Source organism: Blautia wexlerae DSM 19850 (genome assembly GCF_025148125.1).
Classification (GTDB): Bacteria; Bacillota; Clostridia; order Lachnospirales; family Lachnospiraceae; genus Blautia_A; species Blautia_A wexlerae.
The window spans coordinates 2,695,550-2,810,892 of sequence record NZ_CP102267.1 but is presented as its reverse complement, the minus strand read 5'-3'; the positions used below and the strand labels follow the sequence as shown (position 1 = coordinate 2,810,892).

The following is a 115,343-nucleotide window of genomic DNA, read 5'->3' as shown; positions in this document are numbered from 1 at the left end:
TCTGCTTTGAAAGACCGTGATCTGTCTATACTGCGAGCCAATAATATCGGATTTGTATTTCAGAACTACTCTCTGATTAAGCACTTGCGGGTATGGGAAAATATCGAATTACCCCTACTCTATGCCAAAAAGTCGTTTACCGCCAAACAGCGTCACGAGATAATTACAGGCTTGCTAAAAAGTGTCGGCTTAGAAAGCAAGGAAAATGATTACCCAATCAATTTGTCCGGCGGTGAACAACAAAGAGTTGCAATCGCAAGGGCGCTTGCAGTATCTCCGGAAGCCATTTTATGTGATGAGCCTACGGGAGCGTTGGATAAAAAGACGGGAACGCAGATTATGGAACTGTTGCACAGCGTCGTAAAAGAAAATGGAATTATGCTGCTGTTGGTTACGCACGATCCTGATATTGCAGATACCTGTGATACGATTTTTGAAATGGATGGAGGGAGGATAACTTGTGCTAAAAATGATACTTAAAGACCTTCGTCTGTCTCCACTTAGAAGTATTCTGACAAGTGTTTCAATGCTTGTAGGCATTATCGCAATGCTTGGATCGGTATTAGTTGGTACGCTTGGACGGGAGTATTTGATTTTCGTAAACGCACAGGTATATGGCTGGTCACCTACTTACTCATTCGTGATAACGGAATCCGATTTTCACGATAGAAATAAAATGGAACAATTATTCCAGAGATTTGAAGCCATTGATGATGTAGCCGCTGTTACTTTTTCTATGGGAGAAGATATTCGATTTGCACCAATGAAAGATTTAACGCCAATACCGCCGAATGATGTTTACCAAAACCTGATGGCTTTTGATTTAGTTTGCACCACGGAGGCATATAGTCAAGTCTATAATCTTCCAATGACATCCGGTAGATGGTTAGAGCCTTCGAGTGAGGGCGGCTCGCTTGAAGTGGTCATAAACAAAGAAGCTAAAAACTATTTTAATGATTCGCCCTATGCTGCAGGAAATGTAAAAAGCACACTTTCGTTAACCCCATTCAATATTGTCGGAGTAGTAAACGATGGCAGGGATTTTCCGACTATCTATGCGGATTCTGCGGCGATCCTCAATTTCGCACCAGCAATGTGGCAAGTACAAAATGCAAATGTGTATTGGCATCCCACAACAGGACTGACAATCGAACAGATACATTCTGCCCTTGGCGACATTTTGACTGATACCATTGGCGGTTACTGGGAAAGTGCTGGGCGGAGTGATATTGGAGATACCTATGATTCGGTATTGTCCATACTGCAATTAGGGCTTTTGGTTACTTCGCTTTTGTTGCTGTTTGTTTCCGTATTAGGGCAGATCAATATCGGACTATCTTCATTGGAACAGCGCACACATGAGTTGCTGATCCGCAGAGCGATAGGTGCTTCACGAACAAATATTGTGGCATTGGTTTTAGGCTCACAGTTGATTTTATCAATATTCGTTTGCCTTGCAGCTATTTTGATTTCGCTGATTTTGGTGCATTGTATTGGAGCGTTGCTCCCTGTGGATTCCCCGGTGGGAACACCGAGTTATCCAATCAGCGTTGCTGTTGTTGCAGTTGCTGTGTCTGTGCTTACAGCATTATTGGGCGGATTATTACCAGCATTGAAAGCAGCAAAATTAGAGCCTGCATTGGCTCTTAGATAATAAAACTCAATTCAAGGAGGAAACAAAATGAAACGAACAATCTCAAAATCCGAAAGACCGTACAGACTGTTATTGTGTGTTATGATTTCTTTGCTGGTGATTATGCTGGCAGGCTGCTCCACTTCTTCGGACTCCGACACAAACACAAGAGGTTTCACGGACTTTGCTACCATTGAAGAAGAATACCTAACGACCATTGAGAGTTTGAATTGGCCGGAGGGCTTTACGCCGCCTGATGCTTTGGAAGGCGAAGATACGGGAGCGTCTTTTCAGATAGGATATGGCGATACAAGAGCATCTAACCTTTGGGAATATTCTTGGATGCAGGAATGGCTTGATACTTACAATACGAATTCGGAAAGGGCGGCAAAAGCCTTAGCTGAACTCGAAAAAGCCTTTGATATGCCTTATATGGGAACAGATCGCTGTGATGACGCCACACGCAAATATCTTCGTGATAATATTGATAAAGCTAAGTTGGGAGATCCGTCTGGATTTACAGAGTGTATTCAGGCAAATTATGCCGATTAAAAATGGCACATAGGAGTTTTGGTGTTGGGAGGTGAGCACATATATGCAGAGAAAACGCCGTAAGAAAAAACGATTTGGAGTATTTTTGTTTTTGCTTGTAGTTTGTATCGGCATAGGTATAATGTTTGTGCCGTGGGCAATGCAGCCGGAAAATTTCAGAGAGGTAAAGAATAAAATAAATGGTTTTCTCTACAAAGAAGATTTTCCTGACTCTTATAATGCAAAATCGCTGATTTTGGTGGATTGTTCTGATGATGAAATATTTGTTTCAAAAAACGAGAACGAGCCACAAATTCCTGCAAGTTTAGCCAAGCTGTTTGTTATTGAGTATGCGTCAACTTTAGCAGACCTTGATAGTATCGTTGTTGCAGACTATGGTGCTATTTCACTCACGAAACCTGGCTCGTCTGTTGCTCAAATCAAGGAAAAAGAATACTTTTTACACAATCTATTTGCGGCAATGTTAGTACCGTCAGGGAATGACGCAGCTTATGTGGTTGCTGATTATTGTGGAGGATTACTTTCGCCGCAAGCAGAAAGCTGTCAAGAGCGTGTGAGGATTTTCATGGAGAACTTAAACCTGCATTTGCAACAGCAGGGGTACTTAGACACAGTTTTATATGATCCGAGTGGTTTTGATATGGAGGCACTTACCACCACTTTAGATTTGAAAGAAGTAGTATATCGGTTGTTGGAATACTCGTGGTTTAGAGAAATTGTATCTCAAAACACTTATACGGCAACACTGCCTGATGGCAGTACACAAATATGGCAGAATACAAACGCCTTCCTTGATCCGACATCCGAATATTACAACGAAAATGTATGCGGAATTAAGACTGGCTCTCTGTCTGACGACTATAACTTGATTGTGCTTTATCAGCAGCACAGGCGATTGCTACTTGTGATGAGCAGAAATTATCAAGAGGGGATCAGGTGCAGTTCCAGAGGTTTGACACGATCAAAAAGAAACACTGGAGCCCTACGACAGTATCGGCAATCGTCCGGGATGAGATTTATATTGGAACCAGAATCTGGGGCAAAACACGTTGCAGTATGCATACGGGCCATAAAGCAGTTCTGAATGATGAAACAGAATGGGTTCGCCTGGAAAATCATCATACGGCAATTATAGACAGGGAATTGTTTGAAAAAGCAAATGAAATGCATCCGAAAAAGAAGAGAAGTGTTGCAGAATCACGCACCAATTTTACTCTGGAAAGACGTAAAAAACAGCCGGCCTTGCTGATATGTGCCAACTGTGGGCATTCTCTGTTAAAAGAAACAGAGCATCTGCTGAAATGTTCAGATGCCAGAACCAATGGTGATCCTGTGTGCCGAAGTCTGGTGATTCGTAGGGAACCGATGGAGGAGAATATCCTTGGGCTTGTCCGTCAGTATGCAGCGTCAATGTTGAAAAAAGGAAAGAAAGTATCTTCCAAAAGACAATGTGAATACAAAGAGATCAATACTACAGAATTGCAAAAACAGAGCCGACAGTTGACCTCGGAAAAGATGAAACTCTATGATGATTACAAAGATGGTCGTATAGATCGTGATTCGTATAAGCAGAGAGCTGAAAAGATAAGTGTACAGCTGGATGAAATAAAACGAAAGATAGAAGATGCGAAGAATAGTAAAAAGCTTCTTGAACAAAATGAACTTTCTGATAAAATAAAACTAAAAGATTTCTTGGGAATTCAGAAGTTCGATACAGAGAAGCTGCGTGAGGTTATCAAGGTGATCCGTGTTCATAGTCAGGATGAAATTGAAATCGAATGGAATTTTGACGATATTTTTTCAGAACAGAGATAACTTGAGCAGGACAAGAATGACTTATCAAAAGATAATAAAGGTGCTGGGACTACCTGATGGAAGCGTCAGATAGTCTTCGGCAGAAAAAAATAAAATTTTTTTTGTCCTATACTTGACACATCCACATGTCATGCGTCATACATTCTGCACAAGGTTAGCCAACGCAGGAATGAACCCAAAAGCACTGCAATATGTCATGGGACATTCCAATATCACAATCACATTGAACCTCTACACTCACGCTTCACTTGAAACGGTAAAATCAGAATTACAGCGATTTGTAGCTTAGTAGTAAAAGGCTGGATTACTACCGATTTACTACTTTTGAAAGCAGAATGAAGCGGAAATATGCGGAGTTAAGTATGGTATCGACCTATTGAAAAGTGAAAAAAAGTCCGTAAATACGGGATATTCCAGCATTCGCGGACTTATGGATAGATAAAGAAAAAAGATTTAGATAAATAGAATCTAAAATTAATAATGTAGAGGCAATAAAGGTGAAAAAGATAGAAATTATTGAGAGAATCACAGATGCTAATGGAAGCATAAGTGAAAACATATTGACTAGCTGGGAACATAAAAACCAATTCATACCGGAAATTATAAGGTTTGGAGAATTAAAAATATATCTACAGGAACGAATTGTTAAAAAGAATGATAGTGATGTTCATCTTTCAAAATATGAATATGATATTTTACTTCTTTTAGCGAAAAGTCCAGGTAGAATATTTGGAAAAGAAATGGTTTATGATCTGGTATGGAATGAACCTTATTCCGGTGATTATAATGTGGTTATGCGACATATCTGCAATATCAGAGAAAAAATAGAAGATGATCCTGGACAACCATTATATATACAAACAGTACGAGGTGTAGGATATCGGTTTAACGGGAATTTAGGCAGCAAGTGAAATCGCTGCCTATTATTATGGTTTTACAAAGAAGGGAGTTTGTTATGAGAAGATCTTTGTATTTCAGGAGCATCCTGTTTGAGATATTTGGACAGATTTTGATGTATCAATTCCAACTCTTTTATTTCTTGCTTAAAAGAAACATATTGAGTATTTAGTGATTTTTTTTGGGAAATAAGATCTGAAAGTTGCTCCTGTAACTTATTGGTATTAAGATGCTTCAGGTCCATGCCATTTTCCTGTAAAATATGTTCAGCACCAGCGAAAAGAATAATTTGAGATTCATATTTACGGAAATAACGATCCGGATCTTTGGAACTTTTATAATGGTCATCGTAAATTTTATTTTTCTGATATTGTTTGGCATATTTTAGCATTTCTCGAAGATGACGTATCTGAGACTCGAGAGAAACAACAGAGGTATTTACCTCTTTTTGCTGCATATGTAACAAGGCTATGCGGTCTTCAAGTTCTGAAAAATTATGTAGATTATGTGTGAGCATCTTGTTATATTCAGCAGAGACAATTTTTAAATTTTCCTTATTTGCCCATTTCTGAAGTCCAATGTTTCCTGCTATATTGGGAGTGTTGGTGTCTATTAACTTATTACGAACAGAAGGAACAGTAGTTCTGTGAAGCTTATTATTAATGCGTTCTTTGATACGTTCCTTAGTAAAGTTTTTTCCTAAAGATTTAGCACTTCCACGCACTGGACGGGACATATCGGGAGAACGAAAGGTAATGTATTTTCTGCTGTTTTCGCCAAATTCTGCGTTTTTTATTTCATATCCTTTAGCTTCCATAAATGTAAGAAATTCTGAATAAGTGGAAACGATTCGGATTGTCTGGTTTATATCTTTTCGCAGCTGCGTTTTTTTACTGGATTCAGATTTATTTGCAGCCCATTCATTGTATTTCATTCCCTTTTTACCATTTGGCATAATTGTGGACAGGTTATGTTCCTGGCATAAAGTGTCGCTGAGATTTCGTATTTTCCAGTAATTCTTTTTACAGTCATGGTAATGAGAAAAAGTGATGTTATCTGCAGAACAGAAAATTAAATGGTTATGTACATGACCTTTATCAGTGTGTGTTGTCAGAACATAGGAGTATTTTCCCTCCAGCAAGCGATCCGCAAGTTCTCTGCCGATTTGATGGGCTTCTTCATAGGAAACTTCACCAGGGGAAAATGCCTGAATCAGATGAAATGCCTTATTTGTATTGTGCGGATCTCTGCAGTCATGTGTATGATCCAAAGTGTATTTAAAGTCAAGAGCGGCTGTTTCGGGAGAGCAGGCAAAGGAAGAAATATATAGATTCTGGTCAGTTTTATCTGGATTGCAGATGTATTCTATTGCTTTATCAACGGTTGTTTTGATACCATGGATTTTTGTAACTGCCATATTTTTTCCATTAACTCCTTTATATCGTCCAGGTCCTTTTGGTAAACTGTATTGCTACTGTTTATACGATGGGTGATCTGATTCAAATTGCTGCTGATATTGCCCAGCAGGGTATTCATTTTTCGGATATGAGAGTAGTCTACTTCATATACAAATCCATATAAGATCATTTTCCGTAGAAAGGCAGATTTGCTTTTCATCCTGGAAAGACGATATTTTTCTTCTAAAATGTATTGTTCGTCATCATTCAAATAAAATTGTACGGGATGAATTCTGGTACGTTTGCTCATTGAAATCCTCCAATTCGTTTTTTTCTATAAAAAAGAGTACAAAAAAACTGTCTAACCAGTTCGGCTATGACAGTTATGGTACTTGTTTTTTTGTTGGTTTGGACAGATGTATCTGTAAGTTATTTTAACAGGACTGGGTGAAAGCGTCAAATTAAGAAATTATAAAATATGAGAGGGCCAGGGATACTCCCTGATACATTTTGGTAGAATGAACCGGAAAGGGAATTTGACAAAATGAGCCAGTTGTCATGACACTGGCAGTGCTTGCTTCTTTTGGGGTGTAGCCTGCAAAGCAGGCTATGCAAAAGCTATAAAACATAAATGGAACTGTGAGAAGTGGTTGAGAATATAATCCTGATAGCGTATAATCAGAGCAAGAAATCGTAAGTGAGGGATAAATTTGAAACGTGAGGAAATTTTTCAATATGTGAAAGAGCAATATGGAACGGAACCGGAATATTTATGGAAAAAAGATCCTGATTCTGCGGTGCTTCGACATAAAAATGGAAAATGGTATGCTATAATTATGGCAGTGGAAAAGAAAACACTGGGATTAGAAGAAGATGGAAAAATTAATATCCTGGATGTAAAATGTGACCCTGATCTGGTTGGGATGTTAATTCAAACGTATGGATTTTTACCGGGGTATCATATGAATAAGCGACACTGGATTACGATTCTTTTGGATGAATCTGTCAGTGAAGCTAAGACGCTAGATTTTCTGGATATGAGTTATGATTTAATTGACAGTGGGAAGTAATTAAAATTAAAAAGGAAGCCTTTCAGAAAAATCTCTGATCGGCTCCCAGGTATTCATTCTGGATATGTATAAGTTGATCTTTGCAACAGGATATTTTCCCAATCTCGTTCATGGCGCAGCACTCGGAGAATATGAATCTCTTTTGTTTCTTCCATTATAATATAAAAAATAATAGATGGCGGAAAAGATCTTTTATGTATGGAATATCCTCTGTACAGAATTTGAGTTCGGGGAAAGGCAGTACTGAACTGGCCTAAATTCTGCATTTGTTCTTTCAGATCAGATTGAAAACGGTCAGCACGTTGCTGGCCGAATTCTTCTTCAATATAATCTGCAATGTCTGTGACATCGTAAATTGCTTCCCAGGTTAAAATAATTTTATATTCTTGCATTTCTTCGTGCATCCCTTAATTCTGTGATTTTGCGAAAAGCATCTTCCAGTGGCAATTCACGACCAGCTTCCATATCATCAATTCCCCGGTCTAACATGCGGAGAAGATGATTGTTTTCCTGGTTTTTATCGGTTGTAGGGACTTTTTTTGTTAATTCCATAAAATCACTCCAATCATACGGTTTATAAATAGTGTATGTTGTTCAGAAGTATCTATCCATAGTTTAGCATAGAATGGGCAGCAATACAATTGAATTATTTTGCAGGAGCGTCCGTCAGACCGAGAAGATATTCGCAGGATTGCCAGATCATTAAAATCATATCCTGCAAGTTGTAATTTGGCAGCGAGCGTTTTCTGAGTAAGATTATGAGCCTTTCGTAATTCTTTTACCCGTTGTCCTATTCTGTTTTTGCTGTTCGTTTTTTTATCCCAATAAATAATCATTCTGATCCTCGAAAATTTCTAAAGATGAAGTATTATTATTGATTTTAAGGAAAAATATTGTTACTATACTTCTAAAGATGAAGTTTTGGAAAGTCTATTTGATTTTTGAATAATTGCGCGTCGCATTCTCGTTACTTTAGAGCGTAGCGGGCAATCTTGACAGAATCAGCTTTGTCGGACTTGATCTTGCGAAGAGAATCGTTATTAAAATCTTTGACCAACTTGGGATTAACAGCACTGACAAAGAGATCTGCTGCTGAAAGCTGGTGAGCAAGTGCTTCGTAGTAGCGGCCGGTATGTTCCATTACAACCCGGGATTCACCTTCGATAGAATGAATAAGTTTAATAAGTGAATGGATATCACTGGATGTGTGCTTAATCTCAAAAGGAGAGGATACAATCTCCCCAAATGGTCTCAGAATTGTAACCATACTTTTACCTTTTGAAACATCGATACCTACTGCGTTCATAAATTTATCACTCCTTAAAAAATATTACAATGGATAAATACCAGTTTTACTCATTACCTGTTCAAACTACTGTGTGTGACACGAATGCACCTAATGTGATTCAACCTGCATAAAACGAACACTGTGAATGAGGAGCCGGTTATCAGTCTAAAGTACGGACGCGAGGTCCAAGTGATGAAGTCGATATACCATTGCATCCTACATTCTAACAGTTTAAGTAATGAGATGGATAAATCCTTACTGGAAGTAAGGGGATTACCCATAAATATATTGTAGTAGTGATGAGTTAGACGCGCAAATTTTTTACTCAAAGAAAGAACGCATGTTTACTTTTGGCACTATATGTGCTAAAATATAACCATAGGTAGTAGAAAAAACAACAGAATCTGAGAAAAGAGTTATCAGGGAGAAATAAAAATGCAGATAATATCCAGTTATGGTGTGGAATTACGAAAACAGAATATCCCGATCCGCCAGACACTGGAAATCTACCGTTCTGCTGTCAGCTATCTGATTGGGATTTATGTGAAGGTATGGGAAGGATTAGCAGAAATCCCGGATGCAAAGAGGCGTTTTAATGCTGCAGAACATCTGGTACATACTACGAAGAAAAACCATGCCTGTTTTGATTTTGATATCCGGTTCCCAAAGATGCCTTCCTATCTGCGCAGATCTGCCATCCAGCATGCACTGGGGACAGTATCCTCTTATAAAACACGGCTGGATCTATGGGAAAAGACCGACGGAAAGAGCGGGAAACCAAAGCTTGTATATGAAAACCACGCCATGCCGGTCTTCTACCGTGATGTCATGTATCGTGAAGGCGCAGAAGGGAAAGACGAAGCATACCTGAAACTCTATGACGGTCATGACTGGAAATGGTCCTGTGTACGTCTGGATCATACGGATATGGAATATCTGAGAAAATGCTGGTCAGGGAAAAAGGCATCTGCCCCGACTCTGGAAAAGAGACACCAGAAGTATTTTTTGCGTTTTTCCTATAAAGAGGAAGTAACACTTACCAAAACACCTGTGAAAGAACAGATCATCTGCAGCGTGGACTTAGGGATCAATACCGATGCAGTCTGTACGATCATGCGGGCAGACGGAACTGTCCTGGGAAGAAGATTCATAGATCATCCCAGTGAAAAAGACCGGATGTACCGCACACTGGGACGGATCCGCAGATCCCAGAGGGAACATGGCTCTGCGCAGACACAGGGAAGATGGGCATATACGAAACGTCTGAACACAGAACTGGGTAAAAAGATTGCAGGTGCGATTGTAAGATATGCGGAAGAAAACCATGCAGATGTGATCGTGTTCGAGTATCTGGAGATGCAGGGGAAGATATCGGGAAAGAAAAAACAGAAACTGCACCTGTGGAGAAAAAGAGATATCCAGAAGTGTTGTGAACATCAGGCACACAGGAAAGGGATGCGGGTATCCAGGATCTGCGCATGGAATACCAGCAGATTGGCTTATGATGGTTCCGGGGCGGTAACACGTGACTGGGAAAATCACAGCCTCTGTACTTTCCAGACAGGAAAACGATATAATTGTGACCTGTCAGCATCCTATAATATAGGGGCGAGATATTTTATAAGGGAACTTTTAAAATCCCTTCCGGCAACGGAAAGGTCTTTACTGGAGGCAAAAGTCCCTCCTGTAAAGCGTAGAACCTCATGTGTTTATGCTGACTTAAGAGAACTTCATCTGCAAATGGAGATCTTAAAAGTAGCATAAACACAGGCAGATATACAGCGGATTACCTGTAATGTGGGAACCTGCCGTATCCGGCATGGAAAAAGCACATAACTGTGCAGACCTAAGTTACAGGCGTATCCGCCGATATTCAGTCTGACGCCTAAAGCGTCTGGAAGCACGTGACTTTAGCCATGTGAGGTTCACGATTATCGGAAAATGCCTGTAAACAGCGTAAATACAGCATTTCAAGGAGTTTTAAGCAATGATAAGAGTGTTATTTGTCTGCCACGGCAATGTTTAATGGATGCCGTGAAAGCCTTGATTTTATTGGATTTCTTGGGAATTAACCAATAATTTACACCTTATTTATACCTTTGGAAGACCGGATCGGAATAATATAATAAAATTTGCTAATCTGTGTTGATTTTTTTTATGATTGAGTATAATAAAATCAAGAACAGAAATGTTCTCGATGTAAGAGCATCGTTAAAAGTTGGGCTGCAGATGGAGCAGGGTAAACTTCCATCTCATTAGATGTCTTAACTGGGCATCGAGCCTGGTAGCTTGGATAAAGCTGTAGTCCACGTGGGGGACTTAATGATTTTAACGTCGTTATGGGTATCTTAACTGGGTATCGAGGCTGACAACCAGCAGAAAACTCTTTTACAAAAGTAATTCTCAGAAAAGTGTGGTTTAATGCCACACTCTTTTTTGCATGTGAGGTATAAGTGGCAACAAAGGTAGATAAGAAAAACGCAATACGACAAGGTATTACAGAGGCGGAAATCGTATATTTCCAAAATTTGGCAGGTAAAACATTTCTGTATGTTTGTGGAGATGAATATTTTGAAGTTTCTTTTCCAATAGATCACTTTCTACATTTAACAGGAGTGGAGACAAGACTTTCGACCAAGGATTTTTATAAGAATGCAAAAAAATCTATTCTTACAAATAATCAGTTCTATTTTGACGCAAGACATGTATATGCAAATGCCAAAAGGAAACTTCCGTGTTTAAAACGCTTGCCGGAATTAACGAATGAAATGGTATGTGTTCTAAAAAATATGGAAACCATGACAATTACATATAAACTCAGCGTTACAAATTTGGAATTTACAGGAAGTGTGACAAGAAAGCCAAAACGGTATACTGGGAAAAAAGATTAAGAAAAGAATAAAGAGCTGGTTTTAATTGTAAAATTTATGGGGAACTAACATCAGCTTATTGACATGAATTTAAAAATAAGTATAATAATAGTTGAGTAATTGTTCAACTATTATTATTTGGAGGTGAATATATGCCAAAAACGTCTTATATTTGTAATTGCGATGTAATTCATGAGGATATTGTGAATGATGTGAAATCCAAGATGCAGCCAAAAGATGATTATATCCAGTTGGCTTCTTTGTTTAAGCTATTTGGAGATGGAACTAGAGTACAAATCTTACACGCTCTAGAACAGAGTGAGATGTGTGTATGTGATCTTGCAGTGCTACTGGGGGTAACAAAATCTGCAATTTCGCATCAGTTAAAGGCATTACGCCTTGCGAATCTGGTAAAATTCCGTAAAGAAGCACAGATAGTTTACTACTCACTGGCAGATGATCATGTGAAAGAGATTATTGACAAGGGATTTGAGCATCTTTGGCAGAAATAATATTTTTTAACATTATAGTTGAGTAATTGAACAATTAAACAAATTATAAGGAGATTATCATGAAACGCATATTTCTATTAAAAGGGTTGGACTGTCCAAATTGTTCCGCAAAAATTGAAAAAGAAGTCGGAGAGTTGGATGGAGTGCAATCCTCAGTGGTAAATCTGATGAAGCAGACGATTACAGTCAATGTTACTCAGACAGCCGCAGATACGATAGCCAGTCAGATTGAAACGATTGTTTATAGTCATGAGCCAGATGTGGAAGTTCAGGAAGAAACCGTTATGAATGTTACAAAGAGTTATTCGTTAAAAGGGTTGGACTGTCCGAATTGTTCCGCAAAAATTGAAAAAGAAGTCGGAGAGTTGGATGGAGTGCAATCCTCAGTGGTAAATCTGATGAAGCAGACGCTTACAATCAATGTTGCTCAGACAGCCGCAGATACGATAGCCAGTCAGATTGAAACGATTGTTCATAGCCATGAGCCAGATGTGGAAGTTTCTGAAATTGTACAGGAATCTTATATACCGGAAAAAAAGCAGGAGGCCAATGAATCCTATAACAATGAGGATAAGAAGTTGACAGTTCGTTTAGCGACTGGTGCAGCAATCTATGCCATTGGTATGGCATTGACTGTTTTTGCGAAAGTGCCACTGCCTATCGAGTTAGCTTTTCTCATTGTTTCTTATGTTATTCTTGGTGGAGATGTTGTATGGCAGGCTGTGAGGAACATTTCAAAGGGGCGTGTATTTGATGAACATTTTTTGATGAGTGTTTCTACGATTGGGGCTTTTGTTATTGGTGAATATCCAGAAGCAGTTGCTGTTATGCTATTCTATCAGGTAGGTGAATTTTTTCAGTCATTGGCTGTTAAGCGTTCCAGAAAATCTATATCAGACTTAATGGATATACGTCCAGATTCTGCTACAGTAAGAAGAAATGGGGAATTGATTACCATATCTCCAGAAAATGTCTCCATTGGTGAGATTATTATTGTAAAGCCTGGTGAAAAAATTCCATTAGACGGTGTGGTATTGGATGGAGATTCTATGCTGGATACAAGGGCCTTAACAGGAGAATCAGTTCCGAGAAGTGTTCATAAAGGAGACGAAGCACTTTCCGGTTGTATGAATCAAACGGGTGTCTTAATGATTAAGACAACAAAAGCATTTGGTGAATCTACGGCTTCAAAGATTATTGATCTGGTGGAAAATGCGTCAAGCCGAAAAGCACCAACAGAAAATTTTATTACTACATTTGCACGTTATTATACACCTGTGGTTGTAATCTTAGCAGCTTTTCTGGCGATTCTGCCACCGATCATTCTTGGCGGAGGCTGGACAGAGTGGATTCGCAGAGGATTTGTTTTCCTTGTGGTATCTTGTCCATGTGCATTGGTTATTTCAATCCCGCTGACTTTCTTCGGCGGCATTGGTGCAGCATCTAAACGAGGTGTTCTTGTAAAAGGAAGCAATTATTTAGAGGCACTTAATAATGTCAGCGTTATTGTGTTCGATAAAACCGGAACACTTACAAAAGATGTTTTCAATGTGACGGATATTTTGCCTGTAAATGGATTTTCAAAAGAACAGGTTCTGGAGTATGCGGCAGAGGCAGAGAGTTTTTCTAACCATCCTATTGCAAAATCCATTCTTGCTGCTTATGAAAAAGAAATTGATCAGTCAGTGATTTCTGATTATAAGGAAATTTCAGGATATGGAATCAGTGTAATGGCAGGGGAAAAGAAAGTTTTTGCTGGCAATACGAAACTTATGGATACAGAATGTATAGAGTACACAACCTGTGAAAAAGCAGGTACAAAAGTTTATTTGGCTGTAGATGGTCAATATGCAGGATGTATTTTGATAACAGATGAAGTGAAGCCGGACAGTAAAAAAGCAATTTCTGACCTGAAACATATCGGCGTGGAAAAAACAGTCATGCTTACCGGTGATGATGAAAAAATTGGGAAGTCTGTTGCAGAAGAATTGCAGTTGGATAAATATTATGCACAGCTGCTTCCTGACCAAAAAGTGGAAAAGGTTGAGCTTTTAGATAGTAAAAAGAGACCGGGAAGCAAATTGGCTTTTGTTGGTGATGGTATCAATGACGCTCCTGTCCTTGCCCGTGCAGATGTTGGTATTGCAATGGGTGGGCTTGGTTCGGATGCGGCCATTGAAGCAGCAGATGTAGTTCTGATGACAGATGAACCGTCTAAGCTGGTGGACGCGATTGCAGTAGCAAAAGCGACAAAACAGATTGTCATGCAGAATATAGTGATTGCTCTTGGGATTAAGAGTGTGTTCCTGATTCTTGGCGCTCTTGGTATTGCGGGAATGTGGGAAGCTGTATTTGGTGATGTAGGCGTTACCATAATTGCTGTTTTGAACGCAATGAGAATTTTGAAAAAATAGGAAATGAGGTGGAAATGTGAAACGAAAACTGATTCTGTTAGTTGTTACGATTGTTTTTCTTGTAGGTTTTGGTGTCATTTTACATTCACCGCCTTCTATGATTGATGCAGTCACAGGAGCAACACCGAAGTCAAAAAAGGCGGCTCAAGCCTCCGCACAGTTGGAAGGCTCTTATGTTCTCGGTATTAATATGATGTCAGATGGTCTCGACAACGAGAACACCCGGAATAAATTAAAAGAATTGGCACTGGACGATTCGGAAACAAATGAAACAGATCTCATGAAAACGGACATTAGTTTTCGGTTATATGTATCTGAGACGGATTATCCGCTTGTCAGTTATGCTAAGAAACTCTGTGACAGGTTGAAACAGGCCGGTTTTTCCGTAGATCTGAAAGAGTACAGTAACACAATGATGCTATCAAGAGTGGTAAGTGGAAAGTATGATGTATTCCTGGCATCGGATGATTTTATTGACGTTACAACGCTAACACAGATGGACTATATGATCATGGACAGCGAAGAAATGAGGTGAGCGGGAATTTATGAGAAAATGGAATACGATTTTGTCTGTTTTAATGCTTCTCATTTTTATGATTCATGGAATCATGGGCAGCTTTATGCTGAACGGAGTTGGAAGTAGTGCAGGGAAACTTCTTGCATGGATTGGTGTTGGCATTCTTGTTGTGCATACGGTGATTGGTGTCATCCTGACAGTTCAGAGTTTACAGACAGCGAAGCAATCAGGAAAAATGTATCTGAAACAGAACGCCATATTTTGGGCGAGACGAGCCAGTGGGATGGCAATACTGATTCTGCTGTTATTCCATATTGGCTTGTTTGGAAAGGTGCAGAATGGGACATATATTTTGTTCCCTTTTACAACGGTAAAGATGGTAACTCAGCTTTTGTTCGTAGCGGCAATCTTTGTTCATATTTTTATCAATATACGCCCATTGCTCGTATCACTGGGAATTATTAGTTATAAAGAACGAAGGAGCGATATTTATTTGATCCTTTCGGTGCTTCTTCTTTTTATAGCGGGAGCGGTTATTTTATATTATATTGGGTGGCAATATCTATGAGTAAGACAATTATTATTATAGGTGCTGGACTGGCAGGACTTTCAGCGGCTTTGCAGGCAGCGGAAAATGGATGCAATGTAAAACTGGTTTCCTCCCTTCCGTCAGAGCGGGCACAGTCTGTTATGGCGGAGGGCGGTATCAACGCAGCTTTGAATACAAAAGATGAAAACGACAGTCCCGAAGAACATTTTACAGATACAATAAAGGCAGCATGTGGTCTGGCAGATCCAAATGCAGTTTGGGGAATGACACAGGCAGCACCGGAGCTGGTGCACTGGCTGCTAAAACTTGGAGTTAAATTTAACATGAGTGGCTATGATGATGTGGATCTGCGGAATTTTGGCGGGCAGAAAAAGAAACGGACTGCTTTTGCACAGAGCGATACCGGGAAGCAGATCATGACAGCTATGATAGACGCTGTTCGCAGGAAAGAAGCATCTGGTATGGTAGAACGGTTCAGCCATCATTCTTTCCTAACACTTCGTCTGTGTGGCAATATTTGTTGTGGCTGCGTAATCAGGGATGAATACAGTCAGGAGACTGTGGAATTACCGGGGGATGCGGTTATTGTTGCCACCGGTGGTATGCACGGATTGTTTGGAAATACAACGGGTTCGCTGAGCAATACAGGAGAAGTCACCGCAGAATTGTTCCGGCTTGGTGTTCCTCTGGCAAATGGCGAGATGATCCAGTACCATCCGACAACTGTGAAATGTGGTGGAAAACGCATGCTCATCAGCGAGGCGGCCAGAGGGGAAGGTGGCAGGTTGTTTGCCATGAAAGATGGAAAACAATGGTATTTCATGGAGGAAAAATACCCGGAGCTTGGAAATCTGATGCCACGAGATATTACCGCCAGAGAGATATGGAAGGTCAGCCATGAATCAGAGGTATTTCTTGACATGACGGAAATATCGGAGGAGATTATTTCAAATAAGCTATCTGGTCTGGCAGACGATTGTATGACCTATCTGCATAAAGATATACGAAAGGAACCGGTGTCTGTTTTACCGGGAATTCACTATTTTATGGGAGGCATTCTGGTGGATGAGCAGCACAGAACGCCGATTCAGAATCTTTGCGCTGCCGGAGAATGCTGTGCCCAATATCATGGTGCCAACCGTCTTGGTGGAAATTCTCTGTTAGGAGCGTTATACGGAGGACGTGTTGCGGCAAAATCAGCATGCGAACAGGCAGATGTAGTAGATCTATCTTGTGCGACACAGATAGATTTTCCACCAGCGTCTCAAATTTCAGAAATAAAGCAATTAAACAAAGTGATGCAGGAGACTATGGGCGTTATCAGAAATGAGAATACGTTGTTAAATGGGATTCAAACGGTACAAGCGCTGACAGGAAATCTTCCATTGCTTGGCATGGCAGTTCTAAAGAGTGCTCTTGCAAGAAAAGAAAGCCGTGGTGCACACTGGCGGGAGGATTATCCGAAGAGCAATGACGATGATTACCTTAAAACAACGGTAGCCAGATTTGATGGAAAGCAGATACAGATTTCCTTTGTACCTGTTCCAGAAAGGCGGTGATTCACTTGGTATATAAAATAAGAATCAGGCGGCAGGAGAGTCAGAAATCAGACAGTTATTGGCAGGAATTTGAGTTTGACGGAAGCAAAAACAGCTCTGTTGCCAATGTTCTAAAGGAATTGAACAGTAGAACCCCTTTGAAAGATAATTCAGGGAATATAGTTACTCCCATCAGCTGGGAATGTAGCTGTATGGTGCGAAAATGTGGGGCTTGCGCCATGCTGATTAACGAACGTCCGAGGCTGGCATGCTCTACATTTCTACATACGTTAAAAGGTTCTACAATCACCTTGGAACCTTTAAGCAAATTTCCGCTTGTAAGAGATTTGATCGTTGACCGGTCAATTCTGTTTGAAAATTTGAAAAAACTGAACCTTTGGCTTGAAAGTGAAGCTTATATGAATCCGTGGACACATGAACCGAGATACCAGTCGGCACGCTGTCTGATGTGTGGCTGCTGCCTTGAAGTGTGTCCCAACTTCTCTGCAAATGGGACTTTCGCAGGCGCTGTTGCTGCAGTCAACGCATTTCGGATTCTGAATGAAGAACAGGAAAGCACTCATTTGAATGAGATTTCTGCTGAATATAAGAAGAAATATTTTGAGGGATGCGGGAAGTCGTTATCTTGTCATGATATTTGTCCGATTGGTCTGCCTGTGGAAGAACTGCTTGTAAGGTCGAATGCAGCGGCTGTTTGGGGCAAATAAAATGGATGATAAAAGCTATAATGAATGTATGAAGAGAATCAAAAACTTAAGACATGGATCACACCGGATCTTGCGACGGAGTATCTCGCAGGAGCCGTGCTTCTCGGAGCAGCTCCATGTACCGCTATGGTATTTGTCTGGAGTACGCTGACAAAGGGAAATCCGGCTTATACAGTAGTTCAGGTGGCATCAAATGACATTATTATATTATTTGCATTTGTACCGATTGTGAAATTTCTGCTTGGTGTTTCTAATGTTAGTGTTCCGTTTCAGACGTTATTTATGAGTGTGGTTCTATTTGTAGTAATACCACTTGCAGCCGGAATCATAACAAGGCTGCTGGTAGTCAGAAAGAAAGGTACGGAATACTTTGAGCAGACTTTTCTGCATAAATTTGATTCCGCAACAACAGTGGGACTTTTGCTCACGCTGATACTGATTTTTATGTTTCAGGGCGAGGTGGTGCTGGACAATCCACTGCACATTATATTGATTGCAGTTCCGCTGATCATTCAGACATTCTTTATATTCTTTCTGGCATTTGGAGTATGCAGAATTATCAGACTTCCGTATGATATTGCAGCCCCGGCTGGAATGATTGGTGCATCGAATTTCTTTGAGCTAGCTGTTGCAGTCGCTGTAGCTTTATTTGGTACATCAAGTCCAGCGGCACTGGCAACTACAGTAGGTGTATTAACAGAAGTCCCGGTAATGCTTACTCTTGTGAAGATTGCAAACAAATTAAAGGAGAAGTTCAAGTATGAATAAGAAAAAAGTTGCTTTTATATGCGTTCATAATTCATGCAGAAGCCAGATTGCAGAAGCTTTGGGAAAACATCTGGCTTCGGATGTATTTGAAAGTTATTCGGCAGGGACAGAAACAAAACTACAGATTAATCAGGATGCAGTCCGGATTATGAAAGAATTGTATGGAATTGATATGGAAGCAGAAGGACAATATAGTAAGCTGATTGATGAGATACCAGTACCGGATATTGCAATTTCAATGGGTTGTAATGTGGGATGTCCGTTTATCGAAAGACCGTTTGATGATAATTGGGGACTTGAAGATCCAACCGGAAAGAGTGACGAAGAGTTTAAGAAGGTTATTGATGAGATAAGGATGCAAATTTTTATATTGAAACAACGATTGGATGAATTTGAAGAAAACTAAAGAAGTTGAGAAATTGCAGTTTGTCGAACGGATGAGATACAAAAAAACATATAAGAATAATCAACAAGGCAGGTGGTTTTATAACAAGACTGTCTGCCTTCTTTTATGCCAGCAGAGGCTATTTCAAAGGGGCATCCAAAAGACATACAATATATAGGCTCAAATGGCGAAAGTGCCCATTTGGGCCTATTATTGCATGAATTCATATGTTACATCCAGAGCAAGATCCACCCGTGTATTACAGTATTGTCATTTTGACAATTTTGTATTACTTACGAGTAGCAGACTTGATGGGGATTACGTCCCCATACCCACGTGAAAATATAATTGCAGGCAATTACATTTTAGCAGATACGCAAGCGTTTCTGAGTAAGTGTCACAGACAACAAAATAAGGAAATTTTGATAAGGCATTCACCTGGAATAGGTGAGTGTTTTTTGTTTTCAAATATTCAATTAACCGAAAAAATTAAAAAAATTTCATCAGGGGGCTGTAAAAATGCCTCTCAGCGTTTCGTATTAATGAAAGGGTATTTAGGCGGGAAAAATAAAAAACTTTCCTCAAGAGCCTGTATTTATGCCCTTCATCTTTTGAATATATGTAAGGACATTTTTGAGCCGGCATAAAAATGATTTTTACAATAATTAGAAACAGAAATGAGGCGAGAAAAGAATCAAATATGAATACATGAAGGAGTCAGAGCAGATGCTTCAGTACTTCCAGTTTCCGAAGTTTTTATTAAAGCTGCGAATTTCTCAAACTGCAAAATTCCTTTATATGATTTTGTATGACCGGGCACGGATATCGAGAAAGAATAGCTGGATAGACAAGTATGGAAATGTGGCACCTAGTAAAGTAACTGAGAAATATAAAAGTAATAAATATCATGAAGTAAATTATTGCTATGGGGAAGGAGAGAGTTTGTGATGAGAGAAGAAGATACTGTATGTGTAGGCAGTGATGGCTTGAAATACTGCAAAGTCTGTGGGGAAGCGAAAGAAGCATTTTTCCCCAAGGGTGGATTTATGGGAATGAAGAAACATTCCAGGCAATGTGCCTGTGACAGAAAAGTATATGAAGAAGAACAAAAATATTTTAAAGACAAAGAGCACCGGGAATTAGTCAGCAGAAATACAAGTATCTGTTTTGACGAGAGCAGAATGGAAGAGTGGACATTTGAGAATGCAGATATGTCAGATACGGTAATGCATAGAGCAAAAAAATATGTTGATAACTGGGAGGAAATGAAAAGAAATCATATAGGCTGTTTGTTCTGGGGACCGGTTGGTACCGGGAAAAGTTTTATTGCGGGGTGCATTGCCAATGAACTTCTTAAGCAAGAAGTAATGGTAAAGATGACAAATTTCAATACCATTATTGATGATATATTTCCACTGGCAGACAAAACGGAATATATCAATGCATTGGCGTCTTATCAGCTTTTGATTATTGATGATCTTGGAGTGGAACGAAATTCAGAATATGCGTTAGGAATTATTTTTAGCGTCATAGATCGAAGAATCCGTTCAGGACGACCTTTGATCATTACGACCAATCTTCCGCTGAAAGAAATAAAAAACGAGACCATGTTAGATAAAAGACGTATCTATGACCGTATTTTAGAAATGTGTACGCCTATGTATGTTGGAGGCACAAGTAAGAGAGAAGTGATTGCAAGTATGAAAATGGAGAAAGCGAAAACGTTGTTGAATACAAACAGAGGGGAGGAGGACTGCGAATGAATCATACAGAAAAAACAATACCTGTTTGGGAGAAATATTCTTTAAATGTATCCGAAGCAGCAGAATATTACGGAATTGGAGAAAAGAGATTGAGACAAATCGCAGGTGAAAATGAGGGAGCGGATTTCATTTTGGAAGTAGGTTCTCATATTCGATTCAAAAGGAAATTGTTTGAAGATTATCTGGATACAGCCAGCACAGTTTAAGTGACAGAATAGAAGAAATAGTAATGAAAATAATGTTCATTTTATCTTAGCGAAGGAAAGGTCTTGTGGTATAATGAATAAACCGAGACGGTCTTCCAAGTTAAATGAACATTTGATGAAGGAGACTAAAATATTATGAGTGAAAAAAGGAGAGATCATAGAGGACGTATATTACACAATGGAGAAATACAGTTATCTGATGGCAGATATCGATTTAAGTATGTCGATGAGATGGGAAAGGAGCGCTGCGTATATAGCTGGCGCTTAGACCATAACGATGCAACTCCGAAAGGAAAGCGCCGTACTTTGTCGCTTCGGGAGATGGAGAAGAAAATCCAGGCGGACCATTTTGAGCAGATTGCAACAAATGGCGGAAATATGACGGTACTGGAACTGGTTGAAAAATATACATCAACAAAAACCGGTGTCAGACCTACTACAGTTGCAGGATACGGAACAGTTAGCAATTTATTGAAGAAAGATCCATTTGGAAAAAGAAGGATTGATACGGTTCGGATTTCGGATGCAAAATGTTGGCTGATACATCTTCAGCAGGTAGAAAAGAAAAGTTATAGTTCCATCCATTCAATCCGAGGAGTTCTTCGTCCGGCATTTCAGTTGGCAGTGGATGATGACCTGATCAGGAAAAATTCATTTCAGTTTCAGCTAATGGAAGTGGTTGTGAATGACAGTGTGACAAGAGAGGCAATCAGCAGGGCTGAGGAACGAAAGTTCCTGCGGTTTGTGAAGGAGGATCCTCATTTTTGCAGGTATTATGAGGGGATTTACATATTATTTAAAACCGGCCTTCGCATCTCGGAATTTTGTGGTTTGACCATTTCTGACATTGATTTTAAGGAGCATACGATCAACATCGATCATCAATTGCAGAAAAAATCAAAAATCGGATATTATATTCAAGAGACTAAAACAACCAGCGGAACGAGAAAGATACCTATGACTGCAGATGTAGAGGAATGCTTTCGGAAAATAATAGAAAAACGAAACCCACCCAAAGCAGAACCTATGGTAGATGGAAAAAGTGGATTCTTATACTTTGATAAAAATGAAAGTATCTGTTATTCCCTGCACTGGGAGCATTATTTCCAACACATCATTCAGAAGTATAATAATACTTACAAAGTACAGATGCCTGTCATTACACCGCATGTATGCCGACACACCTATTGCTCAAATATGGCAAAATCCGGAATGAATCCAAAAGCATTGCAATATTTGATGGGCCACTCAGATATCAGCGTAACGCTGAATACATATACGCATGTAAATCTTGAGGATGCCAGGGAAGAAGTTGCCCGGATTCAGGTTGTGTAATTACGATTTTTAATTGAAAATAGCAAGGTGTAAAATGGAAAAACATACACCTTATTTTACACCTTTTGCTGACGATATTATGCGAAAATAAACCAGGTTATGCCAGAAAGCAAAAATTTACAAAGGCTTACAAAGCCCGAAAAACCAAGAAAAACTAAGAAATGCGAGGTTATGCAACAATGATAAAAGTACTATTTATCTGCCACGGCAGGATTTACTGTTCGTGAGAAAAAGTCTTAAATCGTCTTAAATACTTCTATAAATAGCATTTCTTGTGTTCAATTCTCGATTTTACCAATGATTTACCAATATTTCTGGAGAGTCAGACTTGCAGAAACAACAAACCAGAATGAGGAGATTAAAAATATGAGCGGATTAAAGAAACACATTTATGAAGAGAAAAACGGACTGCATTACACTCTGAATGGAGATTATTATTTACCAGATTTGAAATTGCCGGAGGAACACCGCCCTATCGGAAAGTACGGACGGATGCACCGGGAATATTTAAGAGAAGTCCACCCAGCCAGATTGAATACATTGACCCTGACAGGGGAATTATGGACATATCTTGCAGATCTGAACGAACAGGCACAGAAGCGATTAGATACAATCATAGAGCAGATGAAAGCTGCTGAGGGGGTCACAGAAGAATTAAAGAGTATCTGTCAGATGGAATGGGTGCAGCGTTGCAATAACATTCACAATCGGGCAGAAGAAATTGTTTTGCATGAGATGATTTATTCATAACGGTATGGTAGAATGATTATGATAAATCGGAGTTGTGCGCCCAGATAAGGGCGAGTAGTCTAGCAGGTGGAATGCCTGTCTGGTAAGGCCTAACCAACCGCCAGTAGCGAGTCTTGGGTGACTGTCAGTAATGGTAGTTGCTAAGCGTAGACAGCGAGAAAATAGAGAGTGTGATTGAGCCTCGAAATTTTGACATTTAGAAGGCTGACGTTCTAATTTCGACGGAAAGCAATACAAATCAATTCGCATTGGTGAGAAATGGTTTGCTTCTGCGGGGTCAAAGAGCACTTTATGTTTTACATTGTGATTATTCAGTCAACTGGGGAGAGCCTATTGTTTCTTGCCATTGCAAGTATGGCAAACAACTGCAAAACAGGAGAATGTCAAAAGAACAGTAGGCAGTCGGATAGCTTCATAGTACTGAAGAAGTTGGGTAATGCCAACGGAGGAAAGGGAGCTACATAATAATGGTCTTTCTGAGGACACATCAACCGTACTCAGGGACGGAGGTATTGATGGAAACGAAATTAGAAAGAATAGCAGAAATATCGGCAAATTCGCCGGGACCAGAGTTCACATCGTTGTATCATCTAATCAATAAAGAAATGCTTTTGCAATGTCACAAAGAATTAGACGGAAACAAAGCAGTCGGTGTTGATGAGATTACTAAGAAAGAGTACGGGAGAAATCTGGAGCAAAACTTAGATGACTTGGTAGAAAGACTGAAAAGAAAATCATACAAACCACAGCCATCAATTAGGGTATATATCCCTAAAAGCAATGGAAAACTTCGACCATTAGGAATTGCATGCTATGAGGACAAAATAGTCCAATTAGCATTAAAGAAGATATTGGAAGCTATCTATGAACCGAGATTTCTGAACTGCATGTACGGATTCAGACCAAATCGAGGATGTCATAACGCAATAAAAGAACTGTGTAAGAGATTAAACAACACGAAAATCTGCTATATTGTGGATACTGACATCAAAGGATTCTTCGACCATATGAAGCATGAATGGATTATCAAGTTTCTCAAACTTTATATTAAAGACCCCAACATAATTGGTCTTGTCAAGAAGTATCTTAAAGTGGGAGTGCTGGATAATGGTGAACTTATGGCGAATGAAGAAGGTTCAGCTCAAGGCAATATCATAAGTCCAATCCTAGCAAACATATATATGCACAATGTATTGACACTATGGTATAAGTTTATTATTACCAAAGAATGCAAGGGAGATAACTTTCTAATTGTATATGCAGATGATTTTGTTGCAGGATTTCAATATAAATGGGAAGCAGAGAATTACTACAAGCTTCTTAAAGAACGAATGGAAAAGTTCGGTTTGCAATTAGAAGACAGTAAAAGTCGTCTCTTACAAAGCGGTGCTTATATTGCAAGGGCAAAGCAAAAGAGCGGTGAGTGTATCAGATTACAAACATTTGATTTTCTGGGATTCACATTCTATTGTGGGCGTTCACGCAAAGGCATGCCATATATAATGCCAAAGACAAGCTCTAAGAAATTCAGACAGAAAATTCGAGACATCAAGGTATGGTTATATGCGAATAGAGACCAACCGCTAAAGAAACTAATGGGTATGCTAAATCTGAAACTAATAGGCCATTATAGGTACTATGGCATAAGTTTTAATGGCAGAATGATTTCAAACTACAAACAACAAGTGAGAGAACTTCTGTTTAAGGTGCTGAATAGACGAAGTGACAGAAAGAGTTATACAAGAGAAGGATTCATTGAAATGCTGAAATATTATCCATTGGCAATGCCAAAGATTTATGTCAGCTTGTTTTGAGACTGTAAATATTATTATGAAGAGCCGTATGCGGGAAAGCCGCACGTACGGTTCTGTGAGGGGCTTACATTGTGAGGTGTAAGTCTACTCGACTGACGAGGTAAAAGAATATGAATGGAAAACATCTATTTCTTACATCTGCAGGGTTGACCGATAAGATGAAAGAGAAATTCTTTGATATTATTGGAAAGTGTCCGAAGGATGTGAAAGTGCTTTATATTCCAACAGCTGGCATTGAAACAGATGGTGCAAGAGAGTCGCTTGCAATATGTTTTCATGAACTCTTTCTAATGGGAATTCAGTACGAAAATATATTAGTGTACAATCTGGAATTAATTCTTTCAAAAGACTATCAAAGAACCTATTCTTCGTATGTTACAACCCCGTTTATGCTTACAAGGCTATTAACTTTTGAAGAATTAAACCAATTTGATGCTGTTTTTGTCAGTGGTGGTGATGTATCTGTGCTTTGTCGTGAAATGTCTAGAACTGGTTTTGATAGAATACTTAATAATGCAATTAAAAACGGACTTATATATGTCGGAATCAGTGCAGGAAGTATGTATGCGGCGGGAAATTTAACAGATGGATTACATATTATTGACAATCCTATTATCCCCCATTGGAATGGTTCTGAAACAACAGTATTACCGAACGGCAAAGAAGAGATTAAGCTTGCTGATGGAAAAGCTGTTTATGTAGAGGATAATTACATGAGTGTAATATGATGCACATGTAGGATTAGTCAAATTCCAATTTGCGAGGATGAACACTTATGAAAGAAAAAAGCAAAAGTGAAGTTTCAATAATAGGTGGTGCAGATGGCCCAACAAGTATTTTTATAGCTGGCAGAACACGGAAAAAGCCTCTAAAAGTAAGGATACGAAATATTATCTACAGATATAGACGTAAGATAGTAGAGAAGAAAGTGGTTGCAGATTCACATACTCTTGATGAATTGGTACAATATGCAATGAATACCTACAATCTAATTGAAACTAATTCAACTGAGAGAAAATATATTGAACAACAAAAAAACCTAAAGGAGAGTTTGATTTTACAGCATAAACCAGAAGTTTTAGGTGAAATGAAGGATATTCCAAAGCCGGATGTTTCTAATGAAGAATCTGTCAGAGAATATTTTTGTAAAATAAAGACTCGAAGCGAAATGATTGCCGAAATGCCAGATAATGTAATTCCTATGAACTTTCATCTATATGAAATAAGAATCGGTGATGATTCTCTTGAGATGGAGATAGATTATATTTGGAATATATTCGGTATATCTTATTCTGGAAACAAGAAAGTAATGAAACAGTTTGAGAAAATTTCAAAAGATTTGTATATCTATTATGGTGTTAGTGAAGATGATATTAAGAAAAAGACAGAAAGATATTTATCATTGGTAACGGCATTAAGTTCATAAATTCCAGCCTGTCTTTCTGAAATTTCAACTGAATAACCACAGCATAAACCGCTGCTACATGGAAGCTAACACAACCATGCAACAGCGGTTTTTTGTTACCGTTTTTTCCTCTGGCTGATAGGCGTTCCCATTTTCTTTGATTTTTTGAGAATCCGAATGAGCCAGCGGAATTCTTCTTCCGACAGATTTTTATAGTTGATACCGAGTTGCTTGCAATAAAGGATGACCAGCTTTTCATCCCGACTACCCTTGAAATTTTCGACCGCTTCCAGATTTTCTTTCAGTTCATCGGCAACGGTGGTCTGTGGGGCACTTTCACTATCTTTTTTGTGGGCTTCCCGAATATCCCGGATAATGAGGTTGAGATCATCCAGCACCATGTGGCTGAAATATTCATCATCGCTGATATGGGCGGCTTGTAGCACTTTCAAATGGGGGTCATCTTCGCCGGGGCGATACCGTTCAATGATTTCATGCCGGACAGTATCGACAAGGGCGTTGAGGTTTTGAATCTGCATGGTGGCAATCCCATCTACATAAATCTCAATATCCGCAAGAAACTTGATAAAATCCTTATGAGTGGCAAGCTCACAGAGCAGACGGTTGTTAATTCGACCGCTTTTCAAAAGTGCCACCATCTCATCGTTCAAATGAAGCCCTGTTAATGGTGTGTTGATCTGTTCCCGGTTCTCTGTCCGGCACAGCAGATAATCAACGGAAACCTCATAGAAGTCTGCCAGCGTGATAAGGTTGCCATGATTGATTTCCTTATAATCCTCTTTCTCATAACTTCCAAGAGCTGATTTGGAAATGCCCGTCAGCTCTGATAATTCTTCCAAATTTAAGCCTTTGTCCTTGCGGAGTTCCCAAAGACGTTCCTGTATGGTAGTTGCTCCTTTCATGGGCGCACGCTCCTTTCCAGCGGTTGTATTTCTGCCGCTTAACTGGATTATATCACACTTTCCGCAATCGTGGAAATTTCCGATTTTTACCCTTAATTCCTACTTTGTGGACATACGGCACAGGGCACAAAAATGTTCTATGATACAGGTAGTTCATCGATGGATTATTCCAATCGAATGACCAGCCTGTGTGGGATATGCTTCCCCGGCGATGTAGCGCCATGACTTTTGGCGGGGATATGGAGGAACCCTGACCAAAACGAGCGTACCAACGGGAGCGATACGCCGCTGTGAGATTCAGGGGAGGAACGACACCGGGGAGAACTGGCGAACTGACACCGAAATGATACCGAAACACGACAATCTGATAGGGAGATAGTCTACCCTATCGCTGATACTTCGGGAGATTTTAGGCGGCTCTATGGCTGTAATTTTGCCGAAAATCGCCCCGAAACCATACACTAAAACGGGAGGAAACACAATATGCCGAGAATGAGTAAAAAGAGGAAATATGAGCTTTCCTTTTACCTCAATGACCGGGGGCGTGTCACTTACAACGAATTATGCCGGAAATGCCAGCATGGGTGCAGGCAGAGCTTCCGGGCGGTTGTGATTGACTGCCCCCGTTATTTATCCAAACGAGCAAAGAAAAAGGAGGCACACACCGAATGAATTTTGAATTTATGACGATAGACACACCCTTGCCGCCCTGTATGCCATTTCCCAGAGCGTTGACAGGATTTCCAGTCAGCAGCACCGCAAAGGTCATGTACTGCCGGATGCTGGATGCTATGCTATCCAAAGGACAGGAGGACGAGAACGGAATCCTGTTTGTCTGCTTCCCTGTCACAGCCATTGCCGCAGTCCTGTCCCGCAGCCCCATGACGGTCAAGCGTTCTTTGAATGAACTGGAAACCGCCGGACTTATCATGCGGGTGTGTCAGGGCGTTGGAGAACCAAACAGGATTTATGTGTTGATACCGGGAAAGGAGGACGCTGCCCTTGCCTGATACCTCAAAGCTGGAAAAGCTCAACCGGGAGCTGGAGAAAAGCGAAAAGAAACTGCGAAAAGCCATCAATGATGAAAAGGTATTGCAGCACCAGTTGAAGCAGCTTACCCGAAAGGAACGGACGCACCGGCTCTGCACTCGTGGCGGTATGCTGGAAAGTTTTCTGCAAGAGCCGGAACGCCTGACAGATGATGATGTAATGCTGTTGTTGAAACTCATTTTTCACAGGAAGGACACGCAGGAACTATTGAAAACAATGCTGGAACGGGAGAAGCCGGAAACCCCTTAGTTTACTAAGGGCGCAATTATACACCGCCCAGAGGTTGGTGCATTGCGTTCTCCGAAGGCTCCTCGCCGGAGGGCTGTGATTTTTAGCAGTCATGGTCTGCTCCAAATCAAACAGGGGACGCTACGCTTCCCCTGCGCTGGCTGCCGCCAGCTACCCTTTTGTGGACTTGCCATCTGGGGACACCTTGCGTTGCAAGCTGTTCCCAGCCGACAAGTAAAATATGGCTTGACTTAAAATTTTTATTCAGTTACCCTTAGATAAGAGTTACCGGTAGCTCTTTATCTAATCAATAAGGAGCGTGTAAAAATGTATCATGCACATTTTAGGGGAACACACTACGAAGCTGGTTTTCGGTGGGGTTCCTTACTGTTAAAACACAAAAATATAATTTTAGAGAACATACCATTTGAAATCACGCAGGAACGGATTGACTATGCTTTGTCCTGCCTTCCGATTTATGAAAAGTATTACCATGAGATTGTAGAAGAAATTCAAGGTCTGGCAGATGGACAACAATGTGATGTCCGTATTTTGCAAGCTGTATTATTTAGTATGTACTCTATGCCTCCATCTTGTAATTGCTCTTGTTTTGCTTTTACAACGGAACAGGAAATTCTTCTGGGACGAAACAGTGATTTTCTGACAGAAATTGAAAGGCTAAATCAGAATGTAGTTTATAAATTGACGGATGGAGTTTATTCTTTCACAGGAAATACAACTGCTTTTATTGAGATTGAAGATGGTGTTAATGAACATGGTTTAGCTGTTGGTTTAACATCCGTCTATCCTAACCAATGCAAACCGGGATTTAACGCAGGTATGATTGTCAGATACCTGTTGGAGAAATGTAGAAATGTGTCGGAAGCTGTCTCCTGTTTATATCAATTACCGATTGCTTCAGCACAAACTTTAACCTTAGCTGATACAATGGGGGCGATAGCTGTTATAGAATGTAATGCGGAACAGATAAAAATAGAAAAAACATTGAATAGCAATATTGCTTTTGTCTGTGCAACGAACACTTTCCATCTGCCAGGAATGGTAGGCTATAACAACGATAAGATTGATAATTGGTTTGCAGAAGAACGGTATCAAACATTGTATTCAGCTTTTAGCGAAAAAAATGGAGGTTTCAATTTTCCATTTGCAGAAAAACTGTTGTCTGGAGATTATGGTTTCCTCTGTCAGTATGACAGAAGTACAGGTAAAGATACTGTCTGGTCAGTTATTTATGATATGAAACGACACAAAATTTATCGAAGTGAAGGGAATCCCAGACGACACAAATTCAAAGAAGATATTCGTTTTCAGTTTTGATTTTTCAAATTGATGTATTTCTACAACTAAATACCCGCCGCCCATACAGCGGCACACCGAGCAGGAAATCTGAAAAAGGTCTCCTGCTTTTTTTCTGCCCAAAATGAGGTGGTAAAACGCCACCCCATCCACCAATTACCGAAAGGAGGGACACGAAATGCCCTGTCCACACAACGAAATCACGATTGTTCAGCGCAGCCAGCGGCAGTCTGCGGTTGCCGCCGCTGCTTACCAAAGCGGCGAAAAGCTGTTCTGTGAATACGACCAGCAAGTAAAGCACTACCCGGAAAAGCGTGGTATCGTCCACAATGAAATCCTGCTCCCGGCAAACGCCCCACGGTCGTATGCAGACCGCAATACCTTATGGAACGCCGCCGAAGTGGTGGAAAAGCAATGGAACTCCCAGCTTGCAAGGAGGTGGGTGCTTACCATCCCAAGAGAGATACCACCCGACCAGTACGCTGTCCTTGTCAGGGAGTTTTGTGAACAGCAGTTTGTTTCAAAAGGCATGATTGCTGACTTTGCCATCCATGACCCCCATCCGCCGGGACACAATCCCCACGCCCATGTCCTGCTGACTATGAGGGCAATGGACGAACAAGGGAAATGGCTTCCCAAGAGCCGCAAGGTTTATGACCTTGACGAGAATGGGGAACGGATAAAGCTGCCGTCCGGCAGGTGGAAAAGCCATAAAGAAGATACGGTTGACTGGAACGACCAGAAGTATTGTGAAATTTGGCGGCATGAATGGGAGGTCATCCAGAACCGCTATCTGGAAGCCAATGACCGCCCGGAGCGTGTGGACTTGCGTTCCTATGCCAGACAGGGGCTTGATGTTGTCCCTACTGTCCATGAGGGTGCTGCTGTCCGGCAGATGGAAAAGCGTGGTATCCAGACGAATATCGGCAACCTGAACCGGGAAATCAGAGCCGCCAACAGTATGATGAAGTCCATCCGGCAGCTTATCCAAAACCTCAAAGGCTGGATTACCGAGCTGGGAGAAAAACGGAAAGAACTGCTTGTACAAAAGGCGGCGGAGGAAGCAACACTTCTTCCCAATCTGCTGATGAAGTATATGGAGATACGAAAGGAAGAAAGGAAGGACTGGACAAGGGCTGGACAGAACCGGGGGACTTCACAGGACTTAAAGGCAGTCAGCGAAGCCCTGTCCTATCTCCGGCAAAAGGGGCTTTCCACTGTGGAGGACTTAGAAGCATTTCTGGAATCTTCCGGGAAATCAGCCGCAGATTACCGCAATCAGATGAAGCCAAAGGAAGCCCGAAGCAAAGTGATTGACGGGATTCTTGCCAGCCGGACAGACTGCAAGGAATGTAAGCCTGTCTATGAGAAGTACCAGAAGATATTTTTTAAGAAAACAAAGGAGAAATTCAAACAGGAACACCCGGAGGTTGCCCGATATGCGAAAGCCGCCGCCTACCTTGCCAAGCACCCAGACGATAAGGACAGTACCCAAAAGGAACTGCAAGAGGAGCAGGAAAAACTTCTGGAAGAAATCGCAGAGCTGAAAGTACCGCTGACCGAGGTACAGGAGGATTTGAAGAAGCTGCGGGACATCCGCTACTGGGTACGGAAAGCCACACCCGGCACAGAGGAAAGCAAAGAGCCGCCCAAGAAGCAGCCCATCAAAGAAGTCTTGCTGGATAAGGCAGACGAGAAAAAAGCACAAAGAACTGCCCCGGCGCAGACAAAACACAAACAACAGGATATGGAACTTTAACAGGCACTTGCCATTTTCAATCAGAGAATGTCAGGTGCTTTTTTGTTTTCAAGGAGGGATAGATTTGAATGTATTTGAAGCTGTGAAGCAGTCCGTCACAACAAGACAGGCTGCGGAGCATTATGGAATCCATGTAGGTCGGAACGGGATGGCTTGCTGCCCGTTCCATCACGATAAAACCCCAAGTATGAAGCTGGATCGGCGTTACCACTGCTTCGGCTGCGGTGCTGATGGGGATGTGATTGATTTTACCGCCGCCCTGTATGGGCTGGGAAAGAAAGAAGCCGCCGTACAACTGGCACAGGACTTCGGGCTTTCCTATGAGGACTGGAAACCGCCGGGAAAGGCAAAAAAACCAAAGCCCCGGCAGAAATCCCCGGAGGAACAGTTTCAGGAAGCAAAGAGCCGCTGCTTCCGTATTCTTGCCGACTATCTCCACCTGCTCCGGGCATGGAGAAAGGAATATGCCCCGCACTCCCCGGAGGAATCCTTTCATCCCCGGTTTGTGGAAGCCTTACAGAAGCAAGACCAAGTGGAATATCTGCTGGATGTGCTGCTCTTTGGGGAAACGGAGGAAAAAGCGGCTTTGATTACGGACTACGGAAAGGATGTGATACAGCTTGAACAGCGAATGGCAGAGCTTGCAGCCGCAGACGCAGCAAGAACTAAAAAACACCATGAACGCCATGCAGCCACCCCAGAGCATTGAGGAAATCAAGGCGGGACTGGAAACTACCGAGAAAGGCGGTGTCCGTCAGAGCATACGGAACTGCCTGACCGTATTCCAGCGTGACCCGCTGCTTTCCGGGGCTATCGCATACAACATCCTGACCGACCGCAAGGACATCATAAAGCCCATCGGCTTCCATAGGGAAAGCACCGCCCTGAACGATACGGACATGAAGTATCTGCTTCTTTATCTGGAAGAAACCTATGGGCTTACCAATGAGAAAAAGATTGATAATGCCATCGGGATTGTGGCGAATGAAAACAAGTACCATCCCATCCGGGACTATCTCAATACCCTTGTGTGGGACGGGACAGAACGAATCCGTTTCTGCCTACGACACTTTCTGGGGGCTGACGCAGACGATTACACCTATGAAGCGTTGAAGCTGTTCCTGCTGGGTGCAATCTCACGAGCCTTTCAGCCGGGGTGCAAATTTGAAATCATGCTCTGTCTGGTAGGCGGTCAGGGGGCTGGCAAGTCCACTTTCTTCCGTCTGCTGGCAGTCCGGGACGAGTGGTTCTCCGATGATTTGCGGAAGCTGGACGATGACAATGTGTACCGTAAGCTGCAAGGTCACTGGATTATCGAAATGTCGGAAATGATGGCAACCGCCAACGCCAAGAGCATTGAGGAAATCAAGTCATTTTTAAGCCGGCAGAAAGAGGTTTACAAGATACCCTATGAAACCCACCCGGCAGACCGCCCCCGTCAGTGCGTGTTTGGCGGCACTTCCAATGCCCTTGACTTCCTGCCCCTTGACTGTTCCGGCAACCGCCGCTTTATCCCCGTCATGGTGTACCCGGAGCAAGCCGAGGTTCACATTTTGGAGGACGAAGCTGCTTCCAGAGCCTATATCGGGCAGATGTGGGCGGAAGCGATGGAGATTTACCGAAGCGGCAGATTCAAGCTGGCTTTCAGCCCCGCCATGCAGCGGTATCTCAAAGAACACCAGCGGGATTTTATGCCGGAGGACACCAAAGCCGGAATGATACAGGCGTATCTTGATAAGTACACCGGGAGTATGGTCTGTTCCAAGAAGCTCTACAAGGAAGCCTTGAACCATGCCTTTGACGAACCGAAGCAATGGGAAATCCGGGAAATCAACGAGATTATGAATCAGAGCATTACCGGCTGGCGGTACTTCCCGAACCCAAGAATGTTTTCCGAATATGGCAGACAAAAGGGCTGGGAGCGTGAAAACCCGGCAACGGACTCCGGCAACCCGTCTGAAAAAACGATGGACGGTTTTGTGGAGGTCGCAGAACAGATGGAGCTTCCATTCTGAAAAGGACAGCCCGTTGCACCCCCTGTTGCTATCCCGTTGCCGAGCCGGTTGCCGGGGGAAATCCCATAACTGCGGGCTTTTCTCCCTTATAACAACCAAAACAACAGAAAAATAAAAGAAAAATATAAATAGTAACTATCGCCAGATTGAGATTGTTTGCAAGGTCTTTTGAAGCCCGTTGCCGGACTTCGTTGCCGACACCCTCTGTCTGGCTGTTTTCATGTATGGAGGATAACTGCCTATGGCAAATAATAAGATGAATATTGAAGGAAAAAATTACTCGGATATTCCGGTGTGGCGTAGATATACGCTTACCATTGAGGAAGCAGCCAGATATTATCATATCGGCGAAGGAAAATTGAGAACGCTTATTGACACACATCCCAATGAGGATTTTTATGTGATGAACGGCAATCGTGCCCTCATTAAGCGTGAGAAATTTGAGAGGTATCTGGATCAGGCTACGGCTGTGTAAACAGAGCTGACAGATTTACCAATTTCACATGATATAACTATGCGGAGAGCCGGATTTGTGCTATGATAAGAGTGCAAGTCTGGCTCTCTTTTTTTGAAAGGAGAGTTCACGATGAGTGAGAAAAGACGAGATAACCGTAATCGGATTTTGCGAGAGGGCGAGTACCAGCGTAAGGATGGGAGGTATCGGTTCCGCTATATTGATGAGGACGGAAAAGAGAAAAATGTATACAGTTGGCGTCTGGACAAGAATGACCCAATGCCAAAAGGGAAGAAGCGGGAGCCTTCCCTGCGTGAGAAAGAAAAACAGATTGAAGCGGATTTGTTTGACCGTATCGTAACCAACGGTGGCAACTATACTGTTTTGGAACTGGTAGAAAAGTACATTTCATTGAAAACAGGAGTTCGTCACAATACGGTTGCCGGATATAAAACGGTCATCAATATGCTGAAAAAAGAGAGTTTTGGGAATCTGCGAATTGATAAGGTGCGTTTGTCAGACGCCAAGGCATGGTTGATTAAGCTCCAACAAATTGATGGGCGGGGATACAGTTCCATTCATTCTATCCGGGGAGTCCTCAGACCAGCATTTCAGATGGCGGTAGACGATGATTTGCTTCGTAAAAATCCATTTGAATTTGAGCTTGCATCCGTCATTGTCAATGATTCTGTTACCAGAGAAGCGATTACCCGAAAGCAGCAGAGAGATTTGCTAAAGTTTATTCAGGAAGATAAGCATTTCAGCAGATACTATGATGCGATTTATATTCTTTTTCACACAGGGCTTCGTATTTCAGAGTTCTGTGGGCTGACGGTTTCAGAGATTGAGTTTGGAGAAATGCGTATTAAGGTAGACCATCAGTTACAGCGTACTGCACAGATGCAGTATGTAATTGAAGAACCAAAAACTGACAAAGGCATCCGCTATGTGCCAATGACGGAAGCTGTCGCAGCGTGTTTTCGCAGAATTATTGCCAACCGAAAGACACCGAAGGTTGAACCGATGGTGGAAGGATACGCTGGATTTTTATTTCTGGATAAAAACGATATGCCGATGGTTGCCCTTCACTGGGAAAAGTATCTGGAGCATATCATTCAGAAATACAACAGGATTTAACGTATCCAAATGCCGAAAGTTACCCCTCATGTATGCAGGCACACCTTTTGCTCTAATATGGCAAAATCCGGTATGAATCCGAAAACCTTGCAGTATATCATGGGTCACGCAGACATCAGTGTAACATTGAACACTTACACCCATGTGAATTTTGATGATGCAAAGGAAGAAGTATATCGGATAGCGAATAGTTAAAAAAGCCCGTTGGTAAGGACGCTTGCTTTACCAATGGATTTACCAAGATTGCAGGGAAAAACATAAGAAAATACGAGAAGACTTGAGAAGATACCTTGAAAAGAAAGGAAAACTCAAAAGTCGGAAAACCCTGAAAAATCAAGCGCTTGAGAAGAAATACAAGACTTAAATGGAGATATAAGAAGATGATAAAAGTATTATTCATCTGCCACGGCAGTACACTAATCGAGCGCGGAAACCCTTGATATTCCTTGACTTTTTGAAGCTGACAGAGAAAATTTACTACTTATTTACTACTTACTAAAATTGTTGATTGCCTTGCCACGATATAAATAAAATTGAACATTATTCGCATAAGCGACGTTACTTTATCCCAACAGGGAAACAAGGAACGCCGCTATTTTTTTACCCTCATGTTACGCAGTAAGGGCAAATAAAGCCTTGATTTATGCGGCTCTTAGAGCGCGAAAATGAGAAAGACAAGGGTTGATACCTTTTCCCTCAAAACCGCGTTTCTACTGCGTAACAAATCCAACCAAAGGAGTGATGAAGCTATGGCAGTTTTCCGCGTGGAAAAGAACAAAGGTTATACGGTTATGAGCAACCACCATTTACGCAACAAGGAACTTTCCCTAAAGGCAAAGGGCTTGTTATCGCAAATGCTTTCACTTCCCGAAGATTGGGACTATACCCTTGCAGGGCTGTCCCTTATCAACCGGGAAAGTATCGACGCTATCCGCACCGCTGTATGGGAGCTTGAAAAAGCCGGATATATCACAAGGCGGCAGGGGCGCGACGAGAAAGGTAAAATGACCGCTATCGAGTACACCATTTACGAACAGCCACAGCCCCCAGCATTGGATTGTCCGGTATTGGAAAATCCAACAACGGATAAGCCGATATTGGAAAATCCGACACCGGATAACCCGACGTCGGAAAATCCAACGCAATTAAATAAAGAGATACAAAAGACTAACTTACCAAACAAAGAAAAATTAAATACAGATGTATCAAGTACCCATTCCATTCCTTTCCATTCCCTAAATCCCTCTCCCTTAGAGGACGCGGCACAGCCGCCGGAACGGAAGCGAAAGGAAGCGACAGACGCATATCGCGTGTATGAGGAAATCATCAAGGACAATATCGAGTACGATTATCTGATACAGGACAGACACCTTGACCGGGACAGGATAGAGGAAATCCTTGCCCTTATCCTTGAAACCGTCTGCACCAAACGAAGAACAATCCGTATCGCAGGGGACGACCACCCGGCAGAGCTTGTAAAAGCAAAGTTTATGAAGCTGAACGGCGAACATATCCGCTTTGTACTGGACTGTATGCAGGAAAACACCACCAAAATCCGCAACATCAAGCAGTACATGAAAGCTGCCCTTTTCAATGCCCCGTCTACGATTGGCAGCTATTACACGTCCCTTGTATCTCACGATATGTACGGCGGGCGCATTATCCAGTCGGCAAGAAGCAAGGGCATACCCGACTACACCTGCAACGAGGACGAAAGCCTGTAAACCAACCCAAAGGAGGATTTTATGATGACACAGAAAACAGGAGCTTTGATTTTTGACGAAACCGCTGACCGCTACGACATTCGCTTTGACGTAAACGACTATTACGGGGGCTTACATTGCGGCGACTGCATGGAGGTTTTTGTGCGGGGCAAATGGAAACCGACCCGTATGGAGTACGGGGACAACTGGTATCTTGTGGGTATTCGAGCGGCAGACCTTTCCGGGCTGCGGGTGCGGATTTAACAGGGCGGCGTGAAAACGGACGCTCTTTTTTCATGCCCGCCCCATTTTACGGCGGCGGGCATACCACCATAGAACACGAAAGGAGGAACCCCATTGCAGGAGGAAACCAACGAAAAGACCATAGCCCTCTACATCAAGACCGGGAAGCTGACCGCACAGCAGCTCCAAAAGGCTATGAAAGCCCTGCTTGCACAGATGAAAAAGCAGCATGACAAACAGAAAATCCCGCATGGCAAGCAGACCCTAAAGCAGCTTATGAAGCAGAACGCGGGCGTTTCCAACATTGAAATCACAAAGGACAATATCAAAGCCTTTGAGAGTACGGCGAAGAAATACGGGATTGACTTTGCCCTAAAGAAAGACAGCACTGAAACCCCGCCCCGCTATCTTGTGTTCTTTAAGGGACGGGACGCGGACGCACTGACCGCAGCTTTCAAGGAGTTTTCCGCAAAGAAGCTGACGCAGGAACAAAAGCCCTCTATCCGTAAGCTGATTGTTTCCCTCAAAGAAAAGGCGGCGGCTCTAAACGCACAGCGGGAGAAAGTCAAAAACAAAGATAGGGGGATTGCAAGATGAACGCTATCAACTGGAAAAAATTGCTACTTCCCAACATTCCCTATCTGCTCTTTGTGTATCTCTTTGATAAAGTCGGGCAGGCGGTACGCCTTACGCCGGGGGCTGACCTGTCCGGCAAGGTACTGTCGCTTGGGGAAGGCTTTTCTATGGCTTTTGCAAATCCACTTCCGAGCCTTGCCCCTATGGATTTACTGATAGGGATTTTCGGCGCGGTGTTTATCCGGCTGATTGTCTATGTCAAAGGCAAGAACGCGAAGAAATACCGCAAAGGTGTGGAATACGGCTCTGCCCGTTGGGGAACTGCCGAAGATATAAAGCCTTACACCGACCCGGTATTTCAAAATAACGTGCTGCTGACACAGACGGAACGGCTTACCATGAACAGCCGCCCGAAGCAGCCGAAGTATGCAAGGAATAAAAATATCCTTGTTATCGGGGGAAGCGGCAGCGGCAAGACGAGATTTTTTGTGAAGCCGAATTTAATGCAAATGCACTCAAGCTATGTTGTAACCGACCCGAAAGGTACGGTTTTAGTCGAGTGCGGGAAGCTCTTACAGCGGGGCGGCTACCGGATAAAGGTGCTGAACACGATTAACTTCAAAAAAAGTATGAAATACAATCCCTTTGCCTATCTCCGCAGCGAGAAAGACATTTTGAAACTGGTAAATACCTTGATTGCCAACACCAAAGGGGACGGGGAAAAAGCCGGGGAGGATTTTTGGGTAAAATCGGAACGGCTCTTTTACTGCGCCCTTATCGGCTACATTTGGTACGAAGCCCCGGAGGAAGAAAAGAACTTCACGACGCTACTTGAAATGATAAACGCCAGTGAAGCCCGCGAGGACGACCCGGAATTTCAGTCCCCCGTTGACCTCATGTTTGAACGGTTGGAGGAAAAAGACCCGGAACACTTTGCTGTCCGGCAGTATAAGAAATTCCTGCTGTCTGCGGGAAAGACAAGAAGCTCTATCCTCATTTCCTGCGGCGCGCGGCTTGCCCCTTTTGACATTAAAGAGCTGCGCGACCTTATGGAAACCGACGAAATGGAGCTTGACACCATAGGCGACCGCAAAACCGCCCTGTTTGTCATTATCAGCGACACCGACGACACTTTTAACTTTGTGGTATCAATCCTTTACACGCAGCTTTTCAATCTACTCTGCGACAAGGCAGATGATGAATACGGCGGCAGGCTGCCCGTCCATGTGCGTTGTCTGTTAGATGAATTTGCAAATATCGGGCAGATACCGAAGTTTGAAAAGCTCATAGCCACCATACGAAGCCGGGAAATCTCTGCTTCAATCATTCTGCAAAGCCAGTCGCAGCTAAAGGCAATATACAAAGATAACGCTGATACCATAGTCGGCAACTGCGACACCACCCTGTTCTTGGGCGGCAAGGAGAAAACCACCCTCAAAGAAATGTCGGAAATCTTGGGGAAAGAAACCATTGACAGCTTCAACACTTCCGAAAACCGGGGGCGGGAGGTATCGCATGGGCTGAACTATCAGAAGTTAGGAAAGCAGCTTATGACCGAAGATGAAATTGCAGTCATGGACGGCGGGAAATGTATTTTACAGCTACGAGGGGTGCGCCCGTTCTTCTCTGATAAGTACGACATTACAAAGCACCCCAACTATAAATATCTTTCTGACTATGACAAGAAAAATACTTTTGATATGGAGAAGCATTTAAGGCGCAGACCCGCCCTTGTAAAGCCGGACGAACCCTTTGACTACTACGAAATCAGCGAAGCAGATTTGCAGGAGGACACCGACCATGAATAGACGTATGCGGAAGAAAAAAGATAAGAAAATCACAGAAGCCATAAACGGGCTTATTTTTATTGCCGAGCGACGGGAACAGCAGCGGCAGGCAGCTATCCGGCGATTTGTAAAACGGTGTGAAGCCCTGTATGAGCAGCAACGAAAGGAGGAATTGACGCAGTAACAAAACTTATGACTGGGTGCAGAATACGCGCCCCTACAAAAATTCCTATCGCCTACACTGACAACTGAATACCGCCGCGCAGCAGAATCTTACGCAGCGCGGGGACTTATGACCGCGGCAGTTACAAAACTGACCGCCGTTTTTTATGCCCTTTTAGGGGGCAAGCCGCATTTGCGGCAGAAAGGAGCTTTATGGAATTTTTTAACTCTGCTATCGACGTATTACAGACCCTTGTTATCGCACTGGGCGCAGGCTTAGGCATTTGGGGCGTTATCAATCTCTTAGAGGGATATGGAAACGACAATCCGGGTGCAAAAAGTCAAGGCATTAAGCAGCTTATGGCTAAGTAGATGTAATCAAGAAAAGAAAGGAAAAGCACAATCCAGACGGAACCGGCGGTTGTGTCAAGAAATATTTGTGGAATAGCAAGAACTTTGATATAATGGGAACAGAAACCCCGGAACCGGGAGAAAGGCAGGAGGATAAATGCACATAAGCTATAAACCCCTCTGGCACACGCTGGTTGAGCGCAATATGAGGAAAGAGGACTTGCGGATTGCCGCCGGTCTTACCACAAATATGATTGCCAACATGGGTAAAGGCAAAAACATCAGCATGGAAACGCTGGTTCGTATCTGCGAAGCCCTGAATTGTGGCATTTTGGATGTAATTGAATTAGAGCAGGACAAAGACGCTGAAAAATTAAATTGACAAGGAAGGCGCTGCGAAATGGACAATAGAGAAAAAATTATCAGACTTTGGTTTGATATGTGGCTTGCAAAAAAAGATTTGGGTATATTTAATGTATTTTCTGATAATGCCGTATATATTGAAAGTTGGGGGCCAGAGTACCACGGCTCCAAGAAAATAAAACTTTGGTTTGAGGAATGGAATACCCGTGGAACTGTCTTGCAATGGGACATCAAGCAATTTTTCCATAAAGGCAATCAAACCATTGTTGAATGGTATTTCAAAAATAAGATGGACGCCGGTAACGTAGAAGCGTTTGATGGAATGTCACTGATAGAATGGACGCCAGATGGCAAGATTGCTCTCTTAAAAGAATTTGGTTGTAACGAAAATCGGTATGACCCTTATAAAGATGGCAATATACCACATTTCAGAGATGAAAATGCAAAGTGGTTTTAACTGGAAATTCAGTTGCTGGAGGTAATTATGCGGAATGGATAATTGGTTTACCATTGAGCAAATAGACCGTGATACATTCTCTATTAGCGAATACAAGCACTGGGAAGAAACACATTGTTATCTATTATGTGGGGAAAAATATGCTATTCTCATTGATACAGGTTTAGGCGTTTCCAACATCAGAAAAATTGTGGACTCTCTGACAAAGCTGCCTGTTATGACAGTTACAACTCATGTTCATTGGGATCACATTGGCGGGCATAAGTATTTTGATAATATCGCCGTACATGAAGCGGAAAAGGACTGGCTATCGGTCAGGTTTCCGATACCATTGCAAGTTGTGAAGAATAATTTGACAAGGCTTCCTTGTGATTTTCCAAGAGATTTTGATATTAACGCTTATCAGATTTTTCAAGGTATCCCACAAAGAATTTTACACGATGGCGATTTTCTAAATTTAGGCGGGCGGGAAATTCAAGTTGTTCACACGCCGGGACATTCTCCCGGACATTGTTGCTTTTACGAACCAGAACGAAACTATTTGTATTCCGGGGATTTGATATACAAGGGAAGCCTGGACGCATTTTACCCAACTACCGACCCGAAGCTATTCTATCAATCTATAAGGCGAATACGGAAATACAATATAAAAAAAGTTCTGCCCGGACACCATCAGTTGGATATTCCCGTTTCTTTGATAGCCGATATTGAAGCCGGATTTGCACAATTAGAGAGAGCCGGAAAACTCAAACAGGGAAATGGATTGTTTAAGTTTCAGGATTTCCAAATTCATATATAATCAAAGCTGCCGTTGCAGGAACAACCATTCCCACAACGGCAGTTTTCATTTCCACGGCCTGCGCCGGAAGTTCATACCGGACTGTTTTATCAGCGGGGATTTCTTGAACAGCTTCTTCAAAAGGCTTCGTTCCTCTTGTGAGAGCCGCTTATATTTAAGCTGAAACGCCTTGCAGAATATCTCCGTGAATTGCTGAACCCTGTCCCCCGGCGATTGCATGGCCTTTTGTACTTCCCGTATCAGTTCATCGGCGGGCGTGGTATCCGGCGCACTTTCACTGTCATTTTCGTGCGCCTTGCGTATGTCGTGGAGAATGGCATCCCATGTTTTGTGCGTCACATGGCAGAAGAAATCTTCTTCCTCTACCTGACAGGCTTCCAATACTTTGATTGCCCGGTCTGCCGTAGCTTCGGGATGTTCTTCCAGTATCATAGCCCGTAAAGCAGCCAGTGAGCTGTTTGTGTCATGAAAGTGCATGGTTGCTATCCCGTCCACATAGATTTCTGCGTCTGCCAACAGTTCCCTGAATTTTTCATGGGAGATAATCTCACACAGCAGCCGGTTGTTGAAGCGTTCACTTTTCAGCAGTTCCACGACTTCATCACTCAAATGTAATTCTTCTATCGGCGTGTTTTCATATTTCCGATTGTTGGTAAGGCCGAGCAGATAGTCAACGGACACCTGATAAAAGTCTGCCAGCTTCAACAGGCTGCCGTGATTGATTTCCTTGTATTCATCGTTGTCGTTTTCATAGCTGCCGAGGGCTGATTTTGAAATGCCGGTTTCCTGCGCCAGTTCTTCCAGATTTAAGCCCCGTTCCACCCGTAAATCTTTCAGGCGTTCCTGTACGGAAATGCGGGTTTTCATAGATACATCGCTCCTTCCTGCGGCTGGCTGCCGCCGTCCATCCCATTATACCATACCCGTTCCGCAATCGTGGAAATTTTCGTTTTTGGGACGGTTTTCCTACTTTGTGGATATACGGGAGAAGGCTCAAAAATGTGCCATAATGGGCTTAGTTCATCGATGGATTATTCCAATCGAATGACCGGCCTGTATGGGATATGCTCCTCGGCGATGTAGCGCAACGACTTGCGGCAGGGAAATGGAGGAACCATGACCGCAACGAGCGTACCAAAGGGAGCGAAACGCCGTTGTGAGAGCCAGGGGCAGGAACGACATCAGGGAGAACCGGCGAAAATGAACACCGAATTGATACCGAAACACAACAATCCGATAGGGCATAGTCTACCCTATCCGTAATACTACGGGGGATTTCCGGGCGGCTCTATGGCCGCTTTTCCCTTGAAAATCGCCCCGAAACACAACACTAAAATCTGTTATCCGTCTATTGCGGCTGTTACGGCTGAAATGGGCGGATTTTTGTTTAAGGAGGCACCATGCCGAGAATGCCGAAAAAGAGGAAGCTGGAACTGTCTTTCTTCCTCAATGAACGGGGGCGGGTAACGTACAACGACCTTTGCCGGAAATGCCAGCGTACTTGCAAGCAGAGTTTCCGGGCGGTCATTGTGGACTGCCCCCATTATCTTTCCAAACGCTCAAAACGAAAAGTAAAGGAGGACACCGATTGAATGGAAGTTGAATTTATGACCGCAGACACCCCCTTGCCGCCCTGTATGCCGCTGCCGAGAGCCATGCTGCGGCTCCCGATCAGCAGCACCGCCAAGGTCATGTACGCCCGGATGTTGGATATTGTTTTTGTATCCGGCATAGAGGACACCAATGGGATTTTATTTATCCATTTCCCCATCGTGGAACTGGCGGCGGCACTTGCCCGCAGCACCATGACCGTGAAGCGTTCCCTGAATGAATTGGAGGACGCCGGACTGATACTGCGAGTGCGTCAGGGCTTCGGGGAACCCAACAAGATATATGTACTCATTCCGAAAAAGGAGGACAGCCGCCTATGAATGAAAAGCTGGAAGCACTCAATCAGGAGATAGAGAAAACGGAAAAGAAGCTGCAGAGGGCGCAGCATGAAGAAAAGATGTTGGAACACCAGATAAAGACGCTGACACGGAAGGAACGGACGCACCGGCTTTGCACCAGAGCCGCCATGCTGGAAAGCTACCTTCCCCACCCGGAAGCCATCACGGATGAACAGGTCAGTTTGTTCTTGAAGCTGCTGTTCCACAAAGACAGCACCCGTCAGCTCATGGAAAAAGTATTTGCCGGTAACGGTAATTTTCAGGGAGAGGACGCAGGCCGGAAACGGCCATGATTGCTTTCAGAGCCGCAGCCCGTGGACTGCCCCTCTGAAAGAGGGCGCAACTATACACCACCTGAAGGTAGTGTGTTGCGCCCTGCCGGGGCTTCCTGCGGAAAGCGGATGATTGCCCGCAGCGTTCCGGCTCCAGCCAATCATCACAGGGGAAGCTACACTTCCCCTGCGCTGGCTGCCGCCAGCTACCCCTTTGTGGACTTGCCGCCCGGAAACACCTTGCGCTGCAAGCTGTTCCCGTTCAGCAAGTTTATTCAAATCCAATCACAATTACATTTTTCAAGATTATTTTCAAACCGTCTCATTGCATGGAGTAGTCTACTCCACTATAATTAAGGCAGGAGGTGTTGAGAAATGGCGAATGAAGATAAAAAAGATTTTAATGCCATGCTACACGATAGCAAGGATATGCCTAAATTTCAGACCATTACCGACCAGAAAAGCATTGAGAAATATGGCGGAAGCAGAATGTATTTTGCCCCGCCAATCGATTATGACAAGGTAATGAAACTAATTCCTTATGGCAAAGTAATTACTGTCGGAAAAATCCGTGAATATTTTGCTGAACTAAATGGAGCGGATTTCACAGAGCCTATTACAGCAGGAATTTTTGTATCTATTGCAGCATGGGCGAGTTACCAGCGTTCCGAAGATGAAACCCCGTATTGGCGAACCTTAAAGGCAAACGGGGAATTGAACGCAAAATATCCCGGCGGTATAGAAGCACAAAAGGAAAAACTGGAAGCAGAAGGCCACACAATTATTCAGAAAGGACGCACAAATATAAAGTATTTCGTAAAGGACTATGAAAGCGTTCTTTTTGATTTGAGATAGGAATTTTGAGTTGTAAAATATCCCATCATCGGGCCAACCTGACCCGAACTTTCAAAACTGAATACCAGCCGCCCACCGGCGGCACCACCGAGCAGGAAATCTTGAAACAGGTTCCCTGCTCTTTTTTTGCCCGGACGCCGGGAGAAAGGAGGACACGACTTGCCATGCCCGCACTTTGATGTGAAAATCATCCAGCGCAGCAAGCGCCAGTCAGCCGTTGCGTCTGCCGCCTACCAGAGCGGGGAACGGCTGTTTTCCGAATACGACCAGAAACAGAAATACTATTCCCATAAAAGCGAAATCGTCCACACCGAAATCATGCTGCCGCCCCATGCCCCGCCGGAGTACGCAGACCGGAATACCTTGTGGAACGCCGCCGAAGCCATCGAAAAACAATGGAACTCCCAGCTTGCCCGGAGGTTCGTGCTTGCCATACCGAGGGAACTTCCCCGGTCACAGTACGCCGACCTTATCCGGGACTACTGCCGGGAGTTTTTCGTTTCCAAGGGCATGATTGCCGATTTTGCCATCCATGACAAGGGGGACGGAAATCCCCACGCCCACATCCTTCTTACCATGCGGGCGATGGACGAACAGGGCAAGTGGCTTCCCAAGAGCCGGAAGGTCTACGACCTTGACGAGAACGGCGAGCGTATCCGGCTTGCGTCCGGCAGATGGAAAAGCCACAAGGAGGATACCGTGGACTGGAACGACCAGAAGTACGCTGAGATATGGCGGCAGGGCTGGGCTGACACAGCGAACCGCTATCTGGAAGCCATCGGCAGCCCGGAGCGCCTTGACCTTCGCTCCTATGTCCGACAGGGGATTGATAAAATCCCCACTGTCCACATGGGGCCAGCGGTCAGCCAGTTGGAGAAAAAAGGCATACAGACCAACATCGGCAACCTGAACCGGGACATCAAAGCCGCCAATTCCCTCATGCAGTCTATCCGGCAGATGGTACGCAGCTTAAAGGGCTGGCTGTCCGGCCTGAAAGAGAAAAAGGCGGCGCTGCTGGAAGCGCTGGAACAGGCAAAGGAGCCGACCATCCCCGAACTGCTTTCCCGGTATCTGGATAAACGGAGCGAGGAACGTACCGGCTGGACTTCCAAGGGGAAGTTAAAAGGAACCGTTGGCGATTTCAACAAGGTTATGGAAGCCCTTGACTTCCTGCGGCAGAAAGAGATTTCCACCGTAGAGAGCCTTGACGCCTATCTGGATGAAGCCAGCGCACAGGCCGTTTCCATCCGTGAGGAAATCAGGCCGATGGAGAAACGTGTGAAAGAGATTGACCGGCTGCTTTTCCATATCGGGAACTTTGAAGCAAACAAGCCGGTTCATGCGAAATATGCCGCTATCCGCTGGAAGAAACCCAAGGAGAAATTTGCCGCCGACCATAAGGAGGAACTGGACGCCTACAACGCTGCCCTGCGGTATTTCAAGGTTCACCTTGATGGGGCGAAGTACAGCACAAAGAAGCTGGACGGGGAACAGGCACAGCTTTCAGAGAATATCGCTTCCAAGACGGAAGCGCTGACTGCCGTACAGGAGGATGTAAAGATTTTGCGGGATGTGCGCCACTGGCTCAATCAGGTTTTACCATCCGAGCAGTACCGCCAGACCGCAGAGCCGGGAAAGAAACCGTCCATCCAGCAGGCGGTCAAAGGCCGGGAGCAGCGTATCCGGGAGGAACAGGCAGAGAAACACCAGCAGCCCCGCCGCCAGCAAAAACAGGATATGGAACTTTAACCAATCAGGCGCTTGCCATTTTCCCCGTGAGAATGACAGGCGCTTTTTCTATTTTCAGGAGGATTTGCCTATTGAATGTATTTGAAGCCGTGAAACAGTCTGTTACCACCCGGCAGGCTGCCGAGCATTACGGTATCCTGGTAGGGAGAAACGGGATGTGCGTCTGCCCCTTCCATGACGATAAAAACCCCAGCATGAAGGTTGACCGGCGCTTCCATTGCTTCGGCTGTCAGGCAGACGGGGATGTGATTGACTTTGTTTCCCGTCTGGAAAACGTCAGCCCCAGGGAAGCCGCCCTCATGCTGGCGCAGGACTTCTCCATCCCCTATGAGGATAAGGAGCCACCAAGCAGGAGCCGCCCGAAGCGAAATCCCCGGAAGGAAAGCCCGGAACAGCAATTTAAGCGCATGGAGCGATATTGCTTCCGGGTACTGTCCGACTATCACAATCTGCTGCGCCGCTGGAAGCGGGACTATGCCCCCAAGACGCCGGAGGAAGAATGGCACCCGCTTTTCGTGGAAGCCTTGCAGAAACAATCCCATGTGGAATATCTGCTGGATGTGCTGCTGTTCTCCGACATAGGGGAACGGGCTGCCCTGATTACCAGCTACGGAAAGGAAGTGAGGAACCTTGAGCGGAGAATGGCAGACCTTGCCGCCCGAACTGCGGCAGGCCGTGACGGACACCATCGAAGCCGCACCCCCGCCCCGGAGCGTTGAGGAAGTCAAGGCCATGCTGGAGGGCACCGAGAAAGGCGGCGTGCGGAACAGTATCCACAACTGCCTGACCGTGTTCCAGTATGACCCCATTCTTTCCGGGGCGGTTGCAAAAAATCTCCTGACCGAGCGTATTGACCTTCTAAAGCCCATCGGCAGGAAACGCAGAACCGGCAGCAAGGCCATGACCGACACGGACATGAAATATATCCGGCTGTATCTGGAAGATACCTACGGCCTGACAAGCGAGAAAAAGATAGCAGACGCCGCTGATCTGGCCGCAGACGCCAACAGCTACCATCCCATCCGGGACTACCTGAACGGCCTTGTCTGGGACGGGAAAGAGCGTATCCGCTACTGCCTGCGTCACTTTCTGGGAGCCGACACAGACAACTTCACTTACCATTCCCTGCGGCTGTTCCTGCTGGGAGCCATCCACCGGGCTTTCTGCCCCGGCTGTAAGTTTGAGGTCATGCTCTGTCTGGTTGGCGGTCAGGGAGCCGGGAAATCCACCTTCTTCCGGCTGCTGGCCGTAAAAGACGAGTGGTTTTCCGATGATTTGCGGAAGTTGGACGATGATAACGTGTACCGCAAGCTACAAGGCCACTGGATAATTGAAATGTCGGAGATGATTGCCACCGCAAACGCCAAGAGCATAGAGGAAATCAAGTCATTTTTAAGCCGCCAGAAGGAGGTCTATAAAATCCCCTACGAAACCCACCCGGAGGACAGGCTGCGGCAATGCGTGTTCGGCGGGACTTCCAATGCGCTGGACTTCCTGCCCCTTGACCGTTCCGGGAACCGGCGCTTCCTGCCGGTCATGGTCTACCCCGGACAGGCCGAGATACACATTTTGGACGATGAAGCCGCTTCCAGAGCCTATATTGAACAGGTATGGGCGGAAGCCATGACAACCTACAAAAGTGGCGATTTTAAGCTGTCTTTTACGCCCGAAATGATACAGTACCTCAAAGAACACCAGCGGGATTTCATGCCGGAGGACACCAAGGCCGGGATGATACAGGCATACCTTGACCGCTACACTGGCAGCGCCGTATGCTCCAAGCAGCTTTTCAAAGAAGCCCTGAACCACCCCTTTGACGAGCCGAAGCAATGGGAAATCCGGGAGGTCAATGACATCATGAACCACTGTATCACGGGATGGAAGTATTTCTCCAATCCCCGGATATTTGAAGGATACGGCAGGCAGAAGGGCTGGGAACAGGAAGCCCCGGCAACGGGCGCTGACAACGGACGTGAAAAAACGCCGGACGGATTTGTGGAAGTCACGGAGCAGATGGAACTTCCCTTCTGAAATATCCGGGAAAATCACAGCCGGTTGCCGACCCCGTTGCTATCCCGTTGCCGAGCCGGTTGCCGGGAAAAAGCCCGTAACTGCGGGCTTTTCTCCCCTCTGACAACCAAAGCAACAGAAAAATAAAAGAAAAAGTAAATAAACAATAACCCGCCAGACAGAGATTGTTTTCGAGGTTTTTTGAAGCCCGTTGCCGGACTTCGTTGCCGACCCTCTCCTGTCTGGCTTATTTCATTTATGGAGGTAACTGCCTATGGCAAAAAACAAAACTGAAATCCATGTCACAACGGTATTTGACGGCGAACTGGACGCTACGGACGTTTTCGTGAGCCTGATTGCACAGAAATACAGCCAGAGAAATGATAAAGAATATCTTGCGAAAAAGCAAGATTTAGAGTATAATAAAGACAAGGTTCAGCATGACCGTGTTCCGTCTGGATTGTGCGGGTAAACGGTTATGATGAACGGAATGGAATATACAGGCATGGACGCAATACTGGCGGGCAGCTTCCGGGCGGCTATTTATTGCAGGCTTTCCAAGGACGATGACCTTGACGGGGAGAGCGCCAGCATTGCAAACCAGCGGGATATGCTGGAAAACTACTGCGAGAAGCAGGGATGGGAGGTTGTTGCAGTCTATCAGGACGATGGCTACACGGGGCTGAACATGGAGCGCCCCGACCTGAAACGGATGTTGAAAGCCATCGAGCGCAGGCAGGCCAACCTTGTGATAACGAAAGATTTATCGAGGTTAGGCAGGAATTATTTGCAGACCGGCTTCCTGATTGAAGATTTCTTCCCCCGACACGGCGTGCGCTATATCGCCATGAATGACGGTATCGACACCATGCGGGACAACAACGACATTGCGCCGTTCAAGAACATCCTCAACGAGATGTACAGCAAGGACATTTCCAAGAAGGTTCATTCCTCTTATCTGCTGAAAGCGCAGAAAGGCCAGTTTACCGGCTGCCTTGCCCCCTTCGGCTACCAGAAAGACCCGGAGGACAAAAACCACCTGCTGATTGACGAGGAAACGGCACCCATTGTCCGGCGTCTGTTTGCGTGGGCGCTGGAAGGACACGGCCCCAACTACATCCGGCGCAGGCTGGAAGAAGAAAAAATCCCCTGCCCGACCTACTGGAACCGGGTACGGGGGCTGCGGAACGTGTCAACCAAGTGGGAAAAGAAAGACCCGGTAAATGGGCGGTATATCTGGGACTTTACCGTGATTAAGGACATCCTGATGAATCCCGTCTATACCGGCGCTATCGCTTCCCAGAAGAAGGAATACCGCTTCAAAATCGGCACCATCGGGGAGAAGAAGCCGGAGGAATGGATTGTCGTGGAGAACCAGCATGAGCCGCTTGTTGACCGCAAGACCTTTGACATCGTGCAGCGCAAGCTGAAATCCCGGCAGCGCCCCCGCCAGACCGGGGAAATCAGCCTGTTTGCGGGGCTTATCAAATGCGGCGAGTGCGGGAAGTCGCTGACTATCCGCTACACCAACGAGAAGCACCCGAAGCAGATTTATTCCTGTAAGACCTACAATGCCTACGGGAAACAGCACTGTTCCCAGCACCGGGTTGAGTACGACACCCTGTACCGGCTTGTACTGAACAAAATCCGGGAGTGTGCCAGAGCCGCCCTGATGGACGGGGAAGCCGTTGCAGGGAAGCTGTCCGACACCTGCGAAGCCGAGCAGAAAGGCCAGCGGGAAGCGTTGGAACGCTCCCTTGCCAAAGACGAGGAACGGATTGACGTTCTGGAAAAGATGGTTCTGCGGCTGTATGAGGATATGGTTGCCGGACGTATCAGCGAAGCAAACTTCAATCTGCTGATGGAAAAGACGCAGAAGGAACAGGCCGAGTTGAAGGCGAGGGTTGAGGAAGGCCGGAAGAAGCTGGCCGATGAAATCCGGCTTGCGTATGACGCCCGCCAGTGGGTAGAAGCCATTCAGGAATACGCCGACATCACGGAACTGGACGCAGCTACCCTTAATCGCCTGATTAAAGAAATCGTTGTCCATGAGAGCATAGACAGCGATAAAACAAGACACATTTCTATCGAAATTCATTTTAATCTCAAACCCCTCCCGGAAGTGGAGCAGGTCACAGCCTGACCTGCCCCGCCGGGGCGGTTCTAAAAAAACTCCATAGATATTTCTTGACACGCCGCCGCCCGCCATCGAGCCGGTTTCCTACACCTATTTGGGTATGAAACAGCTCATGGCGGGCGGCGGCGTTGCCCTTATCGGCACTATCCTTGTACCGCTTCTTTCCGGTCTGTTCGGATAAGATTACGGAGGGTAGCCTATGGAGAGCATACTTGACGCGATTAACGAATGGATAAAGGAAATCCTTATCGGCGCAATAAACGGTAATCTGTCAACGATGTTCGGGGACGTAAACGAAAAAGTAGGCACCATTGCAGCGGAGGTAGGCAAGACCCCGCAGGGGTGGAACGCAAACATTTTCAACATGATACAAAACCTGTCTGAAAATGTGATTGTACCCATTGCGGGGCTTGTCATTACCTATGTCCTCTGTTATGAGCTTATCAGCATGGTAACGGAAAAAAACAATATGCACGACGTTGACACTTTTATGTTTTTCAAGTGGTTTTTCAAAGCCTTTGTTGCCGTTTTCTTGGTAACGCATACCTTTGATATTACTATGGCGGTGTTTGATATGGCGCAGCATATTGTGTCCGGCGCGGCGGGGGTTATCGGCGGCGATACGAATATCGACGTAACCGAAGCCCTTGCCGCCATGCAGGAGGGACTAAAAGATATGGAAATCCCCGAACTACTGTTACTTGTCATGGAAACGAGCCTTGTAAGCCTTTGTATGAAAATCATGTCCGTACTGATAACCGTTATCCTCTACGGAAGAATGATTGAGATATACGCCTACTGTTCCGTTTCCCCTATCCCTTTTGCCACAATGACAAACCGGGAATGGGGACAGATTGGGAACAACTACCTAAAGGGGCTGTTTGCACTGGGCTTTCAAGGCTTCCTCATTATGATATGCGTCGGCATTTACGCGGTTTTAGTAGGCGAAATGGTGGTAGCGGACAATCTGCACAGCGCGATTTTTTCCCTTGCAGCCTATACCGTTATCCTTTGTTTCTCCCTGTTCAAATCCGGCGCACTGGCAAAATCCATTTTCAATGCACATTAACACAGCACACGCGGGAAAGTCCCGCAGAAAGGAGGTTTTTTCTTGGCGTATGTACCTGTACCCAAAGACTTATCCAAAGTCAAAACAAAAGTCGCTTTCAATCTGACAAAGCGGCAAATCCTTTGTTTTTCAGTGGCACTTCTTATGGGACTGCCGCTTTTCTTTTTGCTCAAAGACAGCGCAGGGACGAGCCTTGCGGCAATGGCAATGATTGTCGTCATGCTTCCCTGCTTCTTGGTTGCCATGTATGAAAAGCATGGACAGCCCCTTGAAGTGGTAATTAAGAACATCATTCAGACAAAATTTACCCGCCCCAAAGTGCGACCGTATCAGACGGAAAACCTATATGCACTTTTAGAGAAACAGCGGGCATTAGAAAAGGAGGTATCAGCGATTGTCAAAAGGACAGACAAAAAAGACGCGGGAAACCGCAGGAAACAAGCGTAAGCTGACCCGCGCGGAAAAGAAACAGATAGCGGCGGTTATCCGGCAGGCAAAGGGGGACGGCAAAGCCCACACCGCACAGCAGACCATTCCCTACCTTGCCATGTACCCGGACGGTATCTGCAAAGTGGCACAGCGGAAATATTCAAAGAGCATTGCTTTTGAGGACATTAACTATCAGCTTGCACAGGCAGACGATAAGACCGCCATTTTTGAAAACTGGTGCGATTTCCTCAACTACTTTGACGCAAGCGTGAATGTGCAGCTTTCTTTCATCAATCAAGGCTCACAGCAGGAACAGGCAGCGCGGGCAATCCATATCCCGCAGCAAAATGACGATTTTAACTCTATCCGCACCGAGTATTCCGATATGCTGAAATCGCAGCTTGCCAAAGGGAACAACGGGCTTGTCAAGCACAAGTACATCACATTTTCCATTGAAGCAGACAATCCGGCGGCAGCAAGGGCGCGTCTTTCCCGTATCGAAACGGACGTACTCAATAATTTCAAGGTGCTTGGGGTATCGGCGCACCCCTTATCCGGCTATGAACGTCTGAAAGTGCTGCATGGGGTATTCCACCCGACAGGCGAGCCGTTCTCATTCTCTTATGACTGGCTGACCCCGACGGGGCTTACCACAAAGGACTTTATCGCCCCGTCCTCTTTCAAGTTTGGGGAGGGACGCTACTTTGCTATGGGGAAAAAGACGGGGGCGGTATCGTTCCTTGAAATCCTTGCCCCGGAGCTAAACGACCGTATCTTAGCGGATATGTTGGACTTGGAAACAGGGGTTATCGTCAATCTCCACATTAAAAGTATCGACCAGTCGGAAGCAATCAAGACCATTAAGCGCAAAATCACAGACCTTGACAAGATGAAGATTGAGGAACAGAAAAAAGCGGTTAGAAGCGGTTATGACATGGATATACTCCCGTCCGACCTTGCCACTTTTGGGAATGAAGCAAAGAATTTGTTGCAGGATTTACAGAGCCGCAACGAGCGAATGTTTCTTCTCACGTTCCTTGTGGTAAACATGGCAGACACGAAGCGGAAACTGGAAAATGACATTTTCGCGGCGGCGGGCATTGCACAGAAATATAACTGCGCCTTAACCCGTCTTGACTATCAGCAGGAAGCGGGGCTGATGTCCTCTGTCCCTTTGGGGGAGAACCTTATCCCTATTCAGAGAGGGTTGACGACGAGCAGCACCGCTATTTTTATCCCGTTCATCACGCAGGAGCTATTTCAGACTGGGGCTGCCCTGTATTATGGGCTGAACGCTTTAAGTAATAACATGATACTCTGCGACCGCAAGCAGCTTAAAAACCCCAACGGGCTTATCTTGGGAACACCGGGCAGCGGAAAATCCTTTGCGGCAAAGCGGGAAATCACAAATGCCTTTCTCATTACCGACGACGATATTTTTATCTGCGACCCGGAAGCCGAGTATTTTGCCCTTGTAAAGCGGCTTGGCGGGCAAGTGATACGGTTATCCCCGACCGGGAAAGGCATGGACGGTACGCCCCAGTATGTGAACCCTATGGATATGAACCTTAATTACAGCGAGGACGACAGCCCCCTTGCACTGAAAAGTGATTTTATCCTGTCCCTCTGCGAGCTTGTCATTGGCGGCAAGGAGGGCTTGCAGCCCGTTGATAAGACCGTCATTGACCGCGCCGTAAGGAATGTGTACCGGGACTATCTTGCTGACCCTGTACCGGAAAAAATGCCTATTTTGGGCGACCTTTACGACGAGCTGTTAAAACAGCCGGAGCCGGAAGCTGCCCGTATTGCGGCGGCGTTGGAACTGTATGTTTCCGGCAGTCTTAACGTGTTCAACCACAGAACCAACGTGGAACTTTCTAACCGCCTTGTCTGCTTTGATATTAAGCAGCTTGGAAAACAGCTCAAAAAATTAGGTATGCTCATTGTGCAAGACCAGATATGGAACCGCGTTACCATTAACCGGGCAGAAAAGAAATCTACCCGCTACTATATGGACGAATTTCATTTGCTCTTAAAAGAGGAACAGACCGCCGCTTACAGTGTGGAGATTTGGAAGCGTTTTAGAAAATGGGGAGGTAAACAGGCACAGTCCCTACAATCTTGCAAATGGGGATTGTGTATGCCGTCTTAACCGAAGCCGAAAAGAACGGTTAAGAATATCAGCGGAGAAGAAAACGGGAAAGGTTTTGCAATCCTAATCCGAGTGGAAGTGTCAAGGTAATACTTGATACACACGCAACGCATAGGGCTTGACCCCCGGTTTGCAATAGCCGGGAATATAACAGCCCCACGAGGCTCCGCTATCGTTTCGGTCTGCGGCATAAACCGCAGGATAAAAAGATATGCTATGCCGGGTATGAACAGACATACCGCTGAAAATGGGCGAAAGCCCCGGAGGGACAGATAAAAAACTGTCCGCTAATCACACAACAGATACCCACAGCTATCACGCAGAACATCAAGGACTTGCTTGCTTCCCGCGAGGTGGAAAATATCTTTGAAAACTCTGATTTTGTCCTCATGCTCAATCAGGCGCAGGGCGACCGGGCTATCCTTGCAAAGCAGCTAAATATCAGCCCACAGCAGATGAAATATGTAACCCACACCGAAGCAGGCGAAGGACTTATCTTTTACGGAAATGTGGTGCTGCCCTTTGTAGACCATTTTCCGAAAGACACCGAGCTTTACCGCATTATGACGACGAAGCCGGAGGAAGTGAGCAGCCTATGAAACAGTTAAAACCACGCGATAAAATCACACAGAAAATGACCCGCGACGGTGCGGTGGAAGTCAACGAAACACAGCAGACCGCCGAGCGTATCAGCAGCCGGGAAGCAGACAGCAACTTTTCACAGCCGGACACCGCTACCGCAGAGCGCGTCATGGAACACCTTGACGCAGCCCATACCCGAAAGGCAAGCAAAAAGGCAGTCAAGAAAGCGCAGGAAGCTACCGTTTTGCGTACTTCCACTTCCCGCTTGCAGTTTACCGACGAGGAACGGGCAACGCCGGAACTGGAAACTTACATCAAAAAATCAGAAAAAGCAGCCGACAAACTGGACGAAGCAAAGGCAGCTCTCCCCAAACAAAAGAAACTTGTAAAAGAGCGCACCTTTGAGGAAGCCACCGGAAAGGCAAAGACGCGCCTGCACTTTGAAGAACAGGAAAAGCCCATACCCGGCGGCAAACCCCATAATAACCCGTTATCCCGCCCCGCGCAGGAAGCGGGTATTTTTGTTCACAACAAAATCCACAGCGTCGAGAAAGACAATTCCGGCGTGGAGGGCGCGCACAAATCGGAGGAACTTGCCGAGCGTGGCGCAAGGTACGGGACGCGGAAACTAAAACAGGGCTACCGTAGCCATAAGCTGAAACCCTACCGGGAAGTCGCAAAGGCAGAAAAGGCAGCGTTCAAGGCGAATGTGAACTTCCAGTATCACAAAGCCTTGCAGGAAAACCCGCAGCTTACAAGCAATCCCTTTTCCCGGTTCATGCAGAAACAGAAAATCAAACGCCAGTATGCAAAGACGGTAAAGAAAGGCGGCGCAGCTACCGCCAAAGCAGCCGCCGGAGCGTCCCAGACAGCAGCAAAGGAAGCGGCTGCCTTTGCCGGGCGACACCCGGCAGGCGTGATAATCGCTATCGCTGCGCTGCTTCTGTTCATCATGGTATCGGTAGGGCTTTCCTCCTGCGGTGCAATGTTTTTCGGCAGCATGAACAGCGTGTTAGGGACTTCCTACACGTCTGAGGACAGCGACCTTGTGGCAGCGGAACAGAGCTATGCTGCAATGGAAAATGAGCTGCAACAGGAAATTGACAATATCGAAAGCACCCACCCCGGCTATGATGAATACCGTTATGACCTTGACACTATCGGGCATAACCCACATGAGCTTGCGTCTTATCTGACTGCCCTTTTACAGAGCTACACCCCGCAGAGCGCACAGGCAGAGCTAAAGCGGCTGTTCGGCTTACAGTACACCTTGACGCTGACGGAAGAAATCGAGATACGCACCACCACCGACGAGGAGGGCAACGAGGAAGAATACGAATACCGTATCTTGAACGTGAAGCTGACAAACAAGCCGATTGCTTCCCTTGCGGAAGAACTGCTGAACTCACAGCAGTTTGAAATGTTCAAGGTGTACTTACAGACACAGGGCAACAAACCGTTGATTTTTGGCGGCGGCTCTCCCGACGGCAGCCCGTCTGAGGATTTAAGCGGTGTGGAGTTTGTAAACGGCACACGTCCCGGAAACCCGGAACTTATGGAGCTTGCAAAACAGCAAGTGGGAAATGTAGGCGGCTACCCCTATTGGAGTTGGTACGGCTTTAACAGCCGGGTGGAATGGTGCGCCTGCTTTGTGTCTTGGTGCTACAATCAAGCCGGAAAAAGCGAACCCCGCTTTGCAGGCTGCGAATGGCAGGGTGTCCCTTGGTTCCAGTCAAGGGGACAATGGGGCGCGCGGGGCTATGAGAATATCGCACCGGGCGACGCTATCTTTTTCGACTGGGATTTAGACGGCGTTGCCGACCATGTGGGGCTTGTGCTTGGCAGGGACGGAAGCCGCGTCTATACCGTTGAGGGCAATTCCGGCGACGCCTGCAAGATTAAGAGCTACGACCTCAACTATCAATGTATCAAAGGTTACGGGCTGATGAACTGGTAACACAGCCCCAAAAAGAAAGGAGAATTTACTTTATGGCAAACAACAAAATTGACCGTATCAATAAGGAAATCGCAAAGACCCGCGAGAAAATCACAGAGTATCAGAACAAGCTAAAAGGCTTGGAAGCGCAGAAAACCGAAGCGGAAAACCTTGAAATCGTGCAGCTTGTACGCGCTATGCGTATGACCCCACAGGAACTGAATGCCATGCTCAAAGGCGATACTATCCCCGGCATGAGTGCCGCCCCTGCTTCTGATGAAGCCGCAGACTACGAAGAACAGGAGGACAATGCAGATGAAGAATAAATTCAAACAGACCATGACTGCCCTTTGTGCCGCCCTTATCCTTATGGGCGGTTTTTCTGTCCCTGCCTATGCACAGGGGACAGCCGCAGAGCCACCCACAGAGGACGCGACCAACGACAGCAATGTTGTTGTGGAAGAACCGGAAACGCCGCCCCTTACCCCAAAGGGCAACGCAACACTGGTAGACGATTTCGGCGGCAATAAGCAGCTTATCACTGTTACCACCAAAGGCGGCAATTATTTCTATATCCTCATTGACCGGGCAGCCGAGGGGGAACAGACCGTACATTTCCTTAATCAAGTGGACGAAGCCGACCTTATGGCACTGACCGAAACCGGGGAAGCCACGAAAAAGCCGGAAGTCTGCAACTGTACGGAAAAATGTGAAGCCGGAAAGGTAAATACGTCCTGCCCGGTATGTGCAACTACCTTGACAGGCTGCACAGGCAAAGAACCCACCCCAACCCCAACCGAGCAGCCGGAAGAACCCAAAGAAAAAGGCGGCAATCCCGGCGCGGTACTTGCCTTAGTCCTCTTTGTGCTGCTTGGTGGCGGCGCGGCGTTCTACTACTTTAAGTTTGTAAAACCGAAGCAGAACGTGAAAGGGAACACTGACCTTGAAGATTTTGACTTTGAGGACTACGACGAGGACGAGCCGGAAGCAAATACCGGGGAAGTTTCCAAAGAGGAAGAAACGGAGGAAGAAGCCCTATGACCCTGTTTACCGACAATCCCTTTGAAAAGATGATGATACAGAAACCGGACTATGGCAAACGTGAAAAATCCCCGCCGGAGCTTTCTTCCCCACGTTGCGCGGGCTGCCCTTACAAGGGGCAGTCCCCTTGTGTGGGGTACTGTATGAGAAAACTGGAAAATAAACGACAGACCGAACGATAAAAAGATGTACTTGCGATATGGAATATGATATAATTGTTCCAACCATAGGAAATGACAGAGACAAACAAACTTGAAGTTGAGGAAAAGAAAGAATGGAAGATAAAAAGATATTGCTTGATAATATTGATAAAATTCATACAACCGAAATGGGAGTTGATAGAATTAAAAGAAACCTAAAAATAGATACAGCAGATGTTGTTGAGTATTGCAAAAATAAGGTATTAGATAAAAATTGCAATATATACAAACAGGGTAAAAATTGGTATTGCGAGGTTGAAAATATCAAAATTACTATCAATTCATATAGCTATACAATCATTACAGCACATATTGTTAAGTGATTTTCAGTTTGTCAAATTATTTTTATATTTCATATCGCACAATTTTATACAATCACTTAGGAGCAATCGAAAAATCGGTTGCTCTTTTCTTTTACCCGAAAGGAGGATTTTTATTTGATTTTAGTTATCGCAGAAAAGCCCAGTGTGGCACAGACAATCGCTGCCGTACTTGGGGCAAAGGAAAAGAAAGACGGATTTCTCACAGGAAGCGGCTATATCATTTCTTGGTGCGTGGGACATTTGGTAGGGCTTTCCGAAGCCGCCGCCTACGGGGAGCAGTATAAAAAGTGGAGCTATGACAGCTTACCGATTTTGCCGCAGGAATGGAAGTACACCGTTTCGGCTGACAAGGAAAAGCAATTCAAAACCCTAAAGGAGCTTATGAACCGGGCAGATGTTTCCGAAGTCGTCAATGCCTGCGACGCAGGGCGCGAGGGAGAACTCATTTTCCGTTTTGTCTATGAAATGGCGGGCTGCAAGAAACCTATGCGCCGCCTTTGGATTTCTTCTATGGAGGACAGCGCAATCAAAGAGGGCTTTTCCCGTCTGAAGAACGGCGAGGAATACGACGCGCTCTTTGCTTCCGCATTATGCAGGGCAAAGGCTGACTGGTTAATTGGTATCAATGCCACCCGCCTTTTCTCTGTCCTTTACAATCATACCTTGAACGTGGGGCGCGTACAGACCCCGACCTTAAAAATGCTTGTTGACCGGGACGCAGCGATTACCACTTTCAAGAAAGAAAAATACTACCATGTGCGCCTTACCTTATCCGACGCGGAAGCTGCAAGTGAAAAACTGTCTGACCGTTCCGAAGCTGACAGGCTGAAAGCTGCTTGCGAAGCGTCAAAAGCAGTCTGCACTTCCCTTGTGAAAGAGAAAAAGACCGTAGCCCCGCCGAAGCTCTTTGACCTTACTTCTTTACAGAGGGAAGCAAACCGCCTGTTCGGATATACGGCAAAGCAGACCCTTGACCTTGCACAAGCCCTGTATGAAAAAAGACTTCTTACTTATCCGAGAACAGACAGCAGTTATCTTACTGACGACATGGGCGACACAGCGGCGGGCATTATCAAGCTGCTTTGTGGGAAATTTCCTTTTATGGCGGGAAAAGACTTCACGCCGGAGCTTGGAAAGGTGCTGAACAGTAAAAAGGTATCAGACCACCATGCTATTATCCCGACTATGGAGCTTGCAAAGACCGACCTTGCCGCGCTGCCGGAAAGTGAAAAAAATATCCTTACCCTTGCCGGGGTGCGTCTATTTATGGCGACCGCTGCACCGCATACCTTTGAAGCGGTTACAGCAGTTTTTGAATGTGCCGGACAGTCTTTTACCGCAAGGGGAAAAACGGTACTGTCTGACGGGTGGAAAGAGATTGACCGAAGATACAGGGCAGCCTTAAAGAACAAACCCGAAACGGACGACGCAGACAGCGACACAGAAAATACCCTGCCACAGTTTACCGAGGGACAGACCTTTGAAAATCCGACGGCAAAGGTAACGGAGCATGACACAACACCGCCAAAACCTCACAACGAAGCGTCGCTGCTCTCTGCTATGGAGCGCGCCGGAAGTGAGGACACCGACCCGGACGCAGAACGCAAAGGGCTTGGAACGCCCGCCACCCGCGCCGCTGTCATTGAAAAACTGGTAAAGGGCGGCTTTGTGGAGCGAAAAGGCAAGCAGCTACTTCCCACAAAAGACGGTATCAACCTTGTGTGCGTCCTGCCGAACACCTTGACAAGCCCGCAGCTTACCGCAGAATGGGAAAACAATCTGACGCAGATTGCAAAAGGCAAGGCAGACCCCGCCGCATTTATGGAGGGTATCGAGGATATGGCACGGGAACTGGTAAAGACCTATCCGTTTCTTTCTGATGATAAAGCGCAGATGTTCAAGCCGGAACGGGAAGCATTGGGAAGCTGCCCCCGCTGCGGTTCTCCTGTCTATGAGGGCAAGAAGAATTACTATTGCAGCAACAAGGAATGTATCTTTACCATGTGGAAAAATGACCGTTTCTTTGAAGAACGAAAAGTAACCTTTACCCCGAAGATTGCCGCTGCACTCTTACAATCCGGCAAGGTAAATGTGAAAAAGCTCTATTCCCCAAAGACGGGCAAAACCTATGACGGAACTATCGTATTAGCTGATACGGGCGGAAAATACATCAACTACCGCATTGAACTGTCGAAGAAGAAATAACTGAATAGCAAGCATAGGAAAAGAGTACCCTTTTCCGTAAAATCCCTGCTTTCTCTACCGAGAACGGCGGGGATTTTTGCTTGTTGGGAAGTGTCCCAAACCCTCTGTTTTGTAGAGGGTTTTACCCTCTGAAATCTTGAAAAAATATCTAAACTCTTTGGCAAAAACGCGGGCGCGGGGTACTGAATGATGAAACCGGAACATACAGCGTCCGCGCTGCCGTTTGGAAAGGAGGTTACACATGGCAAGTTTACGGGACACCGTAAAGGACTATCAAGAAGAATTACGGGACGGTATCGCTTGGGTGGCGTTTTGGAAAATGGGACGTTCTTGGAACGCTGAATATTTCCACCTTGAAATGGGCGACTACCTCTACCCGGAGGACAGAAGCCGCATGGAAGAAATCAAGCAGGCTGACCCTGCCGCCGTTGTGGTAAACGGGTATTATTCCGGCTATCTTGGCGAGGATAGGAACCTTGACGAACTAACCGCCGGGGTGCGTCGCCACTACGAAAACGGATATAGCAATATCGGGGAATTTATCGAAGCCCACGACGACAGGCTGCCGCCGGAGCTTATCGAGGAAGCAAGAGCCGCCGCCCACGCTGCGGGGCTGCCTTTTTCTGAAAAAGCCTACCGGGACGGCGAAGAACCCGACCCCTATCTATTTGACGGGAGCATGAGCATGGAGGACTACGAGCTTATGCACCGCATGATTGAAAACGAAAGGAGTGAACGCATGGAAGAAACGATTTTAAGCGGGTATCTTTCTAATCTTGGGAAGTACACCGAGGGCAGACCTGCGGGCGAATGGGTATCATTCCCCACGACTGCCGAGCATTTGAAAGAAATCTTTGACCGTATCGGGATAGACGGCAAAAACTACGGGGAGCTACATATCACAGAATACCAGTCCTCTATTGCGGGACTGGCAGGGAAATTGACAGAGCTTGAAAGCCTTGACGAGTTGAACTATTTGGGCGAACTTTTGAAAATGCAGTTTGACGACGACCGGGAAAAATTTGTCGCAGCTATGGCATACGGCGACCATACAAGGAATTTGCAGGACATCATCAACCTTGCACAAAACCTTGATTGTTACTGGCTTTATCCGTCCGTACAGAGTGAGGAAGATTACGGGCATTATCTGATTGAAGAACTGGACGAGTTGGAGCTGCCCGAAGAAGCAAAAAAATATTTCATGTATGAGGAATACGGGCGGGACGCTGCTATGAATGACGGGGGCAGATTTACCGAGCAGGGCTATATCTACAACAACCGCAACACCTTTACACAGTGGTACGACGGGCGGGACGTGCCGGAGGAATACCGGGTAACGCCGCAGCCGCCAGTACAGGAAAAGGAACAGGCAGACCTTGACGCTGCTGCCGCACAGCCTGCATTTGCCACAGAGCAGCCCCCGGTTCTCCCGATTATCCTATCTTCTGAAAAGCCCGCCGATAAAATGAAAGAGATTACCGACCGACTGGAACAGGGCATTTTGGGGATTTATGAAAGCGACCGCTACGCCGATTATCTGCGTACCATGTCAAAGTTTCACAATTACAGCTTTAACAATACAATCCTTATCGCCATGCAAGGCGGCAATCTTGTGAAAGGCTATAAGCAATGGGAAAAGGAATTTGACCGCCATGTAAAGCCCGGAGAAAAAGCTATCAAGATACTTGCGCCGTCCCCGTTTACCGTCAAGAAACAGGTGGAAAAAATCGACCCGGACACCCAAAAGTCTGTTTTCGATAAGGAGGGGAAACCTGTTACCGAGGAAAAGGAAATCAAGATACCCGCCTTTCGTGTAGTATCTGTCTTTGATATTTCACAGACCGAGGGAAAGGAGCTTCCTGCCCTTACCTATGAGCTGACGGGCAACGTGGAACAATACAAGGATTTTTTCGCTGCCCTTGAAAAGACTTCCCCCTTTGCTATGGGATTTGAAGCACTAAGCGGCGGCGCAAAAGGACGCTGCAATTATGAGGAAAAGCGTATCATCATCAATGAGGGTATGGACGAATTGCAGAATATCAAGACCGCAATCCATGAAATCGCCCATGCGACACTCCATGACACAGACAAAGACGCGCCGGAACGCCCCGACCGCCGCACCCGCGAGGTACAGGCAGAAAGCGTCGCCTATGCGGTCTGCCAACATTACGGGCTTGATACGTCGGACTATTCTTTTGGGTATATCGCCGGGTGGAGTAGCGGAAAAGAACTTGCAGAATTGAAAGGCTCTCTTGAAACAATCCGCAGCACCGCCGCAAAGCTGATTGATACCATAGACGGGCATTTTGCAGAAATCCAAAAGGCACAGGATAAGGAACAGACCACCGAACAGGCGCAGCCCGCACAGGAAGCTGCCAAACAGCCCGAAGCAGAAGCAGACGCGCCGGAGCTTCCCGAAGAAACAGCCACAGTACAGGAAAAAGAAGCACAGCCGGAACAGGCTGCACCCGCCCCTTATTACACTATCAATGAAGCTGCCGCCAAACGTGCAAAGGATATGAACAGCTTTTCCGATTATAAGCAAGGCAGCGCGACGGCTGAATACAGGCATTATGTAGATGAAGCCGTACAGCTTGCAGAACGGCAGAAACAGCGGGTAGACCCGATGTACCATGAGAAAATCGACAGCCTGCTTGACACCTACGCCCGGAAACTGGCGGCGAACATGAACAAAGGCTATGAGATTGACGCGCGTGTTCCCTCTATCCTGATTGCGGGCGGCTCTAACTTTCCCACAAGGAAGAAAGAAAAGCAGAACGCAGCCCGCGACAGCAATTATCGGGAATGGCAGGACATACAAGGGCTTCTTGATAAAATCCGCAGCACTGGCATGGGCGGTATCAGCGCAGACGACCCGCAGGCAGTACAGAAATTAGAAAAGAAACTGGAAAGCCTTGAAAAATCACAGGAAACCATGAAAGCCGTAAACGCCTATTACCGCAAGCATAAGACCCTTAACGGCTGCCCGCATTTACCGCCGGAGGAACTGGAAAAACTGAAAGCAGACATGGCGAGTAGTTGGCATTTGGAGGACAAGCCCTTTGCGACTTGGGCGTTATCCAACAACAGCGCAGAAATCCGGCGCGTGAAAGACCGTATCAAATCCCTTTCACAGCAAAAAGAAATCGGTTTTGTGGGTTGGGAATTTGACGGCGGCAAGGTGGAAGCAAACACCGAAGCGAACCGACTGCAAATCTTCTTTGAGGATAAGCCGGACGAAGCCACGCGGGAAGCCTTAAAAAGTAACGGCTTCCGTTGGTCGCCAAAAGCAGGGGCATGGCAGCGGCAGCTTACCAGTAACGCCTATTATGCGGCTGATTATGTGAAAGCCATTGCACCCCTTACCGGGGAAAAGCCGACCGAGATACAGCGGGCGCATATCCGGCAGCAAAAGGTAGCTGCACAGGAACAACCCGCACAGGAGCAGCCGGAACAGAAAGCCCCACAAGATAAAGACACTTTTTCCATTTATCAGATAAGGGGCGGGGACGAAACAAGGGACTTGCGTTTTGAGCCTTACGACCGTCTGATTGCCACAGGACACAGGGTAGACCCAAAAAACTATGCCCTTGTCTATTCCGCAGAGCTTACGCCGGGGACTTCCCTTGAAGATATTTACACCCGGTTCAATATCGACCACCCGAAAGATTTTAAGGGACACAGCCTTTCCGTTTCCGACGTGGTGGTACTTCATCAGAACGGGCAGGACACCGCCCACTATGTAGACAGCTTTGGTTATAAGGACGTGCCGGAATTTTTCAAGGAACAGGAAAAAGCCCTCATTCCCGACGACTTGGAAACAGGCGAAACAATCAAAACACCGAGGGGGACTTTCTATGTAACCGCCATGAGCCGCGAGCAAATGGAAGCTGCCGGATATGGATTGCACCACCAGTCCGACGACGGAAAATATCTGATTATGGGGAACGGTACAAGGGCTTTTGCTGTTCCCGTTCAGCCGGAAAACTATCTGAAAGCTGCCGAGCAGACCACCGAACAAAACTACAATATGATTGACGGACAGATAAACAACACCCCGACCACCGCAGAACTGGAAGCAAAGGTAAAGGCAGGAGAAACCATTTCCCTTGTTGACCTTGCGGAAGCTGTCAAGGCTGACAAGGAACGCGGCAAAGCGGTGAAAATGGAAAAGAAGCCCTCTATCCGGGCGCAGCTTAGAGCAGACAAAGAAAAGACCGCACAGAAAAAAGCGGCAAAATCAAAAAATCACGAATTGGAGGTATGAACATGATTAGACTGACCGTTGAAGAAACAAACCTGTTGAGCATTTACAATGAGGGCGGCAAGCGTGGGCTTACGGAAAACATCAATGCTGCGCTGCCGTTCATGGACGAGGATATGCAGGAACTTGCGAAACGTACCCTTGCGAAAATCGCACCTCTGACAGAAAATGAGTATGTGGAGCTTGCCATTTTCGCCGCTGATGAAGTATGACCGGGGTTAAGCGGCTTACGCCGCCCCAAAGCCGGAAAGTCAACAGCCTTGTAAAAAAGGAGTGCTGCAACTGCGATAACGGACACTGTATTTTACTGGACGACGGGGAGGAATGTGTCTGCCCGCAGCTTATTTCCTATTCGCTTCTTTGCAAATGGTTTCAGACCGCCGTACTTCCCCTTGATAAGCTGCTGTATGCAGAGATTTTCAAGACCGAGGATAAAAAGCGTTGTACCGAGTGCGGAGCTTCTTTTGCGTCCACCTCTAACAGCGTCAAATACTGCCCGGACTGCCGGAAGCGTATTACCCGCAGACAGGCAGCGGAGCGTATGAGGAAACGACGCGCCCTTGTTACGCAGTAGGGGTTAAAAAAGTCTTGATTTACAGGGCATAACAGACACGAAACTTGCATAAGCGATACGGAATACCTTTTCCCTTAAAATCGGGGTTCTACTGCGTAACATATCAAATCATCTGCACCCACAAAAAACGGGCGCGGCGGCTATGATTACATGGCTGCTGCGTCCGTTCTTTTTTTGTCTACAATACTTCTATATTCGATATGAAACATACCATTGCGCCGAGTAATGTATCTTCATCTGTTTTTAAGACGAGCAATACATTCTCTCCGGGATAATGTCCGTAATCCAAATACTGCACATATCCTGTAAGTGTATTTTAGCTGTTAAATGTGATTTTGATTTTACTGCCTATATCAAGATACCTTTCTATGCCGTACATATCATTTTCTTCTATTATTTTGATACACGTTGTAATGTCAACAATTTTCATAATTATTCCCGTTCCTTTCCTTTCTCCCGTTCCTGTTCTTTGCCCTGCCGCAAAATGCTGTCTATGTTCTGCTTGATAACGTCGTATTCCTTGACCTGTTTTTTCAGCTTTCCATAATCAGCGTAAAGGGCTTCTTTCTGCGCTTGGAGCTTCCCGTATTCTTCCTGCATGGCGGCAAGGTTAGGAAGTTTAGTAACGCCCGCCGCTTTCAGTGTCTTTACTGCCGCTTCGTGGAGTATCAGACTGCTTTCCTGCTTTGCCCGGTATGTGTCCTTATCCTTTGCCCTGCGGTATGCTTCATAAATGGGTTTTGTCTTTTGGTAGGTGGTAACGTGCTTCATCAGCACTGCCATGTCTGCAAGCCGCTTCTCCACGCTCTTTAATGCGTCTGCTGTCTTTACATTTTCCGCATTTATTTCCTCAATCCGGCTGACTAAATCTGCGTACTGCTCAATCTTATGTTCCGTCAAGAAATTCATAGTCTTTGCAGCCAGTTTCAGATTATGGATTTTCGCCCACTGTTCATAGCCCCGGCTCTCTTGTGCCTTGATACTGTTTTCAATGTCGATAAGCAGCGATACGCCGCGCTGCTCTTTGGGAGCTTTCGCCGCCTTTGTGCGCTTGCCCTCTATCCGTTCTCTTATGGCTTCCTCTGTATAATCTGCACCGAGAGTTTTTAAGCGGGTAAACCGTTCCTGTCCGGGAGCGCGACAGGAGATATATTTTCCCGGCTTTATCTCATAGCCTGCCGCCTGTAACCGCTGCAACAATTCTTCAAAACTTGCTACTTGGGGGATAAGCGTATCAACGGCAATTTTCAGCTTGTCTTTCCAACTTGTACCGACCTTTTCTGCTTGATATTCTGCATAGCTTTTTCCCTTGCTGCCTTTGCCCGGAACGACAACCGACAGCCCGTTTTCCCGGCACAGCTTATCGCTCATGTTCCGTATGCCGTAGTAGCTGCGCTTATTGGAATTGTATTTATGGTAGTCAACAAAATTGACCGCACAAAAAATGATATGGTTATGGATATGCCCTTTGTCTATGTGGGTAGTTAAGACGTATTCATGCTGTCCCTTTGTTACCGCGTCGGCAAGCTGCTTTCCGATAGCGTGGGCTTTCTCATAGTCTACTTCTCCCGGCTCAAAGGACTGTATCAAATGGTGGGCGAGATTGTTCCCTTTCTCTATGGCTTGTGCAAGCGTAAATCCGAACTCAATGTCTGCCGTTTCATAGCTGCACCCAAAGGAGGACACAAGCATTTTCCCGTCTGTTTTATCCGGGTTTTGGATATAGTCAAGGGCTTTGCTCAACGTGCTTTTAATAGGCTTAATCTTTGTAACCGCCATATCTCCGCAAGCACCCCCTTTATTTCCTCTATGTCCTCTTGGTAGACGCTGCCTGTCGCATTGACACGCTTTGCAATCTGATTGATGTTGACCCCGATTTTCTGTATCTCTGCTGTCATGGCTTTTATGTCGCTATGGTCTGTCTGAATGATATACCCGTCAATGGCAATCTTGCGAAGATACGCCGCCATGTTCCGGGTGGGGACGAGCTTCATTTTCTGTTCAATCAATGCCCTTTCTTCCTCTGTTACATAGAATTTGATTTGTATTTTTCTTTTGCGTCCGTTCATGCAATCGCTCCTTTCCATTCCGAGGGTTTGGGACACTTCCCAACAAGCAATTTTCAACCGACACACCGCAGGACGGGAGGGCGAAAATACGGAAAAGGGTACTCTTTTCCTATGCTTGCTAAGAAAGTTTTTTCCTCACTTACCACTACAACGAAACTTCCAGTATGCCAAAAAAGTGCAAAAGAAAAACGCCGCAATCCTGCGACGCTTCAATCACTTTATGCAGACAAAAACGAGGGAACTTTATTCCCCTGTCCTGTCGTTGTTGGCTTCCTCTATGCCTTTTGCAGTAGCAGACATGATTTTTAAGTCCGTTTCGCTCATAGTGTCAAGCATGGTATCGAGCTGACGGCGGCGTGTGGACTTCTCCTGTTCCCGTTCCGGGAAAAAGAACTGGTCTACTGATACGTCAAGCAGGGTTACAAGCTCATACAAAATCTGTAAACTTGGGTGCTGCCCGCTGTTCTCAATGGACGCGATATATCGGGGCGCAATATTCAGCGTGTCGGCTAACTGATTGCGTGATATTCCCTTTGCTTTTCTTGCTGCTTTAATGGCTTGTCCGAAAGCCTTAAAATCAAATTTCTCTTTACTCTGCTTCATAATCATTTCACCCAGTTACATTTTACCGTTCACCTTTCTTTCAAGATATGAGTACACATATCATAGTATTGATAGTAATAGAGCATAAAACATGCAGAGTAAGGTTGCTATCACTCATACTGCCATATATAATATCTAATGACATCGAAAATTAAAGAAATTGATTAGAAATAGATTTTTGTTTGATAATCTTAAATCAGATATTTACAAGGGAGGTATATTTATGGCGCAGAGTATTTTAATTGTAGACGATGAAAAAGAAATTGTATCAATGCTGTATTGCTATTTCAGCAAACTTGGATATACGGTATATACTGCAACAGCAGGAAATGCTGCATTAAAAGAAGTAGAAAAAAAACCTGACATTATTTTGTTAGACGTTAATATGCCAGATATTGATGGATTTACTGTTTGTGAAAGAATACGGGATTATGTTTCATGCCCTATAATTTTTTTAACAGCACGCATTGAAGATAGTGATAAAATAAAAGGATTTTCTATTGGCGCAGACGACTATGTAATAAAACCATTTTCTGTTGATGAATTAGAAGCTCGCATTGCAGCACATCTTCGCAGAGAAAAAAGACACAATACATCTTCAAAGGTGCAATTTGATGAAGATATGGTTATAGATTATTCCTCACGTATTGTGTTTTATCATAATAAGGATATGGCTTTTACCAAAAAAGAATTTGATATAATATCTTTCCTTTCGCAAAACAAAGGAATTGTTTTTGACCGGGAAACTATTTATGAAAAAGTTTGGGGATTAGACGGCATTGGTGATAATACAGTTGTTACAGAACATATCAGACGTATTAGGGCAAAATTTTTATCTTTAGGCGATAGACCTTACATTGAAACTGTTTGGGGGTGCGGATATAAATGGAAAAATTAAAGAGAAGCAGATGGTTCAATCGGTTAAATAGCATGAGTATTAGAATGTCCTTTGTTCTTTATGCTTTGTTTTCGTTGTTGATTGGAATAATTATTTGTATATTTTTAATTTCAATGGTTGACAGATACAGAATAAATTTAAACTATAAGTATGAAAATATGTCAACAAGGTATGATATACCGGAAAATGGCTCATTTACCGCCACTTATAGTAATGACCAAACAAAATATACAATATTTGACACGAAAGGAAACGAGATATGCAAGTTCAATGTTGATTATCAAAAAGAACGCCCAGTACACGAATATGTCTATCCGAACCATGTTTCATATATCGAAGTTTTACCTAATTTTACAAGCCGGGATAGGCTTATTGACAGTGCTTTAGGTTCATTAAATATTGCAATTATTCCTATCGTATTATCTATTAGTATGATATGTTGTGTAACATTTTTTTATAAAAAAAAATTATCAAAACCCATTAAGCTATTAACTAATGCGTATCATAAAATTGAAGCAAATGACTTAGATTTTACATTATCATATCCATTAAATGATGAAATGGGGAAACTCTGTCACGCCTTTGAAAAAATGAAAGATTGTTTGTCGAAAAATAATGAAACTATGTTTAGACAATTTGCTGAACAGCGCCGTTTGAATGCTGCTTTTTCACATGACTTACGCACTCCTTTGACTTTACTAAAGGGTCATGCTACTATGTTGCTTTCCTTTATTCCCAAAGGCTTAGTATCACAAGAAGAAATATTAGACGAAATATCAGTAATGTCAAAAAATATTTCACGTCTTGAAAAATATGTAAATGCTATGACGAACTTATACAGGTTAGAGGATATTGATATTCCACGACAACAGATTACATTTCATTCACTTATTGATAATTTTAATAACACAGCGGAAGCACTTTGTTATGACAAACATTTTTCAATTACTGCAAGCGGTGATAATATAACCTTGTTTATCAATTTAGATACAGTCATGCAGATTTATGAAAATTTACTCTCTAATAGTATTAGATATGCAAAAAGTGATATTGCTATTAGCGTAGTAATAGAGAATAATAATTTGGTTATATCTGTTTCAGACGATGGTTGCGGGTTTAAAAATATTGAGATTGAAAAAGCAACATTACCATTTTATAAATCATCGAAAGATATATCTACTGAACATTTGGGGTTAGGGCTGAATATTAGTAAGATTTTAAGTGAAAGACATGGCGGAAATATCCAAATTGCTAATAATAAAGCAGGGGGAGCATGTGTTACAGTGAAAATAAATTGCAATGAAAGTTGATTGAAAATAGACATTTTATTGCTATTATAAATTTAAAAGAAAGGAGATAATGACAAATGAAAAAAATAATATGTATGTTTCTAACTTTATTGCTATTGGTGTGTATTGTTGGGTGTAGTCAAACAAAGGACAGTGATATTCATGTAGTACAAGATTATTCCGAAGAATATGAGGTTTCTCCTTATGGAAGTGAAGAAGCACTTGACACTTTGGACGATTTGAAGATTTCAATGAGTGCAGAAAAGGATTTAGACTTAAAGCACCTTTCATTTCTAATAGAAAATACTTCTGATAAAGAATACCGATATTCACCAAATTATTTTGAAATAGAAACTGAACAATCCGGCACTTGGTATCAACTTGAACAGCTTGATGACCCTTCAAAGAGCAATGAAAAGGATTGTTTTATTAAGCCTAACGAACGATTAACATTAGAAATTGATGTTAAAAGTTTTTATGGAGAATTGCCTGCTGGACACTATCGTTTGATTAAACAATTTGCGTTCTTTGAAAGTGAAAGAGATTGGGATTACGATACATATAATTTATCTTGCGAATTTACGATAAGGTAAAAATTCTCTACTTCATAAGCATGAAATAAAAAAAACCGCTTATGAAATAGAAAGTTCTCATGCCATTTTAACGGCGGTTTTGAAATAACAATCAAAACCGTCGTTTTCTTTTGAAAATCTAAAACAGAGGGCATATTAAAATCCTGCTATTCGGGGACACGACGGTATCAAGGAGGTATCGCCATGTCCTTTTTTCTATACCCTAATGGGTTACTATCAAAAAAAGCCATTATCCACCGACGGGGTATTCCGGCTATGTAGATGAACTATCAAATCAATTAAATACTGCTGTTATTTCCTATGCGTCTGTCTGCATTTTGCAGGCAGGCGCATTTCGCATTTTACAGAAGATTTTTCAAAAACTTTGCCCTCTTTTTGGCAAAGCAAAAAGTCGCCTGTATTATCCCGCGAAAAGGGGAGGTACTACCGCCTTTCGGCAGAAAGGAGGTGAACACCATGACACCTAATCGCAGGGAATTTGAAAAGCAATGTGCGTTTCAAAAGTTCTGTAAATCAGTACTTCACAATGAAGCGTGCAACACCCATGAGGAAATTCGTCGGCGCAGAGTTCGGGAGGTTACTTTTTCCAACCTTGCCTTGCATGAGGAACGGCAGCTTTATACCGTCGATAAGTATTTTCAAGACGAAAAAGCAGAGCCGTCCTATCAAATGGCAGGAAAAGAAATAACCCCAAAACTGCTACTTGAAGCTATCCGGGCTTTACCCGAAGAACGGCGCAAAATTGTACTGCTGTATTACTTTGAGGGATTGACTGATATAGAAATCGCAAAGCAGCTCAATATCTCAAGAAGTACGGTACAGTATCGCCGGACAAGCTCCTTTGAGCAGTTAAAAAAATATTTGGAGGAAAACGCTGATGAATGGATTGAATGGTAAACCGACCGAGTACCCGGAAAATGCCCTTGTTCCTTATCCTGTTATTTTGGCGGCGAGCAAAGGCGACCCGGACGCAATGAAGATTGTATTGCAGCATTTCAGCGGCTACATAGCAAGTCTTTCCATGCGAAAGCTCTATGATGAGCGAGGAAATGTTTATTTTGGAGTAGACGAAGAAATACGCGAAAGGCTGCAAGCAAAACTAATGAGGGCAATCCTCACATTTAGGGCTGAATAAACCAACAAGGTATTGGAACGCTTCCCCCTTTTCCGTTCCATATCGCAGAACAGCCCTCTGCTCTTTGACAAAGAAAGCGGTGCAATAGAACGGCGACGCAGTATAAGGCAAATCAGATACATTCGATGTATGGGGAGCCGTTGGGCTGATACGCCATGACCGAAAGGAGGGACAAAACGAGCGAAAACTATCAGCGTTCCAAAGCAGATTTAGCAACTCTGTCGCCACAATCCATATATCGGTATAATGATACTCCTTTACCGCCGTAGTCCGAGCGTTAGAAGCGTCGCAGACAACGGGTAGAGCTGCATGAGAACCATGCGGAAGTGAAATTCTTGTGAGGTTTGCTAAAACCGTCTGATGAGCCTTTATAATTTTACAATAGTTTTATAGTTCAAGAAAGGGGAGAGAATAAATGAATAATGAAACACAGGTACAGATACAAAATAAGTTTTGTTTAACGATTGATGAAGCAGTAATTTATTTTAATATTGGAGAAAAGAAATTAAGAAAACTTGTTTCAGATAATTTGGACTCCGGTTTTATTATTCAAAATGGAGTGAAGTTTCTTATCAAAAGGAAACGATTTGAAGATTTTCTGAATGACCTGACAGCAATTTAATAAATATAGGATAATCAGTAGCCATATCGGATAGGCTATATAGTCTTTCCGCTTTGAGTGCTGCTTGATAAAAGGATAGAAAAAGGGCTTTGCTTATGATATAATTTAATATATCGTGGCGAGGCTCTTTTTGTACGAAAGGAGCATAGACATGAGCGGAAAAAGACGAGATAGCAAAAATCGTATTCTTCGCAATGGAGAGAGCCAACGCCGGGACGGACGATATGCGTTCAAATATATTGATACAACAGGTAAACCGCAGTTTGTTTATAGTTGGAAATTAGAAAAGACAGATAAGACACCACAGGGAAAGCGCGACGACCTTTCATTAAGGGAAAAGGAAAAGCAGATAATGAAAGCGATTGATGATGAAATCGTCCCGCGTGGTGGGGAAATGACCGTTTTAGAACTGGTAAAGAAATATCTTTTACAAAAAACGGGAGTACGGCATAACACAGAAGCAAATTACAATTTTGTTCTCAATATTATTAAGAAAGAGGACTTTGGTAAAAAGCGGATAGATAAAGTGAAACTGTCCGACGCAAAATGTTGGCTGATAAAGTTACAGCAGGACGGGCGCGGGTATAGCTCTATTCATTCTATCAGAGGTGTTGTAAGACCAGCTTTTCAAATGGCGGTAGATGATGATTTGATACGCAAAAATCCGTTTGAATTTCAGCTTGCTACGGTTGTTGTAAACGACAGCGTAACAAGAGAAGCAATTACAAGAAAGCAAGAACGAGCATTTCTTGAATTTGTGGCAAATGATAAGCACTTTTGCAGATATTATGAGGGGATTTTTATCTTATTCAAAACAGGGCTTCGTATTTCAGAGTTTGTGGGATTGACATTATCAGATTTGGATATGCAGAATAGAAAAATTAGTGTCAATCATCAGTTACAAAGAAAACGGAATATGGAGTATGTAATTGAAGATACAAAGACTTCTTGTGGCACAAGAGAAATCCCTATGACAGATGAAGTTTATAAGTGCTTTCAACGTATTATTTCCAGTAGAAAGAAACCGAGGGTTGAACCTATTGTAGGAGGTAAATGTGGCTTCTTATATTTGGATAAAAACGATATGCCTATGGTAGCCTTGCACTGGGAAAAATACTTTCAGCATATTTGCGAGAAGTATAATAGTATTTATAGAGTGCAAATGCCAAAGGTTACGCCACACGTTTGCCGTCACACTTTTTGTTCTAATATGGCTAAAAGCGGCATGAACCCTAAAACTTTACAGTACCTCATGGGACATTCTGATATTAGCGTCACGTTAAATACTTATACACATATAGGCTATGACGACGCGAAAGAGGAACTGAAACGGGTAGTAAATGGCGAGTAGTAAAATGAGTATTCAGCCCTTAATTTACTACTTTTTGTACTACTTTTGAGGTAAAAGATGTGCTAATTTATGCTACGATATGCCACGAATGAGAGGAAACAGCAAGCGAAAGAAAATGCCGATACATCAAGGAAATACAGTAAATTCAAGGAGTTTTACATAGATGATTAGAGTATTATTTATTTGCCATGGGAACATCTGCCGCTCACCAATGGCAGAATTCATTTTTAAAGACATGGTTTCTAAACAAGGTCTTTCAGACCGATTTTATATCGCATCTGCTGCAACCAGCACTGAGGAGATATGGAATGGAATCGGGAATCCGGTATATCCTCCGGCGCGAGAGGAGCTTGCTAAGCATGGGATTGATTGTAAGGGTAAGCGCGCAGTTCAACTGACGAAGGCAGATTATGATAAATATGATTATATTCTCGGTATGGACCACTGGAATCTGAAGAATATGTTAAGAATATTGAAATCAGATCCAGAGGACAAGGTTAAACTTCTTCTGGATTACAGTGATGACCCGAGGGATATCGCAGATCCGTGGTATACAGGTGGATTTGATGTCACATATTCAGATGTGGTGGAGGGCTGTGAGGCTTTTCTGGAATATCTGAAAGATAAAAAGAAACTGTAATAAATATTGTCGATGAAATTTACTTTACAAATAGCTGTGGCTATTTTATACTATGTCTACAGCGACTCTTAAGGGAGCTTTCGCTCCCTTATTTTCTTTTTTCCGAAAACGGAAAGTCAACATTCAAATCAGGGCATCCTGCCCGTATTATTTTCAAAGCAAGAAAGGAACTGAATATGCAGAAAGACTATGAAACATTCGTAGAGAAACTGGAGATTGGTATTTACGAGGCTACAGGGATTCCGAGGGAAAATATTTCTTTTGAGAAAGAAGGCGGGAGGTTTGCGCCTGTAGGAGACAGACTGCTGGTGAAGTTTGCAGAGCATGATGATGCCTGGGAGGTCTGTGGACTTTATACACAGGAACTTTTTAAATCTTATCAGAATGGCAGTCCGTTTGAGGAAATTATAAAAGAAATCACAGATGATCTGAATCGGATAAAAAAGGCGGATATTTATGAGAAAACAAGAGTGATCAGGGATTATGAGAAGACAAAACCACGCCTGTTTATAAGATTGCTGAATGCAGATAAATATTCCGCGGATCTTCAGGATGCGGTGTATAAAACTCTTGGTGATATTGCACTTGTGCTTTATATGAAAGTTACGGAATATGAAGGATGTGTGACAAGTACAAAAATCCGGCAGGGAATGCTGGAACAGTGGGGGAAAGAATGTGATGAAGTGTTTAAGGAGGCGATTCTCAATACGTATTTTATGAGTCCGCCCAGAATTTACAGATGGGAACAGATGATTTTTAATCCGGAATATGAAGGTGAAAGTTTTATGAATCTGGGTGATAAGTGTGAATTGAAGAAAGATGCAATGGGAAATTGTCTCAGTACAACGAAGAAAACAAATGGTGCAGTTGCAGTGTTCCTGCCGGGAGTGGCAGAACAATTGGCATATATGCTGGATTCCGATTTCTATATGGTGTTTACCAGTGTACATGAGGTAATGATCCACAATGATAAATTTGTAGAACCTGAAGATTTGCAGTGTGTTTTGCGGGATACGATCAGGGAGGCTACACCGAAAGAGGACTATCTGACGTCGAGAATCTACCAGTACAATAGGGAAACACATAAATTTATCTGTGTAACTCCGCTGGAAAAAGATGAGAAATAAAAATATGAGAGTACTCCATAAAAAAGTACTCTCATATAAAGGATATTTAGAAACGTTATGAATAATTTATACGGTTATCCGAGCAGTGCAGAGTCATTGCTGAACTCTTCTCCGCTTGCTTTTTCAAACTGATCCAGAAGGTTTTTAACTGTCAGTTTTTTCTTTTCTTCTCCCTGGATATCCAGAATGATTTTTCCTTCCATCATCATGATCAGACGATTGCCATGTGCAATAGCGTCCTTCATGTTGTGAGTGATCATCAATGTCGTAAGGTGATCGCGGTTTACGATCATATCTGTAATTTCCAGAACTTTGGCAGCTGTTTTTGGATCAAGAGCTGCGGTATGTTCATCCAGAAGCAGAAGCTTTGGTTTCTGAAGCGTTGCCATCAGAAGAGTAAGAGCCTGTCTCTGACCACCCGAGAGAAGTCCTACTTTAGAAGTCAGTCTGTCTTCCAGACCAAGACCAAGAATTTTCAGGAGCTCTTTGTATTCTTCGCGCTCTGCTTTAGTGATTCCGGAGCGGAGAAGACGGGATTTTCCGCGGCGTTTTGCAAGTGCAAGGTTTTCTTCGATACCCATTGTTGCAGCGGTTCCTGTCATTGGATCCTGAAACACACGTCCAAGATATGTAGCACGTTTATGTTCAGAAAGTTTTGTAACATCAATATTGTCGATAAGGATCTGTCCTTCATCAACCGGCCAGGTTCCTGCAACAGCATTTAGCATAGTAGATTTGCCGGCGCCGTTTCCTCCGATAACAGTTACAAAATCGCCTTCGTTCAGCTTCAGGTTCAGACCATTTAATGCACGTTTCTCATTAATGGTTCCGGGATTAAAGGTTTTATAGATATTTTTAAGTTCAAGCATTTTTATTTACCTCCCCTTTTGGCTGGTTTATTAAAGTATTTGCCTTTCCAGTATGGGAATGCAAGGAAGAGAGCAACTACGATTGCGGACAGCATCTTCAGCAGGTCAGTGTCGATACCCATCCAGATAACAATCTGAAGTACCAGATAATACAGAATGGAACCGAAGATAACTGCTAACAGGCGAAGGGCAAAGTTGCGGAAAATACGTCCAAAGATTGCCTCGCCAATAATAACTGCTGCCAGACCGATAACGATGGAACCACGTCCCATGTTGACATCTGCAAATCCCTGATACTGTGTAAGGAGTGCACTGGAAAGTCCTACCAGACCGTTGGAAATCATAAGTCCGAGAACTTTATTCATGTTTGTGTTGATACCCTGGGCGCGTGACATATTTGGGTTACATCCGGTTGCGCGAAGGGAACAGCCAAGCTCTGTTCCAAAAAACCAGTAGAGAATGGCAATCAGGAGAATACACATAACTGCTACAATAAAAATTGTGTTTTTGGAAAGAGATGCATTTTTTATATGTCGCAGGGAAACCAGAAGATTATATTTATCAACGTTGATTGCCTGATTTGCTTTTCCCATGATCTTCAGGTTTACGGAATACAGAGATAACTGTGTCAGGATTCCGGCAAGGATTGCGGGAATTCCCATAAAGGTGTGGAAAATTCCGGTCGCAAGGCCTGCCAGCATTCCGGCGAGAGTAGCGGCCAACATAGAAATCCAGACATTATGACCGGAAAGCATCATCATAATACACACTGCACCACCGGTGCACATAGTGCCATCAACTGTAAGGTCTGCAATATCAAGAATACGGAAAGTGATATAAACACCGATTGCCATAATTCCCCAGATCAGACCCTGGGCTACTGCACCCGGAAGTGCAGTGATTAATGTTAAAATTTGCATTTGTAATTTCCTCCTGTTGAGATGCGAAAAGCGAGAGAGGCGTCAAACCTTTCCCGCTGATCGCATATAAATTGAATTTTTTATAACTGTTTGATAGGCTGTTATTTAAAATCCTGTTGGTGTGAGTATTTTTCAACTGTCTGACCGGATTTATTTGGCAGTTTCTTCAGCAGCCTCGCCGATTGCAACATAATCGTCCGGAACTTCGATGCCCAGCTCTTCGCAGATATCTTTGTTATATTCTTTTGTGAAGTTTGGTGCATATTCGATCGGCATTGTGGAAATATCTTCACCGTCCTTTAAAATCTTAACAGCCATCTTACCGGTTGTAACACCAAGGTCATAATAGCTGATGGAAAGTGTCGCAACACCGCATCCGCTGCAGATACCTTCTTCGCCTGTGATTACCGGAACTTTTGCCGGAAGGCAGATGTTGTTGATGATCTCTGTGTTGGAAGCAACTGTATTATCTGTCGGTACATAAATTACATCACTTGCGTCAGTTGCTGTTGTAGCAACAGAAGAGAGATCATTAGAGTCAGAGAATGCATAATATTCACATGTATATCCGAGTTTTTCAAGTTCAGCTTTTACTGTATCTACCTGATACTGAGAGTTTGCTTCGGCAGAACAGTAGAGAAGACCTACATTTTTTGCATCCGGGAAAAGTTCATTGAGCATTGCTGCCTGCTGATCAAGGGGAGCAAGGTCTGCAGTTCCGGAAATATTTCCGCCCACAGTCCCGTCGAAATCATCCAGTCCAAGTGCAACACCGTATTCAGTAACAGAAGTACCAAGAATCGGAATATCGCTTGTTCCTGCTGCAGCTGCCTGAAGAGCAGGAGTTGCATTTGCAAGAATCAGGTCAACATTATTGGAAACGAAGCTGTTAATGATTGTAGAACAGGTGTTGGAATCTCCCTGTGCGTTCTGCTCGTCAAAGGTAACTGCGTCTTCTCCCAGTTCTTTGGTGACTTCATCCTTGAATCCCTGTGTCGCAGCGTCGAGAGCTTCGTGCTGTACAAGCTGACAGATACCGATTGTATATTTGTCTCCGTCAGCAGCACTTGCTGTTACTGCGCAGGTTCCCATAGCCATGGCTGCTGCAAGAGTGATTGCTAATGCTTTTCTTTTCATAATGATATATCCTCCTAATATAATGTTTAAATTAAGTCAGGTAAGAATTGCGTTTATTATTTGATAATATAAAACTTACCTGAATCCGAAAGATTTTCTGCAGGGAAAGCAGTACTGGTAAATGATTCGGATAATGTCATCGGGCTATTCGACTATGACGTTTTAAAGTATAACGCTTTAGTGTGAAAAAGTCAAGCGACCTGCACAATTATATTTTTAATTCATATAGTATAAAGAGTATATGAAGAAAGCAGAGTGTCGTCATGGCATATTCAATCATGCTGGATGCCGGACATGGAGGTCAGGATCCGGGAGCCGTATATAAGGGAAGACAGGAAAAGAATGACAATCTTAAACTTGCTCTTGCGGTAGGTGAGATTTTAAAAAATAAAGGGATTGATATCTCTTATACCCGTACCGGTGATGTCTATCAGACACCTTTTGAGAAGGCACAGCTTGCAAATCAGGCAGGAGTAGATTACTTTATTTCATTTCATCGAAACAGCAGCCCAAAGGAAAATCAGTATAATGGAGCGGAAGTTTTGATTTATGATAAAAGCGGGATTAAATATCAGATGGCTGAGAATATTCTGGGAGCTCTGGGAGAAGTGGGATTCCGCGAAATCGGTGTAAAAGAGCGGCCGGGACTTGTGGTCCTCAGACGAACCAGGATGCCGGCTCTTTTAATAGAAACCGGATTTATCAATTCCGAAGAAGATAATAAACTGTTTGATAACAAGTTTAGCGATATAGCTCAGGGAATTGCAGATGCGATTCTTGGAAGCCTGGATGAGGAAACAGTGCAGGAACCGCTTTATTACAGAGTGCAGACTGGAGCGTTCAGAAAAAAAGAGAATGCGGACCGTATGTTATATCAGTTACTGGAAAAAGGTTATCCCTCTTTTATGTTACATGAAAACGGATTGTATAAAGTTCAGACAGGTGCCTATCAGCAGATTGGTAATGCAGTAAATATGGAGCAGAGACTGAGGGATGATGGTTACAGTACGGTTATTGTGACAAAATAGCCTTCTGGAAATATTGGAAGTCTGTGCATCGCGAAGCGTGTTGCTGTGAACAGAGTGAACAGTAACATAAGCAGTGGGGGACATAGTTTTAAGAATTAACTTGGTTGTACGTTAATAGAAAAAATATGGTACACTGTATCTATCTATAGAAATCTTCGTAAATAATGCATATTGTTCCGGTTCATCAGAGCGTGAATTTTTGTTGGACTGTTACAAACGCATTATTTGAGAGGTGCTGTAGAAAAAACAGATAACGAGGAGTTAGTAATGATGAATGACGTATATGAAAAATTTTTAAAAAGTTCAGAAGAGTTTATTTTTGCAGAAAACAAGCCGGAAAAATCTGATATTATTTTTGTCCCTGGAAATGGTTATCCGCAGATGGCGGAAAAAGCAGCAGAATTGTTTAAGAAAGGGATGGCGGACTGGATTCTGCCCAGTGGAAAATACAGTGTAGTAAATGGAAAGTTTTCAGGCGTTCTTGAAAAAAGCAATGTATATGATAAGGAATATGGAACAGAATGGGAATTTCTCAGGGATGTTCTTATAAAAAACGGAGTTCCGGATCAGAAAATCCTGAAAGAAGACCAGGCAACCTTTACTTATGAGAACGCAATTTATTCCAGACAGGTGACAGATCATGCAGAACTGGAAATAGAAAGAGCGATTTTGTGCTGCAAATCTTACCATGCAAGAAGATGTCTGATGTATTATCAGCTCTTGTATCCGAAAACAGAATTTTATGTGGTGCCTGTGAATGCAGATGGAATTACCAGAGAAAACTGGAAAAAGAACGAAGAAGGAATTGATGCGGTTACAGGAGAACTCTCCAGAATCGTGAAACAATTTTCACTGATGCTGGAGAGATGACAGTTACGGCTGTTCTTCTGTTTCAGTTTTCTTCTCGGGAAGCCAGATGTGGACAAGTTCGATTCTGTTTTTGTCCAGACGGTCAACAACCAGGCGGATGCCACTTTCAAGTGTGACAGACTGACCCTCTTTGGGAAGGCAGTCAAGCTGTTCAATAATATATCCGCCAATAGAATCATAATCTTCAGATTCCAGATTAATATGGAGGGCTTCGTTGATATCATCCAGCTTGGCAGAACCCTGAACAACATATTCTCTTTCAGGCTGGATTTCTTTAATATCTTCGACTTCATCCTCATCGTATTCGTCGCGAATCTCACCTACGATCTCTTCCAACAGGTCTTCCAATGTGACCAGACCCGCTGTGGCACCGTATTCGTCCAGAACGATTGCCAGATTGACGGATGCTTTACGCATTTCAATCATCAGGTCTGCTGTAGCTTTGTATTCATAGGTAAAATAAGGCTCACGCAGGATGTTGCGGATTGAAAAAGGTTTGTCCTTTGGATAAACAAGAAGATCTTTCATATTGATAATACCGATTACGTTATCAGTGTTGTCCTCATAAACCGGAAAACGGGTATGCATATCTTCACTGAAGACCGCCATAAGTTCATCATAGGAAAAATTGATATCTATAAAGGTCATGTCGATTCTGGGAATCATGACATCTTTTGCAGTTGAATCGCCAAAATCAAACACATTGTAGATCATCTGTTTTTCTTCGTTTTCAATGACGCCGTCTTTTTCACCTACATTGACGAGGGTACGCAGTTCATGTTCAGTCATGGCATTTGCCTTTTCGTCCGGGTTAACATGCAGAATGACCAGTACACCTTCTGTTATTTTATTTACAATGAAAACAACGGGAGTAAGGAGAATCATAAGCCCGTATATTATTCTTGAATAGGCCAGGGACAATTTTTCAGCATGAATTGTTGCCAGGTTTTTGGGGGTTATCTCACCGAAAATGAGAATCAGCAGAGTCAGGATGCCGGTTGTGATTCCTACATATGCGTTTCCCAGAATCTTTATGGTGAGTGTAGTCATGAGAGAAGAAACAGACATATTTACAATGTTGTTTCCGATTAATACGGTACTGAGCATCTTTGGGGAATTGGAAATTATTTTTTCCAGAATAACAGCACGTTTGTTGCCCTGCTCGGCAAGAGACTGTATCCGAATCTTATTTACGGTTGTCATAGCGGTTTCCGCAGAAGAAAAAAATGAAGAAAGTGCGATCAGTATCAGAATCGCCACCGCCTGAAAGGCAATACTTGAATCCAAGATTTATTCACTCCTTTTGATTATCTTTATTGATTGAATCATATCATAAAACATTTAAGCAAAATATACATGATTTCATATAAAAAATCAAGAAAAAGCTTTTGGTTCAAAGATAGTATAAAAAAATTTAAAAGAGGACTGTCGAAAAAGTAAGATTTGTGTTATAATTCACTCGATTAAAATGAAAAAAAACATTACAGAATATTTACAAAATGATAAAAGTTTGATAATATACAGATATGTAATATTATTGTATTACGTAAAAAGAGAACTGATATTTGGCTGAAAGTAAAAAAATGATTATCAGGAAACATAAGAATCGAATATAAATATAGAGGTGCGATATGTCCAATAATATAAGAATAAGAAAAAATAAATTAAAAGGAACGGGTATTTTGGCGGCAGCGGCTTTAACAGCGGCTTTGATTGCAGGAAATAATATACCGGGTGTAACAAGACAGGTCAGTGCGGCTGAGTCACAGGAGAATACTGTGTCTTCTCTGATCCCGGACAACATTACGCTTGATAAGCCTGTAGAACTTGCGGATGTAGAACTTCCGGCAACGGAATATGGAACTTTTGAATGGGCAGATGGAAGTTTCGTTCCTGCACAGCGTGTACAGAGCTGTGAGGTACTTCTTATACCGGCAGAAGGGCAGGATTTAAGCCATGTGGATGGATGGGATCCGGAGAGCGGCGCGGTTGTCGGTTACATCAATGTAATAGTGAACAGTATTACGGATAGTGATAATGTTGATAAGACAGAAGGCTCAGGTAAAACAGATCCAACAGAAAATGCAGATCCAACAGAAACGCCTGAAACTTCGTCAGAAAAACCTGCCGCAGATGAAAACGCTGATACAGACAATAAAGAAGATAAGGAAAGTAAATCAGATCAGGATAATAAAACTGATACAGACAATGAAGAGAATAAGATTGAAGAAGATAAAACAGATAATAAAAACAACAAAGATAATAACAGCAATGCAGATAAGACGGATAAAGATACAGAAACTACCGGTAAGCTGGAACCTGCAGATGATATGACACAGGATAAAGAAGATACGAAGAAAGATGATGAAGATGGCGCAGGTGATAATATCTTTGATAATCCTGTTCTGCCGGACGATAAGGATGACCGTCCTACAGATGCAGAGGATTCTCTTTCTGATGAAGAAAAAGAAGAGAGGGCCGCACTTAATCATACCTGCGACGGTATTACAGTAAGCGGAGTTAATCTTCCATGGTATGTACAGTTCAGAGTTTCAAGCGGTGACAGCTATCAGTTTACCAATGAATCAGATGCAATGATTTTCCAGTCTTATGAATTTGAACTCTGGGATCTTAAGAATAATACAGAATACGAGATCCCTAATGGAGATTATATCAGTGTCACTGTGCCGGTAAAATCCGGATATCAGTATACTATCGAACATCTCCTGGATAACGGGGCAACTGAGACGATTATTCCGAGTGTAGAGAATGGTATTATGGTATTCAGCACACATTCTTTCAGTCCATTTGGAATTGCAGGAAGCAGACAATTAGTAGGACCTGATGCGGGGAATGATACGGACGACACAGATGCGGTAACTCCTGCACCGGCTTCCTCCGACAGTCAGAGCTCTGATTCCGGAAAGAACAATACAGTATCTGTGAATGACAGTTCTGACAGCAATAATGGTTCTTCTTCTGATCAGAATGATAATTCAACGGAAAATAAAGCTGTGAAAAATAACAATACAGTAAATACTGGAGATACAACATCAATTATGCCGTTTGTGATACTGTTTGTGGCAGCTGCAGTGATCGCCGGTGTGGCTGTATTTATAAAAAAGAGAAAGAAATAAAAGAATAACACTGATTCCTCCCCCATATAGTTTAACAGGAGGGGAAGCAATGAAAGTCAGAGCAATTTTGAAATCACTATTATTTGCATATGCATTAACAGGAGTGGCATTACTGCTTTTGGCCCTGGTACTGTTTGCTTTTGATCTGGGAGAAACAGCTGTAGATGCGGGTATTATTATAATTTATGTACTTGCATGTTTCATGGGAGGCTTTATGGCCGGCAAAATTGTGCGTAAAGACAAATATCTGTGGGGTGTTATCACAGGTCTGGCTTACTATGTATTACTGTTGACTGTCTCTGTTATGGCAAAAGGCGGCTGGGATATGAGTGCAGCTCATGCAGTTACAACATTTTTTATGTGCACAGGCGGTGGAACACTGGGTGGAATGCTGTCGTAAAAAAAAGCTTTTAAAATGAAAAGATATATGATATACTATGCCAAGAATATAATTACATAAGGAGGATAGAGTTATGGAACATATCAAAACCCTGAATACAAAGAATTTACAGAACACTGTAAAAAAAGGTGGATGTGGCGAGTGCCAGACTTCCTGCCAGTCCGCATGTAAAACTTCCTGTACAGTAGGAAACCAGAGCTGCGAGCAGAAATAAGATCAGCTATGGAGAAATGAGATAAGCAGCGGAACTTTTATTCCGCTGCTTATCTTACGCTTAGAAAGGATTTTAGTAAAATGAGTCTGATTCACCGTTATAAAAGCAATGGCTTTAATATTGTACTGGATATCAACAGTGGATGCATCCATCTGGTAGATGAGGTTACATATGAGGTCCTTCCATATCTGGAAGAGGGCCTTGGCACAGAAGCTATTGCAGAGAAACTGGAAAACAAATATAACAGAGAAGATATTGAGACATCTGTAAGAGAATGTAATAAGCTGAAAGAAGATGGAATGCTTTTTACAAAAGATGTTTATGAGAATGTAATTGAAGAATTTTCAAATAACCGGCAGACCGTTGTAAAAGCATTGTGCCTGCACATTGCTCATGACTGCAATCTGGCCTGCCGTTATTGTTTTGCCGAAGAAGGCGAATATCATGGCAGAAGAGCTCTTATGTCTTATGAAGTCGGCAAAAAAGCTCTTGATTTCCTGATCGCGAACTCCGGTTCCAGGAAAAACCTGGAAGTAGATTTCTTTGGCGGCGAGCCGCTGATGAACTGGCAGGTTGTAAAAGATCTGGTAAAATATGGCAGAGAGCAGGAAAAGCTTCACAATAAGAAATTCCGTTTCACTTTAACAACAAACGGAGTTCTTCTGAATGATGAAGTAATGGAATTCTGCAATAAAGAGATGGGCAACGTTGTACTGAGTGTGGACGGACGTAAGGAAGTACATGATTACATGCGTCCATTCAGAAAAGGTGCAGGAAGCTATGACCTGATCATGCCGAAGTTCCAGAAGTTTGCAGAATCCAGAAATCAGGACAAGTATTATGTAAGAGGTACTTTTACCCACCATAATCTTGATTTCTCCAAGGATGTGCTTCATCTGGCAGATCTTGGATTCAAACAGATTTCTGTAGAGCCTGTAGTTGCGGCTGATACGGAGGAATATGCGATCCGCGAGGAGGATATCCCCCAGATCATGGAAGAGTATGATACTCTTGCAAAAGAAATGATTAAAAGAGAGAAAGAGGGAAAAGGATTTAACTTCTTCCATTTTATGATCGACCTTACAGGTGGCCCTTGTGTATACAAGAGACTGTCAGGCTGCGGTTCAGGAACAGAGTACCTGGCTGTAACACCCTGGGGTGATTTTTACCCATGTCACCAGTTTGTTGGTGAAGAACAGTATCTCATGGGAAATGTAGACGAAGGCATCACAAAGCCGGAAATCCAGAAGGAATTCGGCGGATGCAACGTTTACACAAAGAAAGACTGCAAAGACTGCTTCGCACGTTTCTACTGTAGTGGCGGATGTGCGGCAAATGCATTCCATTTCCAGGGAGATATCAAAGGCAATTATGAAATCGGATGCGAACTCCAGAGAAAACGTGTGGAGTGCGCCATCATGATAAAAGCCGCACTGGCATGTGATTAGTGGGCAGTAATCTGTCTGACTGATACCGCCGTCGGCTGTTATCATAACAGAAAATGGCTGGCAGGCGGATGAACATGACCGCGGACAAAAAATCAAGAAGGGAAAAGAACTATGAAGAAAAGTAAAGGAATCGTAGTGCTGCTTCTGACACTGATCCTGACTGTGTTCTTTTGCTTTACTGCAGCCGTAGGTATCGGTCCTACCGGAACCGGTGCAGCAAAACATATCAACACGGGTCTTGATCTTGCCGGTGGTGTCAGCATTACCTACCAGGCTAAGGAGAGCAATCCGACAAGCGAAGAGATGTCAGATACGATCTACAAGCTTCAGAAGCGTGTAGAGCAGTACAGTACTGAGGCTCAGGTATACCAGGAAGGATCAGACCGTATTACAGTTGAAATTCCTGGTGTTACAGATGCAGATACTATTTTGAATGATCTGGGTAAACCAGGTTCCCTGTATTTCATCACAAAAGAAGATGCTGACGGAAACCAGAACTTTACTACAGGACAGGATGGATATGTTCTCTCCAGAACTATGGATGAGATCAAGGAATCCGGAAGTGTTGTTCTGGAAGGTTCTGATGTAGCAGATGCCCAGGGTGGTGCGATCCAGAATCAGAACACAAGTGCAAAGGAATATGTGGTAAGTCTTACTCTTACTTCTGATGGAGAAAACAGTGGTAAAACAAAATTTGCAGAAGCTACAAAGAATAATGTAGGCAAGCAGATCGCTATCGTCTATGACAATAACATTATCAGTGCTCCGAATGTAAATGAAGAGATTTCCGGCGGAAAAGCACAGATCAGCGGAATGTCTGACCTGGAAGAAGCACAGAACCTTGCTTCTTATATCCGTATCGGTTCTCTGGGACTGGAACTGGAAGAACTTCGTTCCAGTGTTGTAGCTGCACAGCTTGGTGAAGAAGCAATCTCTACAAGTGTTCTTGCAGGTGCGATCGGTCTGATCATCGTTATTATCTTTATGATCATTGCATACCGCGTACCTGGTGTAGTTGCAGGTATCGCACTGATTCTTTATACATCATTAATGCTGATCACGCTGAATGCCTTTGATATTACTCTTACTCTTCCGGGTATTGCGGGTATTATTCTTGGTATCGGTATGGCGGTGGATGCCAATGTTATTATTTATGCCCGAATCAGAGAGGAAATTGGTGCAGGAGTTTCAGTAAGGAATTCTATTAAGTCCGGTTTCAGCAAAGCTTTCTCTGCAATCTTTGATGGAAATATTACAACACTGATCGCAGCCTTTGTGCTGATGTGGCTTGGTTCAGGTACTGTTAAGGGATTTGCTTATACACTTGCCCTTGGTATCGTGATCTCCATGTTTACAGCACTGGTTGTATCCAGACTGATTGTAAATGCACTTTATGCAGTTGGTGTACGTGATCCGAAATTCTACGGATCTGCAAAAGAACGTAAGGCAGTTGATTTCCTTGGAAAGAAGAAAGTATTTTTTGCTATTTCCATTATCCTGATCCTCTGCGGTCCGGCAGCGATGTTTGCTAATTCGCATGCAGGAAACAAAGCGTTAAATTACAGCCTTGAGTTCTCAGGCGGTACTTCTACGACTGTTACATTTAATGAAGATATGGATATTAAGACCATTGATTCTGAAGTAACTCCTGTTGTAGAAGAGGTGACAGGAGATAAAAATGTTCAGCCTACAAAGGTAGTCGGAACAAATCAGGTTGTGATCAAGACACGTTCTCTGAATCAGAGCGAACGTGAAGCTCTGCAGAGTGCACTGGTTGAGAAATTTGGTGTAGATGACAGCACGATTTCCACAGAAAGTATTTCTTCTACAGTAAGTAGTGAAATGCGTCGTGATGCGATCGTAGCCGTTATAGTAGCTACAATCTGTATGCTTCTTTATATCTGGTTCAGATTTAAAGACATCCGTTTTGCAAGCAGTGCGGTATTGGCGCTTCTGCATGATGTTCTGGTTGTACTTGCATTCTATGCTATTGCCAGAGTATCTGTCGGTAATACATTTATTGCCTGCATGCTTACAATCGTAGGTTATTCTATCAATGCTACAATCGTTATTTTTGACCGTATACGTGAGAACCTTCACAGTGGTTCCAGAGAAAAACTGGCAGAAATTGTAAACACAAGTATCACTCAGACTCTTACAAGAAGTATTTATACCTCTTTTACAACTTTTGTTATGGTAGCTGTTCTTTATATCATGGGTGTTTCTTCTATCCGTGAATTTGCAGCACCTCTGATGGTTGGTGTTCTTGTCGGTGCATATTCTTCTGTATGTATTACAGGTGCGTTGTGGTATGTGATGAAAAAGAAATTTGCAGGAAAAGGACAGCCGGCAATTGCTGCAGCTTCCGCATCTGCAAAGTCCTCTTCAAAGCCGAAGAAAGCACGTGATGTATCACAGAAAGATCCGACTCAGCCAAAGAAGAAAAACAGAAAAAGAGTAGCTGAACGTCTGGCTGCCGAAGAAGCAGCTAAAAAACAGCAGAATGATGATGCTGAATAAAACAATAATTGTCTGAAAAACAGGCAGACAGAAATATCCCGGGGTAAAACTCCGGGATATTTTTATGAGGAGAGAAAATATATGGAGAAATGGGTAATAGCAGCAAAAAGAGCAGATTTTAACCAGATCGGTCAACAGTTTCATATTGATCCGGTGATTGCGAGACTGATCAGGAACAGAGATGTGATCGGAGAAGATAAGATAAGAGAGTATCTGTCAGGAACAGTACAAGAGCTTCCTTCTCCCTGGCTGATGAAGGATATGGAAAAAGCTGTAGATATCCTGGAGAAAAAAATATCGCAGAAAGCAAAAGTCCGTATTATTGGTGATTATGATATTGATGGTGTGACCTCTACATACATTTTAATGAAAGGCCTTGCGAGGATCGGAGCAGATGTGGATACTTATATTCCGGACAGAGTTGCAGACGGATATGGGATTCATGCACATCTTATAGAAAGAGCGGAAACGGACCGGATCGATACGATCGTGACCTGTGATAATGGAATTGCTGCGGCTGCTGAAATCCAGATGGCAAAGGATAAGGGAATGACAGTGATTATTACAGATCATCATGAGGTTCCTTACAGGGAGGAAAAGGGAGAACGCCAGATGGTGCTTCCGCCGGCAGATGCGATTTTGAATCCGAAACAATATGATTGTCCATACCCGAATAAAAACCTGTGTGGGGCAGTGGTGGCCTTTAAATATATTGCAGCACTTTACGAGAGATTTGGTGTTCCGGCAGAGGAGCTGGAAGATTATTATGAACTGGCGGCTATTGCAACAGTAGGAGATGTTATGGATCTTCAGGGAGAGAACAGGATTCTGGTAAAAGAAGGGCTGTGCCGTCTGAAAAATACCAAAAATCAAGGATTGCAGGAACTGATCCGAGCAAATTCTCTGGAAGATGCTAAAATCACAGCTTATCATATCGGATTTGTGCTGGGACCATGTATCAATGCCAGTGGCAGACTGGATACAGCTGCCCGTTCTCTTGCACTTCTCAATGCAAAAACAAAGGAAGAAGCAGCAAGGCTTGCCGGAGATCTTACAGCTCTTAATCAGAGCCGAAAAGCTCTCACTGAGAAAGGAAAAGAAGAGGCAATCCGGATTATAGAGACTACAGAGCTGAAAAATGACAGAGTACTGGTAGTTTATCTTCCGGATTGTCATGAAAGTCTTGCCGGTATTATAGCAGGCAGGATCAGGGAAAAATATCACAGGCCGGCCTTTGTATTGACGGGCGGTGAGACAAGTGCAAAAGGAAGCGGAAGATCAATAGAAAGTTACTCTATGTATGAAGAACTGGTAAAATGTGCAGACCTGATGATACAGTTTGGAGGTCATCCGATGGCAGCAGGTCTGTCTATAGAAGAAAAAAATATAGAAGAATTCCGGAGACGCCTCAATGTCAACTGTACGTTGACGGACGAAGAATTGCGTCCTAAGATCGTGATTGATGTGCCGATGCCTGTGTCTTATATTACAAAAGAACTGGTAGAACAGATTTCGCTTCTGGAACCCTTTGGAAAAGGGAATACAAAACCGGTCTTTGCGCAGAAAAATCTCAGAGTGCTTGATCACAGTATTATCGGGAAAAATAAAAATGTAGTAAAACTAAAACTTCTCGATCCGCAGGGGATTTCAGTGGAAGGCATTTATTTCGGAGAAGCAGAGGATTTTGTGAACTTTATCAGGGAAAAAGACAGTATTTCTGTTACTTATTATCCGGAGATCAACAGATTCAGGGGACGAGAGAGTCTTCAGATTATTATTCAGAATTACTGTTAATATTACCGCTTGGTTTGTAACCGCCGGTAAGCCTGGAAATACAAATGTCAGGGCTTAACAGTAACTTGATTCTGAAATAAAAAGGTGATATACTATAAAATATTTATGAGCGAACAGCAATATAACACACACTGGAGGAGAAATAAAATGAAGAAAATTGAAGATTATGTATTAAGTATACCGGATTTTCCTGAACCGGGGATTATTTTCAGAGATATTACAAGTGTTCTGCAGGACGCGGATGGCCTGCAGTTGGCAATCGACTCCATGCAGGACTGTCTTAAGGATATAGATGTGGACGTGATTGCAGGAACAGAGTCCAGAGGCTTTATCTTTGGTGTACCGATCGCATATAATCTTCATAAACCATTTGTACCGATTCGTAAAAAAGGTAAACTTCCCCGCGAAACAGTATCTGTAAGCTATGATCTGGAATATGGCAGTGCAGAGATTGAAATGCATAAAGATTCCATAAAACCAGGTCAGAAAGTGGTTATCGTTGATGATCTGATCGCAACAGGCGGTACGATCGAAGCAGCGATCAAGCTGGTGGAACAGCTTGGCGGTGAGGTTGTCAAGGTTGTATTTCTCATGGAACTTGCAGGTTTAAAGGGACGCGAAAGACTGAATGGGTATGATGTAGCGTCTGTAATTTGTTATGATGGTAAATAAGCACAGCTGATTGTGCAGGACAGGCAGGTGGGAGCATATGACAGAGATAACAAAAAGTACAGAAGCAAAAAAAGATGAAATGCAGGTTGAAAAAGAGAAGCTGGAATCTGTAAAGAGGGCAGATGCGGCAGTAAAGACCATGCATGATTTTACAAGTCCGGAGGTGCTTTATAAAGAACTGATAAACAGTGTTCTGAAGTATCATCCATCAACAGATATTTCCATGATAGAGAAGGCATATAAGGTTGCAAGTGAAGCTCATGAAGGACAGAAGAGAAAGTCTGGAGAGCCATATATCATTCATCCTTTGTGTGTTGCCATCATTCTGGCAGATCTGGAACTTGACAAAGAAACGATAGTTGCAGGTCTTCTTCATGATGCAGTTGAAGATACCTGGATGACCTATGAGGAAGTTGAGAAGGAATTTGGTTCAGAGGTTGCACTTCTTGTGGATGGTGTTACCAAGCTGGGACAGTTATCTTATTCTGCGGATAAAGTAGAAGTTCAGGCAGAGAACCTCAGAAAGATGTTTCTTGCCATGGCTAAGGATATCAGAGTTATTCTGATCAAGCTTGCAGACCGTCTTCATAATATGCGTACCTTACAGTATATGCGTCCTGAAAAGCAGCAGGAAAAGGCCAGAGAGACCATGGATATTTATGCTCCTATTGCCATGCGTCTGGGTATTTCCAAGATAAAGGTAGAGCTGGATGACCTGTCGCTGAAATACCTTAAGCCGGATGTATATTATGACCTGGTGCATAAGGTTGCCCTGCGTAAAAGCGAGAGAGAACAGTTTGTAGGTGCGATTGTAAAAGAAGTTAAGAAACATATGGATGATGCCAATATTAAGGCGCAGGTGGACGGACGTGTAAAACACTTTTTCAGCATCTACAAGAAGATGGTAAATCAGGATAAGACTATTGATCAGATTTATGATTTATTTGCTGTCCGTATTCTTGTAGATACAGTGAAGGATTGTTATGCTGCCCTTGGTGTGATCCATGAGATGTATAAGCCAATTCCGGGACGGTTTAAAGATTATATTGCCATGCCGAAACCCAATATGTATCAGTCATTGCATACCACATTGATCGGACCCAACGGACAGCCCTTTGAAATCCAGATCCGTACTTATGAAATGCACAGAACTGCAGAATATGGTATCGCTGCACACTGGAAATATAAGGAGTCGTCTGACGGAAAGGCTCCTGTAGGTAAGAGTGAGGAAGAGAAACTGAACTGGCTGCGTCAGATTCTGGAATGGCAGAGAGACATGTCTGATAACAAAGAATTCATGAGTCTTCTGAAGAATGACCTGGATCTTTTTGCGGACAGTGTTTACTGTTTCACTCCACAGGGAGATGTTAAAACACTTCCAAGCGGTTCTACACCGGTGGATTTTGCGTACAGTGTTCACAGTGCAGTCGGAAATAAGATGGTAGGTGCCAGAGTTAACGGTAAGCTGGTTCCGATTGAATATGAGATCAAAAACGGCGACCGTATTGAAATCATTACTTCACAGAATTCTCAGGGACCAAGCCGCGACTGGTTGAAACTGGTTAAGAGTACTCAGGCAAAGAACAAGATTAACCAGTGGTTCAAGAAGGAATTAAAAGAAGATAATATCCTTAAGGGCAAGGAGATGCTTGCGCAGTATGCGCGTGCAAAGGGATTTAAGATCGCAAATTATACAAAAACCCAGTATCTGGAGGCTGTTTTGCGTAAATATGGTTTCAGGGACTGGGATTCAGTACTTGCTGCAATTGGTCATGGCGGATTGAAAGAAGGTCAGGTTTTCAATAAGCTGGTAGAGGCTTATGATAAGGAAAATAAGAAGAATCTGACAGATGAGCAGGTTCTTGAGGCTGCTTCTGAGACACAGGAGAAGCTTCACATTGCCAAGAGCAAGAGTGGAATTGTGGTAAAAGGAATCCATGATGTGGCAGTCCGTTTTTCCAAGTGCTGTAATCCGATCCCGGGTGACGAGATTGTAGGCTTTGTTACAAGAGGACGTGGAATCACAATCCATCGTACAGATTGCGTCAATGTGCTGAATATGTCTGAGACGGACAGGACACGATTGATCGAGGCGGAATGGCAGCAGCCTGATACCAAGGAAAAAGAGAAGTATATGGCTGAGATTCAGGTTTATGCAAATAACCGTACAGGGCTTCTTGTGGATCTTTCTAAAATATTTACAGAACGTAAGATCGACCTGCGAAGTATCAACAGCCGTACAAGCAAGCAGGAGAAGGCAACTATTTCCATGAGTTTTGAGATTGGAAGCAAAGAGGAACTGCGTTCCCTGATCGAGAAGATCCGTCAGGTAGAGAGTGTCATTGACGTAGAGAGAACTACAGGCTGATCATGGAAAAATCTGCTGGAACATTATTTTATGGAACTGCTGCAGATTGACAGAAAGGAATAACATGAAGAATTTAGAATTACAGAAATGTATATTAGGACCTGTATATACAAATTGCTATCTCCTTAAGAATAAAGAAACCGGAGAACTGATCATTGTTGATCCCGCAGATTGTCCGGAGAAGATTGAAATGAAGATTTCCCGGATGAATGGAAAACCGGTGGCGATTCTTCTTACCCATGGACATTTTGACCACATTCTGGCTGCACAGGCAGTAAAGGAGAAATATAATATTCCGATTTATGCCTGTCGTCAGGAAGAGGAGATGCTCCGCGAACCTTCGATCAATATGACTGTACATTATGGACAGGGATGTTCTATTGTGCCGGATGTATTTCTGGAGGATCTGGATGTTATCAGACTGGCGGGATTTTCCGTTCAGATGATCCATACACCGGGACATACCAAAGGAAGCTGCTGTTATTATCTGAAAGATGAAGGTGTATTGTTCAGCGGTGATACAGTGTTCTATGGCTCTGTTGGAAGAACGGATTTTCCGGGTGGAAGTACAGCAGAAATTGTGAGAAGTCTCCATAAACTGGTAGATTCGCTTCCTGAAGAGACCGAGGTTTTCCCCGGACATGATGCATCTACCACTATTGGTTATGAAAAGAGGTATAATCCATTTGTGTAAAATAGGCATTCTGTTTAAGAACAGAGATTTTGAACATGATGTTTATGAACTGATCAAAGCGTTTTATCCCGAAGCGGAGATACATACTCTTTATGAAAATGGTGAAGCAGAGTATGACCTCCGCTTCAGTGTGGAACGGGATAATGACAGTTATATCATAAAATACGAAAGGACAGAGAATCTGTCGAAACAGGAAACAGAGCAAAAAGGGGTAATTTCCGCAGACATACTTTCTAAAGAGAATGCAGGCTGTGGAATACAGGATGCTCATGCTCTGAGAAAAGAGAATAAAGATAATATCAAATATGCTCTGTATCAGTTGTTGGTAAAACTGACGGGCAGAACTCTTCCATGGGGAAATCTGACAGGAATACGTCCTGCCAAACTGGCAATGGGAATGATCGAATCCGGAATGAAAAATACGGAAGCAGCCCGGGAGATGCGTGAGAGATATCTGGTGAGTCCGCAGAAAACAGCGCTTGCCATCACTATTGCAAACAGGGAAAGAGAGATTCTGAAGGATATTGACTATGAAAATGGATACAGCCTTTATATTGGAATCCCGTTTTGCCCAAGTATCTGTCTGTATTGTTCCTTCAGCTCCTATCCGCTGAAAGTGTGGGAGAAGAGAACAGATGAATATGTGGAAGCTCTCTGCCGTGAGGTAAGAGAGACTGCTCTTATGATGAAGGGAAGAAAACTGGACACCATCTATATTGGCGGCGGTACCCCGACTACACTGCTTCCACATCAGATCCGTAAGCTCCTGGATACAGTGGGAGAAGCTTTTGGCTATGAAGGACTGGCAGAGTTTACTGTGGAAGCCGGCAGACCGGACAGTATTACACGTGAAAAGCTGATGGCGATCAGGGAGTATCCGGTAACAAGAATTTCCGTAAATCCACAGACTATGAATCAGGAAACCCTGGATATTATCGGCCGCAGACATACTGTGGAGCAGACAAAAGAAGCGTTTCATCTGGCACGAGAGCTGGGATACGATAACATTAACATGGATCTGATCGTAGGACTCCCGGGTGAGGATATTCACATGGTAGAGCGGACTCTTGAACAGGTTCGTGAACTGGCACCGGACAGTATTACCGTACATTCACTGGCAGTGAAACGTGCAGCAAGGCTGAATATTTTTAAAGAGAAATATCAGGAAATGTCTTTTGAGAATAATCAGGAGATTATGGATCTGACCATGAAAACTGCGTATGAAATGGGAATGGGTCCTTATTATCTGTACAGACAGAAGAATATGAAGGGAAATTTTGAAAATGTTGGCTATGCAAAGGTTGACAAAGCGGGAATTTACAATATACTGATTATGGAGGAAAAACAGCCTATCATCGCACTGGGGGCAGGCGGTTCTTCCAAGCTGGTCTTTGACCATGGACAGAGAATTGAACGTGTGGAGAATGTAAAAGACGTTTCTAATTATATTTCCCGCATTGATGAGATGATCGAGAGAAAACGGACAGCAATAGCTACCTGGCTGTAGGATGTGGAGGTAACATTTTGGACACAGTACAAAAGACAGCAGCAGGTTCACAGCAGAGGATCCTGGAATTTGACCTTGCTTCTGAACTGCATCATGGAATGCTGGTAAGTAATCTGGCTTATGCGGTTGCAGAGGAGATGGGACTGCCGCATGAACAGTGTTATGAGCTTGCAATAGCAGGAATGCTCCATGATATAGGAAAGCTGAAGCTGACAAGTTATATTAACGGACAGGAGCAGGATCCTCTGGTGATCGAGGAACTGAAGTATGTCCGGATGCATTCTGCATTGGGATATGAGGAACTTAAAGGGCAGGGATATTCGGATTTTGTATTGGAGAGTATCCTGTACCATCATGAGAATTATGATGGTAGTGGATATCCGTCCAATAAAGCAGGTGATGATATACCCATAGGTGCCCGGATACTCAGAGTCTGCGATGTATATGCAGCATTGATCTCTGACAGACCATACAGAAGAGGATTTGATATTTCTTCAGTTATGGAGTTGATGATCGATGAAGTAAAAAATTTTGATATGCAGGTTTTTCTTGCGTTTCAGAGAGTGGTTCATAATGGAGACGGGCAGAATTTTTATAAAAGAGGAGGACAACATGGCATTAAAGAAGAAACCGGTAACCGGTATGAAGGACATTTTACCAAAAGAGATGGAAATCCGTAATTATGTGATGAACATGATTCGTGAAACATACGGAACATTTGGCTTTTCATCTATAGAGACACCATGTGTGGAACATATTGAAAATCTTTCCAGTAAACAGGGCGGAGAGAATGAGAAACTTATTTTCAAGATCCTGAAACGTGGGGAGAAACTGAAACTTGCGGAAGCAGAGAAAGAAAGTGATCTGGTTGACTCCGGACTTCGCTACGATCTGACTGTGCCGCTTTCCAGATATTATTCCAACAACGCAAATGAGCTTCCGGCTCCTTTTAAGGCACTTCAGATGGGCAATGTGTGGAGAGCAGACAGACCGCAGAGAGGACGTTTCCGTCAGTTTATGCAGTGTGATATTGATATTCTGGGTGAGCCTACTTATCTGGCTGAGATCGAACTGGTTCTTGCTACCACAACGTTGCTCGGAAAGCTGGATTTCCATAACTTTACGATTCGCATCAACGACAGAAAAATCTTAAAAGCGATGGCGCAGTACAGTGGATTCCCACAGGAAAGCTTTGACACTGTGTTTATCATTCTGGACAAGATGGACAAGATTGGTCTGGAAGGTGTTGCAGAAGAACTGGAGAAGGAAGGATTTGCAAAAGAGAGCATTGATACTTATCTTGGACTTTTCAAAGAGATCACTTCTGACATTGAGGGTGTCCGTTATTGCAAGGAGAAATTAAAAGATGTTCTGGATCCTAAGGTTGCCGAGGATCTTGAGACTATTATTTCTACTGTGGATTCTGTTAAAACAGCAGATTTTAAGATGTCTTTCGATCCGACTTTGGTACGTGGAATGTCTTATTATACAGGACCGATTTTTGAAATCTCTATGGATGAGTTTGGCGGCAGCGTAGGCGGCGGTGGACGCTATGATGAGATGATCGGTAAATTTACAGGAAACAATACATCTGCCTGCGGATTTTCAATTGGATTCGAGAGAATCGTAATGCTTCTTCTTGAGAGAAATTATGAAATCCCGACAAAGAATGGTAAGAAAGCATATCTTATCGAGAAGAATATGCCGGCAGACAAGATGCTGACGATTCTGAAACAGGCTCAGGAAGAGCGTAATGCCGGAACACAGATCAATATTTCTATTATGAAGAAGAATAAGAAATTCCAGAAAGATCAGATGACAGCAGAGGGCTATACAGAGTTTGTAGAATTCTTTAAAGACAGAATGTAATAATTCGTAACTGTTCAGCAACATTGCGAGATAGCAGACTGCCGGATAGTTACAACAATTCTTATAATATAGAAAGCATGAAAAGAGGAAAGAAACATGGCTGAAAGTATGCAGGGACTGCACAGAACATGCCGATGTGCAGAAGTAACAAAGGAAATGATCGGCAAAGAAGTTGTCCTTATGGGATGGGTTCAGAAAGCCCGCGATAAAGGCGGAATTATTTTCGTAGATTTAAGAGACCGTTCCGGTATCATGCAGCTGATTTTTGAGAATGGCAGCATTGATGAAGAAGGTTTTGCAAAAGCAGGTAAGCTGAGAAGTGAATTCGTAATCGCTGTTACCGGTGTGGTAGAAGAAAGAGGCGGCGCTGTTAACAAGAATCTTGCAACAGGTGAAATTGAGCTTCGCGTAAAATCCCTTCGTGTTCTGTCTGAAGCAGAGGTACCTCCGTTCCCAATTGAAGAGAACAGCAAGACAAAAGATGAAATCCGTCTGAAATATCGTTATCTTGACTTAAGAAGACCTGACCTTCAGAAGAATATTATGCTTAAGAGCAAAGTCATGATGATTACAAGACAGTTCTTCGCAAAAGAAGGATTCCTTGAAATTGAAACTCCGATGCTTGGTAAGAGTACACCGGAAGGTGCAAGAGATTATCTGGTACCGTCTCGTGTTCATCCGGGACATTTCTATGGTCTGCCACAGTCTCCGCAGCTGTACAAACAGCTTCTGATGTGCTCTGGTTATGACCGTTATATCCAGATTGCAAGATGTTTCCGTGACGAAGACCTTCGTGCGGACAGACAGCCGGAATTTACCCAGATTGATATGGAACTCTCTTTTGTAGATGTTGATGACGTAATTGATGTAAATGAGAGATTCCTTGCTTATCTGTTCAAGGAAGTACTTGATATTGATGTAAAACTTCCAATCCAGCGTATCACATGGCAGGAAGCTATGGACAGATTTGGTTCTGATAAACCGGATATGCGTTTCGGAATGGAACTTCATGATGTAAGTGATGTAGTTAAAAACTGTGGATTCAGCGTGTTTACTTCTGCGTTGGAAAATGGCGGCAGTGTTCGTGGTATCAATGCAGAAGGACAGGGCGCTATGCCACGTAAGAAAATTGACAAACTGGTTGAGTTTGCCAAAGGTTATGGTGCAAAAGGCCTTGCATACATTGCAATCGCTGAAGATGGCACAAGAAAATCTTCTTTTGCTAAATTCATGACAGATGAAGAGATGGATGCTCTGGTAGCAGCTATGGATGGTAAAGCAGGAGACTTACTTCTGTTTGCAGCAGATAAGAAGAAACTGGTTTATGATGTACTTGGCGCACTTCGTCTGGAACTTGCAAAGCAGATGGATCTTCTTGATAAGAATGAGTATCGTTTCGTATGGGTAACAGAGTTCCCGCTTCTTGAATGGAGTGAAGAAGAGAATCGTTTCACAGCAATGCATCATCCATTTACCATGCTTATGGAAGAGGACCTTCCACTTCTGGATACAGATCCTGGAAAAGTTCGTGCAAAAGCATATGATATCGTATTAAACGGTAATGAAATTGGTGGAGGAAGTGTCAGAATCCATCAGGATGATATTCAGGAGAGAATGTTTGAAGCACTTGGATTCACAAAAGAAGCTGCTCACGAGCAGTTTGGATTCCTTCTGGACGCATTCAAATATGGAGTTCCGCCTCATGCCGGACTGGCATACGGACTTGACCGTCTGGTAATGCTTATGGCGAAAGTTGACAGCATCCGTGACGTAATCGCATTCCCGAAGGTTAAAGATGCTTCCTGTCTGATGACTCAGTCTCCGAGCCGCGTAAGCGAGGAGCAGTTAAAAGAACTGGAACTGGAAGTAAGACCGGAGGAAGTAACTGAATAAGGATGGAGCTTACAATTCAGACGTTTTTGATTGTATGCCCGTTGGTATTCCTTGCAGGATTAGTTGATTCTATCGCAGGCGGGGGTGGTTTGATCTCCCTGCCTGCGTATTTGCTTGCAGGGGTTCCGATGCACAATGCGATAGCAACGAATAAATTATCCTCGGCAACTGGGACAGCGATTTCAACAGCACGTTTATGTAAGAATAAATTTGTAGACTGGGGAGTTGCACTGCCATGTATTTCCATGGCTCTTGTCGGTTCTTTTGCAGGCGCTCATATTGCGCTTCTTGCCAGTGATAAGATATTAAAATGGATGCTGATTCCAGTACTTCCTATTGTTGCGTTTTATGTAATGAAGAAGAAAAATCTGGATGATAACAGCAATGTAGAGATTTCCAGAAAGAAACAGTGGATTTTGTGTGCGGTGTGTTCTCTGGCTGTTGGCTGCTACGATGGCTTTTATGGGCCGGGAACTGGTACGTTTCTGCTTATTTTATATACAGGAGTAGCAAAACTTCCCGTAGCGAAAGCTTCCGGAACTATGAAACTTGCAAATCTTTCTTCTAATATAATGGCATTAGTTGTTTTTTTATTTAGTGGAAAGATTGTCATATATCTTGGACTTGCAGCTTCTGTTTTTTCCATTGCAGGGCATTATGTAGGATCTGGAATGGTAATGAAAAATGGAAATAAAATCGTAAGACCGATTATTCTGATCGTTCTGGTTTTACTGTTTATCAAAATTATAACGGGGATGTAAAAAGAATAAGACAAAGATTAAAAAGACCACCATATCATAGAATGATTCGGGAAAGGAACATTTCTGTGATATGGTGGCCTTTTTAGTTGTTTAACCAAACTGCGAAGCAGTTATTTGGTTATGAGCAAGTAGCGGAAGCGGATTGCGAATATCCGATTGACTAATCGTTAATTGGAACTGCTTTCAGTAGAAGTATTATCATCTGTCTGCTTATCTGTATCGGCAGAAATATTTTCATCCTCAGAATCAGAAGTCTCGAGAGGAGAATCTGTCAAAGTACCGAAAATAGCATTTCCCAAAGTATTTCCCTCATCCTGAAGTTTCCAGGATACCCCATCATTGATTAGAACAAAATCTACATCATTGACGGTAGTAACGGTATTATCATTGATGCTGTTCAGAAGAATTTCGAAAGATTTCTCGTATCGTTTCTGGGAGCCATCGATAACTGCGTCAGCAGAAGCCAGATATTTATCAAGCTTTTCCTGATAATCAGCCAGGATCGAATCACTGTCAAAGGTTGTAATTTCAGTTGTAACAGTGGCATTGTATCCATTTTCACTGCTGGATTTAATGACATAATTAAAATTTTTATGAATCTGTTCGGCAAGTGCTGAGGCAATGGAATTTTTTGCAGTATCGGATGTATTCATGATATTTACTACACCCAGATAAGATGTCATTTCTTTCAAATCCAGTTTCTGTAGAGTGTCAAGATAGACGGTCAGGGTATCTTCCGGTGAAAGGATATCCGGATCTGCCAGATCAGCTATAAGACCGCCGACAAGGTCATCTTCCAGAGAATTGGTACGCTGGATCTTCCATTTTTCCTTTTTATCATTGCCTGTATTGACAAGCTGTATGTTACAGTCTGTCTCAGCTGTATCATAGTCATTTGTGTTTAAAAGATGATTCAGGATCAGATAATGAGCCTCAAGAGATCTGGAAGAATCTTTGATATTTCCTTTTTGTGCCTGGGCTGACTCTGTGATCTGTGTCCGGAGAAGTTCTGCTTTAAAATCTCTGGCAAGAACTTTGGAATCGATTGTGGTCAGTTTGACAGAAACAGTGGCAGAATGATTGGCTGTGCCGACGATGACATCCGAAATTTTGTAATTAAATTTCCGGAAAAAGAGAGAAAAGGTTTCATTGATTTCATCAGTTAAATCAGTATTCTCTGTGGCATCGGGGAACAGCTCTGTATAGGGTATGTATTTTTGCGTAGTTTCTGAATCGAGATTTTTTAACTGATCCAGTTCATTTCTGACTACACTCTTTACATCTGACTCATTTTTGCGGAAACAGCCGCTGCTTACAGATACAGCAAAAAGAAAAAATAAGACAGAGAAAAGAAGAATCAGGTGTTTGTTTATATTCATACGTGTTCTTTCCTTTCACAGTGCTTTCTGTGCAACTGTTTGACAGTTACTTTTCTGTTTATTTTAACAGATTTTGTACTGACTGTCAAAAAAGTGAAAAAGATGAACGAAATTCATAAAAAAAACGTGAAAAAATTGTGAAAAATGTTTCCATTTGGTTACAAAGCTTTTATTTCAAGGCAGAATCTGCTATGATAGGAAAGTGAATAATAATGATATAAAAAAGCAGTAGTGTATAATAGATGTTAGCCTGAACAAGGTGACAATATCAAGGAGGCAATTTATGAAGAAACGTATTATTATCGTTTTGGGAATCCTGATCGCAGCAGGTGGTATCGGAACCGGAGTCTGGTATCACTTTAAAGGAAACGGTCAGAGTGGAACCGGTGATTCTATTGTGTATGTGTCAAAAGTAAGCGTGATCACCGGATCTGAAACAACAGCGGTAAATCGGTTTGCCGGTGTGGTAGAACCGCAGAAAACTGTAAACGTAAAAATAGAAAGTGGACGAAAAGTAAAAGAAGTGGAAGTTAAGACCGGAGAAGAGGTAAAGGCCGGACAGCTTCTTTTTGAATATGATCTCAGCAGTATTGAGGATGATCTGAAGCAGGCGCAACTGGATCTGGACAGATTAAAAAATGAACAGATCAGCCTGACAGAACAGATAGCTACGCTGGAAGCGGAGAAGAAAAAAGCAAAGGCCGAAGATCAGTTGTCCTATACCATTGAAATCGAGACTAACAAAATGAATCTCAAGAAGAATGAATATAGTCAGAAGAGTAAACAGTCTGAAATTGATAAACTTCAGAGCGCAACACAGAATACAGAGGTTCGAAGTGAAATAGATGGTGTGATACAGAAAATTGACACTTCCAAAATGACAAGTGACGACGGTGATTCTGTGGATGACAGCAGTGCAATGGACAGTAACATGTCGTCAGGTGACGGAAGTTCGGACAGTTCTGCATTTATTACAATTCTCAGTACAGGTGCTTACAGAGTGAAAGGTAAAGTTAATGAACAGAACAGGGATTCTATTGTACCCGGAGAGGCAGTGATCATCCGTTCCAGAGTAGACAGCAGTAAAACATGGAAAGGAACGATGGGATCCGTAGATGTGAATAATGGAACTTCAGATGACAGCAGTAATGATATGTATATGGGTATGGCAAGTACCAGTTCCGATGATCAGACAACGTCTACTTCTTATCCTTTTTATGTGGAATTGGATTCCTCTGAGAATCTGATGCTTGGACAGCATGTGTACATAGAACGTGACATCGGACAGGATGAGAAAAAAGACGGTCTGTGGCTCAGTGATTACTATATTCTGGACACAGATACCAATGAACCGTATGTATGGGCAGCCAGCGATAAGAACAGACTGGAGAAGCGTTATGTAACACTTGGAGAACATGATGATGATCTTGGAGAATATAAGATTGTTGAGGGCCTTACAAAGAAAGATGCGATTGCATTCCCGACAGCGGCTCTGGAAGAAGGCGAAAAAACAGAGATCGGAGATCTGGCTCAGACAATGAGCCAAGGCGCGGACGGGATTACAGATATGGATGCTGATCATGGAAATATGGATGATGAACAGCCAGATTCCGCAGATGGGGAAGCCTATACAGATCCAGATATGGAAGAGAGTTCTGAAGATGACAGTTCGGATGACTCGATTGATCCAAATGAGGAACTTGTACCAATCGATGAGGCACCTGGTATGAGCGCAGGTGAAGACGTGGAGGGGATCGAATGATACTGGAATTAAAGGGTATATATAAAGAATATCAGCAAGGTAAAATGAAGGTTCCGGTATTAAAAGATGTGAATTTCTCCATGGAAGAAGGAGAATACGTGGCAATTATGGGACCATCCGGTTCGGGAAAAACTACTTTGATGAACATTATCGGATGTCTGGACAAACAGACAGAGGGAACTTTCTTTCTGGATGGCGTGGATATTAAGGCGTGTTCGGAGAATGAAATGTCGGATCTTCGGCTGAATAAGATAGGGTTTGTTTTTCAGAGCTTTCATCTTCTCCCTAAGCAGAGTGCTCTGGCAAATGTTGAGATGCCATTAAATTATGCGAGGGTACCTAAGAAGGAGAGAAGAGAACGCGCTCTGAAAGCACTTGACAGAGTGGGCCTGGCGGACAGAGTGGATTTTAAGCCAAATCAGCTTTCAGGAGGTCAGATGCAGAGGGTTGCCATTGCCAGGGCGATCGTCAATAACCCGAAACTTCTTCTTGCAGATGAACCTACAGGTGCTCTTGACAGTAAATCCGGTGCGCAGGTTATGGAACTTTTCCAGAGGCTGAATGATGAGGGGGTATCTGTATTGATGATCACCCATGATGCGGATATTGCCGCACATGCGAAGAGGGTGGTTACGATCAAAGATGGTATCCTTCAGGAAAAGAGGTGATCTTCATGGGCAAAGTAAAGAAAATCCTCGCAGGAGTGCTTGTGGTGGTAATCGCAGGAAGCGGAATTACAGCGGGATTGATGCAGCTGAAGAAAAACAGCCAGAAAACAGTGGCGGTTACTCCTGTGAGCGGATTACTGCAGGAATTTTATACACCTTCCACCACGCTTGACGGAAACATTACATCCAGTGCAACACAGACAGTAAACGGTGATAAAGACCTGATCATTGATCAGATTTATGTGACAAAGGGAGATGCCGTAAAAAAAGGGGATCCTCTGGTTTCTTTTGATACTACTCTGGTGGAAATGGAACTGAATATAGCAAAGCTGAAAAAACAGAAACTGGAGCAGGATTTAAATAAAGCAGTGAACAGATTGAACAGCCTTCAGAATGGTGGACCTGTAGAGGAAACAGATGCGGGTACAGACGCCGATAACCTGAATTCAAAAACAGGAAAAACTGATAATGATACAGGTGATGATGAAATGACGCCGGATGATACGTTATCATCCACAGCAGATATGTCCGGCAGTTACCTGGCAACAGCCATGTATCCGTTTTTATTATCTGCTTTTACAGATGGAGATGCAGTGGATAATGCGGGCTCAGACAATTCTTCATCCAAGGCAGATTTACCGGGAGATGATGCTTCAACAGATACCGGAAATACAGGCGGTTCATCAGATGGAACATCTGCGGATCATGATATTCCGGTATATACGGATCCTTCAGCAAATGGATTCAGTGACGGAGAGAAGGATGATTTTAATTCCGGAAAAAATGATATGCCGGAATTATCACCAACGCCAACGCCGGCACTGGATGATCATACCACATATTTTGATCCCTATTACCGAAAAGGTGATCCGAATATCACTGATGGTGACGAGCCGTTTTATCAGAAACTGGATGCAGATTCTGTTCCGTTTACAGGAAGTGGCACAGAGGACGATCCATATGTATATCTGTGTAGCAGTGCAAAAGAAAAAGTAACAGTAATGGGTTCATTCTTTAATAAACTTGCAGGATACAGTCCTGATGGAACCAAAGTTGTTAATCAGGGTGGTTACTGGTACCGTCTGGAATTTCATCAGAATGATACAATAGCGGACTATGATGATCTGAAAACCTCCTGCACAGGTTATTATCTGGTAAACGGAAGTCTTCTGGAGAAACCGGTATATGAATTTGCAGAGGTGGAATTCACACTGGCAGATGCAGATAAATATGATGAGAATCCGGATGATGGAGGAGATGATAATCCTGGTGGGAATGATGAACCTACCGGAACTCCTGTTTCCAGAGCAGATGCCATCAAGTATCAGAAGAGTAAGATTGCCAGCCTTAAGCTGGATCTTCAGGAAAGCGATATCAAGATATCACAGCTGGAAAAGAAAGCGAATAAAAAGCTTATCACTGCAAAACTGGATGGTACGGTTACTTATGTGGGGGATTCCGGAAGCGGTGAGACAACTGACGGTAAGGCTCTGATCAAGATAAAAAGCAGTGATGGTTTTTATGTTGTAGGTTCTGTGAGTGAACTGATGCTCGATGATTTTAAAGAAGGCACAAAGCTTAACTGTACAAGTTATACCAGCGGATCTTTTGAGGCAGATGTTATGGATGTTTCGGAATATCCTGTAACCGGAAACAGCTTCTATGGAAGCAGTAATCCAAATGTGTCTTATTATGCATTTACAGCAGTGGTAAGTGACAAGACACTTCAGTTGGAAGATCAGGACTGGGTTACTGTCAATTATGAAGCATCTGCTGCAGAGAACATTATGGTCATTCAGAAAGCTTTTGTCAGAAATGACAATAATAAAAACTATGTGTATAAAGATGATAATGGTATCCTGAAGAAACAGGAGATTTCAGTGGGTGCAGCTGTAGACAGCGGTTACAGTGTGATTGTCAAAGGTGGGCTCAGTGAAGATGATCTGATCGCATTTCCTTATGGAAAAGATGTGAAAGAGGGCGCAAAGACAAAAGAAGTTACTCTGGATCAGATGTATGGATATTAATAGGTAATTGCGAAACAAGTTCGCAATCCTAACTAAAAAGCGGTAAGAATCTTGCAACGCAGGATTCTTAAGATGAAAAATAGGTACTTCTAAATTTGAACATGACTAAAAGACTTCCCAGATAAACTGCGAAGAAAAGATTGTATGCATATTAATAATCAGGCAATCAAAGGCTTCAAACTCCGGATGTATTGGTATTGATGAATCTTATCAGCGACAAGCACAGTAACAAGCTGGGTAATTCCTGCAAGCAGTAAATCAGCATGAAGTGTTTTCTCATTCTGTGTTTTACGATCTGCAATGCAGAAACTATCTTTGAAATGGTTGATTGACTTTTCAACATTTACACGGATCTTGTAAGTATCCTCCCATTCCTGTGAGCCGCGTTCTACACCAGGATAGGCACGAAGGTTCTTTTCAGGATAAATGTAGATCATTCGTCCGCAGGAAGAAGATGTACATGGATTGTCACAATGACATACGCGATGTTTTGACTTGTCGGCAGGATTGTATTCCCATTTCATTTTTGGACATACAAACTTCATGGTAGGAAGTTTGCTCCGCAAATGGGATCTGCTTCCTTCACGCCGCATCGGAAGTGATGGATCGTGAGGACAGCAGGGAATACCGTTTTCATTGACAGTATAGTCGGTTCCTTCCACAGAAAGCTTTGTTTTTAAAGGGATAAAAGCTTTTTGAAAGCCAATTTCTTCAAAGAGGGATTTGTAAATGTTAATGGCATCAAACGCAGCATCTCCAAGAAACGTCTTTGAATTTATTAAAGGATGTTTCTGGAAAAAGTCAATTAAAACTGGAAGAAGTGCTTTCGAATCGGCAAGGGATTTATCCTCATCCGGTGAATCTGATTTCTTCCCTACAACGATATCAGGATGTTTTTTTAGAAAGTCCTTGTTGTAGAAAGTGATGTCACGAACAATACCAAGCCCGTTCGTAATAATACCAAATTTATAGGCGTAACAGAAATGTCCATTGATGTACATCTGCTGGATTGCCTGATTGGAAGCCGCATGAGTTGGCATAGAGCCATAAGCAGCTTTATAAGGATCATAGGAATCATCAAGGTTATGGGACTTTTTGAAAGCCTTTAGCTGCTTGATAATACGGTTGGCATATTTTGGGTTATTTTCTGTAACCCATGCTTCAATGCCAGAGGTATCAAAGATTGTCATGGAAGCAAGGGCAGGATCAAGACTTTGGCAGATCGGTTCGGTCAGATCAACAAGATGATCGAACATAGATTGTAAGTCCGATAAAAAATCCTGTTTGAAACGTGTAAATTTGGAACCATCCGGAACAACATCAAAACCGCAGAAATCACGCAGTTCCTGGGAAAATTTCAAAAATACGATCAGGAGTGTGTCCGTCGGGATTGAGAAAATACGCTGGATAAGAAGTGCCTTAAGCATTGGATAAAGCTGATGTTTGCGAGGTCTTCCGGTACTGGCGTAAAAATGAGAAATAAAAGAAACAGGAATAATTTCATCAAGGTCAATGGCTTCATCAAGAAGCGAAAGGAACTGATATTTGTCGTTGTCGAATTTATTTTGACAATCTTCAAAAATTTCTGCCAAAGTGAGCTGTTTATATGTTATCATGTAGGTATATCTCCTTTAGGTGGATTGGTTAATTAGTTTCTAGGCAATTCTATTTTACCATAAACCTTGAGGAGATATTTTATTTTAACAACAAAAAAATGCCGTATTTATGCGGCTTTTGGCGTTTCGCAAACGCCTATATGGATATTAATTGAGAAAGGAGACATTTTATGCTTGAAAATATACGCCTGGCTTTTCAGGGAATATGGTCACATATGATGAGATCCTTCCTGACTATGTTGGGTATCATTATTGGTATTGCATCTATCATTGCAATTGTTTCCACCATCAAAGGAACCAGTGAACAGATTAAGGAAGACCTGATAGGTGCAGGTTCCAATACAGTAAAGATTTATCTGTATGATGGAGATAACCAGTATGATGCGGAATATGGAAATTCTTCAAAAACACCGATTTTGACAGATGATGTAAAAGAAGAAGTAAAAGATTTGGATCATGTTGAAAATGCGACCTTTTATTATAACAGTACCAGCGCATCTATTTATAATAACAATAACAGTCTGGAGGGTGGAAGTGTTTACGGGATTGATGTGAACTATCTGGCTACCTGCGGATATATAATTCAGTCAGGACGGGGATTTGTAAAAGATGACTACAAAAATTACAATAAAGTTGCGCTGATCGATGACAATGCGGCACAGAATCTGTTCCCGTCACAGAACCCGGTAGGGCAGACTGTGGAGATCAATCAGGAACCATATACGATTGTGGGAGTGATCCGGCAGGATGAGAATTATCAGCCGACGATCAACAGTATTGACGAATACTACACTTATTATCAGTCGATTGTAGGAAGTGTAATGATTCCGGACAGTTGCTGGCCGATTTCCTTTAAATTTGATGTTCCTCAGAATGTAATTGTGAAAGCAGACAGCACAGATACCATGAGTTCGGTGGGAAATGCAGCAGCAGATGTGCTGAATAATTTAATTGCAGCCTTAAATACAGACGGAAATACAACCATGAAATACAAAGCCGATAATATTATGGAGCAGGTCAAGAATATGCAGAAACTCAGTGAGAGTACGAATAATCAGCTGATCTGGATTGCAAGTATTTCTCTTCTTGTAGGCGGTATTGGTGTCATGAATATCATGTTGGTTTCTGTTACAGAGCGTACCAAAGAGATTGGATTGAAAAAGGCTATCGGGGCACGTAAGAAGACGATTCTGGGACAGTTTCTGACAGAGGCTTCCGTACTTACCAGTATTGGCGGTATTATCGGAGTAATAACAGGAATCGGGCTGTCGAAAGTGGTGGGAAAGGTTACCGGTTCGCCTACTGCGATCAGTGTGCCATCAATTGTGATCGCAGTATTGTTTTCTACAGTGATAGGCGTGGTATTTGGACTGCTTCCTTCTGTGAAAGCAGCAAATTTAAATCCTATTGATGCGTTGAGAAGTGAATAAACACTGCACAGATAAAACAGACTTGATGTACAATACCTTTGTATATTGAGTCTGTTTTTCTGTAACATTTTTAGTTACTGTTTACTGGTAATATCTTGCAAAGCGTGTTATTGAAAACGAAGTGAACAATAACCATTTTTCTGTGGATTTTAAACAGAAAAACAATCAAATTTGTATAGATGTCAAGAAATGTGCTAAAATTTGTACAAAAAATAAAAAAATATGGAAGTACAAATACAGGTTGTGCTATAATGAAGTATCTCAAAAAGAATTATTTATACAGGAGGAAGTTCGCGGATGGTATCATTTACCTATATCATCAAAGATAAATTTGGAATACATGCAAGGCCCGGACTGCTTCTTGTGCAGGAAGCCGGAAAGCTTACGAGCAATATCACTATTTTTAAAGGAACAGACAGTGGTGATGCGAAGCGGATGTTCTGTGTTATGAATCTTGCAGTAAAACAGGGAGATCAGATAACAGTACATGTGGAAGGCGAGAATGAAGAGGCAGATGCCGAAGTAATGAGAGAGTTTTTGAAAAATAATCTGTAACTGTGAAGATGTCAGACAGTTATGCCATAATCTTTAATAAGGAGAATTGGAGTAATGAGAGTATTAGAAGGTAAGTCCGTATTTTCAGGAATCGCAATTGGAAAGATTTCTATTTTGCAGAAAGCAGACACAAGTGTAAAGCGTACGAAGGTAGAAAATCCGGAGGCAGAGATCACACGTGTGCAGGAAGCAAAAGAGAAAGCAGTTGAACAGCTTCAGAAACTGTATGATAAGGCACTCCGGGAAGTAGGAGAATCAGGTGCTGCTATTTTTGAAGTGCATCAGATGATGTTGGATGATGAGGACTATCTGGATTCTATTGATAACATTATCCGTACGGAGAATGTAAATGCAGAGTATGCAGTAGCAACAACAGGTGATAATTTTGCAGACATGTTTGCGCAGATGGATGATGACTACATGAAAGCAAGAGCGGCAGATGTAAAGGATATTTCAGATCGTCTGGTACGTGTATTATCAGGACACGATGAGGGAGATATGGATGCTGCAGAACCATCTATTATCGTTGCTGAGGATCTGGCTCCAAGTGAAACTGTACAGATGGACAAGAGCAAAGTTCTTGCATTTGTTACAAGGAAAGGTTCTTCCAATTCCCATACAGCAATCCTTGCAAGAACTATGAATATCCCGGCGCTGATCAATATTGAATATGATGACAGCATGGATGGGAAAATGGCAGTTGTAGACGGCAAGACCGGTTCTCTTATTGTGGAACCGGATGCAGATACCCTGAAGAAATATCAGGATCAGAAAGACGAGGAGTTGCGCCAGAGAGCAATGCTCAAAGAATTAAAAGGCAAAACTACAGAGACAAAGAGTGGACATAAGATTCATCTGTACGCAAACATCGGAAGCACAGGCGATGTAGCCAGTGTACTGGCTAATGATGCAGAAGGTATCGGTCTTTTCAGAAGTGAATTCATTTATCTGGAAAAAGATAATTATCCAACAGAGGAAGAGCAGTTCCAGATTTATAAAGCAGTAGCACAGAATATGGCAGGAAAGAAAGTAATCATCCGTACACTGGATATCGGCGCAGACAAGCAGATTGATTACTTTGATATGGCACACGAAGAGAATCCGGCAATGGGTTATCGTGCAATCCGTATCTGCCTGGACAGACCGGAAGTATTTAAGACACAGCTTCGTGCACTGTTCAGAGCAAGTATGTTCGGAAATATCTCCATTATGTATCCGATGATCATCTCTGTAACAGAAGTAAAACAGATCAAGGCTATTGTTGCAGAGGTTAAGAAAGAGCTGACAGAGCAGGGCATTCCGTTTAAAGATGACGTAGAGCAGGGTGTAATGATCGAGACACCGGCTGCAGTTATGATCAGTGATCTTCTTGCAAAAGAAGTTGATTTCTTCAGCATCGGAACTAACGATTTAACACAGTATACACTGGCAATCGACCGTCAGAATGCAAAACTGGATAATATTTATGATTCTCATCATGAAGCTGTACTTCGTATGATCCAGATGGTCATTGATAATGCACATAAAGAGGGAATCTGGGCAGGAATCTGCGGAGAGCTCGGAGCAGATACTACATTGACAGAACGCTTTATACAGATGGGGATTGATGAATTATCTGTATCACCTACATTTGTTCTGCCGGTACGTAAGATCGTAAGGGAACTGGACTGATTCTGGCATAAATATCGCAAAAGAATAGAAACAGGCAGTCAAAATTCCGCATGGGTCAATCTATGCGGAATTTTTTTGCAATAAATTAGCGGTTCCTGATTGTGATACATAAAAAAATATGATAAACTGAACATAGTCTGTAATTTTATGAAAAGATAATTGATACATAAAAAATCTGAAGTGGATCAGAAGCAAAGGAGATATGAATATGGGAAAAATTGCCATTGTCACAGACAGTAACAGCGGCATAACACAGGACCAGGCAAGAGAACTTGGAATCAGCGTAATTCCAATGCCTTTTTATATTAACGAGAAGCTTTATCTTGAAGGAATCACTCTTTCACAGGAAGAGTTTTATGAGAGACTTAAGAATGATGAGGCTATTTCTACCTCACAGCCGGGGCCGGCAGATGTATGCGGACTCTGGAATACATTACTGGAAAAGTATGATGAAGTAGTGCACATTCCAATGTCAAGCGGACTGAGTGCATCCTGCGATACAGCAATGGGACTGGCTCAGGAATATGACGGAAGAGTACATGTAGTAGACAATCAGAGAATTTCTGTTACGCAGAGACAATCTGTACTGGATGCCCTCACATTAAGAGATGCGGGCAGAAATGCGACACAGATCAAACAGGTTCTGGAAGAGCAGAAGCTGGATTCCAGTATCTATATTACTCTGGAAACTTTGAAATACCTTAAGAAAGGCGGAAGGATTACTCCTGCAGCAGCAGCAATCGGAACAGTTCTGAACCTGAAACCTGTGCTTCAGATCCAGGGTGAGAAGCTGGATGCATATTCCAAAACAAGAGGCAAGAAGCAGGCAAAACGTGTCATGCTCAAGGCTATGCAGAATGATTGGGAGAACCGCTTCGCAGAATACGTAAAACGTGGCGAAATGTGCCTGCAGTCTGCTTATACAGGAAATCAGGAGGAAGCAGAGGAATTTAAGAAAGAAATTGCCGAAGTATTCCCCGGAATTGAGATTGTGCAGAATCCGTTATCATTAAGTGTTGCATGCCATATCGGACATGGTGCTATTGCAGTTGCATGTTCAAGAAAAGTGGTAGTAGAATAAAACAATCTGAGGAGTTAGGAAAGAATGAAGAAACTTATGGAACAGATGGCGGAAGAACTTTCCGCAGCATTTGAAAAATCCGGATACGACCCATCCTACGGAAAAGTAACCGTATCCAACAGACCGGATCTTTGCGAATTTCAGTGCAACGGTGCTATGGCAGGAGCCAAAGCATACAAGAAGGCACCGTTTATGATCGCTGATGATGTAGTAGCATACTTAAAAGACAGCCAGGTTTTCTCCATGGCAGAAGTCGTAAAACCGGGATTTATCAATTTAAAAGTAAAAGGTGAATTCCTTGCAGATTACTTAAAGGAAATGGCAGCAGACGAGAAACTTTCCGTATCTGCAGCAAAAGAGCCGAAGACGATCATCATCGACTACGGTGGACCAAACGTTGCGAAACCTCTCCATGTAGGACACCTTCGTTCTGCAATCATCGGAGAAAGTATTAAGAGAATCGGTCGCTTTGTAGGACATAAAGTAATCGGTGATGTTCATCTGGGAGACTGGGGTCTTCAGATGGGGCTGATCATTACAGAACTGAAACACAGAAAACCGGAGCTGGTTTATTTTGATGATTCTTACACAGGAGAGTATCCGGAGAAAGCACCATTTACGATCAGCGAGCTGGAAGAAATCTATCCATGTGCAAGCGGCAAGTCCAAAGAGGATGAAGCGTACAGAAACGAAGCTCTGGAAGCAACTCATCTTCTTCAGCAGGGCAAACCGGGATACATGGCTCTCTGGAACCATATTATGAACGTATCCGTTACAGACCTGAAGCGCAACTATGACAAATTAAATGTGTCTTTTGATCTCTGGAAAAAGGAATCCGATGCACAGCCATATATTCCCGGAATGGTTGAGGAGATGAAAGAAAAAGGATTTGCCTATGTAGACCAGGGTGCACTTGTAGTAGATGTAAAAGAAGAGAACGACACAAAAGAGATTCCTCCATGTATGCTTCTGAAATCAGACGGAGCTTCTCTTTATACAACTACAGACCTTGCAACAATCGTAGAGCGAATGAAATTATTTAACCCGGATGAGATCCTGTATGTGGTAGACAAACGTCAGGAACTTCACTTTATCCAAGTATTCCGCTGTGCAAGAAAGACCGGGCTTGTAAAAGATGATACAAAGCTTTCTTTCCTTGGATTCGGAACCATGAACGGAAAAGACGGAAAACCGTTCAAGACAAGAGAGGGCGGCGTTATGCGTCTGGAAACTCTCATTAAAGACATCAACGAAGAGATGTTTACCAAGATTGTTGAGAATCGCAGCGTGAAAGATAAAGATGCGAAAGAAACTGCAGAGATCGTAGGGCTTTCCGCGATCAAATACGGTGACCTTTCCAATCAGGCTACCAAGGATTACATTTTTGATATTGACAGATTTACATCATTTGAAGGTAATACAGGTCCGTATATCCTTTATACGATCGTTCGTATCAAATCTATTCTGAACCGTTTTGCAGAAGAGGGCGGCAACCTTGAAGCAGGTACAATCCTTGATCCTGTAAACGACAGCCAGAAGAACCTGATGCTTCAGCTGACAGGTTTTGGTGCAACCGTAGAGAACGCCTTTGAAGAAAAAGCACCGCATAAGATCTGTGCATATATTTACGAAGTATCCAATGCATTCAACAGCTTCTATCATGAGACAAAGATCCTCAGCGAAGAGAACGAAGCACAGAAAGCTTCCTTCATCCAGTTGCTGAAACTCACTAAGAAAGTTCTGGAGACATGTATCGATCTTCTTGGATTTTCTGCACCGGACAGAATGTAAAAATAAGATTCATCAATAAATCAACTTGTTGGTATGCTAGTTACTGTTCACACACCACTATCCCGCGAGGTGTTTTGGCATGAATATGCCAAAATCCCGAGACATACAAGCCAAAATTTCATTGCCGCAGGCAATCTGGAATGAATTTTGGCTACGTTACTGAGAACGGAGTGAACAGTAACGTATACTAAGCCCTGTTTACATATATTGTAAATGGGGCTTTTCAAAAAGAACGAAATGTGCTATCATGTATTTATCTAATCTATACGTGATGAAATTCTTTCATCACATTTTCCATTTTTATTTTAAACGAATTGTGAATATCTGCTTGGCTCAGATAAACTGCGGAGCAGTTATTCGGTTATGAGCAAGTAGAGAATCTGATGATTTTATCTGTTTGACAATTGAACAGGAGGTGAACCAGTGAATTTATCTGGAACTGTATTAAAAGGGCGTTACTGTATTCTGGAGCCTGTTGGAAAAGGCGGTGGAGGGAAAGTTTACCTTGCCAGAGATCTGGAACTAGGCGTTTTGTGGGCGGTAAAAGAAATACCGGCATCCGGCAAAAGTGAAGCACGTATGCTTTTGAAGCTTTCACATCCGTCTCTGCCAAAGATGATAGATTATATAGAGGATAACCGGAAATGCTACCTTGTTATGGAATATGTCAAGGGAAAATCGCTGGGTGAGTGTTTAAGAGGCGGAAAACATTTTTCCATAAATGAAATCGTTAAATATGGAATGGAAATTTCAGAGGTATTCTCCTATTTTCATGGTCGGAAACCACCGGTTTATTATGGAGATCTGAAGCCTGACAATCTGATGCTGGGTGAGAATGGAAGATTATATCTGATCGATCTGGGCGGTGCTGTAAACGGATATAAATATCACCATAAAGTATGTACAGGCACTGCCGGTTTTGCTGCGCCGGAACAATATGAGGGAAAGATAAATGCAGCAACAGATATTTATACATTTGGAAAAACATTATCTGCCTTATGTGGAAAAACAGATTGTCTGTTATTCATCCGGAACATGTCATTATTCTGGCTTATTTTCAGATGCTGCATGAAGAAACCGGAAATGCGTTATCAAAATATGAAGACTGTACAGAAAAAACTAAGCAGAATCCAGAAGAGACAAAATCAGAGTAAAATTAAAAACATGTTGGTTTTGGCAGGGAGCAGTATTGCTTTTGCAGTAATAACTGTTTTTCTTCTGTTTAGTTCTGATCTGGTATCCGGTTCCAAAACATTTGATTTTTATGAAGAGCTAACTGATATTACAGACCTTTATTATCAGGAAGAATTTCAAAACGGCAGTAAAGCGGACAGGGAAAAAATTTGTGAACAGGCAGATACCGGACTGCGGAAATTACAAAAACAATGCACTGAAAAAGAGGAGTCAAGAAAGATATTACAGCTTCTGGCAATAAACGGTGAGTACCAGGAAAATTATGAAAATGCAGGATTCTACTATGAGCAAATGCTTCTTTATGATGAAATTTACAGAGCCGGATACGGTGAATATGGAATGTTCCTGTTCCGTACCGGGCAAAAGGAAGCCGGTCAGGCACTATGGACAGAATATAAGTCGAAAGAAACAATGTTAGACGATACAGTCAGCAGAAATCTGAGATTGTGGGAAAAGGAGATGA

At 43.3% G+C, this 115,343-nt stretch carries 112 protein-coding genes and 8 pseudogenes (2 of these 120 running past the window's edge); 103 read left to right on the top strand and 17 right to left on the bottom strand.

Annotated elements, in window-relative coordinates:
- The 7 genes and pseudogenes from NQ550_RS13025 to NQ550_RS12995 form a co-directional block, all read left to right on the top strand.
- Nucleotides 1–480, top strand: partial view of an ABC transporter ATP-binding protein gene (locus NQ550_RS13025; RefSeq protein ID WP_004853372.1) — the 3' portion only. It extends 234 nt beyond the left edge of the window; 480 of the gene's 714 nt are visible here — the last part of the coding sequence; its start codon lies beyond the left edge, outside the window; the stop codon is at nucleotides 478–480.
- The gene (locus NQ550_RS13020) at nucleotides 470–1,654 is read left to right on the top strand and encodes an ABC transporter permease (RefSeq protein ID WP_025580547.1); all 1,185 of its coding nucleotides are present in this window, start codon (nucleotides 470–472) and stop codon (nucleotides 1,652–1,654) included. Before NQ550_RS13025 ends, NQ550_RS13020 begins: the two co-directional genes overlap by 11 nt.
- 27 nt (nucleotides 1,655–1,681) lie before the next feature.
- The gene (locus tag NQ550_RS13015) at nucleotides 1,682–2,185 is read left to right on the top strand and encodes a hypothetical protein (protein WP_008703815.1); all 504 of its coding nucleotides are present in this window, start codon (nucleotides 1,682–1,684) and stop codon (nucleotides 2,183–2,185) included.
- Between the two features lie 43 nt (nucleotides 2,186–2,228).
- Nucleotides 2,229–3,269, top strand: coding sequence for a D-alanyl-D-alanine carboxypeptidase family protein (locus tag NQ550_RS13010; RefSeq protein ID WP_020994031.1), 1,041 nt, complete (start codon nucleotides 2,229–2,231; stop codon nucleotides 3,267–3,269).
- Nucleotides 3,185–4,000, top strand: coding sequence for a recombinase family protein (locus tag NQ550_RS13005; protein ID WP_242832812.1), 816 nt, complete (start codon nucleotides 3,185–3,187; stop codon nucleotides 3,998–4,000). Before NQ550_RS13010 ends, NQ550_RS13005 begins: the two co-directional genes overlap by 85 nt.
- 121 nt (nucleotides 4,001–4,121) lie before the next feature.
- A pseudogene (locus NQ550_RS13000) lies at nucleotides 4,122–4,289 on the top strand (tyrosine-type recombinase/integrase); the annotation flags it as partial.
- Nucleotides 4,290–4,497: 208 nt separating this feature from the next.
- Nucleotides 4,498–4,911: a winged helix-turn-helix domain-containing protein gene (locus NQ550_RS12995; protein WP_118339504.1), complete on the top strand. Its 414-nt coding sequence runs from the start codon at nucleotides 4,498–4,500 to the stop codon at nucleotides 4,909–4,911.
- 23 nt (nucleotides 4,912–4,934) lie between these two features.
- Here the strand turns inward: NQ550_RS12995 and NQ550_RS12990 are convergent, their stop codons facing one another.
- From NQ550_RS12990 to NQ550_RS12985, 3 genes and pseudogenes are all read right to left on the bottom strand, one after another.
- On the bottom strand, nucleotides 4,935–5,852 hold the full coding sequence (locus NQ550_RS12990) for a hypothetical protein (protein ID WP_416386869.1): 918 nt from the start codon (nucleotides 5,850–5,852) through the stop codon (nucleotides 4,935–4,937).
- Nucleotides 5,853–5,921: 69 nt separating this feature from the next.
- Nucleotides 5,922–6,314 (bottom strand): annotated as a pseudogene (locus tag NQ550_RS22880) (relaxase/mobilization nuclease domain-containing protein); the annotation flags it as partial.
- Complete coding sequence (locus tag NQ550_RS12985; RefSeq protein WP_008703806.1) at nucleotides 6,263–6,604, bottom strand: plasmid mobilization protein; 342 nt, start codon at nucleotides 6,602–6,604, stop codon at nucleotides 6,263–6,265. The pseudogene NQ550_RS22880 and the gene NQ550_RS12985, both read right to left, overlap by 52 nt.
- Before the next feature lie 400 nt (nucleotides 6,605–7,004).
- Here NQ550_RS12985 and NQ550_RS12980 point away from each other — a divergent pair, with 400 nt between their 5' ends.
- Nucleotides 7,005–7,364 carry an MmcQ/YjbR family DNA-binding protein gene (locus NQ550_RS12980; protein ID WP_008703804.1) on the top strand — a complete coding sequence of 120 codons (360 nt, stop codon included), beginning with the start codon at nucleotides 7,005–7,007 and terminating at the stop codon, nucleotides 7,362–7,364.
- 53 nt (nucleotides 7,365–7,417) lie between these two features.
- Here NQ550_RS12980 and NQ550_RS12975 read toward each other — a convergent pair whose 3' ends face one another.
- The 3 genes and pseudogenes from NQ550_RS12975 to NQ550_RS12965 form a co-directional block, all read right to left on the bottom strand.
- Nucleotides 7,418–7,768, bottom strand: a complete 351-nt coding sequence (locus tag NQ550_RS12975) for a type II toxin-antitoxin system RelE/ParE family toxin (protein ID WP_242858909.1) — start codon at nucleotides 7,766–7,768, stop codon at nucleotides 7,418–7,420.
- Nucleotides 7,743–7,916, bottom strand: coding sequence for a hypothetical protein (locus NQ550_RS12970; RefSeq protein WP_005426514.1), 174 nt, complete (start codon nucleotides 7,914–7,916; stop codon nucleotides 7,743–7,745). Before NQ550_RS12970 ends, NQ550_RS12975 begins: the two co-directional genes overlap by 26 nt.
- Nucleotides 7,917–8,337: 421 nt before the next feature.
- A pseudogene (locus NQ550_RS12965) lies at nucleotides 8,338–8,670 on the bottom strand (IS110 family transposase); the annotation flags it as partial.
- A 417-nt stretch (nucleotides 8,671–9,087) separates the two neighbouring features.
- On the opposite strand from NQ550_RS12965, the gene NQ550_RS12960 reads away from it, so the two are divergent.
- From NQ550_RS12960 to NQ550_RS12870, 19 genes are all read left to right on the top strand, one after another.
- Nucleotides 9,088–10,416, top strand: a complete 1,329-nt coding sequence (locus NQ550_RS12960; protein WP_259837548.1) for an IS200/IS605 family accessory protein TnpB-related protein — start codon at nucleotides 9,088–9,090, stop codon at nucleotides 10,414–10,416.
- A gap of 689 nt (nucleotides 10,417–11,105) precedes the next feature.
- Nucleotides 11,106–11,543, top strand: coding sequence for a PBECR4 domain-containing protein (locus NQ550_RS12955; RefSeq protein WP_025579809.1), 438 nt, complete (start codon nucleotides 11,106–11,108; stop codon nucleotides 11,541–11,543).
- A gap of 131 nt (nucleotides 11,544–11,674) precedes the next feature.
- The gene (locus NQ550_RS12950; protein WP_005330964.1) at nucleotides 11,675–12,034 is read left to right on the top strand and encodes an ArsR/SmtB family transcription factor; all 360 of its coding nucleotides are present in this window, start codon (nucleotides 11,675–11,677) and stop codon (nucleotides 12,032–12,034) included.
- Nucleotides 12,035–12,093: 59 nt separating this feature from the next.
- Nucleotides 12,094–14,448 (top strand): heavy metal translocating P-type ATPase, encoded by a 2,355-nt coding sequence (locus tag NQ550_RS12945; RefSeq protein WP_025579813.1) that lies wholly within the window; start codon nucleotides 12,094–12,096, stop codon nucleotides 14,446–14,448.
- 16 nt (nucleotides 14,449–14,464) lie between these two features.
- Nucleotides 14,465–14,983: a DUF6921 family protein gene (locus NQ550_RS12940; RefSeq protein WP_008703789.1), complete on the top strand. Its 519-nt coding sequence runs from the start codon at nucleotides 14,465–14,467 to the stop codon at nucleotides 14,981–14,983.
- 10 nt (nucleotides 14,984–14,993) lie between these two features.
- Nucleotides 14,994–15,533, top strand: coding sequence for a hypothetical protein (locus NQ550_RS12935; protein ID WP_025579815.1), 540 nt, complete (start codon nucleotides 14,994–14,996; stop codon nucleotides 15,531–15,533).
- Nucleotides 15,530–17,074: an FAD-binding protein gene (locus NQ550_RS12930; RefSeq protein WP_025579816.1), complete on the top strand. Its 1,545-nt coding sequence runs from the start codon at nucleotides 15,530–15,532 to the stop codon at nucleotides 17,072–17,074. Before NQ550_RS12935 ends, NQ550_RS12930 begins: the two co-directional genes overlap by 4 nt.
- A complete protein-coding gene (locus NQ550_RS12925) occupies nucleotides 17,071–17,781 on the top strand; it encodes a succinate dehydrogenase/fumarate reductase iron-sulfur subunit (RefSeq protein ID WP_009203877.1) in 711 nt (236 codons plus the stop codon). The genes NQ550_RS12930 and NQ550_RS12925 overlap by 4 nt, the downstream gene beginning before the upstream one ends.
- 24 nt (nucleotides 17,782–17,805) lie before the next feature.
- Complete coding sequence (locus NQ550_RS12920; RefSeq protein ID WP_008703782.1) at nucleotides 17,806–18,549, top strand: arsenic resistance protein; 744 nt, start codon at nucleotides 17,806–17,808, stop codon at nucleotides 18,547–18,549.
- Complete coding sequence (locus NQ550_RS12915; RefSeq protein WP_005330974.1) at nucleotides 18,542–18,955, top strand: arsenate reductase ArsC; 414 nt, start codon at nucleotides 18,542–18,544, stop codon at nucleotides 18,953–18,955. Before NQ550_RS12920 ends, NQ550_RS12915 begins: the two co-directional genes overlap by 8 nt.
- 206 nt (nucleotides 18,956–19,161) lie before the next feature.
- Complete coding sequence (locus NQ550_RS12910; RefSeq protein ID WP_226852799.1) at nucleotides 19,162–19,581, top strand: hypothetical protein; 420 nt, start codon at nucleotides 19,162–19,164, stop codon at nucleotides 19,579–19,581.
- A 46-nt stretch (nucleotides 19,582–19,627) separates the two neighbouring features.
- Nucleotides 19,628–19,882 (top strand): replication initiator protein A, encoded by a 255-nt coding sequence (locus NQ550_RS12905; protein WP_025579820.1) that lies wholly within the window; start codon nucleotides 19,628–19,630, stop codon nucleotides 19,880–19,882.
- Nucleotides 19,882–20,697 (top strand): ATP-binding protein, encoded by an 816-nt coding sequence (locus NQ550_RS12900; protein ID WP_008703775.1) that lies wholly within the window; start codon nucleotides 19,882–19,884, stop codon nucleotides 20,695–20,697. The genes NQ550_RS12905 and NQ550_RS12900 overlap by 1 nt, the downstream gene beginning before the upstream one ends.
- Nucleotides 20,694–20,903 (top strand): MerR family transcriptional regulator, encoded by a 210-nt coding sequence (locus tag NQ550_RS12895; RefSeq protein ID WP_025579822.1) that lies wholly within the window; start codon nucleotides 20,694–20,696, stop codon nucleotides 20,901–20,903. The genes NQ550_RS12900 and NQ550_RS12895 overlap by 4 nt, the downstream gene beginning before the upstream one ends.
- Nucleotides 20,904–21,038: 135 nt before the next feature.
- Nucleotides 21,039–22,238 carry a site-specific integrase gene (locus NQ550_RS12890; protein WP_025579823.1) on the top strand — a complete coding sequence of 400 codons (1,200 nt, stop codon included), beginning with the start codon at nucleotides 21,039–21,041 and terminating at the stop codon, nucleotides 22,236–22,238.
- 366 nt (nucleotides 22,239–22,604) lie between these two features.
- Nucleotides 22,605–22,988 carry a TnpV protein gene (locus NQ550_RS12885; protein WP_025579824.1) on the top strand — a complete coding sequence of 128 codons (384 nt, stop codon included), beginning with the start codon at nucleotides 22,605–22,607 and terminating at the stop codon, nucleotides 22,986–22,988.
- A 515-nt stretch (nucleotides 22,989–23,503) separates the two neighbouring features.
- Nucleotides 23,504–24,802 carry a group II intron reverse transcriptase/maturase gene (gene ltrA, locus NQ550_RS12880; protein ID WP_025579826.1) on the top strand — a complete coding sequence of 433 codons (1,299 nt, stop codon included), beginning with the start codon at nucleotides 23,504–23,506 and terminating at the stop codon, nucleotides 24,800–24,802.
- Between the two features lie 110 nt (nucleotides 24,803–24,912).
- Entirely contained in the window at nucleotides 24,913–25,530 is a 618-nt protein-coding gene (locus NQ550_RS12875; RefSeq protein WP_025579828.1) for a Type 1 glutamine amidotransferase-like domain-containing protein, read from the top strand.
- A gap of 47 nt (nucleotides 25,531–25,577) precedes the next feature.
- Nucleotides 25,578–26,228: a hypothetical protein gene (locus NQ550_RS12870; protein WP_025579830.1), complete on the top strand. Its 651-nt coding sequence runs from the start codon at nucleotides 25,578–25,580 to the stop codon at nucleotides 26,226–26,228.
- 95 nt (nucleotides 26,229–26,323) lie between these two features.
- On the opposite strand, the gene NQ550_RS12865 is transcribed toward NQ550_RS12870, so the two are convergent.
- On the bottom strand, nucleotides 26,324–27,130 hold the full coding sequence (locus NQ550_RS12865) for a helix-turn-helix domain-containing protein (protein ID WP_025579832.1): 807 nt from the start codon (nucleotides 27,128–27,130) through the stop codon (nucleotides 26,324–26,326).
- Nucleotides 27,131–27,613: 483 nt separating this feature from the next.
- Between NQ550_RS12865 and NQ550_RS12860 the strand changes: the two genes are divergently transcribed.
- From NQ550_RS12860 to NQ550_RS12775, 18 genes and pseudogenes are all read left to right on the top strand, one after another.
- On the top strand, nucleotides 27,614–27,802 hold the full coding sequence (locus tag NQ550_RS12860; protein WP_055058411.1) for a hypothetical protein: 189 nt from the start codon (nucleotides 27,614–27,616) through the stop codon (nucleotides 27,800–27,802).
- Nucleotides 27,799–28,140 (top strand): DeoR family transcriptional regulator, encoded by a 342-nt coding sequence (locus tag NQ550_RS12855; RefSeq protein WP_025579836.1) that lies wholly within the window; start codon nucleotides 27,799–27,801, stop codon nucleotides 28,138–28,140. Before NQ550_RS12860 ends, NQ550_RS12855 begins: the two co-directional genes overlap by 4 nt.
- Complete coding sequence (locus tag NQ550_RS12850; protein ID WP_025579837.1) at nucleotides 28,133–28,429, top strand: DUF3847 domain-containing protein; 297 nt, start codon at nucleotides 28,133–28,135, stop codon at nucleotides 28,427–28,429. Before NQ550_RS12855 ends, NQ550_RS12850 begins: the two co-directional genes overlap by 8 nt.
- A 306-nt stretch (nucleotides 28,430–28,735) precedes the next feature.
- On the top strand, nucleotides 28,736–29,746 hold the full coding sequence (locus NQ550_RS12845; RefSeq protein WP_025579839.1) for a C45 family autoproteolytic acyltransferase/hydolase: 1,011 nt from the start codon (nucleotides 28,736–28,738) through the stop codon (nucleotides 29,744–29,746).
- A 157-nt stretch (nucleotides 29,747–29,903) separates the two neighbouring features.
- Nucleotides 29,904–31,484 carry a MobQ family relaxase gene (gene mobQ / locus NQ550_RS12840; protein ID WP_025579841.1) on the top strand — a complete coding sequence of 527 codons (1,581 nt, stop codon included), beginning with the start codon at nucleotides 29,904–29,906 and terminating at the stop codon, nucleotides 31,482–31,484.
- Nucleotides 31,485–31,548: 64 nt separating this feature from the next.
- Nucleotides 31,549–32,193 carry a CHC2 zinc finger domain-containing protein gene (locus NQ550_RS12835; protein WP_025579842.1) on the top strand — a complete coding sequence of 215 codons (645 nt, stop codon included), beginning with the start codon at nucleotides 31,549–31,551 and terminating at the stop codon, nucleotides 32,191–32,193.
- Nucleotides 32,162–33,499, top strand: coding sequence for a virulence-associated E family protein (locus NQ550_RS12830; RefSeq protein WP_025579843.1), 1,338 nt, complete (start codon nucleotides 32,162–32,164; stop codon nucleotides 33,497–33,499). Before NQ550_RS12835 ends, NQ550_RS12830 begins: the two co-directional genes overlap by 32 nt.
- Before the next feature lie 241 nt (nucleotides 33,500–33,740).
- Nucleotides 33,741–33,974, top strand: coding sequence for an excisionase (locus NQ550_RS12825; protein WP_016218019.1), 234 nt, complete (start codon nucleotides 33,741–33,743; stop codon nucleotides 33,972–33,974).
- 111 nt (nucleotides 33,975–34,085) lie between these two features.
- A pseudogene (locus NQ550_RS12820) lies at nucleotides 34,086–35,285 on the top strand (integrase DNA-binding domain-containing protein).
- Between the two features lie 554 nt (nucleotides 35,286–35,839).
- Nucleotides 35,840–36,814, top strand: a complete 975-nt coding sequence (locus NQ550_RS12815) for a DUF6017 domain-containing protein (RefSeq protein WP_101880191.1) — start codon at nucleotides 35,840–35,842, stop codon at nucleotides 36,812–36,814.
- 24 nt (nucleotides 36,815–36,838) lie between these two features.
- Nucleotides 36,839–37,057 carry a DUF5348 domain-containing protein gene (locus tag NQ550_RS12810; protein ID WP_004611927.1) on the top strand — a complete coding sequence of 73 codons (219 nt, stop codon included), beginning with the start codon at nucleotides 36,839–36,841 and terminating at the stop codon, nucleotides 37,055–37,057.
- 93 nt (nucleotides 37,058–37,150) lie between these two features.
- Nucleotides 37,151–37,633 carry a PcfB family protein gene (locus tag NQ550_RS12805; protein WP_025579852.1) on the top strand — a complete coding sequence of 161 codons (483 nt, stop codon included), beginning with the start codon at nucleotides 37,151–37,153 and terminating at the stop codon, nucleotides 37,631–37,633.
- A complete protein-coding gene (locus NQ550_RS12800; RefSeq protein ID WP_101880192.1) occupies nucleotides 37,630–39,420 on the top strand; it encodes a VirD4-like conjugal transfer protein, CD1115 family in 1,791 nt (596 codons plus the stop codon). The genes NQ550_RS12805 and NQ550_RS12800 overlap by 4 nt, the downstream gene beginning before the upstream one ends.
- Entirely contained in the window at nucleotides 39,413–39,583 is a 171-nt protein-coding gene (locus NQ550_RS12795; RefSeq protein ID WP_173844699.1) for a hypothetical protein, read from the top strand. Before NQ550_RS12800 ends, NQ550_RS12795 begins: the two co-directional genes overlap by 8 nt.
- Before the next feature lie 191 nt (nucleotides 39,584–39,774).
- Nucleotides 39,775–39,933 carry a Maff2 family mobile element protein gene (locus NQ550_RS12790; protein WP_025579719.1) on the top strand — a complete coding sequence of 53 codons (159 nt, stop codon included), beginning with the start codon at nucleotides 39,775–39,777 and terminating at the stop codon, nucleotides 39,931–39,933.
- A gap of 136 nt (nucleotides 39,934–40,069) precedes the next feature.
- Nucleotides 40,070–40,294, top strand: coding sequence for a helix-turn-helix domain-containing protein (locus NQ550_RS12785; protein WP_015540949.1), 225 nt, complete (start codon nucleotides 40,070–40,072; stop codon nucleotides 40,292–40,294).
- A gap of 18 nt (nucleotides 40,295–40,312) precedes the next feature.
- Entirely contained in the window at nucleotides 40,313–40,732 is a 420-nt protein-coding gene (locus NQ550_RS12780) for a nuclear transport factor 2 family protein (protein WP_025579721.1), read from the top strand.
- 34 nt (nucleotides 40,733–40,766) lie between these two features.
- The gene (locus tag NQ550_RS12775) at nucleotides 40,767–41,531 is read left to right on the top strand and encodes an MBL fold metallo-hydrolase (RefSeq protein ID WP_015540951.1); all 765 of its coding nucleotides are present in this window, start codon (nucleotides 40,767–40,769) and stop codon (nucleotides 41,529–41,531) included.
- Between the two features lie 45 nt (nucleotides 41,532–41,576).
- Here the strand turns inward: NQ550_RS12775 and NQ550_RS12770 are convergent, their stop codons facing one another.
- On the bottom strand, nucleotides 41,577–42,398 hold the full coding sequence (locus NQ550_RS12770) for a helix-turn-helix domain-containing protein (protein WP_025579723.1): 822 nt from the start codon (nucleotides 42,396–42,398) through the stop codon (nucleotides 41,577–41,579).
- Between the two features lie 249 nt (nucleotides 42,399–42,647).
- On the opposite strand from NQ550_RS12770, the gene NQ550_RS12765 reads away from it, so the two are divergent.
- The 24 genes and pseudogenes from NQ550_RS12765 (at nucleotide 42,648) to NQ550_RS12650 (ending at nucleotide 65,278) form a co-directional block, all read left to right on the top strand.
- Entirely contained in the window at nucleotides 42,648–42,794 is a 147-nt protein-coding gene (locus NQ550_RS12765; protein WP_157908598.1) for a hypothetical protein, read from the top strand.
- A 137-nt stretch (nucleotides 42,795–42,931) separates the two neighbouring features.
- Nucleotides 42,932–43,123 carry a hypothetical protein gene (locus tag NQ550_RS12760; RefSeq protein WP_172455309.1) on the top strand — a complete coding sequence of 64 codons (192 nt, stop codon included), beginning with the start codon at nucleotides 42,932–42,934 and terminating at the stop codon, nucleotides 43,121–43,123.
- Complete coding sequence (locus NQ550_RS12755; RefSeq protein WP_025579728.1) at nucleotides 43,124–43,462, top strand: DeoR family transcriptional regulator; 339 nt, start codon at nucleotides 43,124–43,126, stop codon at nucleotides 43,460–43,462.
- On the top strand, nucleotides 43,459–43,773 hold the full coding sequence (locus NQ550_RS12750) for a DUF3847 domain-containing protein (protein WP_025579729.1): 315 nt from the start codon (nucleotides 43,459–43,461) through the stop codon (nucleotides 43,771–43,773). The genes NQ550_RS12755 and NQ550_RS12750 overlap by 4 nt, the downstream gene beginning before the upstream one ends.
- Before the next feature lie 354 nt (nucleotides 43,774–44,127).
- Nucleotides 44,128–44,607: an MGMT family protein gene (locus NQ550_RS12745; protein ID WP_015514786.1), complete on the top strand. Its 480-nt coding sequence runs from the start codon at nucleotides 44,128–44,130 to the stop codon at nucleotides 44,605–44,607.
- 159 nt (nucleotides 44,608–44,766) lie between these two features.
- Nucleotides 44,767–46,356: a MobQ family relaxase gene (gene mobQ / locus NQ550_RS12740; RefSeq protein WP_025579731.1), complete on the top strand. Its 1,590-nt coding sequence runs from the start codon at nucleotides 44,767–44,769 to the stop codon at nucleotides 46,354–46,356.
- 71 nt (nucleotides 46,357–46,427) lie between these two features.
- The gene (locus tag NQ550_RS12735) at nucleotides 46,428–47,075 is read left to right on the top strand and encodes a CHC2 zinc finger domain-containing protein (RefSeq protein ID WP_025579733.1); all 648 of its coding nucleotides are present in this window, start codon (nucleotides 46,428–46,430) and stop codon (nucleotides 47,073–47,075) included.
- 13 nt (nucleotides 47,076–47,088) lie between these two features.
- Nucleotides 47,089–48,387: a virulence-associated E family protein gene (locus tag NQ550_RS12730; RefSeq protein ID WP_025579734.1), complete on the top strand. Its 1,299-nt coding sequence runs from the start codon at nucleotides 47,089–47,091 to the stop codon at nucleotides 48,385–48,387.
- Nucleotides 48,388–48,640: 253 nt separating this feature from the next.
- Nucleotides 48,641–48,838 (top strand): hypothetical protein, encoded by a 198-nt coding sequence (locus NQ550_RS12725; RefSeq protein ID WP_015514788.1) that lies wholly within the window; start codon nucleotides 48,641–48,643, stop codon nucleotides 48,836–48,838.
- A gap of 6 nt (nucleotides 48,839–48,844) precedes the next feature.
- On the top strand, nucleotides 48,845–50,509 hold the full coding sequence (locus NQ550_RS12720) for a recombinase family protein (protein ID WP_015514789.1): 1,665 nt from the start codon (nucleotides 48,845–48,847) through the stop codon (nucleotides 50,507–50,509).
- 91 nt (nucleotides 50,510–50,600) lie between these two features.
- Nucleotides 50,601–50,684: pseudogene (locus NQ550_RS12715) on the top strand (Maff2 family mobile element protein); the annotation flags it as partial.
- A gap of 18 nt (nucleotides 50,685–50,702) precedes the next feature.
- Nucleotides 50,703–51,572, top strand: coding sequence for a VirB6/TrbL-like conjugal transfer protein, CD1112 family (locus tag NQ550_RS12710; RefSeq protein WP_025579736.1), 870 nt, complete (start codon nucleotides 50,703–50,705; stop codon nucleotides 51,570–51,572).
- A gap of 42 nt (nucleotides 51,573–51,614) precedes the next feature.
- A complete protein-coding gene (locus NQ550_RS12705) occupies nucleotides 51,615–52,019 on the top strand; it encodes a PrgI family protein (protein ID WP_025579738.1) in 405 nt (134 codons plus the stop codon).
- Nucleotides 51,967–54,129: pseudogene (locus tag NQ550_RS12700) on the top strand (VirB4-like conjugal transfer ATPase, CD1110 family); the annotation flags it as partial. The gene NQ550_RS12705 and the pseudogene NQ550_RS12700, both read left to right, overlap by 53 nt.
- 326 nt (nucleotides 54,130–54,455) lie before the next feature.
- Nucleotides 54,456–54,752 (top strand): annotated as a pseudogene (locus NQ550_RS12695) (VirB4-like conjugal transfer ATPase, CD1110 family); the annotation flags it as partial.
- Between the two features lie 152 nt (nucleotides 54,753–54,904).
- Entirely contained in the window at nucleotides 54,905–56,692 is a 1,788-nt protein-coding gene (locus NQ550_RS12690; protein ID WP_413614089.1) for a CHAP domain-containing protein, read from the top strand.
- A 32-nt stretch (nucleotides 56,693–56,724) separates the two neighbouring features.
- Entirely contained in the window at nucleotides 56,725–56,997 is a 273-nt protein-coding gene (locus tag NQ550_RS12685) for a DUF4315 family protein (protein WP_025579743.1), read from the top strand.
- Complete coding sequence (locus NQ550_RS12680; protein WP_259837502.1) at nucleotides 56,987–57,712, top strand: DUF4366 domain-containing protein; 726 nt, start codon at nucleotides 56,987–56,989, stop codon at nucleotides 57,710–57,712. Before NQ550_RS12685 ends, NQ550_RS12680 begins: the two co-directional genes overlap by 11 nt.
- Nucleotides 57,709–57,894 (top strand): hypothetical protein, encoded by a 186-nt coding sequence (locus NQ550_RS12675; protein ID WP_015529206.1) that lies wholly within the window; start codon nucleotides 57,709–57,711, stop codon nucleotides 57,892–57,894. Before NQ550_RS12680 ends, NQ550_RS12675 begins: the two co-directional genes overlap by 4 nt.
- Before the next feature lie 92 nt (nucleotides 57,895–57,986).
- On the top strand, nucleotides 57,987–58,235 hold the full coding sequence (locus NQ550_RS12670; RefSeq protein WP_016729341.1) for a DUF3781 domain-containing protein: 249 nt from the start codon (nucleotides 57,987–57,989) through the stop codon (nucleotides 58,233–58,235).
- 114 nt (nucleotides 58,236–58,349) lie between these two features.
- Nucleotides 58,350–60,440: a DNA topoisomerase 3 gene (locus tag NQ550_RS12665; RefSeq protein WP_259837495.1), complete on the top strand. Its 2,091-nt coding sequence runs from the start codon at nucleotides 58,350–58,352 to the stop codon at nucleotides 60,438–60,440.
- 241 nt (nucleotides 60,441–60,681) lie between these two features.
- Nucleotides 60,682–64,707, top strand: a complete 4,026-nt coding sequence (locus NQ550_RS12660) for an antirestriction protein ArdA (protein WP_025578924.1) — start codon at nucleotides 60,682–60,684, stop codon at nucleotides 64,705–64,707.
- 2 nt (nucleotides 64,708–64,709) lie between these two features.
- Complete coding sequence (locus tag NQ550_RS12655) at nucleotides 64,710–64,916, top strand: transposon-transfer assisting family protein (protein ID WP_025578922.1); 207 nt, start codon at nucleotides 64,710–64,712, stop codon at nucleotides 64,914–64,916.
- Nucleotides 64,913–65,278, top strand: coding sequence for a cysteine-rich VLP domain-containing protein (locus NQ550_RS12650; protein WP_025578920.1), 366 nt, complete (start codon nucleotides 64,913–64,915; stop codon nucleotides 65,276–65,278). The genes NQ550_RS12655 and NQ550_RS12650 overlap by 4 nt, the downstream gene beginning before the upstream one ends.
- 432 nt (nucleotides 65,279–65,710) lie before the next feature.
- Here NQ550_RS12650 and NQ550_RS12645 read toward each other — a convergent pair whose 3' ends face one another.
- The 3 genes from NQ550_RS12645 to NQ550_RS12635 all read right to left on the bottom strand — a co-directional run bounded on the left by NQ550_RS12645 (nucleotide 65,711) and on the right by NQ550_RS12635 (nucleotide 67,950).
- Entirely contained in the window at nucleotides 65,711–67,057 is a 1,347-nt protein-coding gene (locus tag NQ550_RS12645; RefSeq protein ID WP_259837492.1) for a relaxase/mobilization nuclease domain-containing protein, read from the bottom strand.
- On the bottom strand, nucleotides 67,018–67,347 hold the full coding sequence (locus NQ550_RS12640; protein ID WP_011861100.1) for a plasmid mobilization protein: 330 nt from the start codon (nucleotides 67,345–67,347) through the stop codon (nucleotides 67,018–67,020). Before NQ550_RS12640 ends, NQ550_RS12645 begins: the two co-directional genes overlap by 40 nt.
- A gap of 243 nt (nucleotides 67,348–67,590) precedes the next feature.
- Nucleotides 67,591–67,950, bottom strand: a complete 360-nt coding sequence (locus NQ550_RS12635; RefSeq protein ID WP_025578915.1) for a helix-turn-helix transcriptional regulator — start codon at nucleotides 67,948–67,950, stop codon at nucleotides 67,591–67,593.
- 223 nt (nucleotides 67,951–68,173) lie between these two features.
- Between NQ550_RS12635 and NQ550_RS12630 the strand changes: the two genes are divergently transcribed.
- From NQ550_RS12630 to NQ550_RS12590, 9 genes are all read left to right on the top strand, one after another.
- Complete coding sequence (locus tag NQ550_RS12630) at nucleotides 68,174–68,848, top strand: response regulator transcription factor (RefSeq protein WP_022215892.1); 675 nt, start codon at nucleotides 68,174–68,176, stop codon at nucleotides 68,846–68,848.
- Nucleotides 68,836–70,158: a HAMP domain-containing sensor histidine kinase gene (locus NQ550_RS12625; protein WP_025578913.1), complete on the top strand. Its 1,323-nt coding sequence runs from the start codon at nucleotides 68,836–68,838 to the stop codon at nucleotides 70,156–70,158. Before NQ550_RS12630 ends, NQ550_RS12625 begins: the two co-directional genes overlap by 13 nt.
- A gap of 56 nt (nucleotides 70,159–70,214) precedes the next feature.
- Entirely contained in the window at nucleotides 70,215–70,730 is a 516-nt protein-coding gene (locus NQ550_RS12620) for an immunoglobulin-like domain-containing protein (protein WP_025578911.1), read from the top strand.
- Nucleotides 70,731–71,186: 456 nt separating this feature from the next.
- Nucleotides 71,187–71,627, top strand: coding sequence for an RNA polymerase sigma factor (locus tag NQ550_RS12615; RefSeq protein ID WP_025578909.1), 441 nt, complete (start codon nucleotides 71,187–71,189; stop codon nucleotides 71,625–71,627).
- Complete coding sequence (locus tag NQ550_RS12610; protein ID WP_006858660.1) at nucleotides 71,608–71,865, top strand: helix-turn-helix domain-containing protein; 258 nt, start codon at nucleotides 71,608–71,610, stop codon at nucleotides 71,863–71,865. The genes NQ550_RS12615 and NQ550_RS12610 overlap by 20 nt, the downstream gene beginning before the upstream one ends.
- 415 nt (nucleotides 71,866–72,280) lie before the next feature.
- Complete coding sequence (locus NQ550_RS12605) at nucleotides 72,281–72,487, top strand: excisionase (protein WP_025578905.1); 207 nt, start codon at nucleotides 72,281–72,283, stop codon at nucleotides 72,485–72,487.
- Nucleotides 72,488–72,638: 151 nt separating this feature from the next.
- Nucleotides 72,639–73,838: a site-specific integrase gene (locus NQ550_RS12600; RefSeq protein ID WP_025578903.1), complete on the top strand. Its 1,200-nt coding sequence runs from the start codon at nucleotides 72,639–72,641 to the stop codon at nucleotides 73,836–73,838.
- Nucleotides 73,839–74,001: 163 nt separating this feature from the next.
- Complete coding sequence (locus NQ550_RS12595) at nucleotides 74,002–74,478, top strand: low molecular weight protein-tyrosine-phosphatase (protein WP_022380367.1); 477 nt, start codon at nucleotides 74,002–74,004, stop codon at nucleotides 74,476–74,478.
- 176 nt (nucleotides 74,479–74,654) lie between these two features.
- Nucleotides 74,655–75,605: a DUF5688 family protein gene (locus tag NQ550_RS12590; RefSeq protein WP_022380368.1), complete on the top strand. Its 951-nt coding sequence runs from the start codon at nucleotides 74,655–74,657 to the stop codon at nucleotides 75,603–75,605.
- A gap of 74 nt (nucleotides 75,606–75,679) precedes the next feature.
- Here NQ550_RS12590 and NQ550_RS12585 read toward each other — a convergent pair whose 3' ends face one another.
- The 3 genes from NQ550_RS12585 to NQ550_RS12575 form a co-directional block, all read right to left on the bottom strand.
- Nucleotides 75,680–76,474 (bottom strand): ABC transporter ATP-binding protein, encoded by a 795-nt coding sequence (locus NQ550_RS12585; RefSeq protein ID WP_008703743.1) that lies wholly within the window; start codon nucleotides 76,472–76,474, stop codon nucleotides 75,680–75,682.
- A gap of 2 nt (nucleotides 76,475–76,476) precedes the next feature.
- Nucleotides 76,477–77,394 carry an ABC transporter permease gene (locus NQ550_RS12580; protein WP_025578900.1) on the bottom strand — a complete coding sequence of 306 codons (918 nt, stop codon included), beginning with the start codon at nucleotides 77,392–77,394 and terminating at the stop codon, nucleotides 76,477–76,479.
- A 150-nt stretch (nucleotides 77,395–77,544) separates the two neighbouring features.
- A complete protein-coding gene (locus NQ550_RS12575) occupies nucleotides 77,545–78,531 on the bottom strand; it encodes an ABC transporter substrate-binding protein (protein ID WP_008703741.1) in 987 nt (328 codons plus the stop codon).
- A gap of 263 nt (nucleotides 78,532–78,794) precedes the next feature.
- Between NQ550_RS12575 and NQ550_RS12570 the strand changes: the two genes are divergently transcribed.
- Nucleotides 78,795–79,559, top strand: coding sequence for an N-acetylmuramoyl-L-alanine amidase (locus NQ550_RS12570; protein ID WP_008703740.1), 765 nt, complete (start codon nucleotides 78,795–78,797; stop codon nucleotides 79,557–79,559).
- A 267-nt stretch (nucleotides 79,560–79,826) separates the two neighbouring features.
- On the top strand, nucleotides 79,827–80,429 hold the full coding sequence (locus tag NQ550_RS12565) for a YdcF family protein (protein WP_330366472.1): 603 nt from the start codon (nucleotides 79,827–79,829) through the stop codon (nucleotides 80,427–80,429).
- Between the two features lie 3 nt (nucleotides 80,430–80,432).
- On the opposite strand, the gene NQ550_RS12560 is transcribed toward NQ550_RS12565, so the two are convergent.
- Complete coding sequence (locus tag NQ550_RS12560; protein WP_022380371.1) at nucleotides 80,433–81,716, bottom strand: HlyC/CorC family transporter; 1,284 nt, start codon at nucleotides 81,714–81,716, stop codon at nucleotides 80,433–80,435.
- Nucleotides 81,717–82,060: 344 nt separating this feature from the next.
- Between NQ550_RS12560 and NQ550_RS12555 the strand changes: the two genes are divergently transcribed.
- The 14 genes from NQ550_RS12555 (at nucleotide 82,061) to NQ550_RS12490 (ending at nucleotide 99,706) form a co-directional block, all read left to right on the top strand.
- Nucleotides 82,061–83,566, top strand: a complete 1,506-nt coding sequence (locus NQ550_RS12555) for a hypothetical protein (RefSeq protein WP_025578898.1) — start codon at nucleotides 82,061–82,063, stop codon at nucleotides 83,564–83,566.
- A 49-nt stretch (nucleotides 83,567–83,615) separates the two neighbouring features.
- A complete protein-coding gene (locus NQ550_RS12550; protein WP_008703735.1) occupies nucleotides 83,616–83,966 on the top strand; it encodes a TIGR04086 family membrane protein in 351 nt (116 codons plus the stop codon).
- Nucleotides 83,967–84,039: 73 nt separating this feature from the next.
- Nucleotides 84,040–84,180 carry a six-cysteine ranthipeptide SCIFF gene (gene scfA, locus NQ550_RS12545; protein ID WP_008703734.1) on the top strand — a complete coding sequence of 47 codons (141 nt, stop codon included), beginning with the start codon at nucleotides 84,040–84,042 and terminating at the stop codon, nucleotides 84,178–84,180.
- A gap of 80 nt (nucleotides 84,181–84,260) precedes the next feature.
- Nucleotides 84,261–85,628, top strand: coding sequence for a thioether cross-link-forming SCIFF peptide maturase (gene scfB, locus NQ550_RS12540; protein ID WP_008703733.1), 1,368 nt, complete (start codon nucleotides 84,261–84,263; stop codon nucleotides 85,626–85,628).
- 111 nt (nucleotides 85,629–85,739) lie between these two features.
- The gene (locus NQ550_RS12535) at nucleotides 85,740–88,148 is read left to right on the top strand and encodes a protein translocase subunit SecDF (protein WP_008703732.1); all 2,409 of its coding nucleotides are present in this window, start codon (nucleotides 85,740–85,742) and stop codon (nucleotides 88,146–88,148) included.
- A gap of 81 nt (nucleotides 88,149–88,229) precedes the next feature.
- Nucleotides 88,230–89,942, top strand: coding sequence for a single-stranded-DNA-specific exonuclease RecJ (gene recJ / locus NQ550_RS12530; RefSeq protein ID WP_008703731.1), 1,713 nt, complete (start codon nucleotides 88,230–88,232; stop codon nucleotides 89,940–89,942).
- A 147-nt stretch (nucleotides 89,943–90,089) separates the two neighbouring features.
- Entirely contained in the window at nucleotides 90,090–90,614 is a 525-nt protein-coding gene (locus NQ550_RS12525; RefSeq protein ID WP_008703730.1) for an adenine phosphoribosyltransferase, read from the top strand.
- A 37-nt stretch (nucleotides 90,615–90,651) separates the two neighbouring features.
- On the top strand, nucleotides 90,652–92,982 hold the full coding sequence (locus NQ550_RS12520; RefSeq protein WP_008703728.1) for a RelA/SpoT family protein: 2,331 nt from the start codon (nucleotides 90,652–90,654) through the stop codon (nucleotides 92,980–92,982).
- Nucleotides 92,983–93,046: 64 nt separating this feature from the next.
- Nucleotides 93,047–93,676, top strand: a complete 630-nt coding sequence (locus NQ550_RS12515) for an MBL fold metallo-hydrolase (RefSeq protein ID WP_022380375.1) — start codon at nucleotides 93,047–93,049, stop codon at nucleotides 93,674–93,676.
- On the top strand, nucleotides 93,648–95,183 hold the full coding sequence (gene hemZ / locus NQ550_RS12510; protein ID WP_029676987.1) for a coproporphyrinogen dehydrogenase HemZ: 1,536 nt from the start codon (nucleotides 93,648–93,650) through the stop codon (nucleotides 95,181–95,183). The genes NQ550_RS12515 and hemZ overlap by 29 nt, the downstream gene beginning before the upstream one ends.
- A 17-nt stretch (nucleotides 95,184–95,200) precedes the next feature.
- A complete protein-coding gene (locus tag NQ550_RS12505) occupies nucleotides 95,201–95,863 on the top strand; it encodes an HD-GYP domain-containing protein (RefSeq protein WP_020994017.1) in 663 nt (220 codons plus the stop codon).
- Nucleotides 95,796–97,052, top strand: coding sequence for a histidine--tRNA ligase (hisS, locus tag NQ550_RS12500; protein WP_008703721.1), 1,257 nt, complete (start codon nucleotides 95,796–95,798; stop codon nucleotides 97,050–97,052). The genes NQ550_RS12505 and hisS overlap by 68 nt, the downstream gene beginning before the upstream one ends.
- A 96-nt stretch (nucleotides 97,053–97,148) precedes the next feature.
- Entirely contained in the window at nucleotides 97,149–98,945 is a 1,797-nt protein-coding gene (aspS, locus tag NQ550_RS12495) for an aspartate--tRNA ligase (RefSeq protein WP_008703718.1), read from the top strand.
- A gap of 2 nt (nucleotides 98,946–98,947) precedes the next feature.
- A complete protein-coding gene (locus NQ550_RS12490; RefSeq protein WP_008703716.1) occupies nucleotides 98,948–99,706 on the top strand; it encodes a sulfite exporter TauE/SafE family protein in 759 nt (252 codons plus the stop codon).
- 167 nt (nucleotides 99,707–99,873) lie between these two features.
- Here NQ550_RS12490 and NQ550_RS12485 read toward each other — a convergent pair whose 3' ends face one another.
- Complete coding sequence (locus NQ550_RS12485) at nucleotides 99,874–101,085, bottom strand: hypothetical protein (protein WP_025578890.1); 1,212 nt, start codon at nucleotides 101,083–101,085, stop codon at nucleotides 99,874–99,876.
- Nucleotides 101,086–101,368: 283 nt separating this feature from the next.
- On the opposite strand from NQ550_RS12485, the gene NQ550_RS12480 reads away from it, so the two are divergent.
- The 3 genes from NQ550_RS12480 to NQ550_RS12470 are packed head-to-tail and all read left to right on the top strand — an operon-like array spanning nucleotide 101,369 to nucleotide 105,542.
- Entirely contained in the window at nucleotides 101,369–102,847 is a 1,479-nt protein-coding gene (locus NQ550_RS12480) for an efflux RND transporter periplasmic adaptor subunit (RefSeq protein WP_025578889.1), read from the top strand.
- Entirely contained in the window at nucleotides 102,844–103,515 is a 672-nt protein-coding gene (locus NQ550_RS12475) for an ABC transporter ATP-binding protein (protein WP_025578887.1), read from the top strand. The genes NQ550_RS12480 and NQ550_RS12475 overlap by 4 nt, the downstream gene beginning before the upstream one ends.
- Nucleotides 103,516–103,520: 5 nt before the next feature.
- Nucleotides 103,521–105,542 carry a hypothetical protein gene (locus NQ550_RS12470; protein ID WP_025578885.1) on the top strand — a complete coding sequence of 674 codons (2,022 nt, stop codon included), beginning with the start codon at nucleotides 103,521–103,523 and terminating at the stop codon, nucleotides 105,540–105,542.
- Between the two features lie 253 nt (nucleotides 105,543–105,795).
- On the opposite strand, the pseudogene NQ550_RS12465 reads toward NQ550_RS12470, so the two are convergent.
- Nucleotides 105,796–107,158: pseudogene (locus NQ550_RS12465) on the bottom strand (transposase); the annotation flags it as partial.
- A 170-nt stretch (nucleotides 107,159–107,328) separates the two neighbouring features.
- Here NQ550_RS12465 and NQ550_RS12460 point away from each other — a divergent pair.
- From NQ550_RS12460 to NQ550_RS12435, 6 genes are all read left to right on the top strand, one after another.
- Nucleotides 107,329–108,588 (top strand): ABC transporter permease, encoded by a 1,260-nt coding sequence (locus tag NQ550_RS12460; RefSeq protein ID WP_008703706.1) that lies wholly within the window; start codon nucleotides 107,329–107,331, stop codon nucleotides 108,586–108,588.
- Nucleotides 108,589–108,885: 297 nt separating this feature from the next.
- Complete coding sequence (locus NQ550_RS12455; RefSeq protein WP_008703704.1) at nucleotides 108,886–109,143, top strand: HPr family phosphocarrier protein; 258 nt, start codon at nucleotides 108,886–108,888, stop codon at nucleotides 109,141–109,143.
- Nucleotides 109,144–109,197: 54 nt separating this feature from the next.
- A complete protein-coding gene (ptsP, locus tag NQ550_RS12450) occupies nucleotides 109,198–110,814 on the top strand; it encodes a phosphoenolpyruvate--protein phosphotransferase (RefSeq protein WP_008703702.1) in 1,617 nt (538 codons plus the stop codon).
- A 208-nt stretch (nucleotides 110,815–111,022) separates the two neighbouring features.
- On the top strand, nucleotides 111,023–111,895 hold the full coding sequence (locus tag NQ550_RS12445; protein WP_025578700.1) for a DegV family protein: 873 nt from the start codon (nucleotides 111,023–111,025) through the stop codon (nucleotides 111,893–111,895).
- Nucleotides 111,896–111,919: 24 nt separating this feature from the next.
- Nucleotides 111,920–113,686 carry an arginine--tRNA ligase gene (gene argS, locus NQ550_RS12440; protein WP_025578702.1) on the top strand — a complete coding sequence of 589 codons (1,767 nt, stop codon included), beginning with the start codon at nucleotides 111,920–111,922 and terminating at the stop codon, nucleotides 113,684–113,686.
- Between the two features lie 423 nt (nucleotides 113,687–114,109).
- A protein-coding gene (locus NQ550_RS12435; RefSeq protein ID WP_025578703.1) for a serine/threonine protein kinase crosses the window boundary here: on the top strand, nucleotides 114,110–115,343 show its 5' portion. It continues 23 nt past the right edge of the window; 1,234 of the gene's 1,257 nt are visible here — the first part of the coding sequence; it begins with the start codon at nucleotides 114,110–114,112; the stop codon falls past the right edge of the window.

Excerpts from the sequence above, each read along its gene's own strand:
- NQ550_RS12610 (WP_006858660.1), top strand. The coding sequence starts at position 71,608 with ATGAATGGATTGAATGGTAAACCGACCGAGTACCCGGAAAATGCCCTT.
- NQ550_RS12755 (WP_025579728.1), top strand. The coding sequence starts at position 43,124 with ATGGAAGTTGAATTTATGACCGCAGACACCCCCTTGCCGCCCTGTATG.
- NQ550_RS12815 (WP_101880191.1), top strand. The coding sequence starts at position 35,840 with ATGGCAGTTTTCCGCGTGGAAAAGAACAAAGGTTATACGGTTATGAGC.
- NQ550_RS12970 (WP_005426514.1), bottom strand. The coding sequence starts at position 7,916 with ATGGAATTAACAAAAAAAGTCCCTACAACCGATAAAAACCAGGAAAAC.
- NQ550_RS12670 (WP_016729341.1), top strand. The coding sequence starts at position 57,987 with ATGGAAGATAAAAAGATATTGCTTGATAATATTGATAAAATTCATACA.
- NQ550_RS12570 (WP_008703740.1), top strand. The coding sequence starts at position 78,795 with ATGGCATATTCAATCATGCTGGATGCCGGACATGGAGGTCAGGATCCG.
- NQ550_RS12625 (WP_025578913.1), top strand. The coding sequence starts at position 68,836 with ATGGAAAAATTAAAGAGAAGCAGATGGTTCAATCGGTTAAATAGCATG.
- NQ550_RS12990 (WP_416386869.1), bottom strand. The coding sequence starts at position 5,852 with ATGCCAAATGGTAAAAAGGGAATGAAATACAATGAATGGGCTGCAAAT.
- NQ550_RS12660 (WP_025578924.1), top strand. The coding sequence starts at position 60,682 with ATGGCAAGTTTACGGGACACCGTAAAGGACTATCAAGAAGAATTACGG.
- NQ550_RS12765 (WP_157908598.1), top strand. The coding sequence starts at position 42,648 with ATGACCGCAACGAGCGTACCAAAGGGAGCGAAACGCCGTTGTGAGAGC.
- NQ550_RS12945 (WP_025579813.1), top strand. The coding sequence starts at position 12,094 with ATGAAACGCATATTTCTATTAAAAGGGTTGGACTGTCCAAATTGTTCC.
- NQ550_RS12550 (WP_008703735.1), top strand. The coding sequence starts at position 83,616 with ATGAAAGTCAGAGCAATTTTGAAATCACTATTATTTGCATATGCATTA.
- NQ550_RS12985 (WP_008703806.1), bottom strand. The coding sequence starts at position 6,604 with ATGAGCAAACGTACCAGAATTCATCCCGTACAATTTTATTTGAATGAT.
- aspS (WP_008703718.1), top strand. The coding sequence starts at position 97,149 with ATGGCTGAAAGTATGCAGGGACTGCACAGAACATGCCGATGTGCAGAA.
- NQ550_RS12775 (WP_015540951.1), top strand. The coding sequence starts at position 40,767 with ATGGATAATTGGTTTACCATTGAGCAAATAGACCGTGATACATTCTCT.
- NQ550_RS12675 (WP_015529206.1), top strand. The coding sequence starts at position 57,709 with ATGACCCTGTTTACCGACAATCCCTTTGAAAAGATGATGATACAGAAA.
- NQ550_RS12790 (WP_025579719.1), top strand. The coding sequence starts at position 39,775 with ATGGAATTTTTTAACTCTGCTATCGACGTATTACAGACCCTTGTTATC.
- NQ550_RS12780 (WP_025579721.1), top strand. The coding sequence starts at position 40,313 with ATGGACAATAGAGAAAAAATTATCAGACTTTGGTTTGATATGTGGCTT.
- NQ550_RS12600 (WP_025578903.1), top strand. The coding sequence starts at position 72,639 with ATGAGCGGAAAAAGACGAGATAGCAAAAATCGTATTCTTCGCAATGGA.
- NQ550_RS12480 (WP_025578889.1), top strand. The coding sequence starts at position 101,369 with ATGAAGAAACGTATTATTATCGTTTTGGGAATCCTGATCGCAGCAGGT.
- NQ550_RS12720 (WP_015514789.1), top strand. The coding sequence starts at position 48,845 with ATGATGAACGGAATGGAATATACAGGCATGGACGCAATACTGGCGGGC.
- NQ550_RS12710 (WP_025579736.1), top strand. The coding sequence starts at position 50,703 with ATGGAGAGCATACTTGACGCGATTAACGAATGGATAAAGGAAATCCTT.
- NQ550_RS13020 (WP_025580547.1), top strand. The coding sequence starts at position 470 with ATGATACTTAAAGACCTTCGTCTGTCTCCACTTAGAAGTATTCTGACA.
- NQ550_RS12655 (WP_025578922.1), top strand. The coding sequence starts at position 64,710 with ATGATTAGACTGACCGTTGAAGAAACAAACCTGTTGAGCATTTACAAT.
- NQ550_RS12895 (WP_025579822.1), top strand. The coding sequence starts at position 20,694 with ATGAATCATACAGAAAAAACAATACCTGTTTGGGAGAAATATTCTTTA.
- NQ550_RS12575 (WP_008703741.1), bottom strand. The coding sequence starts at position 78,531 with ATGAAAAGAAAAGCATTAGCAATCACTCTTGCAGCAGCCATGGCTATG.
- NQ550_RS12620 (WP_025578911.1), top strand. The coding sequence starts at position 70,215 with ATGAAAAAAATAATATGTATGTTTCTAACTTTATTGCTATTGGTGTGT.
- NQ550_RS12555 (WP_025578898.1), top strand. The coding sequence starts at position 82,061 with ATGTCCAATAATATAAGAATAAGAAAAAATAAATTAAAAGGAACGGGT.
- scfB (WP_008703733.1), top strand. The coding sequence starts at position 84,261 with ATGAGTCTGATTCACCGTTATAAAAGCAATGGCTTTAATATTGTACTG.
- NQ550_RS12785 (WP_015540949.1), top strand. The coding sequence starts at position 40,070 with ATGCACATAAGCTATAAACCCCTCTGGCACACGCTGGTTGAGCGCAAT.
- NQ550_RS12725 (WP_015514788.1), top strand. The coding sequence starts at position 48,641 with ATGGCAAAAAACAAAACTGAAATCCATGTCACAACGGTATTTGACGGC.
- NQ550_RS12860 (WP_055058411.1), top strand. The coding sequence starts at position 27,614 with ATGCCGAGAATGAGTAAAAAGAGGAAATATGAGCTTTCCTTTTACCTC.
- NQ550_RS12845 (WP_025579839.1), top strand. The coding sequence starts at position 28,736 with ATGTATCATGCACATTTTAGGGGAACACACTACGAAGCTGGTTTTCGG.
- NQ550_RS12475 (WP_025578887.1), top strand. The coding sequence starts at position 102,844 with ATGATACTGGAATTAAAGGGTATATATAAAGAATATCAGCAAGGTAAA.
- NQ550_RS12830 (WP_025579843.1), top strand. The coding sequence starts at position 32,162 with ATGAACGCCATGCAGCCACCCCAGAGCATTGAGGAAATCAAGGCGGGA.
- NQ550_RS12950 (WP_005330964.1), top strand. The coding sequence starts at position 11,675 with ATGCCAAAAACGTCTTATATTTGTAATTGCGATGTAATTCATGAGGAT.
- NQ550_RS12875 (WP_025579828.1), top strand. The coding sequence starts at position 24,913 with ATGAATGGAAAACATCTATTTCTTACATCTGCAGGGTTGACCGATAAG.
- NQ550_RS12690 (WP_413614089.1), top strand. The coding sequence starts at position 54,905 with ATGGAACACCTTGACGCAGCCCATACCCGAAAGGCAAGCAAAAAGGCA.
- NQ550_RS12490 (WP_008703716.1), top strand. The coding sequence starts at position 98,948 with ATGGAGCTTACAATTCAGACGTTTTTGATTGTATGCCCGTTGGTATTC.
- NQ550_RS12915 (WP_005330974.1), top strand. The coding sequence starts at position 18,542 with ATGAATAAGAAAAAAGTTGCTTTTATATGCGTTCATAATTCATGCAGA.
- NQ550_RS12470 (WP_025578885.1), top strand. The coding sequence starts at position 103,521 with ATGGGCAAAGTAAAGAAAATCCTCGCAGGAGTGCTTGTGGTGGTAATC.
- NQ550_RS12535 (WP_008703732.1), top strand. The coding sequence starts at position 85,740 with ATGAAGAAAAGTAAAGGAATCGTAGTGCTGCTTCTGACACTGATCCTG.
- NQ550_RS12870 (WP_025579830.1), top strand. The coding sequence starts at position 25,578 with ATGAAAGAAAAAAGCAAAAGTGAAGTTTCAATAATAGGTGGTGCAGAT.
- NQ550_RS12685 (WP_025579743.1), top strand. The coding sequence starts at position 56,725 with ATGGCAAACAACAAAATTGACCGTATCAATAAGGAAATCGCAAAGACC.
- NQ550_RS12605 (WP_025578905.1), top strand. The coding sequence starts at position 72,281 with ATGAATAATGAAACACAGGTACAGATACAAAATAAGTTTTGTTTAACG.
- NQ550_RS12525 (WP_008703730.1), top strand. The coding sequence starts at position 90,090 with ATGAAGAAAATTGAAGATTATGTATTAAGTATACCGGATTTTCCTGAA.
- NQ550_RS12455 (WP_008703704.1), top strand. The coding sequence starts at position 108,886 with ATGGTATCATTTACCTATATCATCAAAGATAAATTTGGAATACATGCA.
- NQ550_RS12865 (WP_025579832.1), bottom strand. The coding sequence starts at position 27,130 with ATGAAAGGAGCAACTACCATACAGGAACGTCTTTGGGAACTCCGCAAG.
- ltrA (WP_025579826.1), top strand. The coding sequence starts at position 23,504 with ATGGAAACGAAATTAGAAAGAATAGCAGAAATATCGGCAAATTCGCCG.
- NQ550_RS12445 (WP_025578700.1), top strand. The coding sequence starts at position 111,023 with ATGGGAAAAATTGCCATTGTCACAGACAGTAACAGCGGCATAACACAG.
- mobQ (WP_025579841.1), top strand. The coding sequence starts at position 29,904 with ATGCCCTGTCCACACAACGAAATCACGATTGTTCAGCGCAGCCAGCGG.
- NQ550_RS12485 (WP_025578890.1), bottom strand. The coding sequence starts at position 101,085 with ATGAATATAAACAAACACCTGATTCTTCTTTTCTCTGTCTTATTTTTT.
- NQ550_RS12635 (WP_025578915.1), bottom strand. The coding sequence starts at position 67,950 with ATGAAGCAGAGTAAAGAGAAATTTGATTTTAAGGCTTTCGGACAAGCC.
- argS (WP_025578702.1), top strand. The coding sequence starts at position 111,920 with ATGAAGAAACTTATGGAACAGATGGCGGAAGAACTTTCCGCAGCATTT.
- NQ550_RS12595 (WP_022380367.1), top strand. The coding sequence starts at position 74,002 with ATGATTAGAGTATTATTTATTTGCCATGGGAACATCTGCCGCTCACCA.
- NQ550_RS12825 (WP_016218019.1), top strand. The coding sequence starts at position 33,741 with ATGGCAAATAATAAGATGAATATTGAAGGAAAAAATTACTCGGATATT.
- NQ550_RS12520 (WP_008703728.1), top strand. The coding sequence starts at position 90,652 with ATGACAGAGATAACAAAAAGTACAGAAGCAAAAAAAGATGAAATGCAG.
- NQ550_RS12760 (WP_172455309.1), top strand. The coding sequence starts at position 42,932 with ATGCCGAGAATGCCGAAAAAGAGGAAGCTGGAACTGTCTTTCTTCCTC.
- NQ550_RS12565 (WP_330366472.1), top strand. The coding sequence starts at position 79,827 with ATGATGAATGACGTATATGAAAAATTTTTAAAAAGTTCAGAAGAGTTT.
- NQ550_RS12730 (WP_025579734.1), top strand. The coding sequence starts at position 47,089 with ATGCTGGAGGGCACCGAGAAAGGCGGCGTGCGGAACAGTATCCACAAC.
- NQ550_RS12515 (WP_022380375.1), top strand. The coding sequence starts at position 93,047 with ATGAAGAATTTAGAATTACAGAAATGTATATTAGGACCTGTATATACA.
- NQ550_RS12930 (WP_025579816.1), top strand. The coding sequence starts at position 15,530 with ATGAGTAAGACAATTATTATTATAGGTGCTGGACTGGCAGGACTTTCA.
- NQ550_RS12935 (WP_025579815.1), top strand. The coding sequence starts at position 14,994 with ATGAGAAAATGGAATACGATTTTGTCTGTTTTAATGCTTCTCATTTTT.
- NQ550_RS12910 (WP_226852799.1), top strand. The coding sequence starts at position 19,162 with ATGTTACATCCAGAGCAAGATCCACCCGTGTATTACAGTATTGTCATT.
- NQ550_RS12920 (WP_008703782.1), top strand. The coding sequence starts at position 17,806 with ATGTATGAAGAGAATCAAAAACTTAAGACATGGATCACACCGGATCTT.
- NQ550_RS12580 (WP_025578900.1), bottom strand. The coding sequence starts at position 77,394 with ATGCAAATTTTAACATTAATCACTGCACTTCCGGGTGCAGTAGCCCAG.
- hisS (WP_008703721.1), top strand. The coding sequence starts at position 95,796 with ATGGCATTAAAGAAGAAACCGGTAACCGGTATGAAGGACATTTTACCA.
- NQ550_RS12900 (WP_008703775.1), top strand. The coding sequence starts at position 19,882 with ATGAGAGAAGAAGATACTGTATGTGTAGGCAGTGATGGCTTGAAATAC.
- ptsP (WP_008703702.1), top strand. The coding sequence starts at position 109,198 with ATGAGAGTATTAGAAGGTAAGTCCGTATTTTCAGGAATCGCAATTGGA.
- NQ550_RS12810 (WP_004611927.1), top strand. The coding sequence starts at position 36,839 with ATGACACAGAAAACAGGAGCTTTGATTTTTGACGAAACCGCTGACCGC.
- NQ550_RS12750 (WP_025579729.1), top strand. The coding sequence starts at position 43,459 with ATGAATGAAAAGCTGGAAGCACTCAATCAGGAGATAGAGAAAACGGAA.
- NQ550_RS12585 (WP_008703743.1), bottom strand. The coding sequence starts at position 76,474 with ATGCTTGAACTTAAAAATATCTATAAAACCTTTAATCCCGGAACCATT.
- NQ550_RS12645 (WP_259837492.1), bottom strand. The coding sequence starts at position 67,057 with ATGGCGGTTACAAAGATTAAGCCTATTAAAAGCACGTTGAGCAAAGCC.
- scfA (WP_008703734.1), top strand. The coding sequence starts at position 84,040 with ATGGAACATATCAAAACCCTGAATACAAAGAATTTACAGAACACTGTA.
- NQ550_RS12680 (WP_259837502.1), top strand. The coding sequence starts at position 56,987 with ATGAAGAATAAATTCAAACAGACCATGACTGCCCTTTGTGCCGCCCTT.
- NQ550_RS12960 (WP_259837548.1), top strand. The coding sequence starts at position 9,088 with ATGCAGATAATATCCAGTTATGGTGTGGAATTACGAAAACAGAATATC.
- NQ550_RS12460 (WP_008703706.1), top strand. The coding sequence starts at position 107,329 with ATGCTTGAAAATATACGCCTGGCTTTTCAGGGAATATGGTCACATATG.
- NQ550_RS12975 (WP_242858909.1), bottom strand. The coding sequence starts at position 7,768 with ATGCACGAAGAAATGCAAGAATATAAAATTATTTTAACCTGGGAAGCA.
- hemZ (WP_029676987.1), top strand. The coding sequence starts at position 93,648 with ATGAAAAGAGGTATAATCCATTTGTGTAAAATAGGCATTCTGTTTAAG.
- NQ550_RS12770 (WP_025579723.1), bottom strand. The coding sequence starts at position 42,398 with ATGAAAACCCGCATTTCCGTACAGGAACGCCTGAAAGATTTACGGGTG.
- NQ550_RS12650 (WP_025578920.1), top strand. The coding sequence starts at position 64,913 with ATGACCGGGGTTAAGCGGCTTACGCCGCCCCAAAGCCGGAAAGTCAAC.
- NQ550_RS12640 (WP_011861100.1), bottom strand. The coding sequence starts at position 67,347 with ATGAACGGACGCAAAAGAAAAATACAAATCAAATTCTATGTAACAGAG.
- NQ550_RS13015 (WP_008703815.1), top strand. The coding sequence starts at position 1,682 with ATGAAACGAACAATCTCAAAATCCGAAAGACCGTACAGACTGTTATTG.
- NQ550_RS12615 (WP_025578909.1), top strand. The coding sequence starts at position 71,187 with ATGACACCTAATCGCAGGGAATTTGAAAAGCAATGTGCGTTTCAAAAG.
- NQ550_RS13010 (WP_020994031.1), top strand. The coding sequence starts at position 2,229 with ATGCAGAGAAAACGCCGTAAGAAAAAACGATTTGGAGTATTTTTGTTT.
- NQ550_RS12745 (WP_015514786.1), top strand. The coding sequence starts at position 44,128 with ATGGCGAATGAAGATAAAAAAGATTTTAATGCCATGCTACACGATAGC.
- NQ550_RS12890 (WP_025579823.1), top strand. The coding sequence starts at position 21,039 with ATGAGTGAAAAAAGGAGAGATCATAGAGGACGTATATTACACAATGGA.
- NQ550_RS12855 (WP_025579836.1), top strand. The coding sequence starts at position 27,799 with ATGAATTTTGAATTTATGACGATAGACACACCCTTGCCGCCCTGTATG.
- NQ550_RS12800 (WP_101880192.1), top strand. The coding sequence starts at position 37,630 with ATGAACGCTATCAACTGGAAAAAATTGCTACTTCCCAACATTCCCTAT.
- NQ550_RS12590 (WP_022380368.1), top strand. The coding sequence starts at position 74,655 with ATGCAGAAAGACTATGAAACATTCGTAGAGAAACTGGAGATTGGTATT.
- NQ550_RS12630 (WP_022215892.1), top strand. The coding sequence starts at position 68,174 with ATGGCGCAGAGTATTTTAATTGTAGACGATGAAAAAGAAATTGTATCA.
- NQ550_RS12885 (WP_025579824.1), top strand. The coding sequence starts at position 22,605 with ATGAGCGGATTAAAGAAACACATTTATGAAGAGAAAAACGGACTGCAT.
- NQ550_RS12795 (WP_173844699.1), top strand. The coding sequence starts at position 39,413 with ATGAATAGACGTATGCGGAAGAAAAAAGATAAGAAAATCACAGAAGCC.
- recJ (WP_008703731.1), top strand. The coding sequence starts at position 88,230 with ATGGAGAAATGGGTAATAGCAGCAAAAAGAGCAGATTTTAACCAGATC.